A 115,343-nucleotide genomic window follows, 5' to 3' on the forward strand; every position below is an offset into this window, starting at 1 on the left:
TAATTTAGCATCAAGAAGTAAGCATTGGTAAAGTCCAGTGCTTCTTCATCACCATAATACATATGATTCTTAGCAAAGAAAGCATGCAAGCCCATAGCACCTAATCCAATAGCATGGGTTTGTTGATTACCTAAACGTACTGATGGCACAATATCCAAATCCGTCTGATCAGAAACGAATGTCAAAGCACGAATCATGGCATCAACTGACTTTCCAAAGTCTTTAGTTGCCATCATATTAACAATATTTGTTGAACCTAAATTACATGAAACATCAGTTCCTAGTTGATCATAGGTTTGTTCATTATTAATTAGTGATGGTTTTTGAACTTGTAGAATTTCAGAACATAAGTTTGATGAAATTACTTTTCCAGCAATTGGATTAGCTTTATTGACTGTATCAATGTTAATAATGTAAGGATAACCTGATTCTTGTTGTAACTTTGAAATTTCAGTTTCCAAATCACGAGCACGAATCTTTTTCTTACGAATATCGTCATTTGCAACCATGGCGTCATATTCAGCCGTAATATCAACATAGTTAAAAGGTTCGCCATAAACCTTTTCTACATCGTATGGTGAAAATAGATACATATCTGCATCTGCTTTGATCAATTCATAGAACTTATCTGGTACTGTCAAACCAAGTGACAATGTCTTAACACGAACTTTTTCGTCAGCATTTTCTTTCTTGGTTGCCAGGAAGCTCATAATATCTGGATGGAACACTGACAAGTAAGTGACACCCGCTCCATTACGTTGCCCCATTTGGTTAGAATATGAAAATGAATCTTCCAATAACTTCATAACTGGTACAACACCAGAAGCAGCATTTTCAATACCCTTAATAGGTGCACCAGCTTCTCTTAGGTTCGACAAAACAATGCCGACACCACCGCCGATTTTTGATAATTGCAAAGCTGAATTAATAACACGACCAATCGCATTCATATCATCAGTTGCTTGCAAAATAAAGCATGATACTAATTCACCACGACGTGAACGACCCGCATTTAAGAATGAAGGTGTTGCTGGTTGATAACGTTGATGAATCATTTCATCAGCTAAGCTCATTGCTAAATCTTCATCCCCATTAGCATAGAACAACACGTTCATCACAACACGATCATTATAATTTTCAATATAATAATCACCATCGTTAGTTTTTAATGCATATTGTGCATAAAACTTATATGCAGCCATAAATGACTTAAAATGAAAATCTTGCGACTCTAAATACGCATATATTTTTTTAATAAACGTCATTGAATATTTGTTAACCATCTTTTGATCAACATAATCATGCTCAATTAAATAATCGAAACGTTCTTGAATTGTTTCAAAATGTAATGTATTAGGCAATACATTTTCTTTTATAAATGCCTCTAAGGCTTCTTTATCTTTTTGTAATTGGATACTATTATTTTTTGGGATATTCAATTGATTATTCAAATCAAAATAAGTAACCTTATCCAAATCTAGCGTTGCTAATGACATTATTCTTACCCCGTTGCCTACCTACTGTAAAGCGGAACCCCTTAATTTGGTTGCACCGACCTGTAAGTATATTTTTTAGTTGAATTACATTGCTTGGTTTAACTTAGCAAGCAAATCTGGTCGAAAACCATGTACTGGTTCCATATCGCCTGAAAAGACGACTGGTACTGATTGGTAACCCTTATCTTTCAAAAATGCTAATGCTTCTGGATCGTTCTCAACATTTTTTTCTGAGTAACTAATACCGTATTGTGTCAATGTCTTCTTTGTCATCATGCATTGGATGCAATTATTTTTTGTATATACTGTAACATTCTGCATATTTTCACCTAAACTTTCTGTTTTTATAAACCTAACGCTTTGTTAATATGAAATTGAGTATAAACTAATTAGGCACACATTTGCAAGGCATTAATTCGTTAAAAAAAGGCTTGACATAGGCTTTTGCGCAGTATAATAGCTTTTCTAGTGATTGTTACAAATAGATTAAATAATAACTATCCGTTAGTTATCTAATTGCTAATTTCAGTCTTTTTTTCTACACTTAATATTGTTCGTAAAAATAGGAGGATTTACTCATGCCAATTAAATTATTGTATATCTCTATTTCTGGCAATACACGGTCATTTGTCAAAAAATTAACTACTTTTGCTAATGAGCAAGGCCAATTAAATTTAGAACCTATTGAAATATCAGAAGCTTCACCAGATATTATTACAGATAGTCCTTTTTTTGTTCTTGTTCCAACTTATTTAGATGGTGGTAATGGCATTGGTAATGGCGTTATTGAAATAATGACTGATGTGTTACGTGAACAGTTAGAATTACCGGAAAATACAGCCAATTTAATTGGTATTATTGGTAGTGGTAATAAGAATTTCAATGCACAATATATTTTGACTGCACGTCGTTATGCCGTTGATTTTAATGCACCACTAATTGCTAATTATGAATTACGTGGCACAACAGCTGATGTGACACGTGTCTATAACGCAATTCAACAACGTCTTACCGAATATAACAAACAAACGAGATAGTTTATGCCAACAAAACATCCAAAATCCAAAAAAGTTTCTTTAACCAAACAAAAGCGACAAGAAACTTGGGATTCACTAACACCTGAACAACAAGCAGTTATTCAACAACACATTCGTTATCAGCAAACTTCCTTATTCATGAATTATGAATTAGTTGGTCATGGTCGTCATTGGACACTAACTGATTATCGTGAAAACACCAATTATAACACGCAACATGGGAAACAATTATATTGTGATTGTGGTCGTCGTTTAAAACATCAATATGTTCTTAAAAATGACTTAGGCGAAGAAATCAAACTGGGTATCACCCATTTTGCTGATCATATTGGTATTTCTGAAAAAGTTGCCCGTCAATTACAAGCTGAAATTCACCAGCTAAATTTTGGCTTAGATGAACTTCTCCAACGTATTCGGCGCCATGCTGGTTTAAATGATACAATGCGTAGTTGGTTTTTAAATAACCAAGAAACATTTCCAGAGGCTCCCACAGATACTGCAGAATTTATTGCATCTGGTTTACCGCCAGAGCGACATATTCAAGCTGACATTGTTCGAGCTTACAAAAAAGCACATTATATAAAAAAAGAACGACAGCTAAAAAGGAAACCCGTCAAACTTGATAAAAATACTTGGCGAGAGATTTTTCGTGATGTTTAACACTATTATGAGGAGAATTTTATGCCTACATTGTACACAGCTACCACAGACAACGTCACATACGCTTTGTTAGTTAATGAGGAACTTGGCTTAGTTTCCCAAGTATATCCGTTACAAGTTAACTCACAGCCACACACAACATGGTCAGATATGATGGCACTTCATACAAAACAAACGCAACTGCTTTCAAACCAAAACTACTGGTTATGGCCAATTGATCCAGCTACCAATCAATTTCCAACAGAAACACATCAACATACTAGATAAACAAAAAAACCGTATCTCAGCCGTTTGAACAAACTGTTCATAATCGACGAGATACGGTTTCTTTATTTTAGTGAACTAATCATCACACAAAGTGAGAATTAATTTTACCACCAACCATTAGCAGCACGGAATGAGATAGCATTGTCAACTGATCCATAACGTGATGTTGCATAGTTTAGCATTCCCTTAGTTTGTGTTTCAACTGATCCTTGTCCCCATGATTGGTTAGTTTGTCCCAAACCGTGGTATTGACCATTTGAAGCATTAACATTTCCACCTGATTCAGGCATTACAATTGATTGCCACATTGATGAAGTACCACCAGCTGCGATAAATTGATCATATGTTGAACCTGAAGCTGCTGAGCTAGTTGCAGCAGGTTGTTGTGCTGGTTGTGCAGGCTTTTGTGCAGGCTGTGCTGATTGTTGTTGTACTGGTGCTTTTTGTGCTGGTGCAACATTAGCTACAGAAACTTGTTGTGCTGGTTGTTGAACAGTTGCAGTTGCTGCAGGTGCAGCAGCTTGGTTTGCAGCTTGATCATCAAGCTCAATTTGATCACCAACAAAAATCAAGTTAGCGTTTGAAAGCTTGTTAGCATTCATAATACGATCTACTGATGTATCATGGCTCATAGCGATTGATGACAAAGTGTCACCTGACTTAACAGTATACGTATCAGCTGATACATCCGTGGCCATTGCAGCAGTTGCAACTCCAGCGACAGTTAATGCAGTTAGTACTTTTTTATTCATTATAATTAATCTCCTTGATGTTTACCTATATTGGCATTGACGCTTTCTATTAGTCCACTTCAACACAGGTCTTATCACTGCGTTGGGAACTCATGCTTAACAACAAATATTAGTTTACCAATATCATGGCTATTTTCGTTACAATGATGCGACATTGCGTTACACCTGTATCACAAACCCCGTTTCTAACAGAAATTTAGTTGTAACATCTACTTATGTTTAGTCTCAAACTACTGATACAACAGTATTTTCTAATAAAGATTAACCGGTTAATGAAATAACAATTTTTGCCTTATTATTTATACAAATTATTAATTAATCTTTTTTTTATTGCACAACCCACAAATCATTACGGAAATGTAACAGTGTTAAAGTTAATATAAAGATTTTTTATTTACTTTTAAGCATTAAAAAAGCAGATTAACTACTTAATTAATCTGCTTTTCCTTTATTTTATTAAAATAATTTCGCGGTCAACTAATTCATTAATGTAGAATCGATACATTTTTTCCAACTCTTCATACTTTTGATTATTAAAAATATTAACCAAAGCATTGCCACTTGGATTGACTGTCTTAATCTTTATCCCGGTTAAATCCTTATTGACTACCACTTTTAACTTAATTGCGTTATCTAAACCCTTTTCTGGTTCTAAAGAACGAATCATCACATGTGAGCCAGCATTATTCTTAACAAACCCTGTATCACCTAAAGCGTATTGCTTTAATTGCGGATTAAACTGATATATCTCTTTATCTCCTGGTACACTCACAGTAGTTTCAAATGCCATTCTATTCTCCTTCTACTATTGACTAATTTAGTTTTGTGCTTTGAAAAAATTAATTAGCACTTGTGCTGATTGCTTACCCGCTTCAACAATAAAGTCATCAAAAGTCATACCGGCTTCACCATTAGCGTTATCTGAAATAGCACGCACTACCGCAAATGGCACATCAAAATAGTGGGCGACTTGGGCAATTGAAGCACCTTCCATTTCAGCTGATTGCGCATTCTCAAAGTATTGTAGGATATTCTTCTTTTGAATGTCACTAGCAATAAATGAATCGCTTGTAACAATCAAGCCGTTAACCAAGCGTGCATCGGTCACTGTGTGGTATGCCTCCGTCAAACCAGCTGTTAACTCAGGATTAGCTTTAAAACGCGCTGGTTGTTGTGGTACTTGTCCATATTCATAACCAAAGGCACGTGCATCTGCATCGGCATATGCTAACTCGTCAGCAATGACAACATCCCCAATCCGTAAATCTGCGCCAATTGCACCTGCAGAACCAGAATTAATCACGGCATCAACACCAAAGTTTGTAATCAAAATTGTCGTTGTCAATGCTGAAGCGACCTTACCAATACCAGATTCTACAACAACAACATCAACTTTACCGATTTTACCATGATGAAATAGTTTACCGGCAATGGTTGATTGTTTCTCATCAACCATTGCTTCCACTAAAGCTGCCTTCTCTTCTGCCATTGCATTTATTACACCGTAACGCATTAATTAATTCTCCTCAATCTTAAATCTACTACAAAAAAATCAAAATAATATAGGTTAAAATAATTAACCCAATCAATACCACGATTGTTACATTCAAGCGATGCTTTAAACGTGTGGTTTTCCCATTCTTTGTTAATTTCCGTGTTTGTTCATCTAATTCATATCGCCCATGGCGTGTTAATCGATGTTCTTCACGTGTTAATAATGTTGGACCTTGTGATGATTGACCATAGTTACCCTCACTAGGTGTATCCACTTGAAACTGACCAGCATCCTGGCCCACTGTTTCGTTATCTTCACGCTTTTTTTTATTAAATAACATCTTGTTTACCCGTTATTGTAATGTACGCCAATATAAATATGCCATATTTGTTTTAGCATCTTTTAACTGACCACTATTAAACAATTCAGTTGCTTCGTCGTAATCAACATAAATCAAATCAATTTGTTCATCGTCATCTTGTGGTAATTCGTTTGCGACTGGTTCTAAATCAGTCGCAAAATACAATGTCATATATTCATCGGAAAAACCAATTGATGTATAAAAACTGGTAATTTTCTCAATTTTATTAGCTGATAAACGGGTTTCTTCATTTAACTCTCGATTCACAGCATCTAATGGCGCTTGATCACGATCATCTATCTTACCGGCAGGAATTTCTAATGTCATAGCCTTAACCGGTGCACGCCATTGCTTTTCCAAAATCATTTTATTGTCACTAGTTAAAGCTAAAATTGCAATCGCATCTGCATGATAAACAATATCGCGTTTTGTTTCACGTCCATCTGGTAAAACAACTGTCTGTTCAACCGCCCGTACAATATGACCATCATACTTTAGGCTTTCACTTATCACTTTTTCAGCAAACTTTTCGGTATTTTCTGATAGATTTACCATCCTATCTCATCCCTCCAATACTTAATCGACAACTTCAACAGCAGCAGCTTGTGGTCCCCTTACACCTTGAATAACGACCAGTGTAACTTCTTGTCCAACCTTCAAATCACGCACATGAGGTGTTTGAATAGCAGAGAAATGTACAAAAACGTCGTCTTCACCTTTTAATTCAATGAAACCATAACCTTTATCTGACTGCCAATTTTTTACATAACCACTGATTTTTTCCATTTACTTACTCCTTATTATCCCACGCTTGTTTCAATATAAGCATAAATTGCAATCCCAATTAAGACAACGTAACTTGCCATCGTACTAATACGCCACCATGTTAGCCAAAAACGTCGTGTTACAAAATTCTCACGAACAAAGCCTTGGTATAAAGCTAAGGCAATACCCCACATGACAAACATTAGGAACATGGGGATTAACATTGTGATGTGCCAAACTTCAAATGTTGTGGTAGCAATACTCCACCAAGCTATAACAACAGCTAAATCTGTTGCTTTTAAACTTTGTGGCCAATGATTTTGTAAAAGCGTTTGTTTCAAAACCGAAAGAATTAGCAAAGTGATTAATGCAATAAACACCGTTACTGGCCAGTTAAATAATGTCAGCATTACTGCCTCCTAAAATGTATTAATCTATTCATTATACCTTTAATTAGTTAGTCTGTGGTACGTTATCTGATTTTTTTGTTACAATAGACTAAATGAAAAATTAGAGGTGTACCATGCAAAAGAAAAACAAAAAGAAAAAGTCAACCATGCAAAAAGTCATTCAAACATTTGTTGTTTTCATGTTAATTCTATCATTCGCAAGTGTTTTTATCACATTATTGCAAGTTACTTTCTAAATAGAACCACTACAAAAAGAGACATTAGTTTAGTGATGTTATAGGATTTACCTATCATCACCACTACTAATGTCTCTTTTTTTCTATTAATTAATCATCAAAATTCCAAATACCAGCCACATGTAATTGATTTAATAATTGTTCTGAACTATTACCGTCGGCAAGTACATGACCTGTCTGAGGTAATAAATTATCAAAATGATACCTAGCAATTTGCCAATGTGGTTGAATTTGCCAGTGACGGTACAATAATGGTTCTTGTTTTTCCGAAATAGGCAAATAAACAGCTGCTTGCTCAAAAATAACATCAGTTAATTTTTGGCCGGTGATGGCACGCAAATGTTGACCAGCTACTGTCACATTAGTTGACGCATCATACAACACAGTTGTTTTTGACAAACCAGGAATCACATTGCGCAAATACAACGTACCATTATTTGACAACAAAAATGTAACATCATATGCACCAACATAGTCTAGCGCAGCGCCTAATTTTTCAGTCACATTCATAATCTCACTAACAACTTCGTCTGCAATATTTCCGACGGTCCAAGCACTAGTTAAGCCAGGTTCTAACAAATGAACTTGACGCAACGGGAACATAATGGTGTCATTATTTGAACTCCGCACAGCTGTCATCACAAATGATTGCGTATTTTCTAGCCATGGTTCGATTAATAATGTACTACCATCAATCATGGGTGCAACTAATCCTAAGTCCCACTCACCCCGTAAAATCACCTGATCATCAATGTTTTTATGCTTAAAAACAGGCTTTACAATCAGTGGATAACCTAATTTCGTGCCTGCCTGAGCTATTTCATCTAAAGAACTACCAGTTTCATAAGGTAAGATATTTAAAGATTCATTTTCATAAAATGCTTTAGCTAATGCATGGTCATCAGTAATCTCTAAAATTCGTGTTCCCTGTGGCACAACTTGATTTGCTAATTGATCAGTAATCTGTATCGGTAACCAGGCCGAAGTATATGTGATCATATCAGATAACGCCGTAAAACTTTCTAACTCATCATCGTTGTCTTCTTGACCCAAAAAACGATAATCCGCTTCTTTAAAAAGTACAGAGTCACTATAACTACTATAGCCAGCTACTTGATAGCCCATATTATGAGCAGCTTGTGCTAAATATCGGCTAGTAATGCCATCCCCAATGATACCTATAGTAGCCCCTGGTAGAATTTCAAAACTCATTTTATCTCACCCCTTTTTCAGTACAAATTTACTTATTATCATACTTATCTATGTGATAAGTTTCAATCATTTGAATTATTTTCGTCGCATATGCTGGGTCTGTTGCATAACCTCCGGAAACTAAGCCATTTGCAGCTGTCTTATAATCCGTTGCCTGCACAACAGTAGCATATCGTTGTGGATTATCAGTAGTACCATTAACTAATAATTTAGCATGTCCAACCATCGAATCTTGCCAACTATCATAAATTCGAAACGATGCATTTACTGTAACCCATTGATTATTTTCAAACTCCTTAGTCGATAAAGAAACACTTGGTTGACCAGATGATGCTTTTACCCCAAAGAAATTATTATATTTCTTTGATAATTCAGACTGGCCCCAATTTGACTCTAATGCTGCTTGCGCAATACTAATAGAAGACAACACACCATAATCTTTTTCAATTTGTTGTGCTTCAGGAGCTATTTTTTTAATAAACTCTTCATGTTCTAAAGTCACTGTCGACACCTCTTCAGTTGATTTGTCTTTATTTGAATTATTTACCCTTAAATCTGTCTGCCAAATTGCTAGACCTAATAAGCAAACCACACATATAAATACACGACCACGATTTAGTTTACCATTCTTCACAAAAAAATCTTGTATGCGCCACTTTTTCTTCCGCTTAGCCAGAAAATCACCCTCTTATTTATCAGTTAAATGTCCGTGATCTAATTCTAACAACGTCTTGAATCTAGGTTCTGTCTCCATTAATTGAGTTGGTGTACCTTGCATTGAAATCTCTCTATTTTCAATAAAGATTAGTTCATCTACTAATTCGATTCCTGTCAAATGATGCGTTACCCAAACAATTGTCCGATCAGCTAGAACATGAAAAATAGTATGCAAAACATTTAACTCGGTAATTGGATCCAAAGCAACTGTTGGTTCATCCAAAATAACAATTGGTGTATCCTGCAACAAAACACGAGCTAACGCAAATCGTTGCTTTTCACCACCAGAAAAGCGGTTTCCCATTTCTGTCATTGGCGTATTTAACCCTTCTGGTAAACTACCAACCAAATCAGCTAACGAAACTTGACGTAGCACTCGCCACAAATCTTCATCAGTTGCTTCCAGATTACCTAAACGTAAATTATTAGCAACTGAACTAGCAAAGATATAAGGCTGTTGATCTAATACTGAAATAATATTTGATCGTTGTTGCTGTAACGTGTTAACTTCATAGCCATTAATTGAAACAGACCCACTATTAGGTTGCTCATCTCCTAGGAGTAACTTCAAAAGCGTTGTCTTTCCTGCACCAGATTGTCCTAGAATAGCTAATTTTTTGCCACTTTCAATAGTTAAATCTAGGTCCTCTAACACTACCTTTTCATTATAACCAAAATTAACTTGATTAAACTTAATTTCCGGATTTGAAATTTCTGTTGTAACTTGTGGTACCTCTGCTTGCGACTCACTTTGGGCGCTTTCATCCATTTGGTTCAACCTTTGAATTGAATCTTGATAACGTGGCCATTCACCAATTCCGGTACTAATTGATGTTAATGAATCCTGAACAGGGAAAATAGCTAAGACAAAGGCAGCAATCCAATTAACACCAAAACTATCGTTACCAAAATGTTTTGTTGCAAAAACTAACAATATAACTGCAGTGGCACCAATGACAACAGCACCAAACATGTCACGCCACCAATTAAAGTGGGCTTGTTTCGTCTTAATTTCATTAATGGCATTAAAATCATTTTGTTGACGATCAAATAATTCATTTGTTCGACCAGACAAAATCCAATCTTGTAATCCCATTACAGAATCTGTCAAATCAGTATATAACTGTCCTTCTAATTGTTGCTGCTTAAAATCACGTGCACCATTAACGGCAATCGTCACAATTGGTGCCAAAATGGTAATCATACCAAGCATCACAAATACAGCTAGTGCAAATCCCCAATCAAAGACACCAACACCAATTGAAATTAAAATATAAGTAACAAGACCAATTACTGTTGGAAACAAAGTTCTAAGGTAGAAATTTTCGATTTTAAATAAATCATTGTCTAATACACCCAAGACTTCACCAGTTTGTGATTTGGCATAGACTGATTTTGTACCAACTTCAACCAATTCATACAATCGCTTACGGAATTTTGAAACAATTCGTAAAACCCAATTATGAGATACTAGGCGTTCAGCATATCGAAATGATGGCCGGCCAATTCCAAAAGCTCTAGTCAATACGATTGGTACATAAACCATCAAAATATTTTCTGGCATTTGTGCTGATCGTGAAATTAGATAACCAGATGTAAACATCAAGGCAGCACCACAAAAGATTGTCATAAAACCTAAAAACAAAATCAAAACAAGTAATTTTTTATATGATTTTAAATATGGGAAAACCCAAGTATCTTTTTTCATTAACGTTATTAACTTATTCATTATTTACTACCTCGCATTGCTGACTGCAAAGCAACAAAGTATCCTTGTTTTTTATTTAATTCAGACAAAGTACCTTGCTCGACTATCTTACCATCTTGCATAACCAAAATGAGGTCCATATCAGTCAACCAGTGTAAACGATGCGTTGCAAAAATCACTAGACGATCCTCAAAAAGTGGTAACATCGTTTCTTTCAACTTAATCTCAGTTTCAATATCCAAGTGTGCAGTTGGCTCATCCAATAATAGGACACGACGTTCTTGATCTAGCAATATACGTGCTAACCCAATTCGTTGTGTTTGACCACCAGAAGCTTGCACAGCTCCTTCACCAATCACAGTGTCCAGTCCCTGCTCAAGCGACTCATACCATTCATCAAGGCCAACGGCATTAATAGCATTAATCAAATCTTCGTCAGTCTTATCAGGTGCATAAAAAGCTAAATTCTGACGCAATGTGTCATGAAAAATATAGGGTTGTTGTGGCAAAACTTGTAACTGGGACTGCCAGTCTTCTTGTTGCAAGTGTGGTAGCTCTTGATTATTAATTTTGAAACTACCATCCCCTACTAGAAAACCACCTAATAAGTTAAGTAACGTTGATTTTCCTGAACCAGACGTTCCAACGATTGCAACTCTTTGATAGCCCTTCAACGATAAATTAATATCTGCTAAAGTATTTTGTTCAGCATTGGGATATTGATAGTTCAAATTAGCAACTTCTAAAACATCACTTGGTTGCCAACGTTGTTGCTGACTTTGATAAACATCTGTATCAGCAGCTGTTTCAGTTTCTAAAACGTCCATAATATCTGCAAAAGCATTCTTACCATTCAAAGTTGCATGATAGTCATTCGCAAAGTTACGGATTGGTTCAAAATATTCTGGTGCCAGTACTAAAATTGTTAAAGCTGGTAGTAATGGCATTGTACCGTTCATTAATCCTAACCCTAAAAATAGGGCTACGATGGCGATTGATAAGGTTGTAAAGAAATCAAGTGCGAACGTTGACAATATTGCAATCTTCAATGTACTTATTGTTGCTTTACGGTGATCTTCAGAAACATCATAAATGTTGTTAGCATATTCTTTTGCCAAACCAATTTGCTTTAAAGTTGTTAACCCACGTAATGAATCAACGAAGTGGTTTGAGAGACGATTGAAAGTATCATACTCACGATCCGCTTTGGCTTGCGCTGCATAACCTAAAATAATCATGAATAAGATAATTACCGGATAGATAATAAATAAGAAAAGGGCTTGTTTCCAATCAATAAAACAAATATATGCTAGAACAACCCAAGGAATAATCATCATATCAAACAATTTCACTAAAACTAATGTGAAATAATCATGTACTTGATCAATTCCCTCAACTGCGAGGGTTACTGATTTTCCCGTTCCTAAGTCACTAATTGTACTTGGTCCTAGATGTGCATATTGTTTTGTTAATTCACTTTGCAACATCCCTGTAGTGTGATTTGCAAATGGGGCCAAAGCATATTCTTTGCAAACACCCAAAAGCTGTCGAAATACGTAAACGCTTATAAAAACAATAATTACAATAAAAATTGAACTTAATGGATGTTTTTGCCAAACTTCAGTTAAAGCAATACTAAGTGCGCGACCTTGTCCAACAATCGTAATTGCTTGAATAAGTGTTAATAAACAAAGTAATCCTAAGGCCTTTTTGGCGCCAGGAAACTTAAATAATCGCGGATCTAACATGATATAATTCCTTCCTATCTGAAAATAAATAAAATATGTATAAAAAGGTTGGGACAACTACTGTTCCAACCTTTTTTAATGTATCAACGATAAACCTATTGATACTTAATTAATGGGACGTCTTTGCAACTCGAATACGGTCACTGAATACGTAAAAGCTCCAAATTTGGTAAGCTAACACAATTGGTAATGCCGTCAACGAGATAATCGTCATCCACTTTAACGTGTATGGTGAAGATGTTGCATTCTTCAAAAGAAGTGACATACCAGCTTCGTTACCAACGATAACACGTGGGAACAAACCAGTAAACAACAAGGCAACCAAGGCGATAATTACAAGACCTAACATAATAAATGCCCAAGTATTATTACGCTTTAATGTCGTTGTCCATGCTAATAAGGTCAAAACAACAATAAATGCTAATAGGATTAACGTCCATACCGGCTTCTTCGTAAAGAAATCAGTAAAGATAAATAGTGTAACCGCAAAAGCGACTTCGCCAACTAGAAGCACTGGATATAAGACCTTCAATTGCTTTTGAATACGATCATGTAATGCGCCTACTTCAATCTTCAAACGGGCGTAATTCAAACCGTGTACATAAGAAAGCAATGACAATGCAACTCCACCAATAACTGAAAAGACATTGAAGTAATCCCAGAAATTAGCTGACATATCACCATTTGCATTCAAAGGCATTCCTTGCACAACATCAGTAAATAGTAAACCAAACAAGAATGGTACTAACATTGATGTAATAGCTGAAATCGTAGTCCATAAGCCTCTAAACTTAGCTGTACGCATTTGTCCACGGAATTCGAAAGAAACACCACGATAAATTAAGCAAATCAAGATGGCAAAAAGAATCAAATAGAAACCTGAGAACAATGATGCATACCAGAAAGGCATAGCAGCAAACATGGCACCACCAGCGGCAATCAACCATACTTCGTTACCATCCCAATGAGGTCCGATAGATCTAATTAATGCATCTTCTTCAGCTTCATTCTTAGCCAAAGTCTTTAATGACATTCCAATACCGAAGTCAAACCCTTCCAAGAAGAAGAAACCGGCAAACAATACAGCAATCAAAACAAACCATAACATTTGATATCCTGTCATGTTTAGGCCTCCTTTCCGTTCGCAAATGCTTCAGGTGAGAATGGATCAACATTTTCATCAGTTTCTTTGTCATCCACTGACTCAGGGCCGGCAATCATAACACGACGAGAAAGCATAATCATAATCAATCCCAAAATCAAGAATGTTGAGAAGTACAAAATATTTGAGGTCAATAACGATGCTGCTGAAACATTAGGTGACACGGCATCTGCCATCGTTAGCACACCATATACAACCCAAGGAGCACGACCTAATTCGGTAATCAACCAACCTGATGTAATTGCCACATATGGTAAGAAGGTTGATAGCCCAAATATCCAAAGTACCCACTTATACTTCGAAATATCAATTTTTGACTTTTTACGTACTGCCCATAATGCTATTAATGCCAGCAAACCAAAGGCACCAGCAGAAACAGCCATAATACGGAAACTGTAGTAAAGCGTGTTATTTGGCAAATAATAGTTCATATCATGACCAAATTTCACGTCATATTTCTCATGTAATTCATCATTTAATTCATGCCAACCTTTACTACCACCAGTTAATGAATGGTGAGCCAAAAGTGACAACATATAAGGAATATCTAGTGACCACTTAACTTCATGGGTATCTGGGTCACTGACAGCGATAACTGACCATGGTGCTTGCTTGTCTTTACCACCAACGTTTTTATCAAGCGCTTCAGTCGCAGCAAACTTCATTGGTTGGTCATCTTGCAATGCCAATGAATGACGATCACCAGTGTATAGCAAACCAACTGTTCCAATTAAGGCAACAATGGCGCCGACTTTAACTGATTTCTTGAAAAAGTCTAATTCGTGATGAGGACGACGTAACAATGACCAAGCTGAAACACCAATAACGACAAACGAGCCAGCCATGAACGTCGCAAAAATAACGTGAGGGAATTCCAACCATAATTGATGATTTTGCAACAATGCTGGAAAATCAGTCAACACCGCACGGTCAAACTTATGATCAATTCTGAAGCCGACTGGATTTTGCATAAATGAATTTGCTGCTAAAATCCATAGGGCTGAAAATGCAGAACCTAAAGTTGTTAACCAAATAAACAATAGATGGAGTTTTTTATTAAAACGATCCCAACCAAATGTCCATAGGCCTAAGAACGTTGACTCCAAAAAGAATGCTACCAAAGCTTCAACGGCTAGAGCCGGACCAAAGATATCCCCTACATAACGTGAATATCTTGACCAATTCATACCAAATTGGAACTCTTGGATGATTCCAGTAACAACACCAACCGCAAAACTGAGCATAAATATTTTACCCCAGAATTTTGCCATTCGCTTGTACTGATCATCTTTTTTGATAACATATAACGTTTCCATTACTGAAACAACAATTCCTAGCCCAATTGACAATGGTACAAAGAAAAAGTGAAAAATCGTTGTCATTGCGAACTGGAAGCGTGCAAGATTCAAAATGGATAAACCTGCTACCAAGCTCATACAACTAACCTCCTACTCAATAATTAAATTTTTTAAGCGCAATAAGTGCTCATATACATTTTATTGTACCCATTTTAGAACTTTTTTACCACTTTAATTTACTAAATAAAGCTTAATTTGTGAATTTTTTTATAAAGAATTTTTCATAATTTGTTTGCAAAAAAAATATTTCTGAAAATCGCTTTTAATTAATAGACCTTTTCCGATATTTTGCTTAGAATAAAAGAAAAAATACTTTTTGGAGGACTGATTATGTCGACGAATTTATTAGCAATTTCACCTTTAACAGATGAAAATGTGAAGGTCTTAACCACTTATGATGTAAACGTTATTTTACCAGAAAATTTAGTACCCGAAGACTATGCTAATATCAATGTTATATATGGTTGGAATGCTGATTTAGCTGATAATATATTAGATACCCCCAACAATCAACTAAAATGGATACAAGCTTTCTCAGCTGGTGTTGATTATATGCCATTACAAAAATTTGCCGAAAATAATATCATACTGACAAACGCAAGTGGTCAGAGAGCTATTCCGATTGCGCAAAGTGTCCTTAGTTATATTTTTTACTTTGCTCGCGGGTTACATGAATATAGTAATCAAACGAGTTGGACACCCTTTACAGACCAGTTTACCCTCAAAACATTGCCAATTATCATTTTTGGTACTGGTAAAATTGGGCAACAAATCGCCAAATACTTGCATGCCTTTGACACACCTGTTTATGGTGTTAATACTTCAGGTCACGTTGTTGCAAATTTTGATCAAGTATTTGCAATAGATGACTTAGATAACTTACCTGAAGATATTGCTGTTGTAGTTGATACATTACCAGGGACACCTCAAACCAACGACTTTTTCAATCAAGAACATCTAGACTTATTTAATGACTTATTCTTATTTATCAATATTGGGCGTGGTTCAACCGTCAACGAAACGGATTTAATTGCTAAATTAAACAATGGTAGTATCCAACATGCTGCACTTGATGTTACCAATATTGAACCAATCCCTGAAGATTCTGTTCTGTGGCAACAAGATAATTTGCTCTTAACCCAACATACAACTTGGGCTGGTGGTTTGGAAAAATTATTTGATATTCTAATGCTTAATTTGCCTAATTTCGTTAATGATAAGCCATTGACATATAACGTCATTGATTACGATGCTGGATATTAATAATAACTATACATAAAGCGGCTGGGAAAAATATCCCAGCCGCTTTTTTGCCTAATCAGTAATTCTTTTATTATGAAAACTTATTATCTAAATATGCTTTAACATCATCTTGTAAATGACTATCTTTTGAAAATTCAGCAGCCGCGTATATTAACATTTGTGCATTTTGTTTTTCTTCCATTAACGATAACTGTTCACAGCACTTAACTCGCAACTTCTGTAATTTCACGATTTGATGGAATTGATCTTTTGCGGGTAAAACAGATAAAGCTTGTATAATCCGCTCATTAGCTTTTTGAGGATTTCCAATCGCTAAATATAAGGCACTTTGATGGTAATAGGTATGTGCAATGACATTACCTAACTCTGCTCGTAACGCTGGTCGATAACCTTGTATCAACCCACAGGCACGCTCATAACATTCTGATGCATAAACATACTCACCTTGTGCTGCCCAAGTAGCTCCCATTTCCGTATAGATTTCGATCATTAACTCCATTTGATGTTTCTCAGCATCACCTAGCGCAATTTGTAATAATTGCATAGCAACTGTAGTCTGTTTTTGTGCTAATGCAATCCTTGCCTTTAATAAATTAAATTCAGGTAATGCAAATGCAGGTAAGCGTCTGATTAATGATGTATTCTCCAGGCGATTAGCTGCTTGATCAACTTGATCAGTATCAATAAAATATCGAATAACTGTTAATGGTGTAACTGTTAATTCATTGATTTTCGCAACGTTAGCAACCCGTAATTGTAACCGGGCACACAATTGCTGTAACACTGTAATATTGGAAATTTCATCAGTTCGTTCAATCCTGGATAATAATGACTGATGACAAATTCCCTCGGCAACATCTGCCTGTGAAATTCCTAATTGCTCGCGACGACGTTTTAAACTACCTTTTAATAATTTCATTTCTTTGTTCTCCAAAGCTAAAATATATTTACTAGCATAAATGTTAATTAAATAATAAACAAGTCTTTTTATATTAAATTTTATTATTAAAACTTAGTTAAATGCATATTTTATGATATTTTTCATAATCAAAAACAACGTTACATCAATCTATGTAAAGGCATTTTTAGTGTTATCAATAACATCATATTTTTAAAATAATTTATTTTTACATATTTGTCTTGATGGTTTTGTATGGCGTGATTGATAAATATTACAAAATAAATTGACTAACTTTTAAATCAAAACAATAATAAAAGATTTATTAAATCAATATCTAGTTGAAACATCATTATAAAATTTCCTTTTAATGTTGTTATGATTATTCACTATATGTACACACTGCTTAGATCATGTATAAATTAAATACACCATCTTATAATGCTATTAACTGGCATTATCTATGTCTTAATGAAATTACCAAACTGAACATATTAAAGCGTTATAACGCATAGCTAAAACCTAAAATGAGGCTACAGTTATTAGAATCACATAAAACTCTTTACGATCTTCTAAATAGCTCAGCAATGACTTATTAAACACGCTATAGCACTTTAAAGGATAAATAGCTTTCTACAAACTTCTAGCCATAGTTTTTTTATCATTAATATACAAATAAATGTCATGCTATCCTACAAGATTACGCAACTACTAGGTTTTGTCATTTACATGCTGATTTAGTACCAATTAAGACAAAGACTTAAACACAAAAAAGCAGATTTCTATAATTAGAAATCTGCTTTTATAATTCATATTAAGTACGGAGACAGAGGGATTCGAACCCTCGCGCCAGTTTCCCGACCTACACCCTTAGCAGGGGCGCCTCTTCAGCCTCTTGAGTATGTCCCCATGTCAAAAATAATTATCTTTAACACAATGGGACTGAGAGGACTCGAACCTCCGACCTCACCCTTATCAGGGGTGCGCTCTAACCAGCTGAGCTACAGTCCCATACAACAAAAGCGGATGACGGGAATCGAACCCGCATTTCCAGCTTGGAAGGCTGGGGCACTAGCCATTGTACTACATCCGCATTACATTAAATATAATGCAAATGGCGCGGGGCGGAATCGAACCGTCGACACTACGAGCTTCAATCGTATGCTCTACCAACTGAGCTACCGCGCCAATAAAACGGTCACAACGGGATTCGAACCCGTGATCTTTCGCGTGACAGGCGAACGTCATAACCAACTAGACCATGCGACCAAAAATTAAATACGTATTTAATTTTAATTGCGGGTGTAGGATTTGAACCTACGACCTCCGGGTTATGGGCCCGACGAGCTACCAGACTGCTCTAACCCGCGATAATAAATATTATATACCACATAAATGGTAAAAGGAGAATGTGGGATTCGAACCCACGCGCCGGTTTCCCGACCTGACGGTTTTCAAGACCGTTCCCTTCAGCCAGACTTGGGTAATTCTCCATAAATACCTAAGGCCTAAATGGACCTTGTTGGACTCGAACCAACGACCGGACGGTTATGAGCCGTCTGCTCTAACCAACTGAGCTAAAGGTCCAAGTTATTTGAGCCAATCGCGGCGGGGGGAATCGAACCCTCGACCTCCCGGGTATGAACCGGACGCTCTAGCCAGCTGAGCTACACCGCGAACTATAACAAACTGTTATAATCGGGACGACAGGATTCGAACCTGCGACCCCCTGGTCCCAAACCAGGTGCTCTACCAAACTGAGCTACGTCCCGAACATGCTAACTAGCACTAATAAATAGCAAACTTAAATTTGCAATGCACCTAGAAGGATTCGAACCTTCAACCTTCTGATTCGTAGTCAGACACTCTATCCAGTTGCGCTATAGGTGCAAATAATATGCCGGCTACCGGGATCGAACCGGTACGATGTCTCCATCGCAGGATTTTAAGTCCTGTGCGTCTGCCTATTCCGCCAAGCCGGCAAAGCGAACAACGGGATTCGAACCCGCGACCTCCACCATGGCAAGGTGGCGTTCTACCAGCTGAACTATATTCGCATGATGCCGACTAAAGGGTTCGAACCTTCGACCTCCGCTTTACAAGAGCGATGCTCTACCAACTGAGCTAAGTCGGCAACAAAACACAAGTTGCCAGTTTGACGAAATAGTATTCATATTATTTAAGTGGGTCGTCTGGGGCTCGAACCCAGGACCCATGGATTAAAAGTCCACTGCTCTGCCAACTGAGCTAACGACCCAATGGACGTTACAGGGTTCGAACCTGTGACCCCCTGCTTGTAAGGCAGGTGCTCTCCCAGCTGAGCTAAACGTCCATTGATGCATCGCGATGTCCTATCCTCGCAGGAGGCGATCCTCCAACTACTTTTGGCGCTACTGAGCTTAACTGCTGTGTTCGGTATGGGAACAGGTGTGACCTCAGTGCCATCATCACGACACGATAGTTACTAAAAGCAACCACGAGATTAATTATCTCAAAACTGAATCATAATGTCAATAGATTTTTAAATAAATGCCTTACACCACTTGCTACTTGGTTAAGTCCTCGAACCATTAGTACTAGTCCGCTCCATACGTCACCGTACTACCACTTCTAGCCTATCTACCTTATCATCTATAAGGGGTCTTACTTCATTACTGAATGGGAAATCTCATCTCGAGGCGAGTTTCACACTTAGATGCTTTCAGCGTTTATCTCATCCGTACATAGCTACTCAGCGATGCTCCTGGCGGAACAACTGATACACCAGTGGTACGTCCACCCCGGTCCTCTCGTACTAAGGGCAGCTCCTCTCAAATTTCCTACGCCCGCGACGGATAGGGACCGAACTGTCTCACGACGTTCTGAACCCAGCTCGCGTACCGCTTTAATGGGCGAACAGCCCAACCCTTGGGACCGACTACAGCCCCAGGATGCGATGAGCCGACATCGAGGTGCCAAACCTCCCCGTCGATGTGGACTCTTGGGGGAGATAAGCCTGTTATCCCCAGGGTAGCTTTTGTCCGTTGAGCGATGGCCCTTCCATGCGGAACCACCGGATCACTAAGCCCTACTTTCGTACCTGCTCGACTGGTAAGTCTCACAGTCAAGCTCCCTTGTGCCTTTACACTCTGCGAATGATTTCCAACCATTCTGAGGGAACCTTTGGGCGCCTCCGTTACTCTTTGGGAGGCGACCGCCCCAGTCAAACTGCCTGCCAGACACTGTCTTCCACCACGCTTAGTGGTGTGAGTTAGAGTGTTCATACAACGAGGGTAGTATCCCACGTGTGCCTCCATCGAAACTAGCGTCCCGATTTCTACGGCTCCTACCTATGCTGTACAAGCTGCACAAACACTCAATATCAAGCTACAGTAAAGCTCCATGGGGTCTTTCCGTCCTGTCGCGGGTAACCCGCATCTTCACGGGTCTTTAAATTTCACCGAGTCTCTCGTTGAGACAGCGCCCAGATCGTTACGCCTTTCGTGCGGGTCGGAACTTACCCGACAAGGAATTTCGCTACCTTAGGACCGTTATAGTTACGGCCGCCGTTTACTGGGGCTTCAATTCGTACCTTCGCCGAAGCTAAGCACTCCTTTTAACCTTCCAGCACCGGGCAGGCGTCAGCCCCTATACGTCATCTTACGATTTTGCAGAAACCTGTGTTTTTGATAAACAGTCGCCTGGGCCTATTCACTGCGGCTCAGCTTGCGCTGAGCACCCCTTCTCCCGAAGTTACGGGGTCATTTTGCCGAGTTCCTTAACGAGAGTTCACTCGCTCACCTTAGGATGCTCTCCTCGACTACCTGTGTCGGTTTGCGGTACGGGCAGGTAAACACTAACTAGAAGCTTTTCTCGGCAGCGTGACATCACAGACTTCCCTACTTTATTTCGGTCCTCATCACAACTTGTCCTATAAGAAGCAAGCATTTAACTCACCTCAAGACTTATTGCTTGACCCAGCATTTCCAATTGCTGGGATCTGTTAGCCTTCTGCGTCCCTCCATTGTTCAAACATGTTCACCTGGTACAGGAATCTCAACCTGTTAGCCATCGACTACGCCTTTCGGCCTCGCCTTAGGTCCCGACTAACCCTGGGAGGACGAGCCTTCCCCAGGAAACCTTAGTCATACGGTGGACAGGATTCTCACCTGTCTTTCGCTACTCATACCGGCATTCTCACTTCTAAGCGCTCCACCAGTCCTCACGGTCTGACTTCACTGCCCTTAGAACGCTCTCCTATCGCGCCACTTACGTGGCACCCGTAGTTTCGGTGGTGTGTTTAGCCCCGGTACATTTTCGGCGCAGAATCACTCGACTAGTGAGCTATTACGCACTCTTTAAATGGTGGCTGCTTCTGAGCCAACATCCTAGTTGTCTATGCAACTTCACATCCTTTTCCACTTAACACACACTTAGGGACCTTAACTGACGATCTGGGCTGTTCCCCTTTCGACAATGGATCTTATCACTCACTGTCTGACTCCCGGACATACGTGATTGGCATTCGGAGTTTATCTTAATTTAGTAACCCGAGATGGGCCCCGCATCAAAACAGTGCTCTACCTCCAACACGCTATCTTCCGAGGCTAGCCCTAAAGCTATTTCGGAGAGAACCAGCTATCTCCAAGTTCGATTGGAATTTCACCGCTACCCACACCTCATCCCAACATTTTTCAACATGTACGGGTTCGGGCCTCCAGTGCGTTTTACCACACCTTCACCCTGGACATGGGTAGGTCACCTGGTTTCGGGTCTACAACAACATACTTAAGCGCCCATTTCAGACTCGCTTTCGCTACGGCTCCGGTCTTTCCACCTTAACCTCGCATGGTATCGTAACTCGCCGGTTCATTCTACAAAAGGCACGCTATCACCCATTAACGGGCTCTAACTTGTTGTAGGCACATGGTTTCAGGAACTTTTTCACTCCCCTTCCGGGGTGCTTTTCACCTTTCCCTCACGGTACTGGTTCACTATCGGTCACTAGAGAGTATTTAGCCTTACGAGATGGTCCTCGCAGTTTCCGACCGGATTTCACGTGTCCGGCCGTACTCAGGATCCTACACGGGAGTTTGCTTACTTTCACATACGGGGCTATCACCCTGTCTCGCTCAGTTTCCCAGCTGATTCTGTTAATAAACAAATTTGTAACTCCACAACGGTAGTCCTACAACCCCAGAGTGCAAGCACTCTGGTTTGGGCTACTCCGCGTTCGCTCGCCGCTACTGACGGAATCGATTTTTCTTTCTGCTCCTGTTGCTAATGAGATGTTTCAGTTCACAACGTCTACCTTCGTTTAGCTATGTATTGACTAAACGATAACTTGCATAACAAGCTGGGTTCCCCCATTCGGAAATCCCCGGATCAAAGCTTACTTACAGCTCCCCGAGGCATATCGGTGTTAGTCCCGTCCTTCATCGGCTTCTAGTGCCAAGGCATTCACCATGCGCCCTTAATAACTTAACCGATCAACTTTCGTTGATGATTTCGTTTGAGTATTGTGACTCAATGGTCACAAGCGATTTTAAACTTATTTAAAAAACTCAAAAAATTACGCGGTGTATTTTTTCGGCTCAATTTTATTGATACTATCAATATAAATGAATTTAAAAAATTTACAATTATGATTCAGTTTTCAAAGAACTAATTAGAGAGATAAATCTCTCAAAACTAAATATCGTTTCGTATAGAATGTGCAGGTTCCGATTTTCCTTAGAAAGGAGGTGATCCAGCCGCAGGTTCTCCTACGGCTACCTTGTTACGACTTCACCCTAATCATCTGTCCCACCTTAGACGGCTGGCTCCTAAAAGGTTACCCCACCGGCTTTGGGTGTTACAAACTCTCATGGTGTGACGGGCGGTGTGTACAAGACCCGGGAACGTATTCACCGCGGCGTGCTGATCCGCGATTACTAGCGATTCCGACTTCATGTAGGCGAGTTGCAGCCTACAATCCGAACTGAGACATACTTTAAGAGATTAGCGTACCCTCGCGGGTTAGCGGCTCGTTGTATATGCCATTGTAGCACGTGTGTAGCCCAGGTCATAAGGGGCATGATGATTTGGCGTCATCCCCACCTTCCTCCGGTTTGTCACCGGCAGTCTCACTAGAGTGCCCAACTAAATGCTGGCAACTAATAATAAGGGTTGCGCTCGTTGCGGGACTTAACCCAACATCTCACGACACGAGCTGACGACAACCATGCACCACCTGTCACCTTGTCCCCGAAGGGAACACACTATTTCTAGTGTTTGCAAGGGATGTCAAGACCTGGTAAGGTTCTTCGCGTTGCTTCGAATTAAACCACATGCTCCACCGCTTGTGCGGGTCCCCGTCAATTCCTTTGAGTTTCAACCTTGCGGTCGTACTCCCCAGGCGGAGTGCTTAATGCGTTAGCTGCGACACTCAAGGGCGGAAACCCTCGAACATCTAGCACTCATCGTTTACGGTGTGGACTACCAGGGTATCTAATCCTGTTTGCTACCCACACTTTCGAGCCTCAACGTCAGTTACAGTCCAGAAAGCCGCCTTCGCCACTGGTGTTCTTCCATATATCTACGCATTTCACCGCTACACATGGAGTTCCACTTTCCTCTACTGCACTCAAGTTATCCAGTTTCCAAAGCAACTCCTCAGTTGAGCTGAGGGCTTTCACTTCAGACTTAAATAACCGTCTGCGCTCGCTTTACGCCCAATAAATCCGGATAACGCTTGGAACATACGTATTACCGCGGCTGCTGGCACGTATTTAGCCGTTCCTTTCTGGTAAGATACCGTCACACACTGAACAGTTACTCTCAGTGCCGTTCTTCTCTTATAACAGTGTTTTACGAGCCGAAGCCCTTCATCACACACGCGGCGTTGCTCCATCAGGCTTGCGCCCATTGTGGAAGATTCCCTACTGCTGCCTCCCGTAGGAGTATGGGCCGTGTCTCAGTCCCATTGTGGCCGATCAGTCTCTCAACTCGGCTACGCATCATCGCCTTGGTAAGCCATTACCTTACCAACTAGCTAATGCACCGCGGGTCCATCTCTTAGTGATAGCAGAACCATCTTTCAACCAACAACCATGCGGTTGTTGGTATTATACGGTATTAGCACTTGTTTCCAAATGTTATCCCCTGCTAAGAGGTAGGTTACCCACGTGTTACTCACCCGTTCGCCACTCTTTGAAATCAAAAATCAAATCAGAGCAAGCCCGTCATATCAATTTGCACAAAGCGTTCGACTTGCATGTATTAGGCACGCCGCCAGCGTTCATCCTGAGCCAGGATCAAACTCTCATTTTAAAAGTTTGAGTATAACTCAATATTTGTTATTTGTTTAACAGAAGTTAAACGAATTTATTAGCGAATTGACTTCGCAAATGTTTTTGTATCAAGCAAATTGCTTGATGACCCTACACATTTGTTCTATCGAAACGATATTCAGTTTTCAAAGAACTATCTCGTTTGGAAATATCCAAACACTGCCCTATTAATTTTACTTGATTTATCTTGCGATGTCAACAAAAACTTTTTTGATTAAAATCATAAGATAGATAAGCGTCCTTAACGCAACTTAACAATCATACCTCACTAAATGATGATTGTCAACATTTAGTTTGTATCAATTGTTATTGAATTTCGATAAACAATGTAATCTTTCCTCAAAACTCAACTTTTTAATAATACCGAATTTAACACACAAATGCAAGCTTTTTTTCGAAAAAGTTAATCCAATTGAATAACACCTGTCATATCAACGTTTTTTAGCAATTCTTTTATATCACGTGCATTGACAAACTGAAGTCCCAGTAAACTCAATCTGTCTAAATTGAGTAATTCCGAATCAATTGGTTCGAAAGTATACAATGAAACTAAATCCTCAGTTGAGTCTAATCCCTTAGTATGCCAAGAAGCCAACTCACCAAACTGTAAATTGTCCATCTTGATACCTAATTCATCACGCATACCATTAACGATCGATCCAAGTGCTGTATCTCCATCGTGCTTGTGCATTTTAACAGTATAAAATTGAGGTAGCGGTACTTCATCCGTTACTAGAAAATATGGCTGTTCATTTCTTGTAAATACAATTGTTCCAGCAATCAATGACATAATCTTCTCCTAAGCCTCTAATGATGTAATCTTTGCAATGCTTCATCTATCATAAGTGGACTATTTTTTGCAATTGTATCAAAACCAATTGCTAAATGTTGATTTGTCCAATAATGATGTTGTGTATACTTATACTCTTGATTTACTTTATCCTTATCAATTTCTACCTTATCATAACCATCTAAAACAGTTCTCCGTGACAATGATATCTTATTAGTATAAATATCGATATCAAGAATCATCACCTTCACAGGTTGACCAATCTTTAACTCATCCCCAATTTTACGAATGAATGCTGAACGACATTCAGAAATATGAATCAATCCTTGATGTTGTTCATCTAATTGTACAAAAGCACCATATGGTTGCACACCAGTGACCGTACCTTCTACAACATCGCCAATATGAAACGACATACTACCATCTCCTACTTAATAAAAATACTTATGTATCCGAGAAAATATCCCGGCTTTAATACGCAATTAAACTATTCTTTAACCGTAGCTTTTAAAATCTTAATGTCGTTATCTGGCTTATCAGCATAATCTACTTTTTGTAGTGCCATTTTATCAATCACATCCATACCCTTAATCACTTGACCAAATACTGTATGATGATGATCTAACCAGGGTGTACCACCGTTTTGACCATAAGCTGACACAATTTCATCTGGTAACACACCTGTTAATGATCGTAGCATTTGTGCAGGTACTTTATGTGCTTGTACAATAAAAAATTGTGAACCATTTGTATTAGGACCTGCATTAGCCATTGATAATGCACCACGCAAATTAAAGATCTCATCAGAGAACTCATCCGCAAATGGCTTGCCCCAAATTGATTCACCACCCATACCAGTACCGGTTGGGTCACCACCTTGAATCATAAATTCATTAATAACACGGTGAAAAATGATACCGTCATAGTAACCATTCTTAATTAAACCAACGAAATTTTCAACTGTCTTAGGTGCTTGCGTTGGAAACAATTGGATCTCAACGTCACCCATTGTTGTTGATAAAGTAGCAACTGGTCCGGTTACTTCATCCATATTTAGCTGTGGATATGTCATTATTTTCTACCTCTTAAGTTCTATTAAATACATTGTAGTTATTATAACATATAACTCATACTGCTTAAAAAGTGATAAACTAGTAGCTAAGTCATTTAAGTCAGCTAAATAACATAGGAGTTTAAACATACAATGATTCAAATCATCGACATCTTCCTCCACTTAGACGTGCATCTAAACAATCTTGTTAATGCATGGGGTGGCTGGTCATACGCCGCTTTATTTGCAGTTATTTTCATTGAAACCGGTGCCGTCGTGTTACCATTCTTACCTGGTGACTCATTACTTTTTGCTGCTGGTTCAATCGCAGCCTTATCAGGTAATTCACTTAACCACTGGGTATTAATGTTATTATTTTGGATTGCGGCAACAACCGGCGATTCGCTAAACTTCTTTTTAGGTCGCACAGTTGGTTTAAAATTAGTGCATCATCCTATTCTAGGTCGTTTTATTAAAGAAAAACACCTTGAAGAAGCCAATGAGTTCTTCGTTAAACATGGTAAAATGGCAGTCATTCTAGGTCGTTTCTTACCAGTAATTCGAACGTTAGTCCCATTTACAGCAGCCGTTTCTAATTTCCGTTATCGTAATTTCGTCATGTTAGAAATGTTAGCCGTCACACTTTGGGTAGTTATTGCTGTAGAAGCTGGTTACTATTTTGGTGGTAATCAATTTGTTAGTGATCATTTCTCACTAGTCTTAATTGGTATCCTACTCGTATCTGCATTACCAGCAATTATTAGTGCTTTGCGCCAAATGATTACTAGCAAAAAGCAAAAACAAATGGATAAATAACAAATAAAAAAGGGGCTGGTTTCTACCAGCTCCTTTTGTGTATCTTGTTAACTTACTTATTGCTGTCATCAATGACAACATTACCAGCTTCAATTTCTTCAAAGGCTTGACCAATAGGTTTTACTGAATCAAACTTTTCTATAGTTGGTAATTCACCTTGCTCTAATTCATGAGCACGCTTAGCACCTAAGGCAATTAACTTATAACGTGAATCAACTTTTTCTAATAGCTTATCAACAGATGGGTATAAAATCATGCTTCTAACTCCTCAATCATCTTAATATACTCAGGCAACACACGATTAACACGTAGTCGCTCAACTTTAATTATATCTTTTATACGATTAACGGCTAATGATACTTCATCATTTACAACCGCATAATCATAGTTTGCCATCATCCGAATTTCAGCAGTTGCTGCTGCAACGCGTCGATCGATGACTTCCATTGCTTCAGTACCACGACCAATCAAGCGCTCTTTTAGGGCAGCCAAATCAGGCGGTGTCAAGAAAATATAGGCACCTTCTGGCATCTTTTCTTTCACTTGCAAGGCACCTTGTACATCAATTTCCAACAAGACATCTCGTCCAGCTGCTAAGGTCTGCTCAATAAACTTTTTAGGAGTACCATAGTAATTTCCTACATACTCAGCATATTCCAGCATATCACCATTTGCAATCTCTGTTTCAAATTCATCGCGAGTCACAAAAAAGTAATCCTCACCATTTACTTCACCATTTCTTGGTTGTCTAGTTGTCATTGAAATAGAATATTGAAAATCAATATCTGGTTCCTCAAATAAGGCTTTTCGTACTGTACCTTTACCGACACCAGAAGGTCCAGATAGTACGATTAATACACCACGCTTCATGGTACTCATTACTCCTAACTTTTTTATCTAGCTGTTTAAGTAGACATTTTACTCGCTTTTCACGCTGTAAACAACTTTAATCATCCGAATTTTTATTTGTATGCGCCCTTTTTAGTAAATCGCGTGCATTTTCTTGGGCTGCCGTTGTTAATTCATTACCTGATAACATACGTGCTAGTTCATCAATCCGTTGTTCTTCAGACAATTGCCGGACCGATGTTTCCGTCCGTTCACCAACCACTTGTTTTTCAATGAAGAAATGATGATCCGCAATAGCGGCAACTTGTGGCAAATGCGTAATGGTTAACACTTGTGAATAGCGGCCAATCACGGCAATTTTTTCGGCAATCGCTTGCGCAACTCGGCCGGAAACCCCTGTATCAACCTCATCAAAAATAATAGACGTAATTCCCTGTTCACGGGCAAAAATGGTCTTCATTGCTAACATCATTCGTGATAGTTCTCCTCCAGAAGCAATTTTTGCCAATGGTTTAGCACTTTCACCTAAATTAGTTTGAATATAAAACTCCACGCCATCTTTTCCCGTCGCACTTAGTTTTTGGTCACTAAATTGCACTGAAAAAACAGCCTTGTCCATGTACAAATCTTTTAACTGTTCATGAATCTGGTTTGACAATACAGTTGCCGCACTTGTGCGAATATCATGTAATTGCTTGGCTAATTCATCAGCGCTTTGTTTAGCAGCTTTAACTTGTTCCGCTAATGCAGCTGCACTTTGATCATTGCCACCCATTTGTGACAATTCATCATCAACCTGCTGTTGGTGTTGCAAAACATCATCAATGGTCGCCCCATACTTCTTTTCCAATGAATTAATTAAATTCAAACGATCATTCACGTATTGTAAACGTTCTTCATCGAAAGCTAAATTATCACGGACATTCAAAATTTCTGATGCTGCTTCTTGCAATTCATAATAAGCACCACGCACTGCCTCTGTTAGTTTCGTATAACGTGGAGCTAATTCTTCAATATCTTCCAATTCACTAACAGCTGTCCCAATGGTTTCTAAACCATTATTTTCCCATTCACCTTCTAAGGCTTCATACGCTTTAGATAATGCAGTTAGCACATCTTGATAATTTGATAGTTCTTGATATTCAGTCGTTAATTCTTCTTCTTCACCACTTACTAAATTAGCATCATTAAGCTCATTACTTTGAAAACTTAGCATATCTAAGCGTTGCGCCCAGGCTCGTTCATCATCTTGACGTTTATGATAAATCTCATCTAATTGACGATATTTTTTATAAGCAGCTTGATATTCAGTCAAAACAGGTTGTAAATCTTTTTGCGCAAATTCATCAAGCAAACCTAGATGCTGATCTGGTTGCATTAAAGCTTGATGCTCATTTTGACCATGGATATCAACCAAATGTCGACCAAGTGCTTTTAAGGCAGTCGCATTCACTAAAACATTATTAACGCGAATAACATTACGTCCATTACGATGTAATTCACGGTGAATTAATAATTGATTGTCTTCCAATGGAATCCCTAAGTCAGCTAATACTTTGACTAATGCATCATTGGGTTCCACATCAATTAAGCCTTGTAAAATTGCTTTTTCAGCTCCTTGCCGAATGTAGTCTTGTGAACCACGGCCACCAGTTAGCAGGCCAACGGCATCAATAATAATTGATTTACCAGCACCCGTTTCACCAGTTAATACAGTCATACCAGGTTCAAAGCTAATATTTAATTTTGGAATAATTGCAAAATTTTGAATGGATATTTCCTGTAACATGCATCCTCCTCAAATTTAACCAACTTATTGGAATTTTTCTGTCACAAATTTGCTTGCATCACAGTCCTTTTTTAAGATGATTAAGACATCAGCATCATCCCCCAAAATACCAAATAACTCATCAAAATCTGCTTCTTCCAAAGCAAGTTTCAACGCTGGACCAGTACCGGGTAATACCGTAATCATAACAAAATTGTCCTGTGTGCGAATGGTTGTCGATGGTTCTTGTATAATTCGTTTAACGTGTGCTAAAGCATCTGACTGAGCAACCATTGCATAAGCAAAGCCCCCTGTTTCTAATGGCACTTTAACTAACTGCATTTCTGCAATGTCTCGAGAAACCGTTGCTTGAGTCACTTGCCATCCCATTTGATTTAATTCATTTACAACATCTTCTTGTCGTTGCAAATTTTTTTGACTAATTAAATCACGAATTGCTAATTGACGATCTTGTTTAGTTCTTCTCATCTACTTTACCTTCGCGATGAGCATTTAATTGCTCATGAGCTGCTGTAACTACTGCTTCTTGTTGGGCTGGTGTCATTGTACTGTCACCACCATCTAAAACAAGATGGGCGATAAATTCAATGTTACCTGAACCACCCTTAATCGGCGAATAATCTAACCCAACCAGACTAAATCCAGCTGCATGGGCATAATCAGCCACTTTGTTAATCACTTGAATATGTGTAGCAGCATCTTTGACAATACCGTGTTTACCGACTGCATCACGTCCAGCTTCAAACTGTGGCTTAATAAGTGTTGCAACTGAACCACCATCTGCCAATATTTTAGCTAGTGGTGGCAAAATTAAGTTGAGTGAAATAAATGATACGTCAATGGTAGCAACTTGTGGCTGACCTTCTTGAAAGTCTTCTGATTTGGCATAACGGAAATTCGTATTTTCCATCACAACAACTCGGCTATCAGAACGTAACGACCACACTAATTGATTCGTACCAACGTCTAGTGCATAGACTAATTTAGCCCCATTTTGCAACGAAACGTCCGTAAAACCACCAGTAGATGAACCAATATCAAGAATTGTTTTACCATTAACATCAATGTCAAAGACGCGTAAGGCTTTTTCTAATTTAAAGCCACCTCGAGAAACATATGGCATGGGTGCCCCTTTTAAATGTAAGTCTGTGGTCACCGGAATTTTTTCGCCGGCTTTATCCATACGTTGCTCATTAGCACCCAAAATTTCACCTGCCATAATTGCTCGTTTTGCTTGTTCACGCGATGTAAATAGTCCTTGCTGAACTGCTAATACATCAACTCGTTCTTTTTCTACTGCCATAATTACTCCGTTATATCTGTAAAATAATCTAAGAATGATGCTAACAATTCCGTATCCAAGCCCGTTATTTCATGAAACTGCTGCAAAGATTTTTGGGCAATTACAACTTGTTCGACTAACATCTCTTTTGTATCTGCAACGCCAACAATGGTCGGATATGCTTGCGTTTCAACCTTACCAAGTTGATAATCATCTAAATCATCTTTGATTTGGAATGCTAAACCATAAGCCATACCAAAATCGAATAATAATTGTTGCACATCATGATTGGCATCAACCATCACTGCACCGGCTTGCAAAGCATATGCAATAAGCGCCCCCGTTTTATGATAATGAATCTGTTGGGCCTGCGCTAAAGTTACCGATTCACTGTGCATACCTGCAATATCCAACACCTGACCAGCAACCATGCCATTCGCACCGGCTGCTTTCGCTAACAAACTAACTAACTGAATTTGTTGCGATGCAGTTAACACATCATCACTATCAGCTAGCCACTCAAAGGCCAAAGGTTGTAGTGCATCTCCGGCAAGAATACCAATATCTTCCCCAAAAGCACGATGTGTCGTTGGCTTGCCACGTCGTAATTCATCATTATCCATAGCTGGTAAATCATCATGAATTAAACTATACGTATGAATCAATTCCAGTGCACTTGCAACTTTCAGATACTTTTCAACCGGTAACTGGTAAGTTGTTAAAACTGCTAAAGTCAACATGGGCCTTAAGCGTTTACCACCCGCCATCACCGCATAAATCATAGGTTCTTGTAACTTTGGGACAAACGAACTATGCGCTAATTCATTAGCTAAAGTCGTTTCAATTTGGGGTACCATTGTATTTGAAAACTCTCGCCAATGCATCAATCTTCGTCCCCCTTACTAAAATCAGTCATACTACCATCAGCATTAACGATTTTAGCTAAACTAGTTTCTGCATTTTCTAATGTCTTTTGCAAATCTTGACTGATTTTAACCCCCATTTCAAATTGCTTTAATGCCTCTTCCAATGGCACATCACCTTTTTCTAAACGGCTGACAATCGTTTCTAAAGTTGCTAAATTCTCTTCAAATGTTTTATCTGCCATATTATTTCTCTTTCTTTTCAGTTACTTGTGCAGTAACTTCACCATCAGATAACTGCACTTTAATTTCATCATCGACAGCTAATTGTTCTAGTTTATGAACAACAACATCATCTTTTCTCGTAACACTGTAACCACGCGCTAAAATAGCCAAAGGACTCACTAACTGCAAGCTAGCAACGGCATGTTTAAACCGTTGTTGTACTTGTGTCATCTCATAATCCATACTGCGTTGTAAACGTGGCTTTAAATTCTGTAATTGCTGCCTTGGTTGTTCAATCGCTTGTTTCATTGCTCTAACTAATTTATCTTGGGCAATATCTAAACGTTGCAAATAACCTTCATACAATCGCTCCGGATTAGTCAATACATAACTTTGTTGCAAGCGTGATAGATACGTCTTCTTTTGCGTAATTTCGCGTTGTAATATCGTGACCAATTTTTGTTGCGCTTGTTGAATGGCTAACCATAAATCAGCTAGTGGCACTGGCGTTGCTAATTCAGCAGCTGCTGTTGGTGTTGCTGCACGTTTATCAGCAATAAAATCAGCAATTGTTGTATCCGTTTCATGACCAACTGAACTAATAATTGGTATGTTAACCGTCAAAAGTTTACGTGCTAGATTTTCATCGTTAAAAGCCCACAAATCTTCAATTGATCCACCACCACGACCAATAATTAAAACATCGTAATCATCATGCTGATTAACGGCATCAATTTGTTTACTCAACGATGGTACAGCACCATTACCTTGTACCACCGCTGGATACAAAACAATTTGTGCAATTGGATAACGCCTGTTAACCGTCGTCATAATGTCTTGGATAACGGCACCACTGGGTGATGTAATAACAGCGATTTTTTTAGGAAAACGTGGTATTTCAGCATGGCGTTGATCAAATAAACCTTCTTGACTTAGTTTATTTTTTAATTGTTCATAAGCTTGATATAATGCACCAACGCCATCGGGTTCAATTGATTCAATAATTAAACTGTACGAACCATTTGGTGCATACAAATCAATATGTCCCACAATGTTTACTTTCATCCCCGGTTCTAATTGAAACTTTAGCCGATTGAAAGCATTTTTGAACATTGTGACTGAAAGTACTGCTTGATCATCTTTAATTTTAAAATATTGATGCCCGGTTCGTTGCCGGAAATTAGAAATTTCTCCGGTCACATACACTTTTTTTAGATATGGATCGGCAACAAATTTACGTTTTAAATACGCCGTTAATGCTGAAACTGTTAAATATTCTGCCATCCTTGCTCCAATTCTATATGATGATGACTTGCAGCTAGTTCTACAGTTGTTTCTAGTAGCGTTGCAATGGTCATCGGACCGACACCGCCTGGGACTGGGGTAATTGCCCCGGCAACCTTTTCAGCCGTAGCAAAATTTACATCCCCCACCAAACGATTATCAGGTAAGCGATTCATACCAACGTCAATCACCGTTGCACCAGGTTTCAAATCTGCTCCCATAATCAAGTCAGGCACACCAGTTGCTACCACAACAATATCAGCGATTGCCAACAACTGGCGGCGTAAATCAGCTGATGTATAGCGATGCAACAGCGTTACACTCGCATTAGCTTTCTGTAACAGTGCAAACATCGGACGACCAACCAAAATCGAACGACCAATTACCACAGCATGTTTTCCTTCTAAAGGAATATTTTCATGCTGTAACAACGTCATAATGCCGCGTGGTGTATTAGCGATTGGGTAATAACCATTTTGACCTGCAAATAAACGACCACTATTTTCTGGATGAAAACCATCAACGTCTTTAGCTGGTAAAATTGCTTCTTGAACTTTTTGTTCATCTATTTGTGTTGGTACCGGACTTTGTACCAAAATTGCATCAATTGCTTTATCTTGGTTTAATTCATCAACTTTAGCCAAAATTTCAGCTTCAGTTGCATCATTCTGATATCTAAAGGTTTGTGCGTTAACACCAACCTTAGCTGCTGCACGTTCTTTATTACGTACATAAATGGCACTAGCTGGATCATCTCCGACTAAAATAACGGCTAATCCAGGTACTACTGACTGTTCTTTTAAAACTGTCGTTTGTGTTGCGACAACTGCTCGTAGTTGCTTAGCAATTGCTTTCCCATCAATAATTTTGGCCATGTTAACCTCACTTTTATTCATTCTTATTGCATAAATTCTATCACAAAATTTTAGTTTTCACCACGTTGCAAATCATATAAAAAAGCGAATAAATCGCTTTAATGAACGATTTTATTCGCTTATATTAATCCAGTTCTTTTAATTATCAGTACTGCATAAATTTTTATCTTTAATCAACACAATAACGCTGATAAATCTTTAATAGTAATGTCCCAAATATAGCAATGGTTAAGAAATTAACCAACACAATCAAGGCGCCTTCTTTGAGTGCAACGCCTAATGATAAATTATATACCCAGTAATCACCTAATGGGGCAATGACCAGCCAGACGACAATGTTAGCAATTAACTGCCAAACATTAAACATCACTAACTTATGGGTTGTTAATTTACCAATCAAGATACGCAAACGCTTACTGATTAATCCGATAAATAATCCGAATAAACCATCAGCAATTGTCCAGGTCCACCAAACCGTGCCACCGGTAGTGATAAAGTCACTCGTTGCGTGACCAATAAACGCCGTTGCCGCCCCCGCAATCGGACCAAAGATGGCAGTTATTAATGATAACCAGGCATGTGCTAACGTAGCATTATCATGCGTGTCACCAACCTGTACGGCAAGATATTTAAACAGAATTATAAAAACAATAATCCCAACAATTGTCCCAATCACTTTGTGTGAAGCAATAACATTATGTTTCATGATCTTAACCCCTTTACATCAACGACAATTATTGACTATTCAGATTCTTCACTTGATGCTGCTTGTTCTTCCTCAGCGGCAGCTTTTTCGGCAGCAATCTTATTCTCATTAATTTGTGCAATCTGTTCATTGAAAAATGTTGCGATTTTTTCTTCAACTGATGTTGGATCATCAACAAATGATTGCATCGACGCTGCTTTTTTAATAATTAAATGTGATTTCGTCACTAGTGGGTGCTCCACTATCATATAAAGTGAAACATCACTTGCTTCGTCATTGACGACAATCTTACGAATTGCATTTGTATACCGTAATGGTAAATTGATGAGACTAGCTTCTACACGCAAAATAATTGGTTCTTCTTCGTTAATAACCAAAGAACTACTAAAAATTTGACTGGCTGTCGCCTTTTTCTCAACATCAGCAAACAATTCATCTAAATTAATTGTTGCCTGATCAGCAGCTTCAAAGGTTGCTGTTTCGTATGTTTCATTGGTTAAAATCTCAATGAAATCATTCCCTGTCATGTCCATGGGTTATCCCCTCTTCTTTAACTTTATATATAAGTTTAGCACACACCCTATGCTTTACACTAGACACTAGATAGTAAACAAATAAAAAAGACCGCACCTTGTATGGTACAGTCTGCTATCATGATATCGCTTTAATCAACCTTAATGATTGCATCACGATTTTGTAACTTTGCTGCGGCACTTTCATCAACAATCACAGTTACATTAGGATGGTTTTGTAGAACACTCGCAGGTACATCGGTTGTGACCGGACCCTCAATCATTGCAGCAATTGCATCAGCTTTATTTACACCATAGGCAACTAACAAAATTTGTTTTGATTGCATGATGCTTCCTATACCCATTGAAAGCGCATGACGTGGTACATCATCCTCACTAGCAAAGAAGCGAGCATTTGCAGCAATTGTTGATGGTGTTAAATCAACGACGCGTGTTTTTGCATCAAAAGGTGTCCCTGGTTCATTAAAACCAATATGACCATTTTGTCCTAAGCCAAGAAGTTGTAAATCAATTGGATTATCAGCAATCACTTTGTCATAACGACTTGTCTCAACATCAACATCTTCAGCTAGTCCATTAGGCACATAAGTTTCTTTGAATGGCTTTTGATTGAATAAATGCTCATCCATAAAGTAACGGTAACTTTGGTCATGGTTACCAGCTAATCCTTGATACTCATCAAGATTAATTGAAATTTTATCAGAAAAATCTAAGTCACTAGCTGATAGTTCCTTATAGATTGACACTGGCGTTGATCCGGTTGCTAATCCAAAAACTTGGGCACCATTTTCTAAGGCTTCTTTAAAAATATCAAAGCCTACTTTTCCACCTGCTTGTTGATCTTTTACTTCAATAATCTTCATGTCGATCATCCTCTTATCTCTTTTTGGTATAGACCAATTGTATACCAAAACAACCGCTTTTGCAATAAAAAAGACCAGAATGTAAAAACATCCTAGTCTCTAATATTGATTATTCACCTTTAACGGCTTTTTCTAATGTGTCTAATGCACGTGAATGATTAGCAATATCAGCTAGCAAATCTTTTTCAAATTGATCAACAGTTTTTTCTGTCGTATCACGAGAACCAAAACGACGGATTGTAACCGTATCATTTGAAACTTCTTCATCACCAATTACCAAAGTATATGGAATCTTCAGTGATTGCGCATTACGGATTAAGTAACCCAACTTCTCATTACGTCCATCATACTCAGCACGGATACCTTGCTTAACCAAACGATCAGCCAAAGCTTGTGCATATTCGCCATGTGCTTCACGGTTAACTGGGATAATCCGTACTTGATGTGGTGCCAACCATGTTGGGAAAGCACCCTTGTACATTTCAGTCAAGTATGCTGTGAAACGCTCCATCGTAGAAATAATACCACGGTGAATCATAACTGGACGATGCATCTCACCATCTGCACCAACATAGTTAACATCAAAACGTTCTGGTAACAAGAAGTCTAATTGAATGGTTGATAATGTTTCTTCACCACCCAATGCTGTCTTGATTTGTACATCAAGCTTTGGACCGTAAAAGGCAGCTTCACCTTCCGCCTCGAAGTACTCAAGACCCATGTCATCCATGGCTGCCTTCAACATAGTTTGGGCTTTCTCCCACATTTCGTCATCATCAAAGTACTTTTCAGTATTTTCTGGATCACGATACGACAAACGGAAACGATAATCTGTAATGTCAAAGTCCTTGTAAACATCGACCATTAATTGCAAAATCTTCTTGAATTCATCTTCAATTTGGTTAAGCATCACGAATGTGTGGCCATCATTTAAGGTCATTTCACGAACACGTGACAAACCGGTCAAAGCACCTGACTTCTCATAACGGTGCATCATACCAAGTTCAGCAACACGGAATGGCAAGTCACGGTATGAACGTTGGTGGTGCTTGAAGACCATGATGTGTGACGGACAATTCATTGGACGTAATTCTAGGAATTCGCCATCCCCCATATCCATTGGTGGGAACATGTCATCGCGGTAGTGGTCCCAGTGACCTGAACGCTTATACAAATTTAGGTTTGACAAGATTGGTGTGTAAACGTGTTGGTAACCGTCTTGTACTTCACGATCCACAATGTAACGCTCTAGAGTACGACGAATAGCAGCACCATTTGGCATCCAAACGGCTAATCCGGCACCCACTTCTTGAGATGTAAAGAATAGATCTTGATCAGCACCAATCTTACGGTGATCACGTTCTTTAGCTTCAGCACGACGCTTTAATTCAGCATCCAAGTCTTCAGCATTCCAAAAGGCTGTTCCGTAAATACGTTGCAACATTGGATTTGAAGACTTACCACGCCAATATGCTCCAGCAACTGAAGTCAACTTAAAATGCTTAATCCAACCAGTTGCTGGTACTAAACCACCACGATCCAATTCAACGTGCTCACCTTGAACAGCAATTGAAATTGGCTCGTCATCTGGCAAATCATTAATTAATTCAATCTTATAAGGATCGTCTTTAAACATATCCAAGGCTTCATCACGTGTGATTTCGCGTGAAACGATTGGTAGATTTTCCTTAACAATGCGCTTCATCATTTTTTCGATTTCAGGGAATTGATCAACTGAAATTTGGTTACCCTCAACTTTATCAGTATCGTAGTAAAAACCATTATCAATAGCTGGACCAACACCATAATGAATTTGGTCAGGGTACAAACGATTTAATGCTTGCGCCAACAAATGTGATACTGAATGACGTAGTAAACGCAAACCTTCTTCATCATCCTTTGTGATCAACTCAAATTGACCACCTTCTTTAATCGGATCCTTCATACCAACATAATGACCGTTTAACTTACCAGAAACAGACTTTTTGGCTAATGAAGTTGAAATGCTTTTTGCAATTTCCATTGGTGTTGTATCTTCTGAGAACGCCTTTTGCGCACCATCTGGAAGCGTAATTTGTACATCTGCCATAGCTATTACTCCTTTTTATTGTGGTGAATCAACATATCTAAAACAAAAAGCGCCTCGCTATCAGGATAATCTGATAACGGGGCGCTTAAACGCGGTACCACCCGAATTTTATAACAATCATGTTATACACTCTAGTATCCCTTAACGCGGGAAACGTTGCTACTTGAAACATAGCACACTCCGAAATAGTACCGTTTATTTCATGCTACCAATTCCCAGCAACCTTGGCTCTCTTTAAACATAATTTGTTAAACGACGTGTTTTCTTCAACGTTTTTATATTCGTCTTACATTATACCTGAAAAAATTAAAATTTAAACCTTTAATTTTAATTATGCTTGCACCGTTTTAATCAACGCTTTAGTAAATGCTTGCAATGCTTCAGTCGCTGCCTTATCTGGACTCAAATTAACTTTGACGCCTTCAGCACCCTTTGTTGCACCAGTTTTTTCAAATTGTTGTTCAAATTTATCGATGGCAACAGCAAAATCATCACCATAAAAATCATCACCTGATCCTGAAACACCATACACAATACCCGTTAGATCAGTATCAGCTAAATCTTCATAAAAATCTAATGCTTCATCAGGCAATGAGCCCTTATCAAAAGTGTATGGTACAACGACGACAATATCCGTTTCATCTTTTGAAATATCTTGTGGATCAATTAATTGGATATCTTCTTTGGTGACATCAACGTTTGACGCTTTAAAAGTATCGACAATGACATCAGCCACATCTTCATTATTACCAGTAATCGTGGCAAAAAATACTCTGGCTTTCATACTCTTATTTCCCCTTGTGCTTCTATTAATTAAAATGGATGGTTATCATATTCAACCCATGATTCATGGGAATCTTGAATGCGTTTAAACATTTTTTCCATATCTGTATTAGTAAATGATACCAAAACCGGCCGACCATGCGGACAATTATATGGATTTTTAGCTTTTGATAATTGTTGCAACAACCCACGTGCTTCATAATCGTTCAACGACCAGTTCGCTTTAATGGACCGTTTACATGACATCATGATAGCGGTCTTTTCACGAAAGGCTTTCGTTGTAATGCTACCATCACGCAATAGCCAATCAATCATTTCACGAATTGTATCTTCCTCTTGGCCTTTTTCAAACCAAGCTGGGTGTTCACGCACAATTAAGGCGTCATCCCCAAATGGTTCTAAGTTTAAACCAACGTTTTGCAGCTCTTCTTCATGCGCTTGAATTTTTAAAATATCGATTTTAGGATAACTCAAAACAATTGGTACTAACAAACGCTGACTATCAAGGCCAATCTTACCGATTTCCTCACGATAATATTCATATTTAATCCGTTCTTGAGCAGCGTGTTGATCAACAATATAAAAGCCATCTTCCGCTTGGGCAAACAAAAATGTCCCATGCATTTGACCAATATATTGCAACTCTGGAAAACCAGTCTTCATTGGCTCAGTCAACACATCATTTTGGTTAGACCAATCTAATGGCACTTCAGCAGCTGGCGTTGCATCAGCAAATTCAGTAAACGGCTGAACTGGTTCTTCAAGTTTATACTTGTTCGTAAAATGCTTAACTGTATTTGAATTTAAATCAGATGCTTTAGTAACTACAATCGGTTGTACATCATTTGCTACTGATGACGTTGCCTCTTGAGACTGTACCGTTTCAGTTTCATCAGGCAATGCCTGACCAGCGTTGTTTTCATCAGCAACTACATCACTTTGTGGTTGCTCACTATCAGTGTTTGCTGTATCGTGCGTACCCGAGATGCGCTGCAACTGAGCCATAAATTGTTGATTATCAACGGCAGGTTCAACTTCGTCAGACATTTTATCTTGCATATAGTTATCATAGGCATCTGGAATCAAATTTTGATTTGTAAAGCGTGCCACAATCATTTCTTCAATCAATGCCATCAACTGATTTTCTTTTGAAAGTCGGACTTCATGCTTTTGTGGATGGACATTAACATCAACAAGTAATGGATCCATTTTAATTTGCAAAACGGCAATTGGGAAACGACCAATCATTAACTTCGAGCCATAGCCTTTAATGATTGCCTTACTTAAGTTGTAGTTTTTAACAAAACGACCATTAATCAAAATTGATATATATGAACGATTAGACCGAGTTAACTCAGGCAAAGAAATATAACCATTAACTTCAAAATCATTATCCTGATTGGAAACAGCTAACATTTTTTTAGCTTGTTGCAAACCATAAACACTAGCAATTACTTGTTGCAAGTTATTGTTACCGGCTGCTTGTAAAAGTTCTTTATCATTGTGTACGAGATGAAACGCGACTTGTGGGTAACTCATGGCTAAACGGTTAATCACATCGACAATCTTAGACAATTCAGTTGCCTGAGACTTCAAATATTTTAATCTTGCTGGTGTATTAAAAAATAAGTCGGTTACTAAAATATCAGTCCCAACCCGGGCATTTGTTCCGGTCTCATTTAATAATTCACCACCACGATAATGAATTTTAACCCCTTCCTTTGCATCAGCAGTTGCCGTTTGCAAAACAACATCCGCTACAGATGCAATTGAGGGTAAAGCCTCACCACGAAAGCCAAGTGAATGGACGCGAAATAAATCCTGACGAGAACTAATCTTTGAAGTTGCATGCCGTAAGAAGGCTTTCACAACTTGATCACTTTCAATACCTACCCCATTATCAATCACCCGAATAGATTTGATACCGGCTTCTTCTACTAAAATATCAATTTGGGTTGCTTGTGCATCCAGTGCATTTTCGACTAATTCTTTAACCACTGAACTAGGTCGCTCAATCACCTCACCAGCAGCAATCTGATTTGCTAAAATATCTGATAATTCATGAATCTCAGTCATGTTCTCACCCCTAATCGATTATTGTATACTTTGTTGCCATTCATTCAATTTCATTAAGGCTTGTAATGGCGTCATGGTTGCAACATTAATGTGTTTCAACTCGGCCAACATTTGTTCGGCTTTTGGATCAATTGGATCACAAAACGTAAATAAATCTAATTGGCCGTTATCCGTTACGTGTTGTGGTGCCTCTTCAACTGGCACCTTTGGCTCATCAGCGGCTTCTGAATCAGCCAAATTAACCTTTGTATCAGCTAGTGCCGGTTGATCTATTGGTGTCGTCTTTAGAGAAACATCTTGTTCTTCCAAATTATTAAGAATTTGGTCAGCACGTTCAATTAATGACTCTGGTAAACCAGCTAATTTCGCAACGTTGATACCATAACTTTGATCTGCTGGTCCAGGCAATATCTTATGCGAAAAGATCAATTCGCCATTTTGCTCGTTAGCCCCAACATGCACATTTTGTAACTCAGACAATTCATCAGCTAATGCCGTCAATTCATGATAATGGGTTGAGAACAATGTTTTAGCATGCGTATGTTCATGAACATATTCAATAATTGCTTGTGCCAAAGCCATGCCATCATAAGTTGCGGTACCACGCCCCAGTTCATCAAACAAGATCAATGAATGTTTGGTAGCATTTTGCAACGCAGTATTTGCTTCAGCCATTTCGACCATGAACGTTGAATTTCCTGAAATTAAGTCATCAGCAGCCCCGATACGCGTGAAAATTTGGTCAAAGATTGGTAAGACGGCCGCTGTAGCCGGTACAAAAGAACCAATTTGAGCCATCACGACAATCAAAGCTAACTGCCGCATATAAGTTGACTTACCAGACATGTTAGGTCCCGTAATCAACAAGATGGTATCATCTTTGGACATAGTGACATCATTTGCCACATACTCTTGATGACCCAAAACTTTTTCAACAACCGGATGACGACCATCCTTAATATCAATTACTGATTCATCAGTCAACGTTGGTCGCACAAAATGATATTTCTCAGCAACGGTTGCTAATGCCTGTAAAACATCAAGTTGGGCGATATTGGCTGCCAAGTTTTGAATACGATGAATATTTTCTTTGATTGTTTGGCGAACAGTCGTAAACACTTGATATTCAAGCTCACTTGACTTGGTTTCAGCTTCTAAAATCATTTGTTCACGTTCTTTTAGTTCTGGTGTAATGAAACGTTCCGCATTAACCAAGGTTTGCTTACGTGTATAACGACCAGAGTCTAACTTATCAATATTTGCTTTAGTGACCTCGATGTAATAACCAAATACTTTATTAAATCCGATCTTTAATGAGTTAATCCCTGTTGCTTCACGCTCATGAGCTTCTAATTCAGCTAACCATGTTTTACCGTTAGTCATAACATCACGGTATTTATCTAACTGCTCATTGTATCCCGTTCGAATTACACCACCATCAGTAACTGAAATTGGTGGTTCGTCTGTAATCGCCTCACCAATCAATGTTTCAATATCAGCCACTGGGTCAATACGTGTCCGTAATTCACCAAAGATAGCTGGATCAAAATCATCTAAAATGCTCAAAATTTCAGGCACTTGTTGTAATGAACGACGTAATTGTAATAAGTCACGACCATTTGCTGTACCATAGGCAATACGACCAGCTAAGCGCTCCAAATCATAGACAGATTGTAACGCTTCTTGCAAGGCTGAACGCCCAAAGAATTCATTAATCAACTCACCAATCTTATCGTAACGTTGATTTAAGGTATTAGTATCCAACAAAGGTTGTTCTAACCATTGCTTTAATGTACGACCACCCATAGCCGTTTTGGTTTCATCAAGCAACCAAAGTAAAGTACCTGACCGTTGTTGCGTCCGCAAATTAGTCGTTAACTCTAAATTGGCACGTGAATGGCGATCCATCTTCAGATATTGGGCTACCTCATAGGCAGTTGCTTGTTGTAAGTGATCTAGAGAACGTTTTTGCGTATCAAATAGATAATTCAATAAGGTATTAGCAGCTGCTTCAAGATTAGCATCTTGCAGATTTTGCGTTAAATAGGTAATCTCAGCATGCGTGGTGGTTTCTGCTTTGGCAGTTGAAACAAGAATCCCAAGATTCGTCAAACTTGCCTGTAAATCATTGGGTAAATCATCACTAGTAACAACCTCTTTTGTTTCTAAACGACTGATTTCATTTAAAACACTGTTTAGACCTTGTAAACTAGTTGCTTTGACCTCACCTGTTGACAGATCTGTATAGGCTAAGCCATAACAATCCAGTGGTGCCACTGACAAGCCAACCAAATAATTATTTTCTTTAGCTGCATCAGCTGAATTTTTCATCCGAGTTCCCGGTGTTACTAATTGCACCACTTCACGTTTAACCATGCCGTCTGCATCGGCAGGATTTTCCATCTGTTCAACAACCGCAACTTTATAGCCTTTGTCCACCAGAATATCAATGTAATTTTGGGCAGCATGATGTGGAACACCAGCCATTGGAATTGGTTCAGCCGAATTTTTATTACGTTGTGTTAACGTTAATTCTAAAAGTTGTGAACCAACGACTGCATCATCATTAAACAACTCATAAAAATCACCCAAACGATAAAACAAAAAAGCATCCGGATACTGCGCTTTAATTTCATTATATTGCGCCATCATTGGAGTCGTTTTTGATTTAGCCATATCTCATCATCCTTTCTCTAATAAACAAGACCAGAACTTATTCTGCTCTGGCCTCATTTCCATCAATATACATCGCAAATAGTCATTACCAACCAATGCATTACTCTTTAAATAAATCAGCCAATCCTGACAATGGCGTATTTTCTTCTTCAGTTGCTTGCTTTTGTTTTTCATAAGTATCTTCAGAAATAACTGACCAATCTTGTCCTGATGGCATAACATCACTTTTTTCTTCTTCATCAGTTAGGACTTGCATTGGAATTGATAACACAATATATTCTAATAATGCTTCATCAAAGTTAATGACACCATCTTCAACCAAAATGACTGACTCTTCATCAGCATAACGACTCTCGTGTTGCTTATCTTTGATATAAATTTCATCAATATCCATGTCAATTGGTAAGGTTACTGGTGCTAATGATCTTGTTGAAGGTGTTACTAATTCACCAGTAACATGTGCGTGGATTAAGATGTCACCATCATCACTTTGAGCAAAACCATTTACTTTAATGGGCGTTAAGTCTTTAATCACATCACTAAATTTATTAACGAGATTATCCGGTAGTGTGACGGTCTCATTAAATTGTAGTGGTTCATCTTTATAAGTTTGTAATTCCGAAAATTGCCACTTCATATCCAGTTCCTTTCTTATTCATAAAATGCAGGTATCCGTCCTGTATCCATTGCCTGTTGCATTGGCTCTTTTGTCATGAGTTCATAAAGCTTACCAGCTCGATAATCTAGTGCTAAAATGCCACCCAACATATCTTGGGTAACGTGATTAATTACGGGTAGCTGCACTTCAGTACGTTGCTGTCTAATAAACAACCGTCCCATTTTCGTTGCGCCTAACAGTCGCAAATATGGGTGGTGCAATGCTTGCAGCATTTCTGTTTGCTTAATATTCAATAACGTATAAAGATTCGTTCGTTGTAATCGCGACCACGTATAACGTTTACTTTTGAAGTTTGTCATAAACGTCTGGTAATCCGCACGCGTATGATGCATCATTTGATTTTGCAAGCGATAAGCTAGTCCATCCGTCAATTGATAAATTTGTTCTAGTTGGCTAACTGGCGATGTGAGGACCTTATATTGTAATAATGGATACCAAGCCGTTTCCCAGTCTTTGACCTGAGTACCAACTGCCATTACTTTAGCTGCCGGTTTTGAAACAAAATTTTCAAATTCAGTGGCGGTAACATGTTGGGACATCAATTGACGTAGCGCGGTTGCACTTGCAATATGCGCATCGGTAATACCAGTTTGATGGTAATCGGCCCCTTGTCGCTGGATGGGCGCTAATTTTACGCAATCACTATAACCTAAATCAATAACGGCCATGGCATAAGCAAAGCCTAATAAATCATTAGGATTCGATAATCGTTCACCAGTTATTTCAGCTAAAATATCGTTAAAAATAGTTGCATAAGTTTGCGTATAGTCACTTTTAAACGCGCCATTTTGCGCTAATTTTTTTTGCGCCTTTTGCGCCAAAGCAAGAAAATCTATATTCGCATGTTCTGCACCAAAAGCAATTGTGTCCACACCAGCGGCCACTAAAATTTGCACGGCACCACGCGCAAATATATGCGCAGGTTGCACAGCAAAAGCAAATGGTAGTTCATATACAACATCAGCACCTCCAGTAAGGGCTAACTTAGCACGTTGCCATTTATCAAAGATTGCCGGTAGTCCGCGTTGGACAAAGTTACCAGACATCACCACAACCGCTGCATCAGCACCGGTAATTTTTTTAGCCTGTGCTAATTGATAGGCATGTCCATTATGGAATGGATTATATTCAGCTACAATCCCAACTGCTTTCATGACAATCTATTTCCTCTATGCTTTAGTGACACTAAAGAACCAACGATCTGTATCTGAAGTCACCTCACTACGACCAAAATCAGCCGTGACTTTGATGTCCTTAAAACCAGCTTTTTGCAACAAACGTTGATATGTTGCCAAATCATAAGTTCTTTCCGTATGAATTTCTTGCAACTGTTGATAACCATCAATTTCTTCATTATAAACGAAAAATGTTAATTCATGTTCAACAGTGTGTGGCATGCCTTCGACACCATATGATGACCACATAAAAGCAGTCTCTTCATCGTGCCAATTAAACATGTAACCAGGATAATAAACATCTGTTTGCCATGGTGAAATGACATCAAATAAAAATTGACCATTTGGCTCAAGATGTTTAGCAACTTGCTTAAAAGTTGCTAACATTTCTTGCGTATTAGCTAGGTAATTAAACGAATCCGCAAATGATGTGATGGTCGTATACTTTTGTTTTAAATCTGACCATTCACGCATATCACCTTCAATTAAAGGCAAATCAAGGTTAGCTTCTTGCGCATGTTGAACAGCAAGCGATAACATTTCTGGTGATAAATCAAAAACTGTCACATCTTTAAAACCATTTTGGCGCAATAAAATTGCTAGACGGCCTGCACCACCTGCTAGCTCCAATAATTTGCCATCTTGCGACTTAATATTATTTTGGGCATACGTTAACCAATCTTCATAGGCTTCTTCATCAAACAAATCATCATATAGCTTCGCAAATGTTTGGTAATTCATTAGAAATCTTCCTTAATAATCCATTGATCAATTGCAACTTCAGGAGCAGCTTGCCAAGTCTTTTCAAGACGATAAAAATCACGTGTTTCTGATTTGAAAACATGTACAATCAAATCACCAAAGTCTAGCAAAATCCATTGACCTTCTTGACGACCTTCTTGACGATTTAGATCAAAGCCTGCTTCAGCCATTTTATCAATAATTTCATCAGCAATCGCAACTACTTGACGCTCAGTTGGTGCACTTAAGATTAGATAATCATCTGTAATAATACTTAATTCATGAATATCCAATGCAACCAAATCTTCCGCACGTTTACCATCCGCAGCCTTAACTGCCACTTCTAGCATATCATTCACATTCGTCATTATTTATCAACACTCCATGTATTATAAGTTAATAGCGTTCCTGGATAGATTCTAACATTCTTAGAAACTAAGAAGCGTAACGTATGTGCGGTTTGCCAACCAACACTGGCTGCCAAATCTTCAAAAGCTAACGCACGTACTTCTTCTACCCCAGGAAATTCTCTATCTGCTTCAATATAATCAGCCATATATAATATTTGACTGAGTTTTGTCATTATTGTGGCCCCAGTTGTGTGCTGGCGAATGGCGTTCAAAATGTCTTCATGGGCAATGCCAAGTTCATCTTTAACCATTTCTGCACCAACCACACCGTGCCAAATATTATTACCCCAATTTACTAAATCAGGATCCAATTGCTTTTCAACAATTTTGTTTAGAAAGTCTTCATCAGGCCGTTCTTTTGCATAATCATGCGTTAATGCTGCAATTGAAGCCAATTCAGCATCAACACCCCATTGATTAGCTAGTTGCAATGTCATGTCTTCCACACGTAGCACGTGTTCAAAACGTTTTGTTGACAAAGCTTGTGAAACCTTATCAATTAAGGCTTCACGTGTACCTGCAAAAATATTTTTTGTATAAATTAGTTTATCTGTCATTTAAATATAACCCATTTTCTACAATATAAGCGGCCACCAAGTCAGGTACTAAATAACGTACACTTTGATGATGACTAATGCGTTGTCGGATATCAGTAGAGCTGATTACCAAATCTGGCACATCAACCCAAATAATCGGATAAGGTGAATTTCTAGGTTGCCCTGGTCGATTAACCCCGACAAATTTTACCAAACGTAGTAAATCATCAATGCGATACCATGTTTTTAGATAGGCAACCTCATCCCCACCGATGATAAAGTAGTACTCATAATCAGGATGTTCTAGCTTCAATTGCAACATGGTGTTATACGTATAGCTTTTACCACCGCGTTGTACTTCTAATAATTCAATATCGAAGCGACTATTACCTGCAATGGCGGCTTGTACCATCCGAGCACGATCAATTGGATTAATAGCACCCTTAGGATCAACATGTGGTGGCTTGGCATTCGGCATAAAAAACACCTTATCAAGCCCCAATTTATCTGCAACTTGTTCAGCGATGATGAGATGACCCACATGTGGTGGATTAAAAGTGCCACCAATAATTCCGATTTTTTTCTTTTTATTAGCAGTTTCTGGTTCTAATTGAAGCTGCGTAACAAATTGTTGAATTGTTGCTACCATAAGCCATCTCCCATTGCTTATTATTTAAATTTTCTGCACCGCCACTGAATAGTGACGATTTTCTTTCTCACTTGACTCGCCAAATAATACTAAAGTGTGCCCAATTGTTTGGACAACTTGAATATCTGAATTGTCCTCAATAAATGCTTTTAATTCATCTATACCAACATCTGAATTAGGCAAGATATTGACTTTAAATAGCTCACGTTTATTAATCGCATCTTCTAATTGACGCAACCAATTCTCCGTTAAGCCTTGCTTGCCGACACTAAATAGTGGTCGCATGTCATGTGCTGACGCACGTAAATAACGTTTTTGTTTTCCACGTAGAGATATCATATTTTAAATCATTGCCCTTCTTGTTAATACTGAAACACCCTTTGGTGCCCAGCCTGCGACGACAGTATCAGCTGGTACGGTTAACCAACCTAACCCATCAATCACAAGATCTGTCTTTTCTGTTGTTTTAAATTCATAACGTTGCAATGGTGGCAACGTTTCTAAATTATCAGCTGTTGGTGGCGCTAATAATTCGCCAGCATGCTTGCGATAGAATTCACCAGCATTTGCTAATTTCGTACGATGAATTAATAAATTATTTTCAAAATATGCCGTAATTCCAGTATGCTCACCTTGAATATAATCAAAACGAGCTAAAGCACCCATAAATAAGGTTTGTCCTGCATTCAACTGGAATGTTTTAGGCTTGATTTCTTTTTGAGGTGAAACATACTTCAAATCTTTAGCACTTAAATAATGTGCCATTTGATCTTGATGGATAATTCCTGGCGTATCAATGATATTACTATCATCATCCAACGGAATTTCGATTCGATCTAGGGTCGTACCTGGGAAGCGTGACGTTGTAATAACATCATGCCGATCACCAGTCACCGACTTAATAATTTGATTAATCAACGTTGACTTACCAACATTTGTAACACCAACCACATAAACTGAACGACCATTACGGTATTTAGCAATTAAATCTAATAACCGCTCAATTGCCTCACCATTTTTCCCAGAGGCTAAGGCAACGTCAATAGGACGTAAACCAGCAATGTTAGCTTGTTGGCGCATCCAATCCTTAATTTTACTGCGCTTTAATGAACGTGGTAGCACGTCAACTTTATTACCAACTAATAAAATATCATTGTTACCAACGAAACGATGCAAACCTGGAATCAATGATCCTGAAAAATCAAAGACATCCATCACATAAACAACCAATGAGTTTGTATCAGCAATTTGTTCTAACAAACGACGAAAATCGTCATCAGTCAAATTAACGGGTTGAATTTCATTATAATGACGTAGTCGGAAGCAACGTTGGCAAAACACTTCATCATTCTCAAAGCTCTTTAAAAGTGCTGACATTGGTGTATAACCAATCTCATCTTTATGCTCAGTTTGAATTAAAGCACCACAGCCAATACAGCGTAAACCTTCATCGAGATATTGACGTACTGTTTCTTCACTAATCAAGTTGTTTCCTCCATTGCAATTTTGGATTGCTCTTTAACATATTCTTTTTTACGCCCTTTTCAAAGAAACGATTAATCTTGGTGTTCCATTGATCTGTTTCAATTAAAGGTTTAACTAAAATACTTCGCATACCAGCGTTATTCGCTGCATAAACATCGGTTAATAACTGATCACCAACCATAACGACTTCACTAGGCTTTAGTTGTAACATTTTGGTTGCTTCATTTAAGCCTCGCGTCATTGGCTTTAAAGCACGTGACACAAAGTTTAGTTGTAATGGATCAGCAACGCGGGCGATCCGGGATGCTGAATTATTAGAAACAATCAAAACGGGGATTTGTGCTTGTTTCATCTCTAGTAACCAATCATGTAATTCTTGAGTACCGTCTGGATTATTCCAAGCAACTAAAGTGTTATCTAAATCTGTTAAAACAGCCTTAATATTATGCTGTTGTAATTGTGCGGGGGTTACGCAATAAATTGCGTCAATCATCCACGTTGGGGTAAATGAATTCGCCATTTTCTATCCTTTTCCAGTATTAATCTTAGTTTAAAGTATACGCTAAATTTGCGATTTTATAAAGAACTCTCGTGTATCTCATTATAACAATAAATAAACCGCATCTCATTTGAGATGCGGTTTATTTACTTTGACTATTTAGTTACTTCAGCATTATATTGCTTTTCACCAACGTGTTCTTCACCAAGTGAAACGAAATCGTATGACAATTTATTTTCACGTTCAAATTCATCAATACCATATTGAATCAACTTATCAATTAAGTTGGTATAGCTGATTCCTGAAACTTCCCACATCTGTGGATACAATGAAATATTAGTGAATCCAGGCAATGTGTTTGGCTCACCTAAGTATGGCACACCATTTTTATCAATCATGAAGTCCATACGAGTCAAACCGACTAATCCTAATGCCTTGTATGCACGCAAAGCCATATCAGTGATTTCTTCGGCAAGATCATCATCAATCTTAGCTGGTAATTCAAATACCATTCCTGATGCATCAACAAACTTGTTGTTGTAGTCATACCAAATATCATCTTCAGGTAATACAATACCACCTAGACGTGAAGCACGGGGGTTTTCATTACCTAAGATTGAGATAAATACCTCACGTGGTCGGTCCAACGCACCTTCAACCAAAATCTTATAATCATACTGGAATGAATCTTTCAAAGCAGTTTCATACTCTTCGGCATTTGTAACACGTGACACACCAACTGATGATCCTTGACTAGCAGCCTTAACAAACAAAACGTCTGACTTCAACTTAGCTGTCAAATCTTCATAACTGTAATCCTTATAGTTTTGATCAGTAATCAAAACATAATCTGTGTTGCGGACACCGGCTTGGTTTAGAATACGCTTTGTCAAATCTTTATCAAATGACATAGCTGATGCTGCAATACCAGGACCCAAGTAAGGCTTCTTTAGCAAACGGAACAATGCTTGCAAAGTACCATCTTCACCTAAGTTACCGTGTACTACTGGATAGAAGAAATCAATATCATCCAAATCTCCTAGCACAGCAATTGGTGCTAATGGATTAGACAAATCCATGTTTTCCTTAGCAGCTGCAACAATTGTGTCTTCATCTTCCCCTTCAAACACGCGCCATGAATCTTTAGCGTTAATCATGATACCGTCTTTTGAAATCAAAAATACAGTCACATTGTACTTTTCCTTGTCCATAGCATCATAAATGTTATGAGCTGAGCGCTTTGAAACGTCGTGTTCAGATGAATTTCCACCAAACAACATTGCAATATTTAATTTTTCTGACATAATGGCTATTCTCCCCTTGATTGTCAAACTGATTTATCTGGAAACCTAAGTATAACACACAATTCCGATTTTTGGGACATTTTTTATTAAAAACTCCGAGACTCATTTAAATAGTCTGAAATTTCTTTTGGTAAATTCTGACGTGTCATCAAAGCCTGCAAAAATCGTTGTTGATTATACAAGCGGTGCCATGCGCCTTCCGTTTCCGGCTGCATTTGACGTGTCATTTCTTGACGCCACTGCTTTAATTGTTGCAAGAAATATTTAGCATATATCTCATTCTTATTAATTAAGTCCGTAATCACACTAATTAAGCGCCGATTCTCACCCATAATTAGTGGGGTCTCTAGTCGCTTAAACTTTTCAACCAAAATTGTTAATAGAAAAATTTTATCAGCGCGACGAACTTTATTATCATGCGTATATTCTGCCATCATATTGCCAATATGCATAAAAGCATGGGCCCAACCTTTATCACCTATAAAGCCCCGTGTGTCTCGTTCTAATACCATATAAGTGGCAACGTTAATAAATAACTCTTCATCAAGATCATCACTAATAAACCGTTGTGTCCCCTTACGGTTAGCATATCGTAACATTGACAATACAAACAAAGCAAATGAACGATAAAATACGCCGTCATTATCCTGCTCATCAATATGACTGAATAAAACACTATCTTGTAATAAACAACGAATCATCAATGACAGTTGATTGCGATCAAAAATACCATTTTGCAAACCATCACTTATGAAAAAGAAAGCACCCTTGTCACGAATAGTCGGATCACTTTGGCGTAAAGCACTTAGTAGATCCAAAACATCTTGATTGCTGACTTTAACAGGTTGACCCGCATACATCGTCTGTTGCCAACCTAAAATACGTTGCTTAATATTTTGTGCTTGATCATCAGGCAACTGAACAACATGGGTAGGTTCATCATAATCAATTTGATCAATCAAACGACCAATCTGAGTTCCCAATGAATCAAATAGCTGACCTGTATGAACTTGTTCGCGTAAATCTTTTAATTCATCACGAACATCATCTATCGTATATTCCATTTTTGTTGCCTTTCTTAATTTTTATTTATCTCATTTAGATTACCACAACCATGTAAAATAAAAAACATATTCGTAACTTTACCATATTTTGGTCGTTAACGAATATGTTTTCTTCAATTATTCTTTTAGATGGAAATAATAAGTTGATACGGTCACATCACGTGAAGCCAAAGCCGTCCGCAACTTCAAACTATTCTGATTATGCAATGCATTCTGCCAACTATGCTTAGGCACAAACTGCGGAATCAAAATGGTTAACGAATGATTGCGTTTCTGAGTACCTTTCGCAATTTCATCAACAAACCGTAATGCTGGTTTTGTAATTGAACGATATGATGAATGAATATCAACATACCGTACCTCTGGGAACTCACGTTTAAATTCAACACCTAAACGATGTTCCTTTTGTGGATTCGAATCAAACGAAACATGCATAGCTAAGACTTTGTCACCAATAGATTGTGCGTAATCAACAGCATCTGCCGTCGCTTTCGTAAAGTTGGAAACAAAAACAATCACTGTGGCACCATCGTAATGACTTCTTTTAATTGGTTCTAATGATAATACTTTCAATTGCTTAGCAACTAACTTGTAATGACGATTAATAACCAAGAATATTCTGATTAGAATTGGCATAATAATTAAATATGGCCAAACCGAACCAAAATGTAATGCAAATAACGTCACAACAAGCACTGCCGAAATCAATGCGCCGATTAAGTTGATTAATGATTTAGTCAACCAATGACCATCACGTTCACGCCACCAATGAATAATCATCCCCGATTGTGACAATGTAAAGGGTACAAAAACACCCACTGCATATAGTGGAATCAATGCTTCCGTTGAGCCTTTAAAGATAACTAACAACACAATCGCACCGAATGCTAAGGACATAATCCCATTTGAATAGCCTAATCGGTCACCCTTATCCATGTAACTATGTGGCATAAATTTATCTTTAGCCAAGTTATAAGCTAATTGTGGAAACGCTGAGAATCCTGTATTGGCAGCCACCGCCAATATTAATGCAGTAGCAATTTGCAAGATATAAAAGAATACCCCATGGCCAAAGACATGCTGCCCAATTTGTGCCAACACTGTTACGTGCGCATTTGGCCGAATACCATAGAAGAATGACAACAATGTCACACCTACTAAGAAGAAAGCCAAAATTGATGCCATAATCACCAAAGTAAGGGCTGCATTTTTTGCTTTAGGTTCTTTAAAATTAGGTACGGCATTCGAAATTGCTTCCACACCAGTTAATGAAGATGATCCACTAGAAAAAGCCTTCAAAAACAATAAGATTGAAACACTGCCGGTAGTAATATGCTCAGGAGTAGTTGGGTCATATGAGACTTGACCCGTTACAATATTGTAGAGCCCCCATAGAATCATGACAACCATAACTGCAATAAATAGATAAACTGGCACCATTAGAGCACCGGCTGATTCACGTAAGCCACGTAAGTTAATACCCGTTAATATCAGAATAATGATTACCCCAATTGCGACACTGTATGGGTGCAAACTTGGGATAGCTGAAACAATCGCTTCAGTTCCAGAAGCAACTGAAACTGCAACCGTCAGCATATAATCAACTAACAGAGACCCACCAGCAACTAAGCCGGCATGCCGTCCCCAGTTAGTTGAGGTAACTAAATACGCACCCCCACCAGCGGGATAAGCATGAATGATTTGACGATATGACAAAGTAATTGCTGCTAATAGAATTAGTACTAACGCAACAACTGGCAATTGCAGCCACAATGTCGCAACACCACCAATGGCAACTAGTACTGTAATGATTTGTTCAGTTCCATATGCAACAGATGACAACGCATCAGATGATAACAAAGCTAATGCTTTTGTGCGACTTAATTGACGTGCATTTTCATCCAAAGTTTTTAATGGTTTTCCAATTAAAAAACGCTTAAATAAAGGCCACATTTCTTTGCTCCTAAATATTTAATTTTTCTTTCAATATTTTGTAAAAAATTAGGCGAACAAAGCCTTTTTTCATTTCTACAAGTGCCTATTGTAGTTCTAAGCTTATCGATTGTCTATCTTTTTATTTTTTCTTTTTTATGACAGCCTTAGATACCTAACTGACATATAAAAAAGCTGAAGTCCACCAACTAAAATTGGCAAACTTCAACTCAATTAATTTATATGCAATTATAATAAATATCACATCAGCAAAAAGTATTTAAACTTTTGCACCTTCTGATATCATTACATCATTCCTGGCATACCACCTTGGGCTGGTGCTTGTGCAGCACCATCAGTTGGTTGATCAGCAATAACGGCTTCAGTCGTCAATAGCAATGCTGATACAGAGGCAGCGTTTTGCAAAGCTGAACGAGTAACCTTAGTTGGGTCAACAATTCCAGCCTTAATCATATCAGTCCAATCACCAGTAGCAGCATTATAACCAACACCGATTTCTTCAGTCTTCAATTGGTTAACAATCACTGAACCTTCAACACCAGCATTCTCGGCAATTTGACGTACAGGCTCCTCTAGGGCACGCTTAACAATGTTAATACCAGTTTGGACATCGCCTTCTTCAGACAACGCTGCAACAGCTGGAATAACATTAACTAGGGCAGTACCACCACCTGAAACGAATCCTTCTTCAACCGCAGCACGAGTAGCGTTCAAAGCATCTTCAATACGGTACTTACGCTCTTTTAGCTCAGTTTCTGTAGCAGCACCAACGTTAACAACAGCGACACCACCAGCTAACTTAGCCAAACGTTCTTGCAACTTCTCACGATCAAAGTCAGAAGTAGTTTCAGCAATTTGACCCTTAATCAATTCAACACGCTCTTTAATGTTGTCAGCATTACCGTTACCTTCAACAATAGTTGTATTGTCTTTTGTAACTGTAACCTTAGCAGCTTGTCCTAATTGATCAATTGTCATATCCTTCAAGCTCAAGCCTAAGTCATCAGTAATCACAGTACCACCGGTCAACACAGCGATATCTTCTAGTTGTGCCTTACGACGGTCACCAAAGCCAGGTGCCTTAACAGCAACAACGTTGAATGTACCACGCATCTTGTTCAAAACTAATGTAGGCAAAGCTTCACCAGTCACATCGTCAGCGATAATTAACAAAGCACGTCCTTGTTCAACAACGCTCTGTAGGACTGGCAAAATATCTTGAATATTTCCAATCTTCTTATCAGTAATCAAAATATATGGATTATCCAATGATGCTTCCATCTTATCGTTATCGGTGACCATGTATTGTGACATGTAACCACGATCAAATTGCATTCCCTCAACAACGTCTAAGGTTGTCTCAATACCCTTTGATTCTTCAATAGTAATAACACCATCATTACCAACTTTTTCCATTGCTTCAGCAATTAGCTTTCCAACTTCTTCATTAGCAGCTGAAATTGAAGCAATTTGTGTAATTTCTTCTTGCGTTGAAACAGTCTTTGACAAATCATGCAATGCCTTAACAGCTGCATTGGTTGCCAATTCAATTCCGTGACGTACACCAACTGGGTTAGCACCAGCCGTTACGTTCTTCATACCTTCATTGATGATAGCTTGTGCCAAAACTGTAGCAGTGGTGGTTCCATCACCAGCAATATCATTCGTCTTTGAAGCAACTTCAGCAACTAACTTAGCCCCCATGTCTTCAAAGTGGTCTTCCAAATCAACTGCCTTAGCAATTGTCACACCATCGTTAGTAATAGTTGGTGCACCATAGCTTTGCTCAATCACAACATTACGTCCCTTAGGACCAATCGTTGTTTTTACTGTGTCAGCAAGCTTATCAACACCAGCTTGCATCTTGGCACGTGCATCTTCTGCAAATTCAATATCTTTTGCCATATTTTTAACCCTCTCTACTTTATTAATTATTTAAATTATAAAACAGCCACAATATCTTTTTCGTGAACAACTAAATAATCAACACCGTCGATGCTCATTTCTGAACCGGCATACTTATCAAAAATAACGCTATCGCCTTCTTTAACTGCAGTTGGTGCTGCTAAATCACCAACTGATTGCGTAGAAACAGCAACGACCTTTCCTGTAACTGACTTTTCTTGTGCATTAGAAGCTAATAAAATTCCCCCAACTGATTTCTCAGGTGCTTCTGATACTTGCAATACAACACGATCTCCTAATGGCTTCAACATGTTATCTGACCTCCACAGGTTTATTTTTTCATACGTTAGCACTCTTTAATACTAAGTGCTAATCAACACTATTAATAATAACACATTCTCTATTTTTTGCAAACGTTTCTCAAACAAAAATAGAGGTTGGCACAAAATACGTGCCAACCTCTATTTGCTAAATTTTTTGGAATTATAAGTTTGTAACTTTCATAGCATAAACGCGTTCGCAAAAGCTGAACCTTCAATATAAAGGATTTGCTCTCGCTCTCTAAATTTAATTTTCATCTAAAAACGTTTCTAGTTCTAAACTAGCATCAGTCCACTGATCTTCAACTTCGCTCAATTGCCCATCTAATTCAGCGATTTTGGCAGATAATTCATTAAGTTTCGTCAAATCAGTACCATTTTGTGGATCATTTAATGCTTCATTTACCGTATCGCGTTCTTCAGAAATGGTCGTCATTTTTTCTTCAAACGCCGCCACAGCTCTTTCTAAACGACGCTGCTCACGCTGACGTTCCTTTTGCTCTGTTCGTGACAATACCTTGGCTGAAGTAGTCGTCCTCTGATCATCAGTTGTTGTTGCTGCACTAGATACCTTTGTTATTTCACTTGATTCATCAGCTGTCTTTTCTAGATAATAATCATAATTACCATCGAAGAATCGAGTCCCATTTGGCGATAATTCAACCACCTCAGTTGCAACTTCATTGATAAAGTAACGATCGTGAGAGACAAAGAAAATCGTACCATTGTACTCATTCAAGGCTGTTTCCAAAACTTCTCGTGAATCAATGTCCAAGTGATTTGTCGGCTCATCCAAAATCAAAAAGTTTGCGTGTTCTAGCGCTAACTTAGTCAATAACAATCGAGCGCGTTCACCACCAGAAAGGGCTGCAACTAATTTTTCAACTGCTTCACCAGAAAACATGAATGAACCCAAAATTGAACGAACATCCTTTTCGGGCATAGTTGGATGTTCATCCCAAATCGTATCAATAACCGTCTTTTTACTATCTAACGTTTGTTGCTCTTGGTCATAGTAACCAACCGTTACATTCGCACCTAATTTAATTTGTCCAGCTATGAGTGGAATATTGCCCAAAATGGTTTTAATAAAGGTTGATTTACCAATTCCATTAGGCCCTACCAGTGCCACCGCATGTTGCTTATCAACCTCAACGTTAACATTTTCGGCTAACACATGGGTGGCATCATAACCTAGTTTCACATCTTTAACCCGCAACACTTCATTACCTGAATCTTCATCAGCAATAAATTGAATGTGGGCAACCCCAGATTCATTCTTAGGTGGTTCAATCCGGGTCATCCGCGCCAATTGCTTACGACGTGATTGTGCCCGCTTAGTCGTTGATGCACGCACAATATTACGCTTAACAAAATCTTCTAACTTTGCTATTTCATCTTGTTGCTTATCATAAGCCTTTTGTTCTTGTAACACTTTTGCTGCTTTTTGCTTCATAAAATCACTATAGTTACCCTTATAGTGATCTAATTGACCTGAATGCATATCATATATCTCGTTTACCACGCGATCCAAGAAATAACGATCGTGAGAAACAATCAGCAAAGCACCCTGGTAATTTTTTAAATATTGCTCAAGCCAAGCTAGTGTTTGCATATCCAAATGATTGGTAGGCTCATCCAAGATTAACAGATCGGGTGTTTCCAACAATTGTTTGGCAATTGCTAAACGAGTCCGTTGGCCCCCAGACAATGCCGCAATCTTTTGATCATAAAATGACTCATCAAAGCCAAAACCATGCAAAACAGAACGAATAGTTGCATCGTAGCCATAGCCATTCTTTTCATCAAAATCATGTTGTGCTTGGTCATAAGCTGCCAATAACTCTGTATAAGCATCGCTCGTATAATCAGTCGTAGATGCAATCTCATTCTCCATTTGACGCAAACGTTTTTCTAACGCAATAACATCATCAAAAGCAGTCAACATCTCATTGTAAACTGACAAATCAGAATCCAAGCCTGAATTTTGTGCTAAATAAGCTAAACGAACGCCCTTCTTCATTGAAACTTCACCTTCATCAGGTGTCGTTTCACCAATTAGCATTTTTAAAAGCGTTGATTTTCCAGCACCATTACGGCCAACTAATCCAACACGACCTTTACTTTGAATCTGCATTGAAATATTATCAAAGAATGTCACACCGTTAAAACGACGAGCAACATTACTTGCTTGTAAAATAATCATCGTTATTACTCCATTTATGTTAAGTCAATCACTGACTAACCTATCTTTATTTACCTTATCAATCTGATTGATTGGTTTAATTCTACTGATTCAATACCGCCCTAACTTCAGATACAAAATATAATGAACCCGTCAATAAAATAACATCATCTTCATCCATATTAGTTTGTACTTGTGCCAAACCACTTTGCCAATTTTCATGAACTGTCACAACCTGGTTTGTTACCTGAGCCGCAGCTTGCGTTGGTTGGATTGGTTGGCGATTATTTGGACCCTGAAAACCGACCACGTGCAAATCAACATTAGGTAAAGCCGTTAGTAATTGTAACATTTGCGGGTAGTTTTTATCTTGTAAGGCGCCAAATAATACATGTACTATCTGTTTGCTAAATCGCTTATTCAACGTATCAACCAACGCCTTAACACCTGGTTCATTATGAGCACCGTCCAAAATAATGGTTGGTGTTTCATTAACCTTCTCAAAACGAACTGGCCAAGTAACATTTTGCAAAGCTTGTGCAACTTGTGCTGGTTTTAATGAAATACTGAAATAATCACAAACGATTTGTGCCGTTTGTAAAGCAACTGTTGCATTATCAATTTGATATGCACCCATTAAATCAACATAGACATGTTCATAATTGATTGTACCAGAAACTGAAAATGTTTCACCCCAGGTCTGATTTGTCGTTAAAACAGTTGGTAAAAATTGCTCACCTAAACGATAAATAGGCGCTCCCATGGCATTAGCAACCACATCAATAACATTATTTGCTGCTTTTGGTAAGCGACCAACAACAACCGGGCGCTGCTTTTGAATAATGCCAGCCTTTTGTGTGGCAATTTTTGGTATGGTATCTCCCAAAACTTTCATATGATCTAAACCAACTGTCGTAATAACTGACACAATTTTATCGGGAATAATTGTGGTTGAATCCCATGTACCACCAACACCAACTTCTAACACCACTACATCTACTGGATGTTTAGCAAAATACATAAACATTAACACTGTCAATGTTTCAAACTCGGTTAAGCCACTTGGCATCTCATTATCCAATTTATCAATAATTGGTGCTAATTCTTGTACTAATGACAATAAGTCGTCATCACTAATATTCCCTTGATCATCTTGAATACGCTCATTAAAACGTAAAATATAAGGCGAAGTAAACAAGCCCACGCGTAAGCCGCTTGCTCGTAGTAATTGCGCAACCATTTTACTAGTTGATCCCTTACCATTCGTACCAGTAATATGAACATATTTTGATTGACGTTCCGGATGATCCAAAATTGTTAAAATTTTATGCAAACGATCAAACGTTGGCGTCTTAGTCCATTTATGTCGTCCATGAATATACGCAATTGCTTCTGCTGTTGTTGTTATTTCAGTCATGCTAATCCTCATTTTTATCCCACTGTAAACAAAAGCGCCGACTACAAAGTAGACGGCGCTCCTGTATGTGTAATTTACTGCATTGTAACGACGAACAGCTTAAATTCGTTATTCACAATATAATTCATTATACACGTTGATATTTATTATCGCAAGTAATTTTCACTTATGCTTTAGCATCTTTTAGTTGTGCTAAACGGTCTTGCGTTACTTGTAACTTCTTTTCCCAATCAGCTAACTTCTCACGCTCACTAGCAACGACTGATTCAGGTGCGTTGTTAACAAACTTTTCATTACCTAACTTACCATTTGCGCGTTTCACTTCGCCTTGGAACTTCTTGATTTCATCTTGCAAACGTGCAATTTCATCATCTAAATCAATTAGTTCAGCCAAAGGTACATAAATTTCGGCACCAGTAATAAGTTGTGTCATTGCCAAGTCAGGGGCATCGATATCAGCCGCGATTTGCAAATCCTTAGGCTTAACAAAGCGGTTGATGTAGTCAGCATTTTCTTTGAAAATACGTTGCAAATTCTCATCGTCTGTCTTAATCAAAACATCGATTGCTGTTGACATTGGTGCATTTGCATCAGTACGGATAGTACGAACAGCCTTAATTAGATCAATCAAACTATTGAAATCAACTTCAGCAGCTTCATCATTTAATTCGTCATGAACAACTGGATAAGCCGCCGTAACAATCGTTTCACCTTCATGTGGCATTTCTTGCCAAATAGCTTCAGTCACAAATGGCATGATTGGGTGTAGTAAACGCAATGTATTATCCAATACGTAAGCTAAGATAGCTTGTACTGTCTTTTGAGCTGCTTGGTCATCCCCATTCAAAGTTTCCTTTGTCATTTCAATATACCAATCAGCAAAATCGTTCCAAATAAAGTTATACAATGTACGGCCAGCTTCACCGAACTCAAACTTATCGAAGTTCTTTGTCACTGAAGCAATTGTCTTGTTCAAACGTGACAAAATCCACTTATCAGCTAGCGAGAACTTGCTACGATCTGCTGGCAACTCAGCCTTGGTATCATCAGCAAGATTCATTAGTACATAACGTGATGCATTCCAAATCTTATTAATAAAGTTCCAAGCTGAATCCATCTTAGTATATGAGAAACGCACGTCTTGACCTGGTGTTGAACCAGTAGCTAAGAACCAGCGCAATGCATCAGCACCATATTGCTCAATGACATCCATCGGGTCAATACCATTACCCAATGACTTTGACATCTTGCGACCTTGCTCATCACGAATCAAACCGTGAATCAACACATTCTTAAATGGACGACGACCAGTAAACTCCTTTGATTGGAACATCATACGAGCAACCCAGAAGAAAATAATGTCATATCCTGTAACTAACGTATCAGTTGGGAAGTAACGCTTAAAGTCTTCTGCATCAACATCTGGCCAACCCATTGTTGAAAATGGCCACAAAGCTGATGAGAACCAAGTATCAAGTACATCTGAATCTTGCTCCCAGTTTTCAATATCTTCTGGAGCTTCCATACCAACGTACATTTCACCAGTTTCTTTATGATACCAAGCTGGGATTTGATGTCCCCACCACAATTGACGTGAAATAACCCAGTCATGAATATCATCCATCCAACGCGTAAAGGTACCTTCAAAACGTGGTGGATAGAAATCAACCCGGTCATCTGACTTTTGCATTGCTAAAGCTTGCTCAGCCAAAGGCTTCATCTTAACAAACCATTGCGTTGAAAGACGTGATTCAACCTGAACACCTGTTCGTTCTGAATGACCCACAGCGTGCACAATTGGTTCAACTGATAGCATCCAGCCACCAGCTTCCAAATCAGCAACCATTGCTTTGCGTGCATCAAAGCGATCCATACCAGCATACTTACCAGCACGTTCATTCATTGAAGCATCTTCATTCATGGTGTTAATACGTTCCAAATTATGACGATTACCAACACCAAAGTCATTAGGATCATGAGCTGGCGTAATTTTAACCATTCCAGAACCAAACTCTGGATCAACGTATTCATCAGCAACAATTGGCACTTCACGGTTAACCAATGGTACCAAAACCTTTTGACCCACCAAAGCCTTATAACGCTCATCTGATGGGTGCACAGCAACAGCAACATCCCCAAACATAGTTTCGGGACGTGTTGTCGCAATTTCAATATAGTGCTTACCTTCATAAGTCGTATCAGGATCTACGAATGGATATTGCACGTGATAAAAGGCCCCTTCATCATCTTGGTGGATAACTTCAATATCAGACAAAGCAGTCCGGGCTTTTGGATCCCAGTTGATAATGTACTCACCACGGTAAATCAAACCTTTTTCATACAAAGTTACGAATACCTTGCGGACAGCTTCTGACAAGCCATCATCCAAAGTAAAGCGCTCACGATCGTAATCTAATGAAAGACCTAGCTTACCCCACTGTGACTTAATCGTTGCTGCATATTCATTTTTCCAATCCCAAACTTGATCAACAAACTTTTCACGACCTAAATCATAACGTGAAATGCCATCTTTGGCTAAACGTTGCTCAACTTTAGCTTGTGTTGCAATACCAGCATGATCCATACCTGGTAACCATAACGTATCAAACCCTTGCATACGCTTTTGGCGAATAATCATATCTTGTAACGTTGTGTCCCAAGCATGACCCAAATGCAACTTTCCAGTAACATTTGGAGGTGGAATAACAATTGAATAAGGACGTGCCTTTTTATTACCTGATGGCTTAAAACGTTTCTCTTGTACCCACTTATCGTAACGACCTGCTTCAACAGCAGATGGGTTGTACTTACCGGGCATATCAATTTCTCGCATAACCTTAACTCCTTATTTTTTCTGCTCTAAACTCATTTGGGCCCATTAAAAAAGCCCCGACCATGCATCATTGCATGATCAGGGCGAAATCATCGCGGTACCACCTGAAATTAGAGTTTCATTCTCTATCTCATTATGACTTAACGCGTCATCACGTTATCAATTACTCAATATTCATCGATAAAGCCCATTAGCTACCTTCCAAGTGAGGTTATCAAAATCTTACACCAAAATGATTTTGTCGCTGTCCATAACACATACTTGTACTCTCTAATGCATTGCTATGAACGTAATTTTACAATGTTAGGGCATAAAAATCAAGATTGATTATTGCTTAAATCAATTCAATAATTGCGTGTATCAATAAATAAGCACCATAAATGAGCACAATCAATCCAGATATAATATTAACCCAGATAAGAACTTTTCTAGGCAACCGCTCTTTCAGTATATTCATCACAATGGTAATTGTATTAAACCAAATAAACGTTGCCATCACGACACCAATAATAAATGGCCAAATTTGATTTGACGCTAAAGTACCTCTTAAAGCCCCTAATAATAAACTACCATCAATTAATGCTTGTGGATTTGCCCAAGAAACAACAAAGGCCGAAACAAAGGCTTTTGTAGCTGGTAAATTATTAGCTTTAGTATTTAACTGGACATTATTTGCACCACGTAAAATTCCCCAACCAATCCAAACAACCAAGGCACCACCAACTAACATTACAATCAACCTTAGCCAACTAGCCGAATTGATAATTGCGCCCATGCCAAAAAAGGCGGATAGAGAAAATAAAGAATCAGCAATCCACACAAATAAAACGTAGACTAGTGATCGTTTAAATGAATTGGTTAACGCATTATTAAAGACATACAAATTTTGCATACCAATTGGGGCTACAAACGCAAAGCCAATCATCATTCCCTTTATTAACGTTGCTACCATAATTCCTTCTCCTTTGTTTTATTAACCACTACATATAGTTTACAAAACTAGATTAATTGGTTATTATAAACATAATCTATTAAATAAAAAATTTTAGCCACCAATACGGAGGTGCCTATGCCGACTTTAACTACTAAAAATCGTCGTTATCTCATTACATATGAAACTTTAAATGCCGTTACGCATGGTCTTGGCGTGGTTGCTGCAATTGCAGGTGCAACTATCCTACTAATTAATAGTATCCGCCATGGATTTTCTGCTTTTACAATTGTCGCCTTATCTATTTATGTCGCTTCAATTATCAGCTTTTTACTTGCATCAACTTTATTTCACGCGCTAATCTTTACCAAAGCAGGCAAAGTCTTTCAATTTTTAGACCACTCCGGCATTTACTTAGTCATTCTAGGTAGCTATACCCCATATACATGGCTCTTTTTAAAACCGGAAGTTGGTTGGCCAATTTGGTTAACGATTCTTTTATGTACAATTCTCGGTCTTGTCTATGATACCTTTTTTGTCGGACGCTGGCCATGGGTTTCCGTCATTATCTACGTTTTCATGGGATGGTTTATTGTTGCCGCAATGCCGGCTCTCCATCATACATTATCAACGTCATCATTTTACTTACTACTAGCTGGTGGTATTACTTACACTGTTGGTGCTTTGTTATACCTGATGCCAAAACTACCACTAAATCATGTTTACTGGCATTTGTTTGTACTGGGTGGTGCGACATTGATGTATCTATCTGTATATGGCATGTTATTCCATTAAAAAAGCACGAGTCAACAAGGATGCATTTTAAGTCCCTGCTGACTCGTGTTTTATTTTTTAATTTATTTATTTTTTACAATACCCGTTTTCACCCATTGATTAAAGTCATCATCAGGCGTGGCGTTTTGACCACCCTGTTGTTTATTCTTATAATCATTTTTTTGTTTTTGCGTTAACGCATCCCAAGCAGCACCACCAATTGCATAGTGATCTGAGCTTAATAAGACATCTTTAATAGATGCATCATCAGCTAACTTATCACTCATTGCAATTTGATTATTTTGCCACTTAGCAGCAAGCGCGTACTCAGTACCATCTTCAAGTTCTACTTGTCGAGCTGTCGCAACAGCAGTCATCCCTTGCTCCTTGGCAGCCTTCAAAATAGTAACACTTGCCCTAGCATAAGCAGCCATAAATTCATCTAATGTCTTTGTATTATCATCCTTAAAGACAACTTGAATGGTTTTAGCATCTTGTTTAATTGACGCTACCTTTGGTGCATCAATCTGATCTTTCAGTAAACTAGCTATATCTAACTGTTTATCAGCCCTATTAGTTGTAGCTGATGTCTTTTTCACAGTGACTTTTTTAGCCTTCTTAGTACTTGAACTGTTATGATGCCCTTCAGTTTTGATACTTTCTGATGATGTGTTAACAGTTGCTGCCTCCTCTGTTGGATGAGACGAACTATTAAAGACAATTGCGAAAACAGCAACTACTGCTGCAACTACCATAATTCCTATGATCATTGTAACTTGTCGTTTGTGCATTATGATTTACCTTTCTATTCCTTAAACCATAATATTCTACCATAGAAAGTTTTTCTTTTTTAATCACCATGTCACATTTAGATTAATAAACGCTAACGCTTTGTTAAATTTTGCATACATTTTGTAACATTATTTATTGCGACCAAATAACCGGGCAAAGAAGCCACGAATACCACCACGCTTACGACGTTTGGTACGCGTATCTGGTAATGCATCAACTGCTTTTTCTGACTTGGCTTCAGGCGTGACAGCTTCTGATGAAGTAGCGGGCTCTGATTCAGACGCTGCTGTTGCCGCTGAAACAGCTGATTCTGTTTCATAAGATGCTTCACTGTCATCATCTAATGCTGCAGTATTTTCAGTCGATCTTTCTGCCTCTGACGCCTCGTCAATTACCGGTGTCTCTGTAGTTTCTTGAATTACTGATAATGTTTCATCAGGTGCCTCGTCTGCTGGGTGGCTTTCTGCTTCAGCTTGTTGCTTCTTCTCTTCTTCAGCTTGTTGCTTTTTTGCCTCAGCTTGCTTCTTTGCTTCAGCCTGCTGCTTTTCTAGCTCAGCCTTTTTCTTTGTAGCCGCAACCTTTTGTTTTTCTTGTTCAGCCTTTTTCTTTTCTACTTCAGCTTGTTGTTTAACAGCTTCTGTCTGCATATACTCAGCAATCATTTCATCAGTTAATGCTGGCATTGTTAAGGTTTTTGAGGTTACACCTAACCCAACAACGGTGCGACCGGTCTTACCCGTGCGATTATTAGTGGCATGCACTTCAATTTGATTTGGCACAATTTCATCTGGTAATACCAATTCAAATTCTAAATTGTCATCAACCGGCAAAGAAATCATATGTTCATCACCAATAAAGTGAACTGATACTGAAACATCTGTTTGATTAACTTGACCTTCTAATAAACGCTGTCCATTCTGTGTTGAGATAACAGCCGTAATAACTGGTGCTGGTTGTTCAATTGTTAGCGTAAGCTCTTCTTTTTGAGCAAAAGAAACCAGCTCCGCTTCAATGGTCACTTCACCACCATTATTAACTGGCACATTAACAACAAAACTACCATTTTCATCTGACTTTGTTGTTTCAAATTTGCCACTTGCATACTTGACGGTGATCACAACACCAGCTGTTGCAACGTGACCAATTAAAGTGGTCCCCAAACTATTTGTTAATGTTGATGCTACCAAATTTAGTCTTGACTCACTCATATTGCAATCTCCATCCTTTAACTGTCGATATTAAGATTATTGTAACAGAAATAAGTAGTAACTTAAAATAATTACATATTTATTGGAAAATACAGCACGTTATCCAAGACACTTTTCATTCGGTGTGCCATTGTACTAAATCTGATCCAAGCGTAACAGCAAACATAAAGCAATTAAAAAACGAGACTGGGAAAACATCCCAGCCTCGTTCATTAAATTAATCCATTAGTCTTCTGCTTCCGTGCGTACAATTAACGTATCAACAGCTGAAACACGGGTTACATATTCAGTAACCGAACCGATCAACAAGCGCTCAATAGCGTTTAAACCAGTCGCACCAATCATAATTAAATCACTACCGTACTTCTCAGGTGCTTGCTGTGCAATCACACTCTTTGGTGATCCATACTCAATAGCATATTCAACATTTTCAACACCTTCAGACTTAGCCTTCTCTAGGTAAGCGTCCAAAGTCTTCTTTGCTGTACTTGAAACTTGTTCAACCATCGTTGTTCTAAAGTCGGTCACGTTTTGGAATGAACGTGTATCAATAACATGTAGAATTTGTAACTTTGTATCTGGACCGTTCTGACGAGCCACTCTGATAGCACGCTCTAATGCGGCTTCAGCTTCCTTTGAGCCATCAACCGGTACCAAGATATTCTTATAATTAACTTGTACATCAGCCATAACAGTTCCCCCTGTCTATTCGACTACAAATGTTCTATCTACACTTATATTATAACGTATTTTGTCTAATTTATCACACAAATTTGCGTTGCATAAATGAAACAATATATATTTTTTTATTTAAACAAGCGACGAACCACAATGATAGCCAATACAGTTGTCATTAAAGTCGCTAAGATAACAAAAATGCCACCAGGCAGTGCGGCCCCTTTTGTCATCATAACGCTAATAAGTAATAGAACGGCATCAGCTGTAAAAAACCAACCAAACCATTGAGCAGGTTGCTTAGACTCTTTAGCTGATAAACCTAGAAAACCTTGTTGGTGGGCTAATAGATAGATTCCTAAGCCACCAATAATAACCGCAAATAATAGATATAAACCAATAATCATAATTATTATTCCTTTTTTATTTCTGGTAAAAAGGCCGCCCATTTCCGATTTGAGATCGAATATGGGCGGCCAACATTACTAATTGTGTAATAACAATTAATAACTATGGACACTTGCTTGGCGCCGTTAGCAATTGCAACTGAGTTGGCTCCGATTAAAGGTAAGTGGGTGAATAAGTCCGCTTTTACAACTACTGAGTGAAACAGCATGTTGTAGCGGCTTCCCGACATCCCCGAGCTAATTGGTTGTAAAGCAACTACAGATAGTAGAATTGCGCGTACACCCAAGGAATCCATCTATAGTTTCATTATACTGGTTAATCAATAAAATAAAAGTCTTGACAATTATCACTAAACAACACTTATTTCTTCAAACCAGCTTGTTGTGCTTGCCGCAATCTTGCATATCGGTCTTTGTAAGCTTGTTCTACTTTCGAATTACCAGCTGGTTTGAAATATGACGACCCAACCAGTTTATCCGGTAAGTACTGTTGTGGCACCCAATCACTTGGATAGCCATGAGGGTAAATATATTCAACACCATGGCCTAATTTTTTAGCACCGGCATAGTGCGCATCTTTAAGATGATCTGGTACATCTCCAGTACCACCTTTTTTCACCCGCGCAATCGCTTCATCAATGGCCGATATAGCCGAATTTGATTTTGGTGAAAGCGCCAATTCAATCACTGCATTAGCCAGTGGAATCCGCGCTTCAGGAAAGCCTAATTGTAAAGCGGTTTGCACAGCCGTTACAGCACGCTGGGCAGCAGCTGGATTAGCTAAACCAATATCTTCGTATGCGATTACTTGTAAACGACGGGCGATAATTGGCAAGTCACCGGCCTCAATTAAACGTGCTAAATAGTGCAAAGCAGCATCAGCATCACTACCACGAATAGATTTTTGTAAAGCTGAAATGACATTATAATGGCCATCCCCATCTTTATCAGCAGTTACCGCCTTGCGTTGCACCGTTTCCTCAATGATTGCAAGTGTAATATGTACATACCCATCATCACTTGGTTTAGTTGATTTAACAGCCAATTCAAGACCATTCAATGCTGAACGTAAATCACCATTAGTTGCGTAGATCAATTGCTGACGCGCATCATCTTCCAACACAACCTGGAAATCACCTAAACCACGTTCTTTATCCGTCAGTGCGCGATCGATAGCGAGTTGCATATCTGATTCTGACAATGGTTTAACTTCAAAAATTTGTGTTCGTGATCGAATTGCCGGTAAGATTGATAGATAAGGATTCTCAGTGGTTGCACCAATTAAAACAATTTGACCACTCTCTAAATGAGGTAACAAGAAGTCTTGTTTTGTTTTATCTAAACGGTGAATCTCATCTAATAATAATACAACCGTCCCGGACATTTTGGCTTCATCAGCTACCATCTGCAAATCCTTTTTACTATCAGTGGCTGCATTTAAAATGCGAAATGCATACTTAGTTGAACCAGCAATTGCACTGGCAATACTAGTTTTACCTGTTCCTGGTGGTCCATATAGAATCATCGATGACAACATTTTTGCCGTTACCATGCGGTTAATAATTTTCCCTTCACCAACCAAATGTTGCTGTCCAACAACTTCTGAAATGTTGCGTGGTCGCATACGGTAAGCTAGTGGCTGTTGCATGATATATCAGACCTCCTTTCAACTACTTAAAACAACTTCTTATACCATGGCTTTTTTTCTGTCTTTACATTCGTCTGATTAGATGATGTGGTCCCAACTAATTCATGAATATCAACAACTTCTTGATGTACGGCTGTCTTAGCAGCTAAAACAACCATCACATCGGACGCATTATAAACTGCATCGGTCTTTAACGTAAAATGCATTTTATTATGTGCGGCAAGTTTAATAAACTTATCCAAAACAGCTCGGTCTAAATGACCATTTAAATATAAAGTAGCATCTGAATGCTTCTTTAACTGTTGATCCCAAATTGTCATATATTCACTATCGCCAATATTCTTAGAAGTTTGTAGTAAATAAATCCGTTCACGAAAGTTTCCAAGATAGTGGCGTTGTTCATCGGGATTGATTTGGGGTGTCCCATATAGTCCTGCTTGAACATGCGGGTCCATTGATTCTTTATCCATCAAATAACACTCCTTTTTAATAATTAGGTTAATTTTAACATACTCCAAACATACCGACAATTTACCATCGATTGTGCCATAGCTACCAAATACTATGTAAGTATATAAAAACATCTATGATACAAAACAAAAATTGTTTTCATCATAGATGTTAGTCACATTAATTTTATAGCTTAGTTTCTAGTTTTACATCAGGATATTTATTAGCAAACCAACGCTCAGCAAACTGATTTTCAAATAAGAATACAGGGTTTTCATGACGATCACGTACTAATAAGTTACGTGATGAAGCCATCTGTGGATCTAATTGCTCTGGATCAATCCAACGAGCAATCTTTGAGCCCATTGGCTCTAACGTGACTTCAGTATTATATTCATTTTCCATCCGGAATTGGAACACTTCGAACTGCAAAGCACCGACTGCACCAATAATATAATCGCCTGAATCCCAAGCCGTATACATTTGAATGGTTCCTTCTTGTACCAACTGTGTCACCCCTTTATGGAATGACTTTTGCTTCAAAACATTCTTGGCGTGGACACGCATAAATAGTTCTGGCGTAAAAGTTGGTAGTTCTTCAAAGGTAACTTCATGTTTACCAGCATAAATAGTATCACCAATTTGGAAATTACCCGTATCATAAATTCCGATGATATCACCTGGATAAGCCGTTTCAACATTTTCACGCGTATCAGCCATGAATTGCGTCACATTTGATAGACGAATTTTCTTTTTTGTACGTTGCAACGTCACATCCATACCGTGTTCAAATTCACCTGACACAATTCGCAAAAAGGCAATGCGATCACGATGATTAGGATTCATATTAGCTTGAATCTTAAAGACAAAGCCAGTAAATTGCTCATCAGTTGGCTTAATTGCATCCCCATTAACTGTATTTTTAGGTGCTGGTGCTGGTGCAAATTGCATATAAGTTTGTAGGAAAGTTTCAATTCCAAAACCGCGCAAAGCTGAACCAAAGAATACGGGCGTTAATTCACCACGCATGACAGCTGACTCATCAAAAGTATTCCCTGCATCTTGCAACATTTCAATTTCATCACGAGTATCATTCCATAATGAATTTTCTTGAATAGCGTTAGGCTCAGCTAAATCAACACCTGCTTCGTTCAATGGTAAGAAGCGTTCCTCTTCATTTTCTGGACGATAAACTTCTACATTGTTGTGATAACGATCAAACAAACCAGCTAAAATTTGTCCTGACCCAATTGGCCAGTTCATTGGATATGCATTAATTCCCAATGTACTTTCTAGTTCATCAACCAAATCCAATGGTTCGCGACCATCACGGTCCAACTTGTTGAAAAATGTAAAAATTGGAATGTGACGTTCACTAACAATTTCGAATAACTTCTTAGTTTGTGGTTCGATACCTTTAGCAGAATCAACCACCATAATAACTGAATCCACAGCCATCAAAGTACGATACGTATCCTCAGAGAAATCCTCGTGACCTGGTGTGTCCAAAATATTAATTCGCTTACCATCAAAATCAAATTGTAAAACTGATGAAGTAACTGAAATACCACGTTTTTGTTCAATTTCCATCCAGTCTGATTTGGCAAAATTTCCTTTACGGCCTTTAACCGTTCCAGCCTCACGAACAACCCCACCAAGTTTTAGCAATTGTTCAGTAATTGTTGTTTTACCAGCATCCGGATGCGAAATAATCGCAAAAGTACGTCGCTTTTGCGTTGCTTCTTGTAATGATGCCATAATTTATCTTCCTTTTTATTTTATTTACTATTTTTAATTCTTTTCTAAAAACTTAACAACTTAGTATAACTAATATCAATGATTGTTTCAATAGTATTAGTCCACTGTCTAAAGGCTTTTAGACGTATTTTCCTAACAAAAAAAGATTACCAAATCAGTAATCTTTTCTTGCTTATTTTTGACTGACTATTGATGACTATTGCGACGTTTTAATTCCAAATAACGTCGATACCACAAGTCAATGTATGCATCAGAAAATGGCCCTAGTTGATTGTTAATCCAATCAACTAGAATTTTAACATGTTCGCGTACAATATAATCAACATCTGCTGGATACTGCCAGCGCGCTTTATGTAATTCGTATTCGTCTGCATCTAACAAACGCTTCTCACCATTTGGAAAGACCTTCACATCCAAATCATAATCGATATACTTTAACGCCTCTTTATCCAATACAAATGGTGATGCTAAATTGCAATAATAAGAAACACCATTATCCCTAATCATTGCTACAATATTAAACCAATACTTACGATGAAAATAGACAATTGCTGGTTCTCGCGTTACCCAACGCCGACCATCATCTTCCGTAACTAATGTATGATCGTTTAAACCAATAATGGCATTTTCACTCGTTTTAAGCACCATTGTATCACGCCAAGTCCGATGTAAACTGCCATCATGCTTGTAGCTCTTAATGGTCACAAAGTCGCCTTCACGAGGTAACCGACTATCTTTCATTATTTTGAGCTTTCTGTGAATTTCACCAAATTTTTTTCTATTTCATTGTATCACGCACAACGTTAAAAAACACTGCCAACTTAGTTATGTTGGCGTAACCATTTATCAACTAAGTTCAAATCATACCCTTTACGATACATGGCAGCTTTAAATTTCTGCGTGAATGCCCATCCAGTATAGCGATCATATCGATCCGCTACAATTGTTGCATCACGGTCCAAATTCTCCCACTCCAAATCATCATCAGTCTCTTCCTCTAATCGTGAGGTTTGAATTGCTTGTTTAATTAAATTACTATCAAATCCTTGTTGCATCAATTTTTGTTGCGTTTTTTGTTCAGCCATAAATTTTGAATAACGACTATTTTTATCTAATAATTTAGGAACCCGTGTTGCTAAAACTGCTATTTGACTATCTTTATCATAATCAACTAATGCGTCTTCAATCACAAATTTATCGATACCAGCTTCATGTAATTTAAATTGCACACCCTTTGGTCCTAACTTACCAGTGGTTTTTGCTTGTTCGACAAATGTTTGCGCATATGATTCATCATTGACAACATGATCATTAATTAATCGTTGCACAACGTCTTGAATCACATCCCGTTCATAACCTTTATCTTTCAGTTTTTGAACCACTTGATGACTAGTTCGCATCCGACCTGTTGCATAAGTTAACGCTTGCGTATAAGCTTTTTGATTAAATTCAGCCGCTTTAATTTCTGCAATGGCAGCATCATCTAACTCAGTGCCTTTAAATAAGTCGTATGTTATCAGAATTTTTTCATCAACAGCAAAAGCATAGTCGTCGTCTAAATAAATATTATAGCGACCGGCACGCCTTTGTTGCGTGACTTTAGTTACTGTTGCCATTTCATTCTCCTATTCATATTTTCTTCATTTTAACCGAAAAATAAAAAAACAGCGAGTCATGAAACACAACCACACTGTTTAAATATTTTAAATAAATGAAGACGTTCCTGGATTTAATTCAACAATCTTACCAGTACGCTTGTAGATAATCCATTCCGCAATATCTGTTACATAATCAGATGTCCGTTTTAGATAACCCGCAACAACCAAGTAATCAGTTGCTGCCGGCACTTGTTCTGGATCAGCCTCCATAGCTTCGATTGACATTTCACGAATATCACGGGTAACAGCTGATATCTTTGATGCAACTTCTGAAATTGATTCTGCTGCAATGGCATCATCATTAACATAGTAATCCAAAACTTGTGACACCATATTGGCAACATTCGTACCAGTTTCACCTAAGATTTTTTCAATTGCGGCAACACGTTTGCTACCCTTCACATGAATGGTTGAAATTGCAATATTACGTGCATTATCACCAATTCGTTCTAATACAGAAACTGCCTTTAAAACCGTCATAATTTCACGTAAATCAGTTGTAACGGGTTGGTACAAAGCAATCATTTCGAAGCTTTTCTTTTCAATCGCAATCTCACGTTGATTGATGGCACTATCGCGATCAATAATTTCTTGAGCTAATACACGATTATGGTCCAAAAATGCTTGGACAGACTCATCAAGCGTCTCTGAAACTAATAATCCCATTTCCTTAAAGGAAGTATCTAAATCTGCTAATTCATCATCAAAATATTGGCGCATTTCAATATGTCCTTTCTGTTTTCTTTATTATACTGTTAAACCATTTTTTAACCAAATCGTCCAGAAATATAGTCCTGGGTTTCCTGGTGTTTAGGGTCTAAGAACATTTTCTTAGTACTACGGAATTCAATTAAGTTACCATCCATAAAGAAAGCTGTTTTATCTGAAATACGTGACGCTTGTGCCATCGAATGTGTCACAATAATCATCGTTAACTGATTACGCAATTGCATCATCGTATCTTCAACTTTATTAGCTGAGACGGGATCAAGAGCTGCCGTCGGTTCGTCCAACAATAATATCTCTGGGCTCGTTGCTAAAGCACGGGCAATTGAAACACGTTGTTGTTGTCCACCTGATAGGGATAATGCCGATTTATGCAAATTATCCTTAACTTCATCCCAGATTGCAGCTTGCTTTAATGACTTTTCTACGGCTTCATCTAAGTAAGCTTTATTTTTATTACCAGCCGTCCGTAACCCAAAAGCAACATTATCATAAATTGAAAATGGAAATGGATTAGGTTGTTGAAAGACCATACCGATTTTTTGACGAATGCTAACTGTGTCAGTATCTGGTGCGTAAATGTCTTGACCATTGAACATAAAGGTTCCATTAACCGTCACATCATCTGTTAAATCATGCATGCGATTTAATGCCCGTAAATAGGTTGATTTTCCCGAACCAGATGGGCCAATTAGTGCCGTAATATCATGTTCCTTAAATGAAAGATCAATTCCATGAAGAGCTTCCTTTTTACCATAATAAAGATGAACATTTTCAGTTACTAGTATTTTTTCACTCATCTGTTAATCTCCTTTAACCAAAGTTTCCGTTTACGTAATCAATCGTTAACTGCACCTTTGGTCGTGTAAATATCTTTCGGGTTAAATCATATTCAAGCACTTCACCAGTATGGAAAAAGGCCGTATAATCTGAAATTCGACTGGCCTGTTGCATATTATGCGTAACAATAATAATCGTATAATGCTGTTTCAAATCCATCAAAGTATCTTCAATCTTAGATGATGAAATTGGATCCAACGCTGAAGCAGGTTCATCTAACAATAGAATATCTGGTTTCATGGCAATTGCACGTGCAATAACTAAACGTTGTTGTTGCCCACCAGATAATGATAAAGCTGATTTGTTTAAATCATCTTTAACCTCGTCCCATAAAGCAGCTTGTTTCAATGATGTCTCAACAATTTCTGCTAACTTTTGCTTATCTCGTAGTCCATGTTGTTTCAAAGCAAACGTAATGTTTTCTTTAATTGATTTTGCGAACGGGTTGGGTCGTTGAAACACCATGCCGATATGTTTACGCATTTCATAAACATCAATATCTTGTGAATTAATGTCTAACCCACGATACATAATATTACCTTTTACCGTTGCAACATCGTCATTCATTCGATTCAATGAGCGTAAAAAGGTTGATTTACCTGAACCAGATGCGCCAATCAATGACGTAATCTTAAATCTTTCAAACGCCAAATCGGCATTTTGCAAGGCTAAATTATCACCATAATAAACTTGTAAATCTTTTGTATATAAGGCGATTTCGTGCCGGTTTTCATCCATTTGATAAATATGACGATCAGGTTGTGCACCTGTTAAGTTTAATGACTTTTGTAAGTTGTCCATCGTGGCAACCCTCCTCTTCGTTATTTTGTTGCCGTAAGATGCTTGTACAAAACACTACTCAAAAAGCGTGCTAAGAAATTGAACAACAAAACCGCAATAATTAATACGGCTGATGCACCAGCTGAAACGGCTGATGCGTCTGGCATAATACCTTCTGAATTAACCTTCCAAATATGCACTGCTAAGGTTTCTGCAGGACGCATAATGTTCAACGGGCTTGCTGTATTAAATGGATTCCAATCAGTAAAATCTAAGGCTGGTGCTGATTGACCAGCTGTATAAATCAAAGCAGCGGCTTCACCAAATACACGTCCAGCTGATAACACAACTCCCGTTACAATCGACGGCACTGCCGCTGGTAAGATAATGTGACCAACCGTTTCCCAACGTGACAAACCTAAAGCAGCACCTGCTTCACGTTGTAAGTCTGGAATACTACGTAATGAATCTTCAACTGAACGTGTTAGTAGAGGTAAGTTGAAGAAAGTTAACGCAATCGCACCAGAAAGAATTGAAAAGCCTAAATTAAATTGTACAACAAATATTAAGAAACCAAATAATCCGACAACCACTGAAGGTAATGATGACAAGATTTCAATTGCTGTTCGTGTTAATTGAATAAAACGATTCTTTTGATTGGCATATTCATGCAAATAAATCCCGGCACCTAATGCAATTGGTACTGAAATTAACATTGTAATGATTAACAAATAAAAGGAGTTAAATAGCTGAACACCAATTCCACCACCAGCTGTAAAGGCAGCTGAAGGTGATGTTAGAAAATGCCATGATAAATGTGGAATACCTTGAATTAAGATATAGCCAACTAGGGCAGCCAATACTAATATGACGAACCCTGCAATTGTATACAAAACAATTGTGGCAATCTTATCACTTTGTTTTGGGTTTAACATCTTATATCGCTCCCTTCTTAGCAATTGCTCGGATAATAATATTAAAGACAAGTGACATTAATAGTAAGATCAAAGCTAAACTCCAAAGGACATTGTTTTCTAATGAGCCCATCACAGTATTTCCAATACCTTGCGTCAAAATTGACGTTAGCGTTGAAGCTGGTGATGTCAAATCCTTTGGCATCAATGATGCATTTCCAATTACCATTTGAACAGCTAACGCTTCACCAAACGCACGCGCCATACCAAAGACCACCGCTGTTAAAATACCGGGTGTTGCTGATCGTAAAATAACTTTATAAATCATTTGCCAGCGGGTTGCCCCTAAAGCCAAGGCTGATTCACGATAATGACGCGGTACTGATTTTAAAGTATCGACGGTCATCGACGTCACCGTTGGTAAAATCATGATAAACAGTACCATAGCTCCTGCTAAAATACCGAATCCAGAACCACCAAATAAATAACGCATCGTCGGTACAATAACTGAAAGACCAATAAATCCATAAACTACTGAAGGAATACCAACCAATAATTCAGTAACTGGGCCTAAAATTTTTGCGCCACGTTTAGGTGAAATTTCAGTCATAAAGACCGCTGTACCAATTGCGAATGGCGTAGCAATCACGGCAGCCAGCAAGGTTACTAGAAATGATCCAACAATCATTGGTAGTGCCCCAGTTAATGGCTTACCATGTGCATCTGTTTGACCAGGTGCCCAATCGGTACCTGTTAGGAAATCCCAAAGGTTTACTTTGTTAGTAAAAAACGTTGCTAATCCTTTTGAGGCAACAAACCAGAAAATAGCTACCACGACAACAACGATTAATAATAGTGCTGAAAAAGTCAGTACCCGACCGAATTGATCTTTTTTAGCTGCCTTTGATTTTTTTAATAATGATTCACGAATTAAATCCATGGCCTAAACTCCTTAATCTACTGTACTTAACTTACCTTTTTCATCACGTTCAACTTGCATGTCATGAATTGAAATATAACCTAATTGCGGTACAAGTGTTTGCTGAATGTGCTTTGAGTCAATATACTTCAAAAAGTTTTTAACTTCACCAGTTGGTTTTCCCTTAGTATAAATATGCTCATAAGACCAAATTGACCATTTACCATTAATAACATTTTTATTCGTTGCCGTTATGCCATCAATCGTTGGCGTGATAACTGAATCATCAAGATAGGCGAATGATGTATATGAGATAGCGCCCGGCGTTGTACTAACAATTGACTTAACCATTCCGGAAGAATCTTGTTCCTGAGCAGATGCTGACTTAGCACCATCTAAGCCCCATTTTTCAAATGTTGCTCGTGTTCCTGAACCATTAGCGCGATTTACCAAAACAATTGGCTTATCAGCGCCACCAACTTGTTTCCAATTGGTCACTTTCTTCGTAAAAATATCAATTAACTGTTGCTTCGTTAAAGCATTAACTTGCGCATCTTTGTTAATCATTGGTGCAATACCAACAACGCTCACACGATGGTCAACTAATTTATCAGCTTTAATACCATCTTTTTCATTAGCAAACATATCAGAGTTACCTAAATCAACGGCGCCGGTTTGAATTTGTGCCAAACCAGTTCCAGTTCCACCACCTTGTACATTAACATGCACACCCAAATTTTTCTGTGCAAAATCTTCTCCGGCTGCTTCAACTAAAGGTTGTAGCGCTGTTGAGCCTACTGCTGTAATATTGACATCCCTATTTTTATCTCGCGTTGTGTAACCAAACGTTAATAGGCAGCCAGCAATAACCACGATTGCAATACTTATCAACCAATTGCGTTTCATTCGTGAACGCCTCCTAAACTTCTTTTACGATAACTATGATTTTATTATCCCTAATATTTGTAAATATGAAACCTATTTTTTGTAAATTTTTTCTTTACATTAATTATATTGCCAAATTAATGTCCAGCGTTGACGTTTACAATCAATCCTTTTTTCCTGACTAAATACCTTTAAACGCTTACTAGGCTGGACTTGAACTCCCTCAATTGTTAAACGGACTTTTATCTTTTGGGTTGTATGTTGAATCGTAAATTCACGTTCCCCACTTAATGGTAATTGCGGTTCACGACTAATGACTAGTTGATCATCGTGCATACAACCACCTAAAAGCCAATTTAATAAGCCAGTGAACAGCGGTTGCCACTGACATTGCCAATTCAAACAACCAAAATCACCTGTCACAGCGATTGGTTCAGTCCACAACAACTGCTGTATTTCAGTTAATGAACATTGCAAATAAAGCTGATACATTAAACATCGATACACATCATGCCAGCGATAATCATGTTCCCAAATTAAATCGAATAATTGCCAAAAATGCTGCCACTTCTGCTGTTGCTTTTGATAAAGCTGCTTAAATTCACAGGTTTCTATCCATAGTTTATCATATGCTTTATATATTATACGGTTATTAATTGTCCGTAATTGTCCATTACTAGCCATACGCTCATCTTTACTTAGCTGAACTGACAAGACCGTTTTATCATGATTGGTCAAAACTAAGCGATATCCTAATCTGGCTGCTGTTTCAACTGCACGTAATTCAATAAAGGTTAATTGACTGCCATCTGTTAACAAAACTGTTTGCACATGACAACCTAATCGATATTCTTCGGCATTCGTTTGCACCACAACAGGTTGGCTGTAAACTGACTGTTGTCCAATCAGCAATGCTTGAATAGCTGACGGTATCGTAATCCCATCTGCTGCTGGATAAATATAGCGCGCACCCCAATAAGCTGCCGTTTTTAAATCATGCCAATGGCTATCATGTATTGATTTAATTTTGACAGTCAAGGATTGCGCCCAGTCATATGCCCAAAATTGTGTCAGTAACCACCAATATAACTTGGTGGTTTGACTAAAACCATCGTCAACTATTTTTAACGTACCATCAGCCGATAATTGTTGCACATGTTGTAATAATAATTGATGCAGCTGTTCATGCGTTTGATTAAGCCAGCAACCTGCATTTTTATGATTAACATATACTTGGGTTGGCGTTAAGCGTAGTGTGAGTAATTTCATCAAATTTATCCTCTAAATGTTTAACTTTACATTGATTATATAGAGAATAAAAATAAAATAAAACGCCAGTTACAGCTAATTTTTTACTAACTATCCTGACGATTCGTCTTTATTATTACTTAATTTGCCAATCATCTAATGAATCAACCCAATGTGTTGGTTGTTGTGACTCTTTGGCAACATCACTCTTTTTTGAAACACCTGAGTATACCAACAAAGTATCCACGTCAGCATTCAATCCTGCCTTGATGTCCGTATTATAGTTATCACCAACCATTAAAGCTTGGTCTTTGGTAATGTTTAATTTCTCCAAAGCACCAGTCATAATAATATCATTTGGTTTACCAACAACAACTGGCGCAGGTTCAACAGCTGTTGCTAAAAATGACACAACCGAACCAGCACCAGGCACCAACCCACGTTCAGTTGGTAAATTCGTATCCGGATTTGTGGCCACAAATTTAGCACCTTGTTGAATAGCGAGTGTCCCTTGCAATATTTTTTCATAGGTGACATCACGATCAAGTCCAATCGCAACTGCATCAGCTGGTGCTTCGGTGACTAATTCAAACCCCTTAGCAAGTAAAGCAGCTTCAAGACCTTCTTCACCAATCATCAAGACACGATGAATACCATCAAACTTTGCTAAATAATCGGCTAAAGCCATACCAGACGTATACACTTGGTCTGCTGTCGTTGGAATGTCATGATTCTTGGTAAGATTCTCAGCCACCATTTCAGGCGTTTTAGTTGAATTGTTCGTTACAAATAAATACTTGTTTTGATTTTCAGCTAGTCTTTGCACAAATCGTCGCCCACTAGGCATTTTAGTTGTACCCTTATAAATCGTACCATCTAAATCAATTAAGTAACCGTCATAACGTTGTGTCATTCTTCACTCTTATCCTTTTTTGAATTCTTAGGACGCTCACGAACCTGAAAATGTCGGTGATTCTTTGATCCAGTTGTTGCAACTGAATTTGATCGCTTACCAACATGCTTTTCAGGATGATTAGCACGATGCGTCTTTTCTTTTACAACTGGTGATTTCTTTTGCTTTTTATTACCATCACGATGGTTATGGGCATGGGCTTTATTGCTATTTTTATTGCCACTCTTGTTATTCGCCTTACCTTTATTCGCATTATTCTTATGTTGACGACGGCGTTTCTTGGCCTTTGGATGCTCTTTTTCTTCCTCATCAATCACTTCATGCGGCTCTAAATTTTCCAAAACAAAAAATGGTGCGCCAAAATTAGCTTGCTCATATAAGAAATCTTGTAGTGCTGAAATTTGTTGACTGCGGGCAACACCTTTCGTGCCATCTTTATAAAAACCACGTAAGCGCAATTGATCAGCTGCAATATCACCCATTAAATAGTCATATTTTTCCAAAAAATCACTGAAACGAGCTGCCATTTTTTGTTGATCGTACGCATCACGGTAATTTTTTACTAAGTGATAATGCCGACCATTAATAAAAATATCTTCTGGCGTATCACCCGTTGTGATAGCTGTACTAGCTTGACGCTCAATAAATTGGGCGTCAGCTAATTCTTTCATTCGTTCTCGGTTCATTTATTTATCTCTCTATTACAATTATGGTGCAAATTTTTTATGCAAATAATCTGCAAAATCTTCTCTCAAAACGGTATCATATGACATCGTATTTTGACCCATGATTTCAAAAGTTGGGAAATAAGGTATAAACAAATAATGATCTAAGGCACCAATTGTGTAATATTCGTCAAAATCAATTGGTTGATCATGCACTAACACTTCACCATCATCAGTTGTTGTAATACCAGCCCAAATCACTTCACCCCATAGATTACCACGAAAGCCCATACCTTTTAAACGGAAACCTTGTAAGTAGCGCTTATTCTTCTGCACCTCTTTCACTAGGCGCCATAAATCAGCACCTTTCAAAATCGTCCGCATAGGATGAACGGCATGTGGCAACAGATTATGCAAATCATTTGCGGTTACAACACCAGCGGGTAAGTCATGTAAGAACATCCCCGTTGACAACATCGCAATATCGGTTTTAGTCCGTGCCATTATGGCCGATAAACCTAAATCAATCAAACGGTGTTCATAGCCTAAATCAATATGATAATCAACTGGTAAAGTTGCGACCACATCCTTAGTTAATTGTTCTTCACCGCTAGCTTGATAACCGTTAATTTCAACATCATCCCCATGAATTGGTGGTAAATCGTCAGTCTTAATTGTCCGCGCTTGCACATTAAGCAATTTGCCATCTGAAACTTCAAAATCAATACGACCAATATGATCACCATAACGGCCTGCCGCTGCTAATAACGCATTAGCGTGCTTTTCACCATAGGCTAACAAATGATGAGTATGCGCACCAATGATAATTTGAAGTTCACTATAATGTTCTGCTAAATACCGATCCATTGGTAAACCTAAATGTGACAACAAAATATTAACATCAGTCTTACCAGCTAATTCTGGCAAAATTTTTGCCAAAGCTGCATCAACATCTTCAGGTTGCCAACCCAATAATGGGTACGTCAGTTCAAATGGTGCAGTAAAGCCTAAAACGCCAATCCGTGTACCCTTAGGCGTCATAATAATCTTATATGGAATTGACCACGCTGGTCGTTGTTGCGTTTGAATATCCGTTAAATTCCCTAAGATAACTGGAAAATTGGCGCTATCATACAAATGATTCAATTGTTCATGATTTAAGCCCAGGCCTTCATTGTTACCAATCGTCACACCATCATAGCCAATCTCATTCATTAAACTAACATTTGCTTGACCATCTGTTGCTTCCGTTAACGGGTGTTGGCGATCAATAAAGTCACCAATATCAAAAGTCAAAACTGTTCGCTGGTCACGAATTAATTGTCGTTTACGAGTTAACAAATAACGACGAATTTTAGGCCACCGCTCTAAATGCGAATGCAAATCATTGGTATGTAAAATTGATATTTTGTCGGACATTTTTTCACCTCCGTTTTGCAAAATCATCGTGTTTACGCTGCATGATGGTTTCAATTTCTTTAAATGTCAAGGGACTACCCCATGTAGGTCGTTCTGACGGCATTAAATATTCTAAGTCAGCACTATCAATACCAACATTAATATTCTCTGGAATTGCCACCATATTATGATGAATATGACCATGTAAATTAATACTGTTCTGGCTCTTCCCAAAAATTAACGGGTAATGCGTCAAAAAGAATTGATGATGGTCGGCTTTTACAATACAACCAACATCTTCAAAAGCATACTTAAGTTGCCCATCTGTTAGGGTAATATTGTGATTACTTAAATACTTAAATAACGATCGTGAATCATGATTACCTTTAACGAACGTTATCCGGCCATTTAGTTGCGCCAAAATATTTGCCACTAGTTCATGTGCATGTCTTTCTGGTCGCACATGATTCATCATCGCAATATCACCTAAATGATAAACATGATCATGCTCACTAACTCGTGCATTCCACGCTGCTATTAAGCCAAGATGTTCATCATGTAGATTATCATACGGCCGTGGTGAAAAATGCTGACTCATTAATAAGTCTTCATGATAATAATGTGTATCTGCCGTAAAATAATCCATCATCAACCTCAATTTCTAACGTAATTTACCTTGCGCATAACTATTTAGCCAACGTACTAATTGTTCAAAATTGTCTGGGAAGGCATTGTAGCCAACAATTATTTGTGGTTGTTCTTCTTCGGCCAACTTCATTGTTAAGCCCCATTCAACAACTGGACCAGGCTTTTGTAAGCGATAGTCGTCATGCCAATCAGACGTTATTGCTGCTAATTGTCGTTCAATATTAGGCCATTGAAAGGTCACATTTTGCCACAAATCTGCAAATGGTCGCAAATCTTTATCGATTGTGATTTGCAACTTATTATTTTGTGAAAAATCAAATTTCTCATCAGCGATATTGATAATATCAACATCTAAAGAAGCTGGTACATTAATATAAAAAGCATGATCTTTTACTTTTTTAGCATAAATATAGTTAAAGCCATCTGCTAAATTTCCTTGATAAAAAGTGAAATATTCTAGTGCCATATTACTTATCAATCACAACTAAATCAGTTGGAATCCCTTCAGTTAAGTTTTCAAAGCCATCATCAGTTACGATAACGTCATCTTCAATGCGAACGCCACCTTTGTCAGTTAAATAAATACCTGGTTCAATAGTTAAAATCATACCAGACTTAATCTGGTCTTCTGCTGGTGCATTGACAGATAAGATTGGACCTTCATGAATATTCAAACCAATACTGTGACCACTTGAATGCGTGTATTGATCACCATAGCCAGCCTCCGTAATAATATCACGGGCTACTTTATCAATATGACTAATGGCAACACCATCCTTAACTGCTGCAATCGTCGCTTTTTGTGCACGCAAAGTAACATCATAAATTTCTTTTAATTCGTCATCCAATGGTCCAAAGGCCAATGTACGGGTAATATCTGATGTATAACCGTCAACATAATAACCAAAATCAATGGTAACAAGTTCACCACTAGCAACTGGCTTATCAGAATAAGTACCATGAGGCAATGCACCACGATAACCTGAAGCCACAATCGTATCAAATGATGGCTTATCAGCTCCACGTTGCTTCATCTTATAATCCAATAAATTGGCAATTTCACGTTCAGTCATACCAATATGTAGTTCTGGTAGCATATCGTTAAAACCAGCTACAGCCACTTCAGCAGAATGACGTAATTTCGCTAACTCATCTTCATCCTTAATTTCACGTAATGCTTCAACCAAATCTGGTACCGGTGCAATATCGGTTCCCACAAAGTTTTCATCAATATAGTCAAAATCACGAAATGGTAATGAATCTTCAAACCCTAACTTATCAATGTTAAACCGACGGGCAGCAGCCATCGCAACACCCCAGTAGTTACGGGTTACCAATAATTCAACACCTTCTGGCAATTGATCACGATAAGCATCTTCATAACGTGAATCCGTAATCAAAGCAGCATTTTCTTTACCAATTAAAACTAGGCCATCCCCAGTACCGCCGGTAAAGCCAGTTAGATATTCCATATTCATACCATCAGCAATTAATAAACCATCAATTTTTAGAGGCGTGAATACTTGTCGTACATTTTTAATTCTTGTTGTCATATTTGTCCCCATTTCTTATCTTCCTTCATTATAACAAATTGTACCACGTGCTTATTGATAAACCGTTGGCTCCGTTACTAATGATTGCGCAATCACTGACCAGTCTAAACTAACGCCAATACCTGCACCTGTAGGTACTGCTAAATAACCTGCTTCTACATAAGGCAAATTAGTTGCAATGTCCTGTTCATAATAATGATCAAATTGTGCGCTATCAGCCGGAATCGTATTAGCACCAGGCAGACTAGCTAAAATTAAATCAACAGCTCGTCCCAAACCAGAACCCAGCATGCCACCAATCCACGGTGTCATATGGGCTTGGTTGGCCAAAGCAATCGCTTGTTTTGTTGTTGTAATGCCCCCAATTTTACCTTGCTTCAAGGTCAAAGCTTTCGTCGTTTGATTAACAATAGCTTTTTTGACATCCGCAAAATCATTCAATGATTCATCCAAACTCAACATTAAATGCGGTAACTTAGCTTGGACACGTTGATGCATATCCCAAGCATTTTCAGCATACGGTTGTTCAATCAAAGTTAAGCCAGCTTCATCTAACATTTGCAACGCCCTCATATTATCATCAGACCAAGCAGCGTTCGCATCAAGTGAAAACATTTGTGTCGGAAATTGTTTGACCAACTGCGCAATGTCGTTTAAATCAGTCGCTTGATTAATTTTTAATTTAATGCGTTGATACCCCTGATCAATGGCATCTTGTACTAACAATTGGGTCGCATGCCAATTTGTTTGAATACCAATTGCTTGACTTACAGCAATTTTATGCTGCTGACCACCTAATAACATAAATAGTGATTGATGCAATTCTTTGCCATAAGCATCCCAAAAAGCCATTTCAATACCTGCTTTAGCAAACGATAAGTGTGTCTGCGTGGCTAACCACTTGGCTAGATTAGTTGGTTCATCAAATGACTGACCAATTAATTTCGCACTTAATTGCTTAACAGTTTGCCATGATTGGGCGTGGGTTTCAGCTGTATAGTGATTATCTACAAAAGACTGGACTTCCCCATAACCAACTGTCCCCGTTGTAAATTGTAAAGCAATCAGCGTCAGTGGCCGCTGCTTCGTCGTGTCATGAGCTGTTTTAAACGGTTGTTTCAACGTTAACATTAAGGGATACAGGGTTATTTTTTGTATTTGCAAGTCAATCACCTCCTAAAATAACATTATTTAGTGCTTAAATTATTCAAGATAGCTGTCACCTGATCTGTTTGTTCAAAATGAACATTATGGCCAGCCTGCTTAATTTGATACCATGTGGCATTAGGCAAAGTACTTTTCATCCGCCGATTAATTTTGGTAAACTTTTGGTCTTTTAAGCCGGTAATTAATGTCACTGGTACTTGAATATTAGGTAGCTCTGCCCACAAATTAGGCATCGCGCCAGTACCGAAAAAACGCAGTGAATTCGCAACATTTTCCGCATGTTGATTAACACGTTGTTCATGCATGAATGCCTGCTTCTCAGCTGATAAATTCTGCTGACTTTTAAATAAGGGCATTTGTTCCCATTGATTAATAAATGCCGGCATCCCCATTTCCAGGACACGGTTCGCTTTTTTCGTATCAGCAATAATACGTTCTTGACGTAATGATTGGGTCGCTAAGCCAGCCGTGCCACCTTCTAAAACTAAGTGATTCAGGCGTTGTGGATATTTGGTTATAAAGGCTAATGCCAATCTTGCTCCCATTGAATAACCGACCATATTAACCCAATCAAAATTTAGTTGCTGCAATAATTCATTCAAATCTTGAACTTGTTGTCGCCACCTAAATTTTTGTGCTGGCATCACCACTTGGGCTTGCGGTCCAAATCCCAAAAGATTGAGATAAACGCGGGTTCCGTTAGGTTGTACTTGCTGGTATTCCGCTTGACTACCCATAAAGCCATGTAAAAATACCCACACCGGTTGACCATTACCCACAATGGTTACTTCATATGAATAGTTATTAATGATAACTTCTTTTCTCACTGTAATGCCTCTTGAATCGCTTGCGTTAATTGTCGATGACTAACCACGTTTTGTTCACGGTTACTCTGAACTTCTATAATTCTTAAACGTGTGGCTGTTTTATGGACTAATTCACTGAGCGTTTCTAAATCATCAACTTGCTTATATTCAGCATCATATAAATGGGCAACCCGTTCAATAACCAGTGGTAATGGTGTCCCAAACATTGGCTCAAAGTAGGCTTTTGCTTCTGATTGTGGCAAGAATGAGAAAATACCCCCACCCTGGTTATTTACAACAACAATTGTCAATGGTACATGGGCTTGGTGACTTAACATGAGTCCATTCATGTCATGGAATAATGTTAGATCACCCGTTAACAAGGTCGTTGGCTTACCGTTCATTGCCATTCCAAAGGCCGATGAAACTGTACCATCAATTCCATTAGCCCCACGGTTAGCTGCAATTTGAATTGCATGATTAGGCACATAATAATTATCCATATCACGAATTGGCATTGAATTAGCAATAAACAATTGGCCATTTTCAGGCAAATTAGCAAGGGCTGCTGGAATTTGATATTCCATTGTTTGCTCTTTATTTTCAGCAACAATTGCTAGTAATTTTTCAGAAACGGTCTGCCATTTTGCTAAGAAATCGTGATTCTTAACACCTGGTTCAGCTAATAAGTCCGCAACCATCGCATCAGTATCAGCTAAAACGCTTGTATGCGCATGGCGGGCATGATCATGACCAGCATGTTCTTGACCAATCTGAACAACTGGAATATTTACGTCACGCAACCAGGCTGTTACTTTGGCCGATACAGGCGTACCACCAAAACGCAATACCACATCCGGACGTAAATCAGCCGTAACAACGTCAGCTGCTAATAAACTATCGATACCACTGATAGCATATTCACTAGGTCGGAAATTACTCAATACATCAGCCAAAACGGGTAATTGATAATGCGCAGCCAATTGCTTTAACTTATCAATATCCCAACCTACTTCATCAGGGCCTAATAACATCATCGCTTTGGGCTTACGTAGTAAAGCAGCGACTGCTTGCACATTTTGCCAACCAATCTGCTGTTGCCCAACTAAAATTCTTTGTGGTGTTATAGTTGGCCAGTCGGCACCTAAAATTGGCATCAATGGCTTACGCAATGGTAAATTAATTTGGATTGGTCCCATTGGTTTAGTAGTTGCTTCACCAACCAGTTCCTGCACATGATAGTCAATATAAGCAGTCACGTCTTCATGATCATCTTGTAACGTAATAGCTGTAAAAGCCTTTGTATGCTCACCATATAAATGATCTTGATGAACCGTCTGTGGTGCACCAATTTGTTGCAATTCTTGTGGTCGATCCGTCGTTAATGCAATCAATGGGATATGTGAAATACTTGCTTCCATGATTGCTGGTAAGTAGTTTCCAGTTGCCGTACCAGATGTTGCCAACAAAGCAACTGGTTGATGCGTTGTTTTTGCCATACCTAAAGCAAAAAAGGCTGCTGAGCGTTCATCAACATCGACTGTTACCCGAACATCATCACGAATTTGTTGCATCTCAGCAAGTAGCAAAGCAACTGGCGTCGTTCTTGAACCAGGCGACACCACGAAATCATGCACTCCTTGCAAAACCAAACTTGTTAATAAGTGTTTGATATTTTCAGTTAAACTATCAGTCATGTTGTCCTTGCTCCTTTAATAAATTCATCATTGGTAACATCTTTAAATTCGTTTCTTGGTATTCCATTTTAGCATCAGAATCACCTAAAATACCGGCACCCGCAAATAACGTTGCTAACTGGTCGTGGTACCACATTGCACGGATTCCCACAATTAATTCACCATCTCCATTTGGCCAAATCATGCCAATTGGGCCACCAAACAAACCACGTGGTTTTTGCTCAATCGTACCAATTTTTGACAATGCCCACGTTTGTGGTTGTCCACCAAGGGCTGGCGTTGGATGCAGTTGAGCCGCTAAAGTTAGTAAACTTGTATTTTCAGCTAGAATACCATTAATTGGCGTATACAAATGCTGTATCTGTGGATTTTTCATAATTTGTGGCTCATTAGGTACAACTAAATGAGCGACCTTAGCCGCTTGCAACTGGTTTTTAATTGTCGCAACCACTGTTTGATGTTCTTTACGATTCTTTGGATCATGCCATAACTCGTCAGCTAAAGCTTGATCAGCTGCTGCATCAATACCTCGCTTGATCGTACCCGCAACAGCAGCCGTTTCTAAGCTTCCGTTTGTCACTTTTACTAAACGTTCTGGCGTTGCAGATACAAATAATTCACCGGACCGTTTTAATACAAAGTGATAGCTAGTTGCTTGTGCCGTTTGTAAATAATCAAACAAAGCCAATTGATTCAATTCACCAACAATTTCTATCTCACGTTGCCGACCTAACACAACCTTTTCGTGTTCTGCATTTTGTTTCATATCATCAATTGCAACTTGGATACGTACAGGCCAATCTTCTTCATCAGTTTGCGTAAGTATTTTCAGAGCAGACGCAGTTTGACCAGTAGCCATCTGTATTGGTTCACCAATAACGCTTTGATTAGCCACATCATACAAGGTTACAGGTTGTATAAAATAGCCATTCATTAATTGAGAATTTGCCGTCACTTGACCATCAAAACGAAAGCCACCAAATATTGGCATATTATCCGCATTATTTGCTAACCAGTCAGCTACTTGTAAAAAAGATGCTCCGACACGTTCGGCTTGTTTACCGAAACCATAATACTTGTTTTTCCCATCAGATGTCGCAAAATAAACCGCATCTTCAGCTACACTAAAAGTTTGTTGTAATTCTTTTTCTGTCGGGAATACCAAAATTTTACCTCTTTTATATTTGTAATTGTTTCGCTCTTGAAACGCATAACTCAACAATCACACTTTTTTTGTTACCTATTGAACAATCATCAGCGTATACTACACTTATACAGGAAATCAACTGCTCAGATAATTTCCTGTCTCCAAAGCGCAGTGGGAGGTTGGGACAAAAGAAAATGTTCCAACCTCTTTTTGCTAAAATTATTTGAATTATAAGCCTATAATTTTTATAGCATAAACGCGTTCACAAATGACATCAAGTAGATTTTCCATAATTCTAGTATACAATATCTGATAGTATAACAATAATGAAACTGTAAAAAGGGGTGAGACATTTTTTGTCTCACCCCTTTTATGATGGATTGATTTTTAAAACTTATTTTGAAACGTCTTCTTTAACTTGTTCTGCTTGTGCAATACGCTTGTCACCTTGATATAGATCGTAAATTGTCCAAATCAGAAGGGCAATGATTAAAACAATAATGACATAGGCAATCATATTAGCCATGCTAGTTTGTGAAGCTGTTGGATTATCACCAAAGAAGGCTGCAATTGAATCTGGCAATCCCTTCATGTTTAGATACGTTAATCCAAGTACTGAAACCCAACCTAACACTTTAACCCATAGACTATTCTTAAAACGACTTCCCATTTCTGTCTTACTGTTCGTTAACATCAAAAGTGGAATCATTGAGAATGGCAAAGCAAATGCCAAAAATACTTGTGAGTTATTCATTAAGTTATTAATAGCAATGTGCTGCTTAACTTCACTCTCACCACTAGTTGTTAGTACCGCAATTAATACTGGAATAACAGAAATCAAACGGGTTACTAAACGACGTGCCCATAGTGGCATCTTCATGTGAACAAAACCTTCCATAACAACTTGTCCAGTTAAAGTACCGGTAATCGTTGAATTTTGTCCAGAAGCAAGCAAAGCAACCGCAAACAATACTGACAAAATACCTGACTTAGCAACATGAATTAAAATACCGTTACTCAATGTTGATGTATCTGACAAAGCTTCATAAAGACCAAAGAATGATGGATCTTGCACTGAACCTGACTTGAACACAGCCACACCCATGATCAAAAGCAATGAATTAACAACAAAGGCTAATGATAATTGAATATTTGAATCCCAAGTTGAGAACTTAACTGTACGTGCAACATCTTTTTCATCGTTGTGATCAACTTTACGTGTTTGTGAAACAGCTGAATGTAGATACAAATTGTGAGGCATAACCGTTGCCCCGATAATTCCTAACGCACCAGAAATAGGTGTCATACCTCTAATTTCAGGTGTTGATGAGAATGTTTGACCCGTTGGAATCAAACCACCAAATACTTCACCCCATGCTGGATGTGATAGTGCAACTTGGTAAATAAATACACCCAAAATAACTAAAATCAAACATACAACAATCGCTTCGATTTTTCTAAAGCCAATTTTAGTTAGCAATAATAGCAATAAAACATCCAAAACTGTCAAGAATACCGCTATAACTAACGGAATGTTGAACAATAAATAAAGTGCTATGGCTCCACCAATAACTTCAGCGATATCTGTAGCCATAATGGCTAACTCAGTCATAATCCATAGAATAACACCTAATGTCTTACCAGTACGTGCACGCGTTGCTTGCGCCAAATCCATCTGACTTACAATGCCCAGTTTAGCCGCCATATATTGTAGCAACATTGCAATTAAACTCGACATTAGAATAACAGACATTAGTAGGTATGAGAAATTTTGCCCACCCGTAATTGATGTTGACCAATTACCGGGATCCATATAACCTACCGCTACCAGTGCACCTGGTCCAGAATACATAAATAGTGTTCTTAGAAAGCTTTTGTTTTTTGGAACTTCAACGGTTCCGTTAATCTCCTCTAGTGAGGGTCCGTTAGCATACTGTACTAAGTGATGCTTCTTAGGAGTCTCTGACCCTTGCATACTCATTTTTAACCACCTTTCAATCAACCCAGAAATTATTATACACCTTTTTATCTTGTAAAGTAAAAATATTTTTTCTTTTATAAAAAAACAGTTTTCTAAAAAGATAATATTATCTTTCTTATCGCGTGTTTAATTACATTTCCGTATCAATCAATCGGTTATATTTAAGTAAATAATATGTTTATATCTCTAAATAAGCATAAAAAAATAACCTTACTAATAAAAATTAGTAAGGTTATTTTAAATCGCTAATTACTTAGCAACAATTTCTTTGTATTCTTCACGAGATACAACTGATACTTGGCGCTTGTCACGGCCCATACGACCGAACTTTACAACACCATCAGTCAAAGCAAACAATGTATCATCGTTACCGCGACCAACGTTTACACCTGGGTAGATGTGAGTTCCACGTTGACGGTAAATGATTGATCCAGCTTTGATGTCTTGTCCGTCAGCACGCTTTGTACCTAGACGACGACCAGCTGAGTCACGACCGTTGGCTGATGAACCACCACCTTTGTGGTGAGCAAGCATCGTCAAGTTATTCAAATTTAATTGCATGATTTAAATCCTCCTATCCGATGGCTTAGGCAATTGAGTCAATGACAACCTTAGTATAAGGTTGGCGGTGACCTTGCTTAGCATGTGAGTGCTTCTTTGGCTTGTACTTGAAAGTAACAACTTTCTTTTCCTTACCTTGCTTCTCAACAGTTCCTGAAACAGTAACACCTTCAACATAAGGTGCACCTAATTTGCCATCAGCGAAGACAACTTTGTCAAAGACAACCTTGTCACCTTCTGCGGCGTCCATCTTTTCGACGTAGATTACGTCGCCGGCAGAAACTTTGTATTGCTTTCCACCGTTCTCAATGATTGCATATGATGCCATGAGTTTGTAGACCTCCATAAAAAATTTTGTAAAAAACTTAGACTCACCAATCCCCCGCGGATTACAATAATCACTTAATACAGGTTATGAGTGGTTGCAGTTTGTGAGATACACAAACACAACATAGAGTATTATAACGTAGTCAATACTGAATATCAATCATAATGTGCTATTTCAGCCTAATTTCATTACCTAACAAAAACTAGCTAATGAAGAAACGTATACTCAATAAAAATAGTCTGAGGAGAATTAATATAGTCAACTCTTCTCAGACCATAAGAATGCAACTAGTGGGACTCGAACCCACAACCGCTCGGGTAGAAACCGAGTGCACTATCCAGTTGTGCTACAGTTGCATATAAAATAGATGCGACGAATATGAGTCCGCCTCATCTATTGTACGTTTATTTTCATAATGAATCAAGCGAAGTTGTCATTAAAATTTTTCGAATCGCTTGATCAAGATTAGACTGTGAAAATTGTAATTCAACTAAGCCTAATTTCAAAAACGACCGCCATGCATGTGCAAAATCACTTTGCCGTTTTTGATGATAACTATTCAACAACATGGTTTTAATGCCCATATATTGGTGAGCTAACCGCATTTGCGGGAAGCGTTTAAATTGGTCAATATCTTCATCGGTCATCACCATTAAATGTGTCCATTGTTGTTTCAAACTAATTGTCAAAAATTGAATGAACGCTTGGGCATAAACCGTCAACAATTCAGCATCCTTAGTTTTCGTTTCATGTGGCACATTGACCATAATTGTCTTGGTTTGTAATATTAATTGACTTAACGTGACATCCAAATTCAAGTAATCATTTAATAACTCGTATTTTGGTCCAATGGGCATCTCCCATTCTGATCTAATCATATGTGACATATCTTTGGTTTGCCTTAGATAATATGCAATATCCAATTCCGTCATGCCAATTACTCCTCTGTTGCCTTAGGCATTAAAACTTCAGGCACAACAACTTGCTTTTGATTATCATGCATTGTTTCCGTAGTTGTTTCCTCGTCAAACACCATTGGCACACTTTCAATAGCCAAATTATCACGTTCAATCAAGTACCAAGCACCAATGAAATCATAGTCTAACAGCACATCTAACCAAGAAAATGCATCTTGACCATCAATCACTTGGAAATGCCAACGTTGCGAATTTTGTTCTGTCGCATCATTAACATAGAATATTCGCACTTCGACACCATCATGTAAGACTAACCCAGCCCCGTTAGGAATGGCTTGCAAGAAATAATTTGAATCTGCTGACAAAACAAACAAGCGATCCAACATGCCGGCCGCTAGCTCTTTTTGCTTTAGTGGATACAAATAATCATCATGTGTCTCTAAGATATTGTAATCAACTTGATAGTTAAATTCCTTTTCCATATAGCGGCCAAATATCGTCAAAAGGTGAACAATTGATCGAATTCGATTGGCTGTTGTTTTTTTACGGAAATTTTCTACCAACAAATCAGTAATATCATCCGCATTAAAATAAATTTGTCGACGCGTTAATGACCAATAAAACAAGCGCTTATGCGTACCTAATTCTGTAAAATAGGCCCCACCGTTTTTATCATGGTTAACTTCAAATTCAAAGGTGGCTGGTTCATCTAATCCTGGAAAGACTAAAGTTAACTCTTCGCGTTCAGCTGGCGTTAAAATGTCATAATCCTCAATTCCAGCAAAACTCAACAAGCGATCAAACACTAACATGAACCAATCTGCTTGTGAATACTGACGAGGCACAACGACCCATTCTGTATCTAAATGTGAAGAGATAATTTGTTGTGCTAGTAAATGGACCTTTTTAGGATCATTCGTATTAGCTAATTCATTCACCTGTGCTAATAAATCTTGAATCTGACCAATATCATTGGCTAGTAGGTTCACATAGGAATCAACACGTTGTCGTAAGTGCTTTGTCATATTAAGCACCTCCTTCTTCAGAAGAAACTGCTAAACTTGATACATAGTTTTCATACAAATTAACAACTGCTTGTTGGAATTTATCAAACGTTCCAAAAGTATCCATAATAGCCCGTTGCTCATAAATTAAAATGGTATCCTCTTTGGAATAATTCAAAATTTGAGCGTTGTTTTCTTTAATTAATGCCGGTACCGTCTGTGCTTTAGCATCAGCTGCGTCCAAATGTTGTAACCGTTCTTTAAGCACTTCACGTTGCTCAGATTGACCACGATTCCCAAATAGTCCACCACGTTCTTCAGTAGCTGATAATTGTGCAACCAATTGTGTACGTTCAGCATCACGTTGATTTTGATCATCAATCACTTTCTGTAGTGTTTCATTTGCACGTGTGGTATCTTCAATGACTTGCGCATGATAACGTTCCCCACGTTCTGCTAAGCTAACAGCTTTAACTAATTTTTCATACTCATCATCATCGAAAATAAAATTAACCGCTAATGGATCTAAAATACCGAAATGACGACGATCCCACCAATTTCCAAAGTACAATTGGAAAACACCCAACTGCGTTTCTTCATAGTAAAAGAATGGGAAGGTTTTTGATAAGTAACTAATTAACTTTTGTCCCAAATAATGACTTAATTCATCTTGGATATCATCTACCAACGTTGCTAATGGTCGATTAGATTCCGTTTCGGATTTATGAAGCACCTTTGAATCATACTTTTGATTATCTAGTAATTCATAAACCTTACGATCATCCCCCGAAACAACCGCATTTTTAATTTCTGCTAAATAATCTAGCTTCCTTTGCAGTTTTTGTTGTAACACGGATTGATCTGACGGTAAATCTGTCTGAATATATGGCGTACTTTCCATCTCAACCCCTCCTATTTTTATTGATAACTTATAAATGCTAACGGATAAAAATCCGCCTACTACTATCATACAACGAGAATGCAAAAAACAACGCTACTTAAGATTAAGATAGCGCTGTTTTTTATAAGTTTTTAAAAAATTTTAGTATTGTTCTAGATAATTATCAATTTCCCATTGTGAAACTTCACGACGATATGATTGATATTCAAGACGCTTAGCATCAACAAAAGTTCTTGCCATATGCGCACCAATAGCTGATGTAATCACTTCGTCTTCTTCCAACTTGTTTACTGATTCTAACAATGTATCAGGTAAATCAGTAATACCAGCACGACGACGCTCACCTTCATCCATCAAGTAGATGTTACGATCAACGGCATGATTTGGTTCTAACTTGCGCTCGATACCATCAAGACCTGATGCCAAAATTGCAGCGAAGGCTAAGTATGGATTTGCTGTTGGGTCAACAGAACGCAACTCCAAACGAGTTGAGTTACCACGTGAAGCTGGCACACGAACCATTGGTGAACGGTTAGAACCTGACCAAGCAATGTAAACTGGTGCCTCAAATCCTGGCGTCAAACGCTTGTATGAGTTAACAGTTGGATTTGTAAGTGCGGTAAAGTTAGCAGCGTGTTCTAGCATACCACCTAAGAAGTGGTAAGCTGTGTCTGAAAGTTGCAACTCGCCATTTTCATCATAAAAGACGTTACCATCTTCATTGAATAATGACATGTTGGTGTGCATACCATTACCATTAATACCTGAAATTGGCTTTGGCAAGAAGGTTGCATACAAACCATGCTTACGAGCAATTGTTTTAACAATTAATTTAAATGTCTGGATATTATCAGCTGCGTCTAATGCTTCAGCATACTTGAAGTCAACTTCGTGTTGTCCTGGTGCAACTTCGTGGTGAGCAGCTTCTACTTCAAAGCCCATCTTTTCCATTTCAAGCACAATTTCACGACGTGTATTCTCACCCATGTCTAGTGGTGCCAAATCGAAGTAACCACCCTTATCGTTTAGCTTCATCGTTGGCTTACCATTTTCATCTAACTTTAATAGGAAGAACTCAGGCTCAGTACCAATATTAAATGTGCTAAAGCCATCACTCTCCATCTGCTTAAGCACACGCTTCAAGTTGTTTCGTGGGTCACCCGCAAATGGTTCACGATCAGATGTGTAAATATCAGCAATTAAACGTGCAACTTTTCCACCATGTTCATCGGTTGCCCATGGGAAAATCATGAAAGTAGCTAAATCAGGGTAAAGGTACATGTCTGACTCTTCAATACGAACAAATCCCTCAATTGATGAACCATCAAACATCAAGTTGTTTGATAATACTTTTTCTAGTTGCGAAACTGGGACCTCGACATTTTTAATATTGCCAAAAACATCTGAAAACTGTAAACGCAAAAACTCAACATTTTCATCTACAATCTTCTGTCGAATATCATCTTTTGTATATGCTCTACGTACCATTAATCCACGTCTCCTTGTTCTATATGTCTAAAACTTTTGCTGACCATTAAAACGACCAATATTTAACAACTCATCTGCTAACATGTGTCGCAAACTCTCTTCGGAAGGATCGGCATTTTGCTGTCGACGTTTTTGCTTAGCATCAACTTCACGAATTTCAGCCACAGTATAACCTGCATCTAAATATTCAGCAATTTGAAGCAATCGATCAACATCATCCAAAGAAAAACGACGTTGCTTACCAGCCCCTCTTTGTGGTTTAACTAAACCTTGTTGATCGTAATAACGCACCTGACGATCAGTTAACCCTGTTAACTCTCGTACGACGCTCATCGGTAAAACAGCTAAATCACGTTGTAATTCTCGTTTACTCATATTACCGACCTCCCTATGATATGAATAGAATAATACCACGCTCTATTTCACAGATGTGCTTTCATGTTAGTTATTCTAACACGAATTGGTTTAATTGGTCCATGATTTGGTCTAGTTGGTCAGGATACTGCACAAGATCATACCAATGAATGTCGGAAAACTGGTTATTAAACCAGGTCATTTGTCGTTTTGCATAACGTCTTGAATTCCGCTTTAATAAGGCGACTGCATCTTCATAAGAACTCGTGCCATCTAAATAACCAAACAGCTCCTTATAACCAATCGCACGTTGGGCAGTGCTGTCTGCCGGTAATTGCTGCACAAATTTGGCTTCATCCAAAATACCGGCTGTCATCATTAAATCAACCCGCTGATTAATGCAATCGTACAATACCGATCGATCAGTTGTCAGACCAATAATCGCAGCATCATAGCGCCGTTTCGGCTCTGGTTGTAAGTCAGAAAAAGGTTGTCCGATATGGGTACTAACTAATAAAGCACGAACTAAACGGCGAATTTGCCCTGGTAAAATACGCGCCTCACTTGTCGCATCCACTGCTTTTAGAGCTTCACGTAGCACTGCTTCCCCCTCTTCATGGGCAATTTTCGTCCAATGAGCCACAAATTCAGGATCATCAACATCAGGAATAACTGCCAATGGGCGATCACCTAATAATGCTTGTACATAAAAGCCAGTGCCTCCAACTAAAATCGGTAAATGACCACGTGCAGTAATCTCGTTAATCGACGTTTGAGCTGCTGACACAAATTTTGCAGCTGAATAATTTTCAGTTGGATCAATAATATCAATTAAATGATGTGGGGCTTGTGCTTGTTCGTCCGGAGTGGCTTTCGCTGTCCCAATATCCAACCCGCGATAAATTTGCATCGAATCCCCAGAAACAATCTCACCATTATATTTTTGCGCAATTTTTAAAGACAGCGCTGTCTTGCCAACTGCAGTCGGACCAACAATGACTACTAACTTTTGCATACTTATTTTCCTTTTTGATACTTTGCAGCTTGTTTGATATTATCAGTAATCACTGCTGCTACTGGTAAATGCATTAACAACCATGTCACTGATGGCCGATTAATGGTCCACCAATAAGTTGGTAACCACCATGGTGAAAAAATACGTAACGGTAAATAACGATAATCCAAGTTCACTTGCTGGATAACTTTTTTCTTTGCTAATCGCCAGCTCTTTTTGTTTGGATAATGACGCAAATAACCAATGGCAATATTTTGATCCAAATCACGCCAAGTTAACAATGGTTGTTCCCAAAATGATTGCAACATAACTGGGTTTTCAAAATGACGTTTTTTCAATTGTTTATATAATCTTTCGGCACCTTCGGCACCTTTTAATTCAATTAATAATAAGCCTTGATAATTTGTCTGCTCAATTAAATCCAAAAAATCATTAAATGTTGGCAACATATCAGTTGATTCGTCATTAATGTCATGCTTAAGGACTAAGCGATTATTACTTAATTGCACATCTATTTCTAAACCATCGGCATGGCCATCAATTGCTCGTTGAAATGCTGAGATAGAATTTTCAGGAGTGCCATGATCATGCACACCACGATGGGCAATAACAGTCTTTTTTGGTAAGTTCATTTTTATACCTCTATTTATTAAATGGTTATAAATATGTTAAAATAATTTTAACAAATATTTGGAGGAACATAACATGAAAAAATTTGGGGCAGGACTTCTAACAGGGGTTGTCGGCACAATAGCTGCTACTGCAGCAACTGCTTTTACTTTCCATAAAGTTGCGGTTGAGCCAATCGAAGAAGAAGAAGCAAAGTTTGAAGAAACTGAACGTAAATCTGCTCGTAAGGCTGCACAATCACACGGCAACCGTTTTTAATTTAAACTAATATCATAACAAAAGCCAGCTAGATGAACCATAAATCATATTATGTTTCAATCATCTAACTGGCTTTTTAATTTACTATTGGTTTGACTTAACTTTGCCTGTATAAGAGTTAAAACCACCCTTCAATACATAAATCTTATCGTAACCATCTTTTTTCAAAATCTTAGCAATACGAGCCACAAATTGGCCGTTTTCATCATACAAGAAAACGGGCTTATCTTGACGAATTGCAGCATGGTTATCTTTTAGTAACATATATTGGATGTTACGCGCACCAAAAACATGCTTTGACTTAAATTTTGAAGGTTCACGAATATCAATAATGTCGTGACCATGGCTTTGCTTTTCAAATTCTTCACCAGTCAATACTGTTGCTGATTGTTTTAATAAAGTCTTTGTCCAAAGGCGACTACCAATAATCCATAGTAGCCAAATTAAAATTATTATAAATAGCGTCATCCACATGCTAAATTTCCCCATTTCTTAAGTCAATACTTATAATATCATATCAAAAATTGACCAATAAATCTTTGAAAATATATTATTTTGTTTTGTGTTTAATAGAAATTAAAAGATTTCTAACTTCTGCACTAATCTTTTCACAATAAAAAGGGCTGGATAATTAAATTCCAACCCTTATCAAAAATATTTGCTATCAATAATACACTTTTATTAGTGAATAAATGTCAAACCTGCAGCTGAAATCGTACGTGTGTGGTATGCCATACCAGCATAATTTCCTTCTGAAATTGAAACAGAACCACCATTAACAGCATCAACAACAGCTACGTGACCCAATGCACCAGCTCCTTGCTCACCTGGCGCAAAGACAACAACAGCACCGACAGCTGGTTGACCATCAACAGTGCGACCGGCAGCAGCGGCTGATGAAGCCCATCCTGAAGCATTACCCCAGTTGTTGCCAACCCATGACAAGGCGTTCTTTACAAACCAAGTACATTGACCAGCTGGGTATGAATTACCAGCAGTACTGTAAGTTGGGGCTGCCGTCTTTTGTGGTGCTGCAGGTTGTGCAGTTGCGACCGTCTTTTCTACAGTAGGTTGTGTATTTGTTTGTGGCTTAGCAGCTGCTTGTGGCTTAGGTGCAGCAGCTTTTTGTTCTGGTGCTTTTTGGTTAGCTGTCTTTTGTGGTGCTGCTTGCTTATCAGCATTATCAACATCTAACTTCAATACTTCACCAACACTGATCATGTGAATATCTGACACACCATTAGCAGCGGCAATATCTTCAACTGATTCACCAGTAGCTTCTGCAATAGTTGAAAGTGTATCACCTGATTGTACTTGATATTCTTTACCAGCTGTTAGTAGAACTGACTTAACATCATCAACTGTCTTGGCACGCCATGAAGCATGTGTGTCACTATCAGCCTTAGTTTCATCAGCTGATACTGTTGACGTATGTGTCATAGGTAAAATTGCAGCTGCAGCGACAGTAGCAGCGGCTACAAGCCAGTTTTTGTTTGAACGTTGTGCATTTGAAGTCATCGTTTTTATTCCCCTTGAATGTAATTACTCTCTGAAAGATAATGAAATTATAACAAGCTCATTTAACATATAAGTTACATTGATATAACAAACTTTAATAAATTTTTAGAATTGCTGATAATCCTTAAAATAAAAAGGGTTAATATTTGACAAAAAAGAGAAGGCGCTAACTGAAGCGCCTTCTCGCTTTAAACTATTTATTTTTATGCTTCTTGTGCTTGCAAAGCTAATGATGCAGCACCGTATGCACCAGCATCATTTCCTAATTCAGCTAGCTTTAGCTCAGTAACATTACGAGTCATCTTAAAAGCAAAATCATTAAAGTTCTTCTTAACCTTGTCTAACAAGAAATCACCAGCGGCAGACACACCACCACCAATAACAATAGCTGAAGGATTTAGCATGTTTGCAATATTTGCAGTTGCAAGTCCAAGATAGAATGATACTTTATCAACTACTTCATTTGCTAGGTAATCACCAGTTTGAGCTAAATCAAAGACAATCTTTGATGTCACTTCATCCCCATTTGCAACCATTGACTTTAGCTTTGAATCACCAGCGTAAGCATCGGCATAATCATGAGCTAAACGAACAATTCCAGTAGCTGATGTGTATTGTTCTAGACAACCATAGTTTCCACAAGTACATTGGTAACCACCAGGTTCAACAATCATATGACCAATCTCACCAGCAGCACCCTTAGCACCGTGTACTAACTTACCACCATCAACAATTCCGCCACCAACACCTGTACCAAGTGTTACAAAGACAACTTCAGGTTGATTGTTTCCGGCACCACGCCATTGTTCACCCAAAGCAGCAGCATTGGCATCATTGTCGATACCGATATTAAAGCCCAAACCTGCTTCTAAATCAGCTTTAACATTTTGTGGCTCTTTCCAATTTAGGTTAAAGGCACCCTGAACTGTACCGTCTTTTTGATTGACTGTTCCAGGAGTTCCCATACCAACACCAATAATTCGTTCTCTATCTAATTGGTAAAGATCCAAATGATAATTAATTGAATCAATAATATCAGGAACAATATGACTACCTTCATCCATGATATTTGTCTTAATAGACCACTTCTGTTGGATTTCACCAGTAGATGTCATAATTGCAAATTTAATTGTTGTTCCACCTAAATCAATCCCGATTAATTTATCTTTAGCCATAGTTAAAACCTCTTTTTTAAATATTATGAAATAGTCAACGCTTTCTTTCACATTATACCGACAATAAGTCAATTATACAACACTTTGTGAAATCGTTTACAATTAATTTTCTTGTCTTTTTTCTTCCTCTTCATGTTCACGTGTTAATACCAATTTAATTTGTGCATATCTCTTGGCATCGAGTAACCCAGCTTTGTACATATTGTCAATTTCAATAGCTGCTAATTCAATATCCCACAAGCGATTCCCTAAATGAATGTAGATATCATATTTTTTTAACAACTGTAATACATCTAAAAAGGTCTTCATTTTATTATCCTTTCAACTTAACGATAAAAAGTCATAATTAACAAGACAATAATATAAATCAGCCATGCTAAGACACCCACAAATTTCTGCTTTTGCGTTGCTTCATTTTTTAGTAAGACTGGCGCTAACAAAAAGCCTGATACTAGGCCACCAATATGGGCGGTAATTGCAACATTACTACCTAGAAATACTGGAATCAGCGACAAAATAACAAAAATCGTTAATGTCTTAGCTTGTGCTAACCAGTAACCTTGATTGTCTAAAATACCCAAGACAAAAATCATCCCGAATAGACCGAAAATAGCGCCTGATGCCCCTGCAGAAATGGTATTAGTTGCGCCAAAGGCTAGACTAGTCAAACTACCAGTTATTAAAGCAAGTATATAATTAATACTAAACCGTAAGCTACCAAAATATTGTTCCAGTAACCGACCAAGATAGTATAACGTAATCATGTTTAGCACTAAATGCATCAAGGTAACATGTAAAAAACCAGCTGTCAGTATTCGCCACCACTGACCAAATAAAATAACAGCTGGTGAAAACAATGCTCCCATACGGTATAATGCTGGCGTCATAATATTAATACTATGACTCACTAATACCTCAAGACAAAAGATAATCACCATTAATATGACTAGGCTAACCGTTACCGGTGCTTCACGCCACGCGTTTTTAAAATTATTCATTCTTTATTCCTTATCTAATAAGATGACCTGATCAACTCCTTGATCAGTTGCTTCAATTGGCCAAACTGCTTTTGAGTACACATTTGTACTGATTGACACAGCAACTTTAGGAGCAACTACGTGTGGTAACCAACGATCATAATAACCACCACCAAAACCTACCCGTTGGCCGTCAATTGTAAAAACAACCCCTGGCACTAACACAAAATCAATTTCATCAGGTGCAACGATACGTCCATCGACTGGTTCTAGCATACCAAATTTATGACGGGCATACTGCGTTGTTTGATCAATCGTCACAAATACCATTTGTTTATGTGGTAATACCCGTGGTAAAACAACTGTTTTATGTTGCAACAATGCTGTTTGAATCAATAATTCAGTTGATAGTTCATCCCCTTGTGACATGGTCAACGCTACGACAGTCGCAGTATGCCATGCTGGCAACATTGTGACGGCTTTAACCATTTGTTGCATATAACTTGTACGTTCTGCAACCGATAATGCGGCCAACTGGTTTAATCCATCTTCACGTACTGCCTGTTTCGTTACCATATTTCCTCCGTATAACAAAAGCACTAAATGTTATATCCAATTTTTGCGGATTCATTTAGTGCTTTCATAATCAACTATTTATCAGCCGCTTTATCGGCTTCACTTGAATGTTCAACATCCTTCCAGTATGCCGCATAAAGTTGCTTTGCAATTTTTTGATTGACGTTTTCATTTGATTTATCAACACCAGGCACAACAATTGCCAAAGCGACATCAGAGTTAGGTACAAATGAAATCAACGAACTTGTCAAAGTTGACTGTCCATTAGTAAATGTTTCAGCAGTACCTGTCTTAGCAGATACAGCCGGCTTAATATCCTTCAAACCAGCACCAGTTGCATAACTTGAACTACTGTGAACAACTTGATTCATACCATCCCAAATCTTTTGTCGTTGTGCAGCGGTCCAATTAACCGTTCCCATGACTTCAGTTGGAATTGTGGTTGTGACTTCACGGTTCTTATCGTTACGACTCGTGATTGATTCTACAATATGTGGCCGTACACGGTAACCACCATTAGCAATGGTTGCTGCATATTGTGCTAGTTGCATAGTCGTATACGTATCATATTGACCGAATGACTCATCCAAAGCTTTACCAATATCTGAACGATCAGTTTTACCACGAATACCAGTGATTTCACCTGGTAAATCAATTCCAGTCTTAACACCTAAACCAAAACGTGAGAAACCATCACGCATTGTTTGGAAGACACTAGTTGGCAATGAAGCTAATGACATACCTTCATAATAGTTCAAACCACCTAGTTTCAACATAACTTGCATAACATACGTGTTAGAAGACATCATCAAGGCCTTGTCAGCTGTCAATGGCATATTACCACTACCATTTTGGTTCCACCATGACGTCTTCGGTGATGTTCCAGCAACACGAATTGGTTGATCAGTTATAACGTCATTTTGTGGCGTTATAACATTATTCATAAACCCAGTTGTAATGGTTGCTGGCTTAACAACAGATCCCACAACATTAGCTTGGTTAACCGTTGATAAAGCATCGGATGTCAAAGAGCCGGTTGATGAATCACGATTAACACCAGAACTAGCGTACACACCACCAGTCTTAGGATTCAAAACAACTGCATACGCACCAGTTGTATTACCACCAGGAATATTATCACGTAAAATCTTTTCGACATCTGACTGGAACTTATTATTGATGGTTAGATTCAAATTATTTCCAGCTTCACCCTTGTAAAGCGTCTTTTCAGTTGTCTTATCATCTTTATCCGTTGTAACTTTTACGCGACCCTTTGAACCTTTCAAAGTATCTTCGTATTGCTTCTCTAAGTATGACGTTCCCACAATATCATCACGAGAGTATCCCTTGGTTAGCAATTCATTAACTGAATCAGAAGGTAGTCCACTCTTTGAAGTTGAAGTCGCACCAATCAATGATTTAATATCCTGACCACCAGGATAGTCACGTGTGTAGTAAATACCGACACGCACACCTGGCATCTTTGACTGACGCTCACCAATGTTAGCAATTTCGTTTTGCGAAACATCATTTTCCTTCAAATAGACTGTTGAAAGCGAATAAGCGTTTGACATCTTTTGGAAAATAACCGCTTTATTCATTTGCTTATCATTTAAGGTATATTTCTTAGAATGTTCCTTAATATAATTTGTTAAGTCGTCTACATATTGATCCGTACCCGGTGCAGCAGCTGTACCGGCATCCTTAGCAACTGCGTTAGCGCGCTTCTTTGATTGAATATAATACATGGCAAAGTTTTGTTTAGAAACTTCATCCTTATCAACATTCACATAATTACCAACTTGGTTGGCAATCTTGTACATCTTTTCATTTGTAATTGTACGTGGCTTTGTATAAGTAATGGCTTGTGAGCCCTTATTTGTGACTAACACCTTACCAGTACTGTCATAAATTAGACCACGTTGTACATTTGTTTTTTCAATACTAGATTCAGAACTGGTAACCTCTGTTTTATATTTAGCACTATCTGTGATTTGTAAATCAACTAATCGCCAGCCTAATGCCACTAGCATTAAAATCACAATACCCATTAAAACGTTCAACCGCACAGGGATCCGTGACATTGATCCTTTTTTGATCTTTCGCCGACCACCACGGCGTTTAGGAGATTGCATAATCTAAACCCTTTCCTTCATACTCTAATCTACTAATTGTAGCATAAAAAAAGATAATCATACCTTAATGAAATAATTGAAAAATAAAATTTATACCACGAGTTAATTATAAATCGTAGTCGAGTCGTTGTCATTTTTATGTTTTAATAGAGGTAATTGAAATTTTTGGGAGAACAATAATATGTCTAAAACACTTAATCCACTTAAATGGCGTGCTTCGACCAAAGCATTATGGATTAGTTTCCTATTACCTGCTCTCATCATGTTAATTTATTTTGCCAGTCGCCACATGGCGCCTTTTGGCTCAAGTTCTATTTTAACAGTTGATTTAGGGCAGCAATACATTGATTTTTTTGCTGGCTTTCGGCAAACAATTTTGCATGATCCACAACGCATTTTTTATGACTTTGCTAAAGGACTGGGTGGTGAAACATATGGTGATTGGGCCTATTATCTGTTAAGTCCAACCAACTTTTTACTATTACCATTTTCAAATGTTTATCTTCCAACAGCTATTCTATTATTAACGGTCATTAAATATGGCTTAGCAGGTTGGAGTTTTGCATTTGCAATCCATAAAATTAAATGGCAAACAAATTGGCGCCTACCATGGTTTGCTACCACGTATGCCATGATGGGCTGGTTTGTGGCGAATGACTTAAACATCCTTTGGCTGGATGCGGCAATCTTATTACCACTCATTGTCATCGGTTTAGAATATTATCTAACCCATAAAAAGGGGTGGCCATTTATTGTCGCCTTAACAGCCGTTATCGTTATTAATTATTACATGGCCTACATGATTGGCGTTTTCTTGATATTGTACTTCATCTGGCGCTTGACTTGGCAAGCCTATCCTATTAAAGAACGTTTAACCATGGGCTATCGCTTTATCATTGGTGGCATTACCAGTATTGGTCTAGCGACAGTTGTTTGGTTACCAACGGCATTTACCTTAATGAATAGTAAAGGGCAACACATGTTAGATAATCTCAGTTGGAAATTTGATTATCAGCCTGCCGATATTCTAGCCAAACTATTTTTAGGTACATTCAATTTTGAACAGATGCCAACTGGTCTGCCCAATATATTTATTGGTAGTTTACCTATTATAGTTGTTTGGTTTTTCTTTACTTATAAAAATATTCGTTGGCAAACCCGCTTAACTGCGCTCATTATTACGGCTATTTTAGTTGTCTCAATGATGTATGCTCCTCTTAATTTATTGTGGCATGGTTTCCAATTCCCAGTATGGTACCCTTACCGATTTTCATACGTCTTCAGTTTTTGGCTACTATGGTTAGCGGCGTCAATTTGGTCACCGTCATTACGACTTTCGTGGCCACAATTCTTCTCACTATTCGTACTAGCGAGTGGTGTCGTCATTTATTTGATTACTCGTCTTGATGACTTGGATTTCATTTCTGAACCACAATTGTATATGGGCAGCTGTTTCTTTATAGCACTACTACTGCTACACATTACACCCAGTCAGATGCGATTATGGTTACCTGTCGTCACCCTAATTGTAATTGGTGAAATGACAACAAGTACCATTTGGACTTTAAATAACTTTAGTTACTTAACAAATACTGAATATCAAAATTATATTCGTAGTTTAAATAAAATCACGCAGCATTTACCAAAGAATGATCATGACTTTTATCGTGTTGCACAATCGTTTCAGCGTACTAAAGGCGACCCACTGCAAGGTAATTACCATGGTGCTTCAACCTTTAGTTCAGCACTTGAACACCAACAAAGCGATATCATGGCAGCTCTTGGGCAACCCGAAGGTGATAATTATATTACCTATTCGAGCGGTACTTTAATGTCTGATTCGTTATTGGGAATGCGTTATTTGTTACAACCAACTGGTACGGATCCTAATGTTAGTGGTACGCCAACCAATATGCAAACTTATGCGCGTTCAGATACCAATGGTAGTTACCAACTTGTTAAACAAACCAAGCAGGCTATTTTATCGCAGAATCCTAATGCACTCCCATTAGGTTTTGCCGCTAATAAGGACGTGCAACAAATAGCTTTTAAAGATAATGATCCTTTGCGTAATCAAAATGTGCTTTGGGACAGCCTAACAAATAAGCAACAAGAGCCTATTTTCAAGAGCGTTAATTTTTCACAATCAAGCTCAGACAATATAAACGCCCCCACAACAATTACCGGTGCATACTTAAAGAAACAAAATACCAAGGCTGATGCTAGTTTAACGTTATCTTATACGCCAACGACTGATGATCCTTATTATTTGACGTTAGGAAATGCTGTTACAAATGACAACGTCGATATCCAATTAAATGGCCAAACGTTGCCAGCAGTACCTAGTCACCGGCATACAATTATCTTACCGATGCCAGCTTATGCTAAAGGTCAGAAACAAGAGATAACATTCATTCTTAAGAAAAAGGACGTCTGGTTGCAAAATGTTTCCTTGTATCAGAGTAACCGTGAGATAGTTGATCAGCAAGCTAAGCAATTGCAGAAGCATCCATATAAGATTACAAAGCAGTCGCCTACAAAGATTACTGGACGTATCACCATCCCCAATAAAAACGATATGATGATGACAACGATTCCAAATTCAAGTGGCTGGCAAGTAACTGTCGATGGTCATACCGTTAAGCCTAAAACAATTGGTAAATTCTTTATCGGCGTCCCATTAACTACTGGTTCACACGAAGTAACCTTTAAATTTAAAACGCCATTTTTCAAAATTGGCGCCATTATTTCGTTAGTTATGATACTATTAGTTATTGGTATTAAATGGTTTGTACCCCAGCAAAAGTAACCTGCTCCGTGTTAAAAGTTTTTCAAATAACTTTACACCTGTAACATAGCGTGGTAATGTAAATCTTGAAACTTTGGGGGAGAACCATTAATCAAAGAAATCATTATATTTACAGGAGAACATAGTCATGGCTGAAGAAAAAACATTTCCGATGACTCTCGAGGGAAAAGCCAAAATCGAAGAGGAATTAAATACATTAATTACAGAAACTCGTTCTGAAATTACAGGACGTATCCAATTAGCTCGTAGCTTTGGTGACCTATCAGAAAATTCTGAATATGCATCAGCAAAAGATGAACAAGCTTTTGTTGAAGGTCGTATCAAAACACTACAAAACATGCTAGACAATGCTGAAATCATTGATTCTTCAGAAATTGCTACGGATGAAGTGTCTGTTGGTAAGAAAGTAACCTTTAAAGAGCTTCCTGATGAAGAGCCCGAATCATACAGCATCGTTGGTGCGGTTGAAGCCAACCCAACCGAAGGTAAAATTTCAAATGAATCACCAATTGCTGCTGCCTTAATTAGCCACAAGGTCGGTGATAAAGTCTCTGTTTCACTACCAAATGGTTTTGATATGGACGTTGAAATTCTTTCAGTTGAAGTTGCGGAATAAATAAGCAAAAACAACCATGGACAAAATCCATGGTTGTTTTTTTGTGTAATCATTTAGGCTTGGGCAATCACTTGTAATACTTCTTTACCATACTTATCAGCCTTTGCTTGTCCAATACCTGAAATGTTGAGTAATTCAGCCATTGTCGTTGGGCGTTCACGTGCTAAAGCAACTAACGTCCGATCATTAAAGATAATAAACGAAGGTATTGACGTCTTCTTTGATAATTCTAAACGCCATGCTCGTAATTGTTTAAATACTACCTGTTCAGAATCATTTAAATCATCCTGCGTTAACGGCGTATCCGCACTAACCCGTTCATCCAAGCTCGCTTGGGTATGGCGCTGCATCACTTTAATTTCACCACGTAACACCTGTAAACCGGTCTTTGATACCGTCAAGCCATGATATTCACCAGTAATTTGTAAATAACCAGATGCCAACAAGAAATCAATCATTGCTGTAATTCGCACACGTGGCACACCCTGCATTAACCCAAATGTTGGCAACTGATCAAAATGAGCCCACTTAAATTTATCAGGGACACGACCACGCAAAGTTTCTGCCGTAACCATTTTACCGAAGGCATCTTTATTTTGTCGTGAATTACGCATACGGACAACATGGCTCAGCACTTTCTGAGCATCGGTTGTAACATCGGATACCTGGCGAGTATCCAAACAGTTCGTACAATGGCCACATGGCAAGGTTTCCTCACCAAAATAACGGGTAATATACTGTTGTAAACACACAGTCGTTGCCCCATAATTGGCCATTTCTTGTAACTTTTGCTTTTGTAAGCGTTGATAGTCAGTCGTTTGATTATCACTGTTTTCAATAAAGAAACGTTGGGTCTGCAAATCGGCAGCTGAATATAACAAAATCGCTTCTGAAGGCAAACCATCACGGCCGGCACGTCCAATTTCTTGATAATAAGCTTCTATCGATCCAGGAATACTGTAATGCAACACAAACCGAACGTTTGATTTATTAATCCCCATCCCAAAAGCATTCGTCGCCACAACGACATTTGCGCGATCAAACAAAAAGTCATCCTGCGCTTGTGAACGTTCTTCATCTGTCAAACCAGCATGATAACCAACCGCTGAAATACCACGACTAATCAAGTAATCAGTCACACTGGTTACCAATTTACGTGTTGGTACATAAATAATTCCAGCATCATCAATATGTTTTTTCACATAACGATAGACAAAAGTATCTTTATCTTTTTTCTTCAAACCTGTTTCTAGCCGAATCGTTAAATTATCACGAACAACACTAGTACGCACAGTATGTTGAATGGCTAACCGGTTTTCTAAGTCTGTTTGCACCCGCTTAGTTGCCGTTGCCGTCAAAGCCATCAAACGAGGAGCTGACATCAGGTTATTAATCAAATCAACTGCTTCCAAATAGCTAGGTCGAAAATCATGGCCCCATTGCGATAACACATGCACTTCGTCAATCACAACTAATGAAACATGCAAACGATTCAACAAGGCATACGTACCTTCACTCTTTAAACGTTCTGGTGCCAAATATAATAATTTAGCTTGTTCATTTAGTAAATGATTCATGGCATAACGATATTCTTCCTCATCCTGGGTAGAATTTAAAGTTACTGCATCAATCCCATTAGCAACTAATTCATCAACCTGGTTTTTCATCAAAGAAATGAGCGGTGATATGACGACAGTTATGCCAGGCAACATCAGTGCTGGGATTTGATAAGTCAAAGACTTACCACCACCCGTGGGCATAATACCAAGTGTCCGTTCACCAGCTAATACAGCATCAATAATTTCAGCTTGACCTTCACGAAAATCATCATAGCCAAATACCTGCTGTAGCGTTTCTAATGCTGATTGCATAATTCCTCCCTATTCATTTACGTTTCAATGAAAAAAGCCACATGTTATCGCATAACATATGACTATTTATCCTAATTATTGTCAGAACTTCCTACGGCATCATTGGTATCTTGTACGTCACCAGTCTTACCTAAGTGTTCATCATAATCAGCTGAATAATAAACCTTACCAGTCTTCAAGTTTGCAACGAAGTATAGGTAACCCTTTTCACGATCAGTTGGATGCAAAACAGCGTCGATTGCTTCCAATGATGGATTATTAAATGGTCCAGGACCAAAGCCAGAATAACGATATAAGTTATATGGATTCTTACTTTGCACATCCTTATTAGACAAATTAGTTTTCTTTGTCTTCAAAGCATACTTTGTGGCTACATCAGATTGTAATGGCATATCTTTATCAACACGGTTTAAGAAGACCCCAGCAATCGTTTGACGACTGGTTTGATCAACACCTTCACGCTCAACAAGTGATGCAACTGTCAATACTTCATGCATACTTAAGCCAGAATTCTTAACATCTTTAAAGCGTGGCTTCAATTGCACATATGACTGAGCTACCATTTGGTTAACTAGTTCACGCGCATTGTTAGCATCTTTCCAGTTATAAGTAGCTGGATACAAGTAACCTTCAAGACGATAACGAATATCTTTCGCTTCCTTGCTTGAAGCTTCTGAATCTAACAAACCTGGGTAGGCTTTCTTTAAACGATTGAAAAAGGCTTTGTCATTGACTGCCTTCAAGAAATCATCCCTCGTAAATTTGGTCTTATTGTTGACGTCATTTGCAATGTCATCAATGGTCTCCCCTTCACGTACTGTAATCGTTTCTTGATTATTCAGTGGTGATGAAGCACCCCCATTTTGTAATGTTTTAACAATTTCAGCTACTGTATCGGCTGGTGAAAATAGATAATAACCTGACTTCAAATTTTTAACATCTTTGTCTTGCACATAATGTTTGAAAGCTCTCTTTGAACGAATTATTTTTGCTTTATCTAATTTATCAGCAATTTCATCAGTATCAGCGTTGTCTTTGATTTTAACTTGCTTGCTCTGCTTATCTTGTGTATTTAGTGCTGAATAATCGCGCTTGTCTTGATAGCTAATCGTAAAACTAACGCCACCAGCAACAATAACTAATAAAATGATAATAATCACTATGATTCGGATAAGACCGCGACGGCTACGCTTTTTACGTCCAGCGTGATTACCATTATTCATAACAATTTCTCCTAAATATAATCTCTTAATCAATAACGCAAATAGTCGCTATTACTCCTAGTATATCAGTAATAGCGACTATTTAGAAAGTGTTTAAATATATCTTAACGAATTTCAGCACCAAATTGTTCAGCTAGTGCACCAGCAATGTGATCCACTTTTTGACTTGTTTCATCATCAAGCATTGTTTCTTCAGCATTAACAAATGTCAAACCAAAGGCAATTGACTTCATATCACTTGGTACGTTCTCACCAGTATAGACATCGAAAATAACGACATCATGTAAGGTCTTACCACCAGCCTGCTTAATAGCAGCTTCAATACGTGAAGCAGCAACATCACGGTTAACTAGAATAGCCAAATCTCGTGAAACAGCTGGGTAACGTGAAATTGCCTCGTAGTTACCTTCATTCTTTGGCAAAGCAATAATAGCTGATAAGTCTAGCTCAAAGGCAAATGTGTCATTAATGCGGTATTCCTTAGCTGTTAGGGGATGAATTTGACCCACAAAACCAATTAAATTATTACCAACATAGATATCTGCAGTACGTCCTGGATGCATATCTTCACGGGTTGTATTAGCAACAAACGTTACTTCATCAGTGAAACCATAGTTTGTTAGTAATTGTTCAACAATCCCCTTCATGGCATAGAAATCAGCCGGTTGTGCTTTTTCTGCCCAAGTACGCGCCGTAATATTACCAGTCATAACACCAGCTAAATGTTCAATTTCATCTGGGCGCTTAGTTGCATCCCCATCCGAAACAAAGACACGGCCTTGCTCATACAAGGCAACATCCATTTGCTTGCGGGCCTTATTATAAGCAACATCATCTAACAAACCAGTCAATAAGCTCATTCGGGTTTGTTGACGGTCCTGTGACATTGGATAATCTAATTGAATTGGTTCACCATCAGATAATGCAAAACGGTTAGCCTTTTGTGGCGTTGTCAAAACGTATGAAATCGCTTGGTTCAGACCAAGGCCTTCCAAGGCATGACGACTTGCACGAATTAACTTTTGTGCCTTCGTTAACTTACCAGGTGTTGTCTCACCGGTTGGTAAGGTTGCTGGTAAATTATCATAACCGTATAAACGGGCAATTTCTTCAATTAGGTCGGCAGCAATTGAGATGTCCCAACGACGTGCTGGTACCGTTACTGTGAAAGTGCCATCGTTTTCTTCATAAGGGAAGAACAAACGATTGAAAATAGCAGCAATTTCAGCACTAGTAATTTCAGTTCCCAATACATGGTTAACATAATCAACACCAACACTAACGCGAGGTGCTTCATAAGCAAAGTCTTGCGCAATCACTTGACCTGCTGTAACTTGACCACCAGCCAACTCAGCAACTAATGCGGCAGCATGATCCAATGCAGTAAATGTATCCTCTACATTAACCCCACGTTCAAAACGCATTGATGCTTCTGAATGCAAGTTTTGGTCACGTGCGGTGTGACGAATTGACTTAGGCTCAAAAATTGCCCCTTCCAAAACAATATCAGTTGTTTTGGCAGTCACTTCAGTTGACTCACCACCCATAACACCGGCAAACATCAACGCTTCATCACCAGAAGCAATGACAATATCGTCAGCACTGGCTTCACGATCAACACCATCAAGTGTCTTAAGTTGTTCACCATCTGCGGCGCGACGAACATGTACTTCAGGTGCAGGCAAAGCATTCAAATCAAATGCATGCATTGGTTGACCATACATTAGCAACATATAGTTTGTAATATCAACAACATTTGAAATTGGCCGAATACCCATGGTCCACAAACGACGTTGTAACCATAATGGTGAATCTTTAACCGTCACATTTTTAACAACACGTACCCCATATTTAGGTGCTAAATCAGCTGGTGCCGTAGCACTAATCAAATCACTCGTTTTTTCATCGCTTTCATGCAAATCAAACGTTGGCAACTTGGGTTTTTCAGAAAGGATTGCGGCAACTTCCCAAGCTGTTCCATTCATTGAAAAGAAATCAGCACGATTTGGCGTAATACCTGTTTCTAAAACATCATCATCAAGCCCTAAGACCTTTAGTGCATCCTCACCAGGTGTTAATTCAGCAGCATCAATATCATTAAATACCCAGATACCATCTTCAAAATCCTTTGGTGCAACTTTGTCATCAAACCCAAGTTCTTGAAGCGCAGCTAACATACCATTTGATACCTCACCACGTAACTTACCTTTACGGATTTTTTTGTTATCACCAATCACTGAACCATGCTTAGCCAAAACAACCATTTGACCTTCAGCAACATTTGGAGCACCTGTAACAACTTGAATTGGCTCATCTTCGCCGGCATCAAGTTGAGTAATCACCATATGATCTGAATCTGGATGTGGGACAACAGACAATACTTTGGCAATCACAACCTTCTTCATATTGCCTTTTGGTTGATACAATCCTTCAACCTCAACAGCTGTACGCGAAACCTTTTCTGCTAATTGCGCTGCTGGCAATTCAATTGGCATATAATCGCGTAACCAATTTACTGAAACCTTCATTTTGTCTTATCCTTTCTGATCAAATTGTGTTAAGAAACGTACATCATTCAAATAGAAATTACGAATATCTTCAACACCGTACTTAAGCATTGCAAAACGATCAGGACCTAAGCCAAAGGCAAAACCGCCATAGACGTCAGGATCAACCCCTGAATTACGTAATACATTAGGATGTACCATACCGGCTCCCAACACTTCAATCCATTCAATATCTTCAGGGTTCATATCAGGCGTTACCGCATTCCATGAAATATCAACCTCAACAGAAGGTTCCGTAAATGGGAAATATGATGGACGCAAACGAATATCGT

The 115,343-nt window shown here is 38.3% G+C and carries 110 protein-coding genes, 17 tRNA genes, 3 rRNA genes and 3 other annotated features (2 of these 133 only partly in view); of the genes, 10 read left to right on the forward strand and 120 right to left on the reverse strand.

Annotated elements, in window-relative coordinates:
- Window positions 1-1,496, reverse strand: the 5' portion of a protein-coding gene (gene nrdE / locus ACSYSF_RS05880; RefSeq protein WP_489867057.1) for a class 1b ribonucleoside-diphosphate reductase subunit alpha. Its footprint begins 676 nt before the window's first position; only the first 1,496 of its 2,172 coding nucleotides appear in the window; the start codon lies at window positions 1,494-1,496; the stop codon falls past the left edge of the window.
- An 84-nt stretch (window positions 1,497-1,580) separates the two neighbouring features.
- Window positions 1,581-1,772 (reverse strand): glutaredoxin domain-containing protein, encoded by a 192-nt coding sequence (locus ACSYSF_RS05885; protein WP_489867058.1) that lies wholly within the window; start codon window positions 1,770-1,772, stop codon window positions 1,581-1,583.
- Between the two features lie 302 nt (window positions 1,773-2,074).
- On the opposite strand from ACSYSF_RS05885, the gene ACSYSF_RS05890 reads away from it, so the two are divergent.
- The 3 genes from ACSYSF_RS05890 to ACSYSF_RS05900 are packed head-to-tail and all read left to right on the forward strand — an operon-like array spanning window position 2,075 to window position 3,460.
- On the forward strand, window positions 2,075-2,533 hold the full coding sequence (locus ACSYSF_RS05890) for a class Ib ribonucleoside-diphosphate reductase assembly flavoprotein NrdI (protein WP_489867059.1): 459 nt from the start codon (window positions 2,075-2,077) through the stop codon (window positions 2,531-2,533).
- 3 nt (window positions 2,534-2,536) lie between these two features.
- Complete coding sequence (locus tag ACSYSF_RS05895) at window positions 2,537-3,193, forward strand: hypothetical protein (protein WP_489867060.1); 657 nt, start codon at window positions 2,537-2,539, stop codon at window positions 3,191-3,193.
- A 21-nt stretch (window positions 3,194-3,214) separates the two neighbouring features.
- Entirely contained in the window at window positions 3,215-3,460 is a 246-nt protein-coding gene (locus ACSYSF_RS05900; RefSeq protein WP_489867061.1) for a hypothetical protein, read from the forward strand.
- A 104-nt stretch (window positions 3,461-3,564) separates the two neighbouring features.
- Here the strand turns inward: ACSYSF_RS05900 and ACSYSF_RS05905 are convergent, their stop codons facing one another.
- The 7 genes from ACSYSF_RS05905 to ACSYSF_RS05935 form a co-directional block, all read right to left on the reverse strand.
- Window positions 3,565-4,212 carry a LysM peptidoglycan-binding domain-containing protein gene (locus tag ACSYSF_RS05905; RefSeq protein ID WP_489867062.1) on the reverse strand — a complete coding sequence of 216 codons (648 nt, stop codon included), beginning with the start codon at window positions 4,210-4,212 and terminating at the stop codon, window positions 3,565-3,567.
- Window positions 4,213-4,660: 448 nt separating this feature from the next.
- Window positions 4,661-5,002 (reverse strand): cysteine desulfurase, encoded by a 342-nt coding sequence (locus ACSYSF_RS05910; RefSeq protein ID WP_489867063.1) that lies wholly within the window; start codon window positions 5,000-5,002, stop codon window positions 4,661-4,663.
- Window positions 5,003-5,029: 27 nt separating this feature from the next.
- Window positions 5,030-5,725, reverse strand: a complete 696-nt coding sequence (locus ACSYSF_RS05915; RefSeq protein WP_489867064.1) for a 5'-methylthioadenosine/adenosylhomocysteine nucleosidase — start codon at window positions 5,723-5,725, stop codon at window positions 5,030-5,032.
- Between the two features lie 28 nt (window positions 5,726-5,753).
- A complete protein-coding gene (locus ACSYSF_RS05920) occupies window positions 5,754-6,047 on the reverse strand; it encodes a hypothetical protein (protein WP_489867065.1) in 294 nt (97 codons plus the stop codon).
- Window positions 6,048-6,059: 12 nt separating this feature from the next.
- The gene (locus ACSYSF_RS05925; RefSeq protein ID WP_489867066.1) at window positions 6,060-6,623 is read right to left on the reverse strand and encodes an NUDIX hydrolase; all 564 of its coding nucleotides are present in this window, start codon (window positions 6,621-6,623) and stop codon (window positions 6,060-6,062) included.
- Window positions 6,624-6,644: 21 nt separating this feature from the next.
- Window positions 6,645-6,845, reverse strand: a complete 201-nt coding sequence (locus ACSYSF_RS05930) for a cold-shock protein (RefSeq protein ID WP_489867504.1) — start codon at window positions 6,843-6,845, stop codon at window positions 6,645-6,647.
- 23 nt (window positions 6,846-6,868) lie between these two features.
- Entirely contained in the window at window positions 6,869-7,243 is a 375-nt protein-coding gene (locus tag ACSYSF_RS05935) for a DUF3397 family protein (protein ID WP_489867067.1), read from the reverse strand.
- A gap of 113 nt (window positions 7,244-7,356) precedes the next feature.
- Between ACSYSF_RS05935 and ACSYSF_RS05940 the strand changes: the two genes are divergently transcribed.
- A complete protein-coding gene (locus ACSYSF_RS05940) occupies window positions 7,357-7,479 on the forward strand; it encodes a DUF4044 domain-containing protein (protein WP_489867068.1) in 123 nt (40 codons plus the stop codon).
- Between the two features lie 90 nt (window positions 7,480-7,569).
- Here ACSYSF_RS05940 and ACSYSF_RS05945 read toward each other — a convergent pair whose 3' ends face one another.
- The 6 genes from ACSYSF_RS05945 to ACSYSF_RS05970 form a co-directional block, all read right to left on the reverse strand.
- Window positions 7,570-8,691: an ATP-grasp domain-containing protein gene (locus ACSYSF_RS05945; RefSeq protein ID WP_489867069.1), complete on the reverse strand. Its 1,122-nt coding sequence runs from the start codon at window positions 8,689-8,691 to the stop codon at window positions 7,570-7,572.
- A gap of 28 nt (window positions 8,692-8,719) precedes the next feature.
- A complete protein-coding gene (locus tag ACSYSF_RS05950) occupies window positions 8,720-9,325 on the reverse strand; it encodes a glycoside hydrolase family 73 protein (protein WP_489867070.1) in 606 nt (201 codons plus the stop codon).
- 54 nt (window positions 9,326-9,379) lie between these two features.
- Entirely contained in the window at window positions 9,380-11,137 is a 1,758-nt protein-coding gene (gene cydC / locus ACSYSF_RS05955) for a thiol reductant ABC exporter subunit CydC (RefSeq protein ID WP_489867071.1), read from the reverse strand.
- On the reverse strand, window positions 11,137-12,864 hold the full coding sequence (cydD, locus tag ACSYSF_RS05960) for a thiol reductant ABC exporter subunit CydD (RefSeq protein WP_489867072.1): 1,728 nt from the start codon (window positions 12,862-12,864) through the stop codon (window positions 11,137-11,139). Before cydD ends, cydC begins: the two co-directional genes overlap by 1 nt.
- A gap of 109 nt (window positions 12,865-12,973) precedes the next feature.
- A complete protein-coding gene (gene cydB / locus ACSYSF_RS05965; protein WP_489867073.1) occupies window positions 12,974-13,987 on the reverse strand; it encodes a cytochrome d ubiquinol oxidase subunit II in 1,014 nt (337 codons plus the stop codon).
- A gap of 2 nt (window positions 13,988-13,989) precedes the next feature.
- Complete coding sequence (locus ACSYSF_RS05970) at window positions 13,990-15,462, reverse strand: cytochrome ubiquinol oxidase subunit I (protein ID WP_491737222.1); 1,473 nt, start codon at window positions 15,460-15,462, stop codon at window positions 13,990-13,992.
- Between the two features lie 252 nt (window positions 15,463-15,714).
- Here ACSYSF_RS05970 and ACSYSF_RS05975 point away from each other — a divergent pair, with 252 nt between their 5' ends.
- The gene (locus ACSYSF_RS05975; RefSeq protein WP_489867075.1) at window positions 15,715-16,647 is read left to right on the forward strand and encodes an NAD(P)-dependent oxidoreductase; all 933 of its coding nucleotides are present in this window, start codon (window positions 15,715-15,717) and stop codon (window positions 16,645-16,647) included.
- Window positions 16,648-16,717: 70 nt separating this feature from the next.
- Here ACSYSF_RS05975 and ACSYSF_RS05980 read toward each other — a convergent pair whose 3' ends face one another.
- From ACSYSF_RS05980 to ACSYSF_RS06090, 23 genes are all read right to left on the reverse strand, one after another.
- Entirely contained in the window at window positions 16,718-17,566 is an 849-nt protein-coding gene (locus ACSYSF_RS05980; RefSeq protein ID WP_489867076.1) for a helix-turn-helix domain-containing protein, read from the reverse strand.
- Between the two features lie 800 nt (window positions 17,567-18,366).
- Window positions 18,367-18,454 (reverse strand) — tRNA-Ser (locus ACSYSF_RS05985).
- Between the two features lie 28 nt (window positions 18,455-18,482).
- Window positions 18,483-18,556: transfer RNA gene (locus ACSYSF_RS05990), tRNA-Ile, on the reverse strand.
- 10 nt (window positions 18,557-18,566) lie between these two features.
- Window positions 18,567-18,638: transfer RNA gene (locus tag ACSYSF_RS05995), tRNA-Gly, on the reverse strand.
- Window positions 18,639-18,660: 22 nt separating this feature from the next.
- Window positions 18,661-18,733: transfer RNA gene (locus tag ACSYSF_RS06000), tRNA-Phe, on the reverse strand.
- 7 nt (window positions 18,734-18,740) lie between these two features.
- A tRNA-Asp gene (locus ACSYSF_RS06005) sits at window positions 18,741-18,814 on the reverse strand.
- A gap of 27 nt (window positions 18,815-18,841) precedes the next feature.
- A tRNA-Met gene (locus tag ACSYSF_RS06010) sits at window positions 18,842-18,915 on the reverse strand.
- Window positions 18,916-18,948: 33 nt separating this feature from the next.
- Window positions 18,949-19,038, reverse strand: a tRNA-Ser gene (locus tag ACSYSF_RS06015).
- Between the two features lie 20 nt (window positions 19,039-19,058).
- Window positions 19,059-19,132, reverse strand: a tRNA-Ile gene (locus ACSYSF_RS06020).
- Between the two features lie 16 nt (window positions 19,133-19,148).
- Window positions 19,149-19,222: transfer RNA gene (locus tag ACSYSF_RS06025), tRNA-Met, on the reverse strand.
- 21 nt (window positions 19,223-19,243) lie between these two features.
- Window positions 19,244-19,317 (reverse strand) — tRNA-Pro (locus ACSYSF_RS06030).
- 44 nt (window positions 19,318-19,361) lie between these two features.
- Window positions 19,362-19,435, reverse strand: a tRNA-Arg gene (locus tag ACSYSF_RS06035).
- Between the two features lie 8 nt (window positions 19,436-19,443).
- Window positions 19,444-19,527, reverse strand: a tRNA-Leu gene (locus ACSYSF_RS06040).
- Between the two features lie 2 nt (window positions 19,528-19,529).
- Window positions 19,530-19,602 (reverse strand) — tRNA-Gly (locus ACSYSF_RS06045).
- Window positions 19,603-19,606: 4 nt separating this feature from the next.
- Window positions 19,607-19,679, reverse strand: a tRNA-Thr gene (locus ACSYSF_RS06050).
- A 50-nt stretch (window positions 19,680-19,729) separates the two neighbouring features.
- A tRNA-Lys gene (locus tag ACSYSF_RS06055) sits at window positions 19,730-19,802 on the reverse strand.
- Between the two features lie 2 nt (window positions 19,803-19,804).
- Window positions 19,805-19,877 (reverse strand) — tRNA-Val (locus tag ACSYSF_RS06060).
- Window positions 19,878-19,883: 6 nt separating this feature from the next.
- Window positions 19,884-20,000: ribosomal RNA gene (gene rrf, locus ACSYSF_RS06065) — 5S ribosomal RNA — on the reverse strand.
- A 95-nt stretch (window positions 20,001-20,095) separates the two neighbouring features.
- Window positions 20,096-23,011: ribosomal RNA gene (locus ACSYSF_RS06070) — 23S ribosomal RNA — on the reverse strand.
- Between the two features lie 250 nt (window positions 23,012-23,261).
- Window positions 23,262-24,835: ribosomal RNA gene (locus tag ACSYSF_RS06075) — 16S ribosomal RNA — on the reverse strand.
- Together the 16S, 23S and 5S rRNA genes with 16 tRNA genes alongside form the textbook arrangement of a ribosomal RNA operon.
- 423 nt (window positions 24,836-25,258) lie before the next feature.
- A complete protein-coding gene (locus tag ACSYSF_RS06080) occupies window positions 25,259-25,645 on the reverse strand; it encodes a hypothetical protein (protein WP_489867077.1) in 387 nt (128 codons plus the stop codon).
- 17 nt (window positions 25,646-25,662) lie between these two features.
- A complete protein-coding gene (locus ACSYSF_RS06085; RefSeq protein ID WP_489867078.1) occupies window positions 25,663-26,061 on the reverse strand; it encodes a CvfD/Ygs/GSP13 family RNA-binding post-transcriptional regulator in 399 nt (132 codons plus the stop codon).
- A gap of 71 nt (window positions 26,062-26,132) precedes the next feature.
- Entirely contained in the window at window positions 26,133-26,717 is a 585-nt protein-coding gene (locus tag ACSYSF_RS06090; protein WP_489867079.1) for a peptidylprolyl isomerase, read from the reverse strand.
- A gap of 132 nt (window positions 26,718-26,849) precedes the next feature.
- Here ACSYSF_RS06090 and ACSYSF_RS06095 point away from each other — a divergent pair, with 132 nt between their 5' ends.
- Window positions 26,850-27,512: a VTT domain-containing protein gene (locus tag ACSYSF_RS06095; RefSeq protein WP_489867080.1), complete on the forward strand. Its 663-nt coding sequence runs from the start codon at window positions 26,850-26,852 to the stop codon at window positions 27,510-27,512.
- A 52-nt stretch (window positions 27,513-27,564) separates the two neighbouring features.
- Here the strand turns inward: ACSYSF_RS06095 and rpoZ are convergent, their stop codons facing one another.
- The 34 genes from rpoZ to ACSYSF_RS06265 all read right to left on the reverse strand — a co-directional run bounded on the left by rpoZ (window position 27,565) and on the right by ACSYSF_RS06265 (window position 64,512).
- Window positions 27,565-27,768 carry a DNA-directed RNA polymerase subunit omega gene (gene rpoZ, locus ACSYSF_RS06100; RefSeq protein ID WP_489867081.1) on the reverse strand — a complete coding sequence of 68 codons (204 nt, stop codon included), beginning with the start codon at window positions 27,766-27,768 and terminating at the stop codon, window positions 27,565-27,567.
- On the reverse strand, window positions 27,765-28,382 hold the full coding sequence (gene gmk, locus ACSYSF_RS06105) for a guanylate kinase (protein ID WP_489867505.1): 618 nt from the start codon (window positions 28,380-28,382) through the stop codon (window positions 27,765-27,767). The genes rpoZ and gmk overlap by 4 nt, the downstream gene beginning before the upstream one ends.
- A gap of 76 nt (window positions 28,383-28,458) precedes the next feature.
- The gene (gene recN, locus ACSYSF_RS06110) at window positions 28,459-30,150 is read right to left on the reverse strand and encodes a DNA repair protein RecN (RefSeq protein ID WP_489867082.1); all 1,692 of its coding nucleotides are present in this window, start codon (window positions 30,148-30,150) and stop codon (window positions 28,459-28,461) included.
- 24 nt (window positions 30,151-30,174) lie between these two features.
- Window positions 30,175-30,618: an arginine repressor gene (locus tag ACSYSF_RS06115; RefSeq protein ID WP_489867083.1), complete on the reverse strand. Its 444-nt coding sequence runs from the start codon at window positions 30,616-30,618 to the stop codon at window positions 30,175-30,177.
- Window positions 30,605-31,453 carry a TlyA family RNA methyltransferase gene (locus ACSYSF_RS06120; protein ID WP_489867084.1) on the reverse strand — a complete coding sequence of 283 codons (849 nt, stop codon included), beginning with the start codon at window positions 31,451-31,453 and terminating at the stop codon, window positions 30,605-30,607. Before ACSYSF_RS06120 ends, ACSYSF_RS06115 begins: the two co-directional genes overlap by 14 nt.
- A 2-nt stretch (window positions 31,454-31,455) precedes the next feature.
- Window positions 31,456-32,316 carry a polyprenyl synthetase family protein gene (locus tag ACSYSF_RS06125; RefSeq protein ID WP_489867085.1) on the reverse strand — a complete coding sequence of 287 codons (861 nt, stop codon included), beginning with the start codon at window positions 32,314-32,316 and terminating at the stop codon, window positions 31,456-31,458.
- Window positions 32,316-32,540, reverse strand: a complete 225-nt coding sequence (locus ACSYSF_RS06130) for an exodeoxyribonuclease VII small subunit (protein WP_489867086.1) — start codon at window positions 32,538-32,540, stop codon at window positions 32,316-32,318. The genes ACSYSF_RS06125 and ACSYSF_RS06130 overlap by 1 nt, the downstream gene beginning before the upstream one ends.
- A 1-nt stretch (window position 32,541) precedes the next feature.
- On the reverse strand, window positions 32,542-33,804 hold the full coding sequence (gene xseA / locus ACSYSF_RS06135; protein WP_489867087.1) for an exodeoxyribonuclease VII large subunit: 1,263 nt from the start codon (window positions 33,802-33,804) through the stop codon (window positions 32,542-32,544).
- Window positions 33,789-34,679: a bifunctional 5,10-methylenetetrahydrofolate dehydrogenase/5,10-methenyltetrahydrofolate cyclohydrolase gene (locus ACSYSF_RS06140; protein ID WP_489867088.1), complete on the reverse strand. Its 891-nt coding sequence runs from the start codon at window positions 34,677-34,679 to the stop codon at window positions 33,789-33,791. The genes xseA and ACSYSF_RS06140 overlap by 16 nt, the downstream gene beginning before the upstream one ends.
- Window positions 34,680-34,848: 169 nt before the next feature.
- Entirely contained in the window at window positions 34,849-35,385 is a 537-nt protein-coding gene (locus tag ACSYSF_RS06145) for an ECF-type riboflavin transporter substrate-binding protein (RefSeq protein WP_489867089.1), read from the reverse strand.
- 35 nt (window positions 35,386-35,420) lie between these two features.
- Entirely contained in the window at window positions 35,421-35,918 is a 498-nt protein-coding gene (locus ACSYSF_RS06150) for a hypothetical protein (RefSeq protein WP_489867090.1), read from the reverse strand.
- Between the two features lie 131 nt (window positions 35,919-36,049).
- Window positions 36,050-36,781, reverse strand: coding sequence for a glucosamine-6-phosphate deaminase (locus tag ACSYSF_RS06155; protein WP_489867091.1), 732 nt, complete (start codon window positions 36,779-36,781; stop codon window positions 36,050-36,052).
- A 109-nt stretch (window positions 36,782-36,890) separates the two neighbouring features.
- Window positions 36,891-38,870, reverse strand: coding sequence for a threonine--tRNA ligase (thrS, locus tag ACSYSF_RS06160; RefSeq protein WP_489867092.1), 1,980 nt, complete (start codon window positions 38,868-38,870; stop codon window positions 36,891-36,893).
- A 74-nt stretch (window positions 38,871-38,944) separates the two neighbouring features.
- Window positions 38,945-39,149: a binding site (T-box leader), on the reverse strand.
- A gap of 52 nt (window positions 39,150-39,201) precedes the next feature.
- Window positions 39,202-39,654 (reverse strand): flavodoxin, encoded by a 453-nt coding sequence (locus ACSYSF_RS06165; protein WP_489867093.1) that lies wholly within the window; start codon window positions 39,652-39,654, stop codon window positions 39,202-39,204.
- Window positions 39,655-39,683: 29 nt separating this feature from the next.
- A complete protein-coding gene (mutL, locus tag ACSYSF_RS06170) occupies window positions 39,684-41,729 on the reverse strand; it encodes a DNA mismatch repair endonuclease MutL (RefSeq protein WP_489867094.1) in 2,046 nt (681 codons plus the stop codon).
- Between the two features lie 18 nt (window positions 41,730-41,747).
- A complete protein-coding gene (gene mutS / locus ACSYSF_RS06175; RefSeq protein WP_489867095.1) occupies window positions 41,748-44,405 on the reverse strand; it encodes a DNA mismatch repair protein MutS in 2,658 nt (885 codons plus the stop codon).
- A gap of 100 nt (window positions 44,406-44,505) precedes the next feature.
- On the reverse strand, window positions 44,506-45,042 hold the full coding sequence (locus tag ACSYSF_RS06180; protein ID WP_489867096.1) for a YceD family protein: 537 nt from the start codon (window positions 45,040-45,042) through the stop codon (window positions 44,506-44,508).
- Window positions 45,043-45,056: 14 nt separating this feature from the next.
- Window positions 45,057-46,238 carry a nucleotidyltransferase gene (locus ACSYSF_RS06185; protein WP_489867097.1) on the reverse strand — a complete coding sequence of 394 codons (1,182 nt, stop codon included), beginning with the start codon at window positions 46,236-46,238 and terminating at the stop codon, window positions 45,057-45,059.
- 15 nt (window positions 46,239-46,253) lie between these two features.
- On the reverse strand, window positions 46,254-47,000 hold the full coding sequence (locus ACSYSF_RS06190) for a class I SAM-dependent DNA methyltransferase (protein WP_489867098.1): 747 nt from the start codon (window positions 46,998-47,000) through the stop codon (window positions 46,254-46,256).
- On the reverse strand, window positions 47,000-47,368 hold the full coding sequence (rsfS, locus tag ACSYSF_RS06195; protein ID WP_489867099.1) for a ribosome silencing factor: 369 nt from the start codon (window positions 47,366-47,368) through the stop codon (window positions 47,000-47,002). The genes ACSYSF_RS06190 and rsfS overlap by 1 nt, the downstream gene beginning before the upstream one ends.
- On the reverse strand, window positions 47,368-47,967 hold the full coding sequence (gene yqeK, locus ACSYSF_RS06200; protein WP_489867100.1) for a bis(5'-nucleosyl)-tetraphosphatase (symmetrical) YqeK: 600 nt from the start codon (window positions 47,965-47,967) through the stop codon (window positions 47,368-47,370). The genes rsfS and yqeK overlap by 1 nt, the downstream gene beginning before the upstream one ends.
- On the reverse strand, window positions 47,957-48,595 hold the full coding sequence (locus ACSYSF_RS06205) for a nicotinate-nucleotide adenylyltransferase (protein ID WP_489867101.1): 639 nt from the start codon (window positions 48,593-48,595) through the stop codon (window positions 47,957-47,959). The genes yqeK and ACSYSF_RS06205 overlap by 11 nt, the downstream gene beginning before the upstream one ends.
- Before the next feature lie 24 nt (window positions 48,596-48,619).
- Complete coding sequence (locus ACSYSF_RS06210) at window positions 48,620-48,934, reverse strand: YhbY family RNA-binding protein (protein ID WP_489867102.1); 315 nt, start codon at window positions 48,932-48,934, stop codon at window positions 48,620-48,622.
- A gap of 3 nt (window positions 48,935-48,937) precedes the next feature.
- A complete protein-coding gene (yqeH, locus tag ACSYSF_RS06215) occupies window positions 48,938-50,080 on the reverse strand; it encodes a ribosome biogenesis GTPase YqeH (protein WP_489867103.1) in 1,143 nt (380 codons plus the stop codon).
- A complete protein-coding gene (locus tag ACSYSF_RS06220) occupies window positions 50,073-50,600 on the reverse strand; it encodes a YqeG family HAD IIIA-type phosphatase (protein WP_489867104.1) in 528 nt (175 codons plus the stop codon). Before ACSYSF_RS06220 ends, yqeH begins: the two co-directional genes overlap by 8 nt.
- A gap of 134 nt (window positions 50,601-50,734) precedes the next feature.
- A complete protein-coding gene (locus ACSYSF_RS06225) occupies window positions 50,735-51,883 on the reverse strand; it encodes a D-alanine--D-alanine ligase family protein (RefSeq protein WP_489867105.1) in 1,149 nt (382 codons plus the stop codon).
- Window positions 51,884-51,969: 86 nt separating this feature from the next.
- Window positions 51,970-52,947: a DUF2785 domain-containing protein gene (locus tag ACSYSF_RS06230; protein ID WP_489867106.1), complete on the reverse strand. Its 978-nt coding sequence runs from the start codon at window positions 52,945-52,947 to the stop codon at window positions 51,970-51,972.
- Between the two features lie 117 nt (window positions 52,948-53,064).
- Complete coding sequence (locus tag ACSYSF_RS06235) at window positions 53,065-54,900, reverse strand: APC family permease (protein ID WP_489867107.1); 1,836 nt, start codon at window positions 54,898-54,900, stop codon at window positions 53,065-53,067.
- Between the two features lie 285 nt (window positions 54,901-55,185).
- Window positions 55,186-56,805 carry a chaperonin GroEL gene (gene groL, locus ACSYSF_RS06240; RefSeq protein WP_489867108.1) on the reverse strand — a complete coding sequence of 540 codons (1,620 nt, stop codon included), beginning with the start codon at window positions 56,803-56,805 and terminating at the stop codon, window positions 55,186-55,188.
- A gap of 35 nt (window positions 56,806-56,840) precedes the next feature.
- Window positions 56,841-57,116 carry a co-chaperone GroES gene (locus ACSYSF_RS06245; protein ID WP_489867109.1) on the reverse strand — a complete coding sequence of 92 codons (276 nt, stop codon included), beginning with the start codon at window positions 57,114-57,116 and terminating at the stop codon, window positions 56,841-56,843.
- A 256-nt stretch (window positions 57,117-57,372) separates the two neighbouring features.
- Entirely contained in the window at window positions 57,373-59,331 is a 1,959-nt protein-coding gene (locus ACSYSF_RS06250) for an ABC-F family ATP-binding cassette domain-containing protein (protein ID WP_489867110.1), read from the reverse strand.
- 82 nt (window positions 59,332-59,413) lie between these two features.
- Window positions 59,414-60,727 carry a bifunctional folylpolyglutamate synthase/dihydrofolate synthase gene (locus ACSYSF_RS06255; protein WP_489867111.1) on the reverse strand — a complete coding sequence of 438 codons (1,314 nt, stop codon included), beginning with the start codon at window positions 60,725-60,727 and terminating at the stop codon, window positions 59,414-59,416.
- Between the two features lie 166 nt (window positions 60,728-60,893).
- On the reverse strand, window positions 60,894-63,560 hold the full coding sequence (locus ACSYSF_RS06260) for a valine--tRNA ligase (protein ID WP_489867112.1): 2,667 nt from the start codon (window positions 63,558-63,560) through the stop codon (window positions 60,894-60,896).
- Between the two features lie 76 nt (window positions 63,561-63,636).
- Window positions 63,637-63,848, reverse strand: a binding site (T-box leader).
- 46 nt (window positions 63,849-63,894) lie between these two features.
- Entirely contained in the window at window positions 63,895-64,512 is a 618-nt protein-coding gene (locus tag ACSYSF_RS06265) for a LysE/ArgO family amino acid transporter (RefSeq protein WP_489867113.1), read from the reverse strand.
- Between the two features lie 117 nt (window positions 64,513-64,629).
- Here ACSYSF_RS06265 and trhA point away from each other — a divergent pair, with 117 nt between their 5' ends.
- The gene (gene trhA / locus ACSYSF_RS06270; RefSeq protein ID WP_489867114.1) at window positions 64,630-65,286 is read left to right on the forward strand and encodes a PAQR family membrane homeostasis protein TrhA; all 657 of its coding nucleotides are present in this window, start codon (window positions 64,630-64,632) and stop codon (window positions 65,284-65,286) included.
- Window positions 65,287-65,348: 62 nt separating this feature from the next.
- On the opposite strand, the gene ACSYSF_RS06275 is transcribed toward trhA, so the two are convergent.
- The 37 genes from ACSYSF_RS06275 to ACSYSF_RS06455 form a co-directional block, all read right to left on the reverse strand.
- Window positions 65,349-66,056, reverse strand: coding sequence for a hypothetical protein (locus ACSYSF_RS06275; protein WP_489867115.1), 708 nt, complete (start codon window positions 66,054-66,056; stop codon window positions 65,349-65,351).
- Between the two features lie 129 nt (window positions 66,057-66,185).
- Window positions 66,186-67,265: a hypothetical protein gene (locus ACSYSF_RS06280; protein WP_489867116.1), complete on the reverse strand. Its 1,080-nt coding sequence runs from the start codon at window positions 67,263-67,265 to the stop codon at window positions 66,186-66,188.
- Between the two features lie 225 nt (window positions 67,266-67,490).
- Window positions 67,491-67,955, reverse strand: coding sequence for a universal stress protein (locus ACSYSF_RS06285; RefSeq protein WP_489867117.1), 465 nt, complete (start codon window positions 67,953-67,955; stop codon window positions 67,491-67,493).
- Between the two features lie 116 nt (window positions 67,956-68,071).
- Window positions 68,072-68,347, reverse strand: a complete 276-nt coding sequence (locus ACSYSF_RS06290; protein WP_489867118.1) for a hypothetical protein — start codon at window positions 68,345-68,347, stop codon at window positions 68,072-68,074.
- A 361-nt stretch (window positions 68,348-68,708) separates the two neighbouring features.
- A complete protein-coding gene (locus ACSYSF_RS06295) occupies window positions 68,709-69,995 on the reverse strand; it encodes a replication-associated recombination protein A (RefSeq protein WP_489867119.1) in 1,287 nt (428 codons plus the stop codon).
- A gap of 26 nt (window positions 69,996-70,021) precedes the next feature.
- Window positions 70,022-70,465, reverse strand: a complete 444-nt coding sequence (locus ACSYSF_RS06300) for a DUF1694 domain-containing protein (protein WP_489867120.1) — start codon at window positions 70,463-70,465, stop codon at window positions 70,022-70,024.
- A gap of 166 nt (window positions 70,466-70,631) precedes the next feature.
- The gene (locus tag ACSYSF_RS06305) at window positions 70,632-72,203 is read right to left on the reverse strand and encodes a peptide chain release factor 3 (RefSeq protein WP_489867121.1); all 1,572 of its coding nucleotides are present in this window, start codon (window positions 72,201-72,203) and stop codon (window positions 70,632-70,634) included.
- A gap of 186 nt (window positions 72,204-72,389) precedes the next feature.
- Entirely contained in the window at window positions 72,390-72,944 is a 555-nt protein-coding gene (gene ntdP / locus ACSYSF_RS06310; protein ID WP_489867122.1) for a nucleoside tri-diphosphate phosphatase, read from the reverse strand.
- Window positions 72,945-73,024: 80 nt separating this feature from the next.
- Entirely contained in the window at window positions 73,025-73,819 is a 795-nt protein-coding gene (locus tag ACSYSF_RS06315; protein ID WP_489867123.1) for a RecX family transcriptional regulator, read from the reverse strand.
- Between the two features lie 87 nt (window positions 73,820-73,906).
- Window positions 73,907-74,581, reverse strand: a complete 675-nt coding sequence (phoU, locus tag ACSYSF_RS06320) for a phosphate signaling complex protein PhoU (RefSeq protein WP_489867124.1) — start codon at window positions 74,579-74,581, stop codon at window positions 73,907-73,909.
- 47 nt (window positions 74,582-74,628) lie between these two features.
- On the reverse strand, window positions 74,629-75,387 hold the full coding sequence (gene pstB, locus ACSYSF_RS06325; RefSeq protein WP_489867125.1) for a phosphate ABC transporter ATP-binding protein PstB: 759 nt from the start codon (window positions 75,385-75,387) through the stop codon (window positions 74,629-74,631).
- Window positions 75,388-75,400: 13 nt separating this feature from the next.
- Window positions 75,401-76,228: a phosphate ABC transporter ATP-binding protein PstB gene (gene pstB, locus ACSYSF_RS06330; protein WP_489867126.1), complete on the reverse strand. Its 828-nt coding sequence runs from the start codon at window positions 76,226-76,228 to the stop codon at window positions 75,401-75,403.
- Between the two features lie 20 nt (window positions 76,229-76,248).
- Window positions 76,249-77,142 carry a phosphate ABC transporter permease PstA gene (pstA, locus tag ACSYSF_RS06335; protein ID WP_489867127.1) on the reverse strand — a complete coding sequence of 298 codons (894 nt, stop codon included), beginning with the start codon at window positions 77,140-77,142 and terminating at the stop codon, window positions 76,249-76,251.
- A 1-nt stretch (window position 77,143) separates the two neighbouring features.
- The gene (pstC, locus tag ACSYSF_RS06340; RefSeq protein WP_489867128.1) at window positions 77,144-78,061 is read right to left on the reverse strand and encodes a phosphate ABC transporter permease subunit PstC; all 918 of its coding nucleotides are present in this window, start codon (window positions 78,059-78,061) and stop codon (window positions 77,144-77,146) included.
- Window positions 78,062-78,073: 12 nt separating this feature from the next.
- Window positions 78,074-78,946: a phosphate ABC transporter substrate-binding protein PstS family protein gene (locus tag ACSYSF_RS06345; protein WP_489867129.1), complete on the reverse strand. Its 873-nt coding sequence runs from the start codon at window positions 78,944-78,946 to the stop codon at window positions 78,074-78,076.
- Between the two features lie 99 nt (window positions 78,947-79,045).
- Window positions 79,046-80,194: a hypothetical protein gene (locus ACSYSF_RS06350; RefSeq protein ID WP_489867130.1), complete on the reverse strand. Its 1,149-nt coding sequence runs from the start codon at window positions 80,192-80,194 to the stop codon at window positions 79,046-79,048.
- 115 nt (window positions 80,195-80,309) lie between these two features.
- On the reverse strand, window positions 80,310-81,086 hold the full coding sequence (locus ACSYSF_RS06355) for a TIGR01457 family HAD-type hydrolase (protein WP_489867131.1): 777 nt from the start codon (window positions 81,084-81,086) through the stop codon (window positions 80,310-80,312).
- Entirely contained in the window at window positions 81,083-81,772 is a 690-nt protein-coding gene (locus ACSYSF_RS06360) for a YutD family protein (RefSeq protein WP_489867132.1), read from the reverse strand. The genes ACSYSF_RS06355 and ACSYSF_RS06360 overlap by 4 nt, the downstream gene beginning before the upstream one ends.
- Before the next feature lie 21 nt (window positions 81,773-81,793).
- Complete coding sequence (locus tag ACSYSF_RS06365) at window positions 81,794-83,170, reverse strand: bifunctional metallophosphatase/5'-nucleotidase (RefSeq protein WP_489867133.1); 1,377 nt, start codon at window positions 83,168-83,170, stop codon at window positions 81,794-81,796.
- A 4-nt stretch (window positions 83,171-83,174) separates the two neighbouring features.
- The gene (locus tag ACSYSF_RS06370) at window positions 83,175-83,795 is read right to left on the reverse strand and encodes a metallophosphatase (protein ID WP_489867506.1); all 621 of its coding nucleotides are present in this window, start codon (window positions 83,793-83,795) and stop codon (window positions 83,175-83,177) included.
- A gap of 15 nt (window positions 83,796-83,810) precedes the next feature.
- Entirely contained in the window at window positions 83,811-84,263 is a 453-nt protein-coding gene (locus ACSYSF_RS06375; protein ID WP_489867134.1) for a phosphoesterase, read from the reverse strand.
- Between the two features lies 1 nt (window position 84,264).
- Window positions 84,265-85,362 (reverse strand): M24 family metallopeptidase, encoded by a 1,098-nt coding sequence (locus ACSYSF_RS06380; protein WP_489867135.1) that lies wholly within the window; start codon window positions 85,360-85,362, stop codon window positions 84,265-84,267.
- 39 nt (window positions 85,363-85,401) lie between these two features.
- Window positions 85,402-86,523 carry an o-succinylbenzoate synthase gene (menC, locus tag ACSYSF_RS06385; protein WP_491737223.1) on the reverse strand — a complete coding sequence of 374 codons (1,122 nt, stop codon included), beginning with the start codon at window positions 86,521-86,523 and terminating at the stop codon, window positions 85,402-85,404.
- A gap of 14 nt (window positions 86,524-86,537) precedes the next feature.
- Window positions 86,538-87,344 (reverse strand): 2-succinyl-6-hydroxy-2,4-cyclohexadiene-1-carboxylate synthase, encoded by an 807-nt coding sequence (gene menH / locus ACSYSF_RS06390; protein WP_489867137.1) that lies wholly within the window; start codon window positions 87,342-87,344, stop codon window positions 86,538-86,540.
- Entirely contained in the window at window positions 87,341-89,020 is a 1,680-nt protein-coding gene (menD, locus tag ACSYSF_RS06395; protein WP_489867138.1) for a 2-succinyl-5-enolpyruvyl-6-hydroxy-3-cyclohexene-1-carboxylic-acid synthase, read from the reverse strand. The genes menH and menD overlap by 4 nt, the downstream gene beginning before the upstream one ends.
- Window positions 89,013-90,185 (reverse strand): isochorismate synthase, encoded by a 1,173-nt coding sequence (locus tag ACSYSF_RS06400; RefSeq protein ID WP_489867139.1) that lies wholly within the window; start codon window positions 90,183-90,185, stop codon window positions 89,013-89,015. Before ACSYSF_RS06400 ends, menD begins: the two co-directional genes overlap by 8 nt.
- Window positions 90,186-90,561: 376 nt before the next feature.
- Entirely contained in the window at window positions 90,562-92,148 is a 1,587-nt protein-coding gene (locus tag ACSYSF_RS06405; protein ID WP_489867140.1) for an Nramp family divalent metal transporter, read from the reverse strand.
- Window positions 92,149-92,397: 249 nt separating this feature from the next.
- The gene (gene rpmA, locus ACSYSF_RS06410) at window positions 92,398-92,709 is read right to left on the reverse strand and encodes a 50S ribosomal protein L27 (protein WP_489867141.1); all 312 of its coding nucleotides are present in this window, start codon (window positions 92,707-92,709) and stop codon (window positions 92,398-92,400) included.
- Window positions 92,710-92,734: 25 nt separating this feature from the next.
- Window positions 92,735-93,037 carry a 50S ribosomal protein L21 gene (rplU, locus tag ACSYSF_RS06415; RefSeq protein ID WP_042491645.1) on the reverse strand — a complete coding sequence of 101 codons (303 nt, stop codon included), beginning with the start codon at window positions 93,035-93,037 and terminating at the stop codon, window positions 92,735-92,737.
- A 29-nt stretch (window positions 93,038-93,066) separates the two neighbouring features.
- Window positions 93,067-93,143 (reverse strand) — a sequence feature (ribosomal protein L21 leader region).
- Window positions 93,144-93,319: 176 nt separating this feature from the next.
- Window positions 93,320-93,393: transfer RNA gene (locus ACSYSF_RS06420), tRNA-Arg, on the reverse strand.
- Window positions 93,394-93,447: 54 nt separating this feature from the next.
- Window positions 93,448-93,969, reverse strand: a complete 522-nt coding sequence (locus ACSYSF_RS06425; protein WP_489867205.1) for a dUTPase — start codon at window positions 93,967-93,969, stop codon at window positions 93,448-93,450.
- A 5-nt stretch (window positions 93,970-93,974) separates the two neighbouring features.
- Complete coding sequence (locus ACSYSF_RS06430) at window positions 93,975-94,979, reverse strand: hypothetical protein (protein ID WP_489867206.1); 1,005 nt, start codon at window positions 94,977-94,979, stop codon at window positions 93,975-93,977.
- Window position 94,980: 1 nt separating this feature from the next.
- Window positions 94,981-95,859, reverse strand: a complete 879-nt coding sequence (locus ACSYSF_RS06435; protein WP_489867207.1) for a hypothetical protein — start codon at window positions 95,857-95,859, stop codon at window positions 94,981-94,983.
- Window positions 95,860-96,000: 141 nt separating this feature from the next.
- Complete coding sequence (gene glnA, locus ACSYSF_RS06440; RefSeq protein ID WP_489867208.1) at window positions 96,001-97,347, reverse strand: type I glutamate--ammonia ligase; 1,347 nt, start codon at window positions 97,345-97,347, stop codon at window positions 96,001-96,003.
- A 27-nt stretch (window positions 97,348-97,374) separates the two neighbouring features.
- On the reverse strand, window positions 97,375-97,722 hold the full coding sequence (locus tag ACSYSF_RS06445) for a MerR family transcriptional regulator (protein WP_489867209.1): 348 nt from the start codon (window positions 97,720-97,722) through the stop codon (window positions 97,375-97,377).
- Between the two features lie 70 nt (window positions 97,723-97,792).
- Window positions 97,793-98,716: a tRNA (adenosine(37)-N6)-dimethylallyltransferase MiaA gene (gene miaA, locus ACSYSF_RS06450; protein WP_489867210.1), complete on the reverse strand. Its 924-nt coding sequence runs from the start codon at window positions 98,714-98,716 to the stop codon at window positions 97,793-97,795.
- Window positions 98,717-98,718: 2 nt separating this feature from the next.
- On the reverse strand, window positions 98,719-99,348 hold the full coding sequence (locus ACSYSF_RS06455; RefSeq protein ID WP_489867211.1) for a glycerophosphodiester phosphodiesterase: 630 nt from the start codon (window positions 99,346-99,348) through the stop codon (window positions 98,719-98,721).
- 73 nt (window positions 99,349-99,421) lie between these two features.
- Here ACSYSF_RS06455 and ACSYSF_RS06460 point away from each other — a divergent pair, with 73 nt between their 5' ends.
- Window positions 99,422-99,604, forward strand: coding sequence for a DUF3042 family protein (locus tag ACSYSF_RS06460; RefSeq protein WP_489867212.1), 183 nt, complete (start codon window positions 99,422-99,424; stop codon window positions 99,602-99,604).
- Between the two features lie 84 nt (window positions 99,605-99,688).
- Here ACSYSF_RS06460 and ACSYSF_RS06465 read toward each other — a convergent pair whose 3' ends face one another.
- The 7 genes from ACSYSF_RS06465 to ACSYSF_RS06495 all read right to left on the reverse strand — a co-directional run bounded on the left by ACSYSF_RS06465 (window position 99,689) and on the right by ACSYSF_RS06495 (window position 105,985).
- Complete coding sequence (locus ACSYSF_RS06465; protein ID WP_489867213.1) at window positions 99,689-100,078, reverse strand: rhodanese-like domain-containing protein; 390 nt, start codon at window positions 100,076-100,078, stop codon at window positions 99,689-99,691.
- 207 nt (window positions 100,079-100,285) lie between these two features.
- Entirely contained in the window at window positions 100,286-101,122 is an 837-nt protein-coding gene (locus ACSYSF_RS06470) for a COG3942 and LysM peptidoglycan-binding domain-containing protein (RefSeq protein ID WP_489867214.1), read from the reverse strand.
- Window positions 101,123-101,325: 203 nt separating this feature from the next.
- The gene (locus tag ACSYSF_RS06475; protein WP_489867215.1) at window positions 101,326-102,297 is read right to left on the reverse strand and encodes an ROK family glucokinase; all 972 of its coding nucleotides are present in this window, start codon (window positions 102,295-102,297) and stop codon (window positions 101,326-101,328) included.
- A 102-nt stretch (window positions 102,298-102,399) separates the two neighbouring features.
- Window positions 102,400-102,606 carry a YqgQ family protein gene (locus ACSYSF_RS06480; protein ID WP_489867216.1) on the reverse strand — a complete coding sequence of 69 codons (207 nt, stop codon included), beginning with the start codon at window positions 102,604-102,606 and terminating at the stop codon, window positions 102,400-102,402.
- Window positions 102,607-102,623: 17 nt separating this feature from the next.
- Entirely contained in the window at window positions 102,624-103,295 is a 672-nt protein-coding gene (locus ACSYSF_RS06485) for a rhomboid family intramembrane serine protease (protein WP_489867217.1), read from the reverse strand.
- 3 nt (window positions 103,296-103,298) lie between these two features.
- Complete coding sequence (locus tag ACSYSF_RS06490; protein ID WP_489867218.1) at window positions 103,299-103,850, reverse strand: 5-formyltetrahydrofolate cyclo-ligase; 552 nt, start codon at window positions 103,848-103,850, stop codon at window positions 103,299-103,301.
- Between the two features lie 74 nt (window positions 103,851-103,924).
- Window positions 103,925-105,985, reverse strand: coding sequence for a peptidoglycan D,D-transpeptidase FtsI family protein (locus ACSYSF_RS06495; protein ID WP_489867219.1), 2,061 nt, complete (start codon window positions 105,983-105,985; stop codon window positions 103,925-103,927).
- A 181-nt stretch (window positions 105,986-106,166) separates the two neighbouring features.
- Between ACSYSF_RS06495 and ACSYSF_RS06500 the strand changes: the two genes are divergently transcribed.
- Both ACSYSF_RS06500 and greA read left to right on the forward strand, forming a co-directional pair.
- Entirely contained in the window at window positions 106,167-108,794 is a 2,628-nt protein-coding gene (locus ACSYSF_RS06500) for a YfhO family protein (protein ID WP_489867220.1), read from the forward strand.
- Window positions 108,795-108,921: 127 nt separating this feature from the next.
- Window positions 108,922-109,410 carry a transcription elongation factor GreA gene (gene greA, locus ACSYSF_RS06505; protein ID WP_489867221.1) on the forward strand — a complete coding sequence of 163 codons (489 nt, stop codon included), beginning with the start codon at window positions 108,922-108,924 and terminating at the stop codon, window positions 109,408-109,410.
- Window positions 109,411-109,463: 53 nt separating this feature from the next.
- On the opposite strand, the gene recQ is transcribed toward greA, so the two are convergent.
- The 4 genes from recQ to ACSYSF_RS06525 all read right to left on the reverse strand — a co-directional run.
- The gene (recQ, locus tag ACSYSF_RS06510; protein ID WP_489867222.1) at window positions 109,464-111,281 is read right to left on the reverse strand and encodes a DNA helicase RecQ; all 1,818 of its coding nucleotides are present in this window, start codon (window positions 111,279-111,281) and stop codon (window positions 109,464-109,466) included.
- Window positions 111,282-111,352: 71 nt separating this feature from the next.
- On the reverse strand, window positions 111,353-112,504 hold the full coding sequence (gene mltG, locus ACSYSF_RS06515) for an endolytic transglycosylase MltG (RefSeq protein WP_489867223.1): 1,152 nt from the start codon (window positions 112,502-112,504) through the stop codon (window positions 111,353-111,355).
- A 104-nt stretch (window positions 112,505-112,608) separates the two neighbouring features.
- Complete coding sequence (gene pheT, locus ACSYSF_RS06520) at window positions 112,609-115,032, reverse strand: phenylalanine--tRNA ligase subunit beta (RefSeq protein ID WP_489867224.1); 2,424 nt, start codon at window positions 115,030-115,032, stop codon at window positions 112,609-112,611.
- Between the two features lie 6 nt (window positions 115,033-115,038).
- Window positions 115,039-115,343: the final stretch of a phenylalanine--tRNA ligase subunit alpha gene (locus tag ACSYSF_RS06525; protein ID WP_489867225.1), read on the reverse strand. Its footprint extends 736 nt past the window's final position; 305 of the gene's 1,041 nt are visible here — the last part of the coding sequence; its start codon lies beyond the right edge, outside the window; the stop codon is at window positions 115,039-115,041.

The sequence above is a fragment of the Weissella sp. ESL1139 genome (assembly GCF_058506735.1).

What these genes read in the sequence shown, in the direction of transcription:
- ACSYSF_RS05885 (WP_489867058.1), bottom strand. Translation starts at nt 1,772, where the DNA reads ATGATGACAAAGAAGACATTGACACAATACGGTATTAGTTACTCAGAA.
- ACSYSF_RS05890 (WP_489867059.1), top strand. Translation starts at nt 2,075, where the DNA reads ATGCCAATTAAATTATTGTATATCTCTATTTCTGGCAATACACGGTCA.
- ACSYSF_RS05895 (WP_489867060.1), top strand. Translation starts at nt 2,537, where the DNA reads ATGCCAACAAAACATCCAAAATCCAAAAAAGTTTCTTTAACCAAACAA.
- ACSYSF_RS05900 (WP_489867061.1), top strand. Translation starts at nt 3,215, where the DNA reads ATGCCTACATTGTACACAGCTACCACAGACAACGTCACATACGCTTTG.
- ACSYSF_RS05905 (WP_489867062.1), bottom strand. Translation starts at nt 4,212, where the DNA reads ATGAATAAAAAAGTACTAACTGCATTAACTGTCGCTGGAGTTGCAACT.
- ACSYSF_RS05910 (WP_489867063.1), bottom strand. Translation starts at nt 5,002, where the DNA reads ATGGCATTTGAAACTACTGTGAGTGTACCAGGAGATAAAGAGATATAT.
- ACSYSF_RS05915 (WP_489867064.1), bottom strand. Translation starts at nt 5,725, where the DNA reads ATGCGTTACGGTGTAATAAATGCAATGGCAGAAGAGAAGGCAGCTTTA.
- ACSYSF_RS05920 (WP_489867065.1), bottom strand. Translation starts at nt 6,047, where the DNA reads ATGTTATTTAATAAAAAAAAGCGTGAAGATAACGAAACAGTGGGCCAG.
- ACSYSF_RS05925 (WP_489867066.1), bottom strand. Translation starts at nt 6,623, where the DNA reads ATGGTAAATCTATCAGAAAATACCGAAAAGTTTGCTGAAAAAGTGATA.
- ACSYSF_RS05935 (WP_489867067.1), bottom strand. Translation starts at nt 7,243, where the DNA reads ATGCTGACATTATTTAACTGGCCAGTAACGGTGTTTATTGCATTAATC.
- ACSYSF_RS05940 (WP_489867068.1), top strand. Translation starts at nt 7,357, where the DNA reads ATGCAAAAGAAAAACAAAAAGAAAAAGTCAACCATGCAAAAAGTCATT.
- ACSYSF_RS05945 (WP_489867069.1), bottom strand. Translation starts at nt 8,691, where the DNA reads ATGAGTTTTGAAATTCTACCAGGGGCTACTATAGGTATCATTGGGGAT.
- cydC (WP_489867071.1), bottom strand. Translation starts at nt 11,137, where the DNA reads ATGAATAAGTTAATAACGTTAATGAAAAAAGATACTTGGGTTTTCCCA.
- cydD (WP_489867072.1), bottom strand. Translation starts at nt 12,864, where the DNA reads ATGTTAGATCCGCGATTATTTAAGTTTCCTGGCGCCAAAAAGGCCTTA.
- cydB (WP_489867073.1), bottom strand. Translation starts at nt 13,987, where the DNA reads ATGACAGGATATCAAATGTTATGGTTTGTTTTGATTGCTGTATTGTTT.
- ACSYSF_RS05970 (WP_491737222.1), bottom strand. Translation starts at nt 15,462, where the DNA reads ATGAGCTTGGTAGCAGGTTTATCCATTTTGAATCTTGCACGCTTCCAG.
- ACSYSF_RS05975 (WP_489867075.1), top strand. Translation starts at nt 15,715, where the DNA reads ATGTCGACGAATTTATTAGCAATTTCACCTTTAACAGATGAAAATGTG.
- ACSYSF_RS05980 (WP_489867076.1), bottom strand. Translation starts at nt 17,566, where the DNA reads ATGAAATTATTAAAAGGTAGTTTAAAACGTCGTCGCGAGCAATTAGGA.
- ACSYSF_RS06080 (WP_489867077.1), bottom strand. Translation starts at nt 25,645, where the DNA reads ATGTCATTGATTGCTGGAACAATTGTATTTACAAGAAATGAACAGCCA.
- ACSYSF_RS06085 (WP_489867078.1), bottom strand. Translation starts at nt 26,061, where the DNA reads ATGTCGTTTCATATTGGCGATGTTGTAGAAGGTACGGTCACTGGTGTG.
- ACSYSF_RS06090 (WP_489867079.1), bottom strand. Translation starts at nt 26,717, where the DNA reads ATGACATATCCACAGCTAAATATGGATGAAGTAACCGGACCAGTTGCT.
- ACSYSF_RS06095 (WP_489867080.1), top strand. Translation starts at nt 26,850, where the DNA reads ATGATTCAAATCATCGACATCTTCCTCCACTTAGACGTGCATCTAAAC.
- rpoZ (WP_489867081.1), bottom strand. Translation starts at nt 27,768, where the DNA reads ATGATTTTATACCCATCTGTTGATAAGCTATTAGAAAAAGTTGATTCA.
- gmk (WP_489867505.1), bottom strand. Translation starts at nt 28,382, where the DNA reads ATGAAGCGTGGTGTATTAATCGTACTATCTGGACCTTCTGGTGTCGGT.
- recN (WP_489867082.1), bottom strand. Translation starts at nt 30,150, where the DNA reads ATGTTACAGGAAATATCCATTCAAAATTTTGCAATTATTCCAAAATTA.
- ACSYSF_RS06115 (WP_489867083.1), bottom strand. Translation starts at nt 30,618, where the DNA reads ATGAGAAGAACTAAACAAGATCGTCAATTAGCAATTCGTGATTTAATT.
- ACSYSF_RS06120 (WP_489867084.1), bottom strand. Translation starts at nt 31,453, where the DNA reads ATGGCAGTAGAAAAAGAACGAGTTGATGTATTAGCAGTTCAGCAAGGA.
- ACSYSF_RS06125 (WP_489867085.1), bottom strand. Translation starts at nt 32,316, where the DNA reads ATGCATTGGCGAGAGTTTTCAAATACAATGGTACCCCAAATTGAAACG.
- ACSYSF_RS06130 (WP_489867086.1), bottom strand. Translation starts at nt 32,540, where the DNA reads ATGGCAGATAAAACATTTGAAGAGAATTTAGCAACTTTAGAAACGATT.
- xseA (WP_489867087.1), bottom strand. Translation starts at nt 33,804, where the DNA reads ATGGCAGAATATTTAACAGTTTCAGCATTAACGGCGTATTTAAAACGT.
- ACSYSF_RS06140 (WP_489867088.1), bottom strand. Translation starts at nt 34,679, where the DNA reads ATGGCCAAAATTATTGATGGGAAAGCAATTGCTAAGCAACTACGAGCA.
- ACSYSF_RS06145 (WP_489867089.1), bottom strand. Translation starts at nt 35,385, where the DNA reads ATGAAACATAATGTTATTGCTTCACACAAAGTGATTGGGACAATTGTT.
- ACSYSF_RS06150 (WP_489867090.1), bottom strand. Translation starts at nt 35,918, where the DNA reads ATGGACATGACAGGGAATGATTTCATTGAGATTTTAACCAATGAAACA.
- ACSYSF_RS06155 (WP_489867091.1), bottom strand. Translation starts at nt 36,781, where the DNA reads ATGAAGATTATTGAAGTAAAAGATCAACAAGCAGGTGGAAAAGTAGGC.
- thrS (WP_489867092.1), bottom strand. Translation starts at nt 38,870, where the DNA reads ATGGCAGATGTACAAATTACGCTTCCAGATGGTGCGCAAAAGGCGTTC.
- ACSYSF_RS06165 (WP_489867093.1), bottom strand. Translation starts at nt 39,654, where the DNA reads ATGAAAGCCAGAGTATTTTTTGCCACGATTACTGGTAATAATGAAGAT.
- mutL (WP_489867094.1), bottom strand. Translation starts at nt 41,729, where the DNA reads ATGACTGAGATTCATGAATTATCAGATATTTTAGCAAATCAGATTGCT.
- mutS (WP_489867095.1), bottom strand. Translation starts at nt 44,405, where the DNA reads ATGGCTAAATCAAAAACGACTCCAATGATGGCGCAATATAATGAAATT.
- ACSYSF_RS06180 (WP_489867096.1), bottom strand. Translation starts at nt 45,042, where the DNA reads ATGAAGTGGCAATTTTCGGAATTACAAACTTATAAAGATGAACCACTA.
- ACSYSF_RS06185 (WP_489867097.1), bottom strand. Translation starts at nt 46,238, where the DNA reads ATGAAAGCAGTTGGGATTGTAGCTGAATATAATCCATTCCATAATGGA.
- ACSYSF_RS06190 (WP_489867098.1), bottom strand. Translation starts at nt 47,000, where the DNA reads ATGAATTACCAAACATTTGCGAAGCTATATGATGATTTGTTTGATGAA.
- rsfS (WP_489867099.1), bottom strand. Translation starts at nt 47,368, where the DNA reads ATGACGAATGTGAATGATATGCTAGAAGTGGCAGTTAAGGCTGCGGAT.
- yqeK (WP_489867100.1), bottom strand. Translation starts at nt 47,967, where the DNA reads ATGACAGATAAACTAATTTATACAAAAAATATTTTTGCAGGTACACGT.
- ACSYSF_RS06205 (WP_489867101.1), bottom strand. Translation starts at nt 48,595, where the DNA reads ATGGTAGCAACAATTCAACAATTTGTTACGCAGCTTCAATTAGAACCA.
- ACSYSF_RS06210 (WP_489867102.1), bottom strand. Translation starts at nt 48,934, where the DNA reads ATGATATCTCTACGTGGAAAACAAAAACGTTATTTACGTGCGTCAGCA.
- ACSYSF_RS06220 (WP_489867104.1), bottom strand. Translation starts at nt 50,600, where the DNA reads ATGGCGAATTCATTTACCCCAACGTGGATGATTGACGCAATTTATTGC.
- ACSYSF_RS06225 (WP_489867105.1), bottom strand. Translation starts at nt 51,883, where the DNA reads ATGTCAGAAAAATTAAATATTGCAATGTTGTTTGGTGGAAATTCATCT.
- ACSYSF_RS06230 (WP_489867106.1), bottom strand. Translation starts at nt 52,947, where the DNA reads ATGGAATATACGATAGATGATGTTCGTGATGAATTAAAAGATTTACGC.
- ACSYSF_RS06235 (WP_489867107.1), bottom strand. Translation starts at nt 54,900, where the DNA reads ATGTGGCCTTTATTTAAGCGTTTTTTAATTGGAAAACCATTAAAAACT.
- groL (WP_489867108.1), bottom strand. Translation starts at nt 56,805, where the DNA reads ATGGCAAAAGATATTGAATTTGCAGAAGATGCACGTGCCAAGATGCAA.
- ACSYSF_RS06245 (WP_489867109.1), bottom strand. Translation starts at nt 57,116, where the DNA reads ATGTTGAAGCCATTAGGAGATCGTGTTGTATTGCAAGTATCAGAAGCA.
- ACSYSF_RS06250 (WP_489867110.1), bottom strand. Translation starts at nt 59,331, where the DNA reads ATGATTATTTTACAAGCAAGTAATGTTGCTCGTCGTTTTAACGGTGTG.
- ACSYSF_RS06255 (WP_489867111.1), bottom strand. Translation starts at nt 60,727, where the DNA reads ATGACTGAAATAACAACAACAGCAGAAGCAATTGCGTATATTCATGGA.
- ACSYSF_RS06260 (WP_489867112.1), bottom strand. Translation starts at nt 63,560, where the DNA reads ATGCGAGAAATTGATATGCCCGGTAAGTACAACCCATCTGCTGTTGAA.
- ACSYSF_RS06265 (WP_489867113.1), bottom strand. Translation starts at nt 64,512, where the DNA reads ATGGTAGCAACGTTAATAAAGGGAATGATGATTGGCTTTGCGTTTGTA.
- trhA (WP_489867114.1), top strand. Translation starts at nt 64,630, where the DNA reads ATGCCGACTTTAACTACTAAAAATCGTCGTTATCTCATTACATATGAA.
- ACSYSF_RS06275 (WP_489867115.1), bottom strand. Translation starts at nt 66,056, where the DNA reads ATGCACAAACGACAAGTTACAATGATCATAGGAATTATGGTAGTTGCA.
- ACSYSF_RS06280 (WP_489867116.1), bottom strand. Translation starts at nt 67,265, where the DNA reads ATGAGTGAGTCAAGACTAAATTTGGTAGCATCAACATTAACAAATAGT.
- ACSYSF_RS06285 (WP_489867117.1), bottom strand. Translation starts at nt 67,955, where the DNA reads ATGGCTGATGTACAAGTTAATTATAAGAATATCTTGGTACCGGTTGAT.
- ACSYSF_RS06290 (WP_489867118.1), bottom strand. Translation starts at nt 68,347, where the DNA reads ATGATTATTGGTTTATATCTATTATTTGCGGTTATTATTGGTGGCTTA.
- ACSYSF_RS06295 (WP_489867119.1), bottom strand. Translation starts at nt 69,995, where the DNA reads ATGCAACAGCCACTAGCTTACCGTATGCGACCACGCAACATTTCAGAA.
- ACSYSF_RS06300 (WP_489867120.1), bottom strand. Translation starts at nt 70,465, where the DNA reads ATGGATAAAGAATCAATGGACCCGCATGTTCAAGCAGGACTATATGGG.
- ACSYSF_RS06305 (WP_489867121.1), bottom strand. Translation starts at nt 72,203, where the DNA reads ATGGCATCATTACAAGAAGCAACGCAAAAGCGACGTACTTTTGCGATT.
- ntdP (WP_489867122.1), bottom strand. Translation starts at nt 72,944, where the DNA reads ATGAAAGATAGTCGGTTACCTCGTGAAGGCGACTTTGTGACCATTAAG.
- ACSYSF_RS06315 (WP_489867123.1), bottom strand. Translation starts at nt 73,819, where the DNA reads ATGGCAACAGTAACTAAAGTCACGCAACAAAGGCGTGCCGGTCGCTAT.
- phoU (WP_489867124.1), bottom strand. Translation starts at nt 74,581, where the DNA reads ATGCGCCAATATTTTGATGATGAATTAGCAGATTTAGATACTTCCTTT.
- pstB (WP_489867125.1), bottom strand. Translation starts at nt 75,387, where the DNA reads ATGAGTGAAAAAATACTAGTAACTGAAAATGTTCATCTTTATTATGGT.
- pstB (WP_489867126.1), bottom strand. Translation starts at nt 76,228, where the DNA reads ATGGACAACTTACAAAAGTCATTAAACTTAACAGGTGCACAACCTGAT.
- pstA (WP_489867127.1), bottom strand. Translation starts at nt 77,142, where the DNA reads ATGTTAAACCCAAAACAAAGTGATAAGATTGCCACAATTGTTTTGTAT.
- pstC (WP_489867128.1), bottom strand. Translation starts at nt 78,061, where the DNA reads ATGGATTTAATTCGTGAATCATTATTAAAAAAATCAAAGGCAGCTAAA.
- ACSYSF_RS06345 (WP_489867129.1), bottom strand. Translation starts at nt 78,946, where the DNA reads ATGAAACGCAATTGGTTGATAAGTATTGCAATCGTGGTTATTGCTGGC.
- ACSYSF_RS06350 (WP_489867130.1), bottom strand. Translation starts at nt 80,194, where the DNA reads ATGAAATTACTCACACTACGCTTAACGCCAACCCAAGTATATGTTAAT.
- ACSYSF_RS06355 (WP_489867131.1), bottom strand. Translation starts at nt 81,086, where the DNA reads ATGACACAACGTTATGACGGTTACTTAATTGATTTAGATGGTACGATT.
- ACSYSF_RS06360 (WP_489867132.1), bottom strand. Translation starts at nt 81,772, where the DNA reads ATGAACCGAGAACGAATGAAAGAATTAGCTGACGCCCAATTTATTGAG.
- ACSYSF_RS06365 (WP_489867133.1), bottom strand. Translation starts at nt 83,170, where the DNA reads ATGTCCGACAAAATATCAATTTTACATACCAATGATTTGCATTCGCAT.
- ACSYSF_RS06370 (WP_489867506.1), bottom strand. Translation starts at nt 83,795, where the DNA reads ATGGATTATTTTACGGCAGATACACATTATTATCATGAAGACTTATTA.
- ACSYSF_RS06375 (WP_489867134.1), bottom strand. Translation starts at nt 84,263, where the DNA reads ATGGCACTAGAATATTTCACTTTTTATCAAGGAAATTTAGCAGATGGC.
- ACSYSF_RS06380 (WP_489867135.1), bottom strand. Translation starts at nt 85,362, where the DNA reads ATGGGGACAAATATGACAACAAGAATTAAAAATGTACGACAAGTATTC.
- menD (WP_489867138.1), bottom strand. Translation starts at nt 89,020, where the DNA reads ATGACTGATAGTTTAACTGAAAATATCAAACACTTATTAACAAGTTTG.
- ACSYSF_RS06405 (WP_489867140.1), bottom strand. Translation starts at nt 92,148, where the DNA reads ATGAGTATGCAAGGGTCAGAGACTCCTAAGAAGCATCACTTAGTACAG.
- rpmA (WP_489867141.1), bottom strand. Translation starts at nt 92,709, where the DNA reads ATGCAATTAAATTTGAATAACTTGACGATGCTTGCTCACCACAAAGGT.
- rplU (WP_042491645.1), bottom strand. Translation starts at nt 93,037, where the DNA reads ATGGCATCATATGCAATCATTGAGAACGGTGGAAAGCAATACAAAGTT.
- ACSYSF_RS06425 (WP_489867205.1), bottom strand. Translation starts at nt 93,969, where the DNA reads ATGACGGAATTGGATATTGCATATTATCTAAGGCAAACCAAAGATATG.
- ACSYSF_RS06430 (WP_489867206.1), bottom strand. Translation starts at nt 94,979, where the DNA reads ATGACAAAGCACTTACGACAACGTGTTGATTCCTATGTGAACCTACTA.
- ACSYSF_RS06435 (WP_489867207.1), bottom strand. Translation starts at nt 95,859, where the DNA reads ATGGAAAGTACGCCATATATTCAGACAGATTTACCGTCAGATCAATCC.
- glnA (WP_489867208.1), bottom strand. Translation starts at nt 97,347, where the DNA reads ATGGTACGTAGAGCATATACAAAAGATGATATTCGACAGAAGATTGTA.
- ACSYSF_RS06445 (WP_489867209.1), bottom strand. Translation starts at nt 97,722, where the DNA reads ATGAGTAAACGAGAATTACAACGTGATTTAGCTGTTTTACCGATGAGC.
- miaA (WP_489867210.1), bottom strand. Translation starts at nt 98,716, where the DNA reads ATGCAAAAGTTAGTAGTCATTGTTGGTCCGACTGCAGTTGGCAAGACA.
- ACSYSF_RS06455 (WP_489867211.1), bottom strand. Translation starts at nt 99,348, where the DNA reads ATGAACTTACCAAAAAAGACTGTTATTGCCCATCGTGGTGTGCATGAT.
- ACSYSF_RS06460 (WP_489867212.1), top strand. Translation starts at nt 99,422, where the DNA reads ATGAAAAAATTTGGGGCAGGACTTCTAACAGGGGTTGTCGGCACAATA.
- ACSYSF_RS06465 (WP_489867213.1), bottom strand. Translation starts at nt 100,078, where the DNA reads ATGTGGATGACGCTATTTATAATAATTTTAATTTGGCTACTATGGATT.
- ACSYSF_RS06470 (WP_489867214.1), bottom strand. Translation starts at nt 101,122, where the DNA reads ATGACTTCAAATGCACAACGTTCAAACAAAAACTGGCTTGTAGCCGCT.
- ACSYSF_RS06475 (WP_489867215.1), bottom strand. Translation starts at nt 102,297, where the DNA reads ATGGCTAAAGATAAATTAATCGGGATTGATTTAGGTGGAACAACAATT.
- ACSYSF_RS06480 (WP_489867216.1), bottom strand. Translation starts at nt 102,606, where the DNA reads ATGAAGACCTTTTTAGATGTATTACAGTTGTTAAAAAAATATGATATC.
- ACSYSF_RS06485 (WP_489867217.1), bottom strand. Translation starts at nt 103,295, where the DNA reads ATGAATAATTTTAAAAACGCGTGGCGTGAAGCACCGGTAACGGTTAGC.
- ACSYSF_RS06490 (WP_489867218.1), bottom strand. Translation starts at nt 103,850, where the DNA reads ATGGTAACGAAACAGGCAGTACGTGAAGATGGATTAAACCAGTTGGCC.
- ACSYSF_RS06495 (WP_489867219.1), bottom strand. Translation starts at nt 105,985, where the DNA reads ATGCAATCTCCTAAACGCCGTGGTGGTCGGCGAAAGATCAAAAAAGGA.
- ACSYSF_RS06500 (WP_489867220.1), top strand. Translation starts at nt 106,167, where the DNA reads ATGTCTAAAACACTTAATCCACTTAAATGGCGTGCTTCGACCAAAGCA.
- greA (WP_489867221.1), top strand. Translation starts at nt 108,922, where the DNA reads ATGGCTGAAGAAAAAACATTTCCGATGACTCTCGAGGGAAAAGCCAAA.
- recQ (WP_489867222.1), bottom strand. Translation starts at nt 111,281, where the DNA reads ATGCAATCAGCATTAGAAACGCTACAGCAGGTATTTGGCTATGATGAT.
- mltG (WP_489867223.1), bottom strand. Translation starts at nt 112,504, where the DNA reads ATGAATAATGGTAATCACGCTGGACGTAAAAAGCGTAGCCGTCGCGGT.
- pheT (WP_489867224.1), bottom strand. Translation starts at nt 115,032, where the DNA reads ATGAAGGTTTCAGTAAATTGGTTACGCGATTATATGCCAATTGAATTG.